The sequence below is a fragment of the Achromobacter sp. 1011791174 genome (assembly GCF_059760925.1).
This window is the reverse complement of the sequence record NZ_JCBANH010000014.1, coordinates 1-93,050: the sequence shown is the minus strand read 5'-3', so window position 1 is coordinate 93,050 and position 93,050 is coordinate 1. Positions and strand designations below refer to the sequence as shown.

General features: G+C 69.1%; 85 protein-coding genes. 40 read left to right on the top strand and 45 right to left on the bottom strand.

Features of this window, described 5'->3' with window-relative positions; genetic code table 11:
• Positions 1-257: 257 nt before the first annotated feature.
• Positions 258-1,457, bottom strand: a complete 1,200-nt coding sequence (gene cfa / locus AC6LJ5_RS07805; RefSeq protein ID WP_103275014.1) for a cyclopropane fatty acyl phospholipid synthase — start codon at positions 1,455-1,457, stop codon at positions 258-260.
• Positions 1,458-1,721: 264 nt separating this feature from the next.
• Between cfa and AC6LJ5_RS07800 the strand changes: the two genes are divergently transcribed.
• The 3 genes from AC6LJ5_RS07800 (at position 1,722) to greB (ending at position 4,224) form a co-directional block, all read left to right on the top strand.
• On the top strand, positions 1,722-2,657 hold the full coding sequence (locus AC6LJ5_RS07800; protein WP_498140192.1) for an alpha/beta fold hydrolase: 936 nt from the start codon (positions 1,722-1,724) through the stop codon (positions 2,655-2,657).
• A gap of 102 nt (positions 2,658-2,759) precedes the next feature.
• Positions 2,760-3,605, top strand: a complete 846-nt coding sequence (locus AC6LJ5_RS07795) for a 3',5'-nucleoside bisphosphate phosphatase (protein ID WP_103275012.1) — start codon at positions 2,760-2,762, stop codon at positions 3,603-3,605.
• A 64-nt stretch (positions 3,606-3,669) separates the two neighbouring features.
• Entirely contained in the window at positions 3,670-4,224 is a 555-nt protein-coding gene (greB, locus tag AC6LJ5_RS07790; RefSeq protein WP_103275011.1) for a transcription elongation factor GreB, read from the top strand.
• A 150-nt stretch (positions 4,225-4,374) separates the two neighbouring features.
• Here the strand turns inward: greB and AC6LJ5_RS07785 are convergent, their stop codons facing one another.
• Positions 4,375-5,214 carry a pirin family protein gene (locus tag AC6LJ5_RS07785; protein WP_498140191.1) on the bottom strand — a complete coding sequence of 280 codons (840 nt, stop codon included), beginning with the start codon at positions 5,212-5,214 and terminating at the stop codon, positions 4,375-4,377.
• Between the two features lie 195 nt (positions 5,215-5,409).
• Here AC6LJ5_RS07785 and AC6LJ5_RS07780 point away from each other — a divergent pair, with 195 nt between their 5' ends.
• The 4 genes from AC6LJ5_RS07780 (at position 5,410) to AC6LJ5_RS07765 (ending at position 11,349) form a co-directional block, all read left to right on the top strand.
• Complete coding sequence (locus AC6LJ5_RS07780; RefSeq protein WP_103275009.1) at positions 5,410-6,015, top strand: DNA-deoxyinosine glycosylase; 606 nt, start codon at positions 5,410-5,412, stop codon at positions 6,013-6,015.
• Positions 6,016-6,257: 242 nt separating this feature from the next.
• Entirely contained in the window at positions 6,258-7,028 is a 771-nt protein-coding gene (gene dsrO, locus AC6LJ5_RS07775) for a sulfate reduction electron transfer complex DsrMKJOP subunit DsrO (protein ID WP_392409431.1), read from the top strand.
• 18 nt (positions 7,029-7,046) lie between these two features.
• A complete protein-coding gene (gene nrfD / locus AC6LJ5_RS07770; RefSeq protein WP_103275007.1) occupies positions 7,047-8,081 on the top strand; it encodes an NrfD/PsrC family molybdoenzyme membrane anchor subunit in 1,035 nt (344 codons plus the stop codon).
• 76 nt (positions 8,082-8,157) lie between these two features.
• Complete coding sequence (locus AC6LJ5_RS07765; RefSeq protein WP_498140198.1) at positions 8,158-11,349, top strand: tetrathionate reductase subunit A; 3,192 nt, start codon at positions 8,158-8,160, stop codon at positions 11,347-11,349.
• 110 nt (positions 11,350-11,459) lie between these two features.
• On the opposite strand, the gene AC6LJ5_RS07760 is transcribed toward AC6LJ5_RS07765, so the two are convergent.
• The gene (locus tag AC6LJ5_RS07760) at positions 11,460-12,356 is read right to left on the bottom strand and encodes a LysR family transcriptional regulator (RefSeq protein WP_498140190.1); all 897 of its coding nucleotides are present in this window, start codon (positions 12,354-12,356) and stop codon (positions 11,460-11,462) included.
• Between the two features lie 129 nt (positions 12,357-12,485).
• Between AC6LJ5_RS07760 and AC6LJ5_RS07755 the strand changes: the two genes are divergently transcribed.
• The gene (locus tag AC6LJ5_RS07755) at positions 12,486-12,965 is read left to right on the top strand and encodes a DMT family transporter (protein ID WP_498140189.1); all 480 of its coding nucleotides are present in this window, start codon (positions 12,486-12,488) and stop codon (positions 12,963-12,965) included.
• Positions 12,966-13,064: 99 nt separating this feature from the next.
• On the opposite strand, the gene AC6LJ5_RS07750 is transcribed toward AC6LJ5_RS07755, so the two are convergent.
• Positions 13,065-14,291: an MFS transporter gene (locus tag AC6LJ5_RS07750; RefSeq protein WP_498140188.1), complete on the bottom strand. Its 1,227-nt coding sequence runs from the start codon at positions 14,289-14,291 to the stop codon at positions 13,065-13,067.
• Positions 14,292-14,371: 80 nt separating this feature from the next.
• On the opposite strand from AC6LJ5_RS07750, the gene AC6LJ5_RS07745 reads away from it, so the two are divergent.
• Positions 14,372-14,806, top strand: a complete 435-nt coding sequence (locus AC6LJ5_RS07745; protein ID WP_103275004.1) for a helix-turn-helix domain-containing protein — start codon at positions 14,372-14,374, stop codon at positions 14,804-14,806.
• On the opposite strand, the gene AC6LJ5_RS07740 is transcribed toward AC6LJ5_RS07745, so the two are convergent.
• Positions 14,803-15,297, bottom strand: a complete 495-nt coding sequence (locus AC6LJ5_RS07740; protein WP_103275003.1) for a DUF2938 family protein — start codon at positions 15,295-15,297, stop codon at positions 14,803-14,805. The two genes, AC6LJ5_RS07745 and AC6LJ5_RS07740, sit on opposite strands and share 4 nt — an antisense overlap.
• Before the next feature lie 94 nt (positions 15,298-15,391).
• Between AC6LJ5_RS07740 and AC6LJ5_RS07735 the strand changes: the two genes are divergently transcribed.
• Together AC6LJ5_RS07735 and AC6LJ5_RS07730 are read left to right on the top strand one after the other, a co-directional pair.
• Positions 15,392-16,138 (top strand): SDR family oxidoreductase, encoded by a 747-nt coding sequence (locus AC6LJ5_RS07735; protein WP_103275002.1) that lies wholly within the window; start codon positions 15,392-15,394, stop codon positions 16,136-16,138.
• Complete coding sequence (locus AC6LJ5_RS07730) at positions 16,135-17,232, top strand: DNA glycosylase AlkZ-like family protein (RefSeq protein ID WP_498140197.1); 1,098 nt, start codon at positions 16,135-16,137, stop codon at positions 17,230-17,232. The genes AC6LJ5_RS07735 and AC6LJ5_RS07730 overlap by 4 nt, the downstream gene beginning before the upstream one ends.
• A 28-nt stretch (positions 17,233-17,260) precedes the next feature.
• On the opposite strand, the gene AC6LJ5_RS07725 is transcribed toward AC6LJ5_RS07730, so the two are convergent.
• The 17 genes from AC6LJ5_RS07725 to AC6LJ5_RS07645 all read right to left on the bottom strand — a co-directional run bounded on the left by AC6LJ5_RS07725 (position 17,261) and on the right by AC6LJ5_RS07645 (position 31,832).
• The gene (locus AC6LJ5_RS07725; protein WP_498140187.1) at positions 17,261-18,670 is read right to left on the bottom strand and encodes a hypothetical protein; all 1,410 of its coding nucleotides are present in this window, start codon (positions 18,668-18,670) and stop codon (positions 17,261-17,263) included.
• Between the two features lie 155 nt (positions 18,671-18,825).
• Positions 18,826-20,103 (bottom strand): c-type cytochrome biogenesis protein CcmI, encoded by a 1,278-nt coding sequence (gene ccmI, locus AC6LJ5_RS07720; protein ID WP_498140186.1) that lies wholly within the window; start codon positions 20,101-20,103, stop codon positions 18,826-18,828.
• Entirely contained in the window at positions 20,100-20,552 is a 453-nt protein-coding gene (locus AC6LJ5_RS07715) for a cytochrome c-type biogenesis protein (protein WP_103274999.1), read from the bottom strand. The genes ccmI and AC6LJ5_RS07715 overlap by 4 nt, the downstream gene beginning before the upstream one ends.
• A complete protein-coding gene (locus tag AC6LJ5_RS07710) occupies positions 20,549-21,070 on the bottom strand; it encodes a DsbE family thiol:disulfide interchange protein (protein WP_498140196.1) in 522 nt (173 codons plus the stop codon). The genes AC6LJ5_RS07715 and AC6LJ5_RS07710 overlap by 4 nt, the downstream gene beginning before the upstream one ends.
• Entirely contained in the window at positions 21,067-23,061 is a 1,995-nt protein-coding gene (locus tag AC6LJ5_RS07705) for a heme lyase CcmF/NrfE family subunit (RefSeq protein WP_103274998.1), read from the bottom strand. The genes AC6LJ5_RS07710 and AC6LJ5_RS07705 overlap by 4 nt, the downstream gene beginning before the upstream one ends.
• Positions 23,058-23,519 (bottom strand): cytochrome c maturation protein CcmE, encoded by a 462-nt coding sequence (gene ccmE, locus AC6LJ5_RS07700; RefSeq protein WP_103274997.1) that lies wholly within the window; start codon positions 23,517-23,519, stop codon positions 23,058-23,060. Before ccmE ends, AC6LJ5_RS07705 begins: the two co-directional genes overlap by 4 nt.
• The gene (ccmD, locus tag AC6LJ5_RS07695; protein WP_103274996.1) at positions 23,516-23,668 is read right to left on the bottom strand and encodes a heme exporter protein CcmD; all 153 of its coding nucleotides are present in this window, start codon (positions 23,666-23,668) and stop codon (positions 23,516-23,518) included. The genes ccmE and ccmD overlap by 4 nt, the downstream gene beginning before the upstream one ends.
• Positions 23,665-24,441 carry a heme ABC transporter permease CcmC gene (ccmC, locus tag AC6LJ5_RS07690; protein WP_498140185.1) on the bottom strand — a complete coding sequence of 259 codons (777 nt, stop codon included), beginning with the start codon at positions 24,439-24,441 and terminating at the stop codon, positions 23,665-23,667. Before ccmC ends, ccmD begins: the two co-directional genes overlap by 4 nt.
• Positions 24,442-24,450: 9 nt before the next feature.
• The gene (gene ccmB, locus AC6LJ5_RS07685) at positions 24,451-25,116 is read right to left on the bottom strand and encodes a heme exporter protein CcmB (protein ID WP_498140195.1); all 666 of its coding nucleotides are present in this window, start codon (positions 25,114-25,116) and stop codon (positions 24,451-24,453) included.
• Positions 25,082-25,771 (bottom strand): heme ABC exporter ATP-binding protein CcmA, encoded by a 690-nt coding sequence (ccmA, locus tag AC6LJ5_RS07680; protein WP_103274993.1) that lies wholly within the window; start codon positions 25,769-25,771, stop codon positions 25,082-25,084. Before ccmA ends, ccmB begins: the two co-directional genes overlap by 35 nt.
• The gene (locus AC6LJ5_RS07675; RefSeq protein WP_103274992.1) at positions 25,758-26,387 is read right to left on the bottom strand and encodes a cytochrome c3 family protein; all 630 of its coding nucleotides are present in this window, start codon (positions 26,385-26,387) and stop codon (positions 25,758-25,760) included. The genes ccmA and AC6LJ5_RS07675 overlap by 14 nt, the downstream gene beginning before the upstream one ends.
• Before the next feature lie 18 nt (positions 26,388-26,405).
• The gene (locus tag AC6LJ5_RS07670) at positions 26,406-26,882 is read right to left on the bottom strand and encodes a nitrate reductase cytochrome c-type subunit (protein WP_498140184.1); all 477 of its coding nucleotides are present in this window, start codon (positions 26,880-26,882) and stop codon (positions 26,406-26,408) included.
• A 20-nt stretch (positions 26,883-26,902) separates the two neighbouring features.
• The gene (gene napA, locus AC6LJ5_RS07665) at positions 26,903-29,398 is read right to left on the bottom strand and encodes a periplasmic nitrate reductase subunit alpha (protein ID WP_103274990.1); all 2,496 of its coding nucleotides are present in this window, start codon (positions 29,396-29,398) and stop codon (positions 26,903-26,905) included.
• On the bottom strand, positions 29,382-29,711 hold the full coding sequence (locus tag AC6LJ5_RS07660) for a chaperone NapD (RefSeq protein ID WP_103274989.1): 330 nt from the start codon (positions 29,709-29,711) through the stop codon (positions 29,382-29,384). The genes napA and AC6LJ5_RS07660 overlap by 17 nt, the downstream gene beginning before the upstream one ends.
• The gene (gene napE / locus AC6LJ5_RS07655; RefSeq protein ID WP_369869695.1) at positions 29,711-29,884 is read right to left on the bottom strand and encodes a periplasmic nitrate reductase, NapE protein; all 174 of its coding nucleotides are present in this window, start codon (positions 29,882-29,884) and stop codon (positions 29,711-29,713) included. The genes AC6LJ5_RS07660 and napE overlap by 1 nt, the downstream gene beginning before the upstream one ends.
• A 119-nt stretch (positions 29,885-30,003) precedes the next feature.
• Entirely contained in the window at positions 30,004-30,873 is an 870-nt protein-coding gene (locus AC6LJ5_RS07650; protein ID WP_392409446.1) for a beta-keto acid cleavage family enzyme, read from the bottom strand.
• A complete protein-coding gene (locus AC6LJ5_RS07645) occupies positions 30,870-31,832 on the bottom strand; it encodes a 3-hydroxyacyl-CoA dehydrogenase family protein (protein WP_498140183.1) in 963 nt (320 codons plus the stop codon). Before AC6LJ5_RS07645 ends, AC6LJ5_RS07650 begins: the two co-directional genes overlap by 4 nt.
• Positions 31,833-31,972: 140 nt before the next feature.
• Here AC6LJ5_RS07645 and AC6LJ5_RS07640 point away from each other — a divergent pair, with 140 nt between their 5' ends.
• Both AC6LJ5_RS07640 and AC6LJ5_RS07635 read left to right on the top strand, forming a co-directional pair.
• The gene (locus AC6LJ5_RS07640) at positions 31,973-32,881 is read left to right on the top strand and encodes a LysR family transcriptional regulator (protein WP_498140182.1); all 909 of its coding nucleotides are present in this window, start codon (positions 31,973-31,975) and stop codon (positions 32,879-32,881) included.
• Between the two features lie 187 nt (positions 32,882-33,068).
• Positions 33,069-33,536: a MarR family winged helix-turn-helix transcriptional regulator gene (locus AC6LJ5_RS07635; protein WP_369869794.1), complete on the top strand. Its 468-nt coding sequence runs from the start codon at positions 33,069-33,071 to the stop codon at positions 33,534-33,536.
• A gap of 36 nt (positions 33,537-33,572) precedes the next feature.
• On the opposite strand, the gene AC6LJ5_RS07630 is transcribed toward AC6LJ5_RS07635, so the two are convergent.
• Positions 33,573-34,562: an XdhC family protein gene (locus AC6LJ5_RS07630; RefSeq protein WP_103274984.1), complete on the bottom strand. Its 990-nt coding sequence runs from the start codon at positions 34,560-34,562 to the stop codon at positions 33,573-33,575.
• A gap of 61 nt (positions 34,563-34,623) precedes the next feature.
• Here AC6LJ5_RS07630 and AC6LJ5_RS07625 point away from each other — a divergent pair, with 61 nt between their 5' ends.
• The 5 genes from AC6LJ5_RS07625 to AC6LJ5_RS07605 all read left to right on the top strand — a co-directional run bounded on the left by AC6LJ5_RS07625 (position 34,624) and on the right by AC6LJ5_RS07605 (position 39,046).
• Positions 34,624-35,250 carry a nucleotidyltransferase family protein gene (locus AC6LJ5_RS07625; RefSeq protein WP_498140181.1) on the top strand — a complete coding sequence of 209 codons (627 nt, stop codon included), beginning with the start codon at positions 34,624-34,626 and terminating at the stop codon, positions 35,248-35,250.
• Positions 35,251-35,499: 249 nt separating this feature from the next.
• Positions 35,500-36,462 (top strand): amidohydrolase family protein, encoded by a 963-nt coding sequence (locus AC6LJ5_RS07620; RefSeq protein WP_498140180.1) that lies wholly within the window; start codon positions 35,500-35,502, stop codon positions 36,460-36,462.
• Positions 36,463-36,482: 20 nt separating this feature from the next.
• The gene (locus AC6LJ5_RS07615) at positions 36,483-37,307 is read left to right on the top strand and encodes an alpha/beta fold hydrolase (protein WP_103274982.1); all 825 of its coding nucleotides are present in this window, start codon (positions 36,483-36,485) and stop codon (positions 37,305-37,307) included.
• Positions 37,308-37,336: 29 nt separating this feature from the next.
• The gene (locus tag AC6LJ5_RS07610; RefSeq protein WP_498140179.1) at positions 37,337-38,386 is read left to right on the top strand and encodes a 2,5-dihydroxypyridine 5,6-dioxygenase NicX family protein; all 1,050 of its coding nucleotides are present in this window, start codon (positions 37,337-37,339) and stop codon (positions 38,384-38,386) included.
• Positions 38,387-38,425: 39 nt separating this feature from the next.
• A complete protein-coding gene (locus AC6LJ5_RS07605; RefSeq protein ID WP_103274980.1) occupies positions 38,426-39,046 on the top strand; it encodes an N-carbamoylsarcosine amidohydrolase in 621 nt (206 codons plus the stop codon).
• Positions 39,047-39,117: 71 nt separating this feature from the next.
• Here the strand turns inward: AC6LJ5_RS07605 and AC6LJ5_RS07600 are convergent, their stop codons facing one another.
• Genes AC6LJ5_RS07600 through AC6LJ5_RS07585 form a run of 4 tightly spaced genes read right to left on the bottom strand, consistent with a single transcriptional unit; the run spans position 39,118 to position 42,594 of the window.
• Positions 39,118-39,636, bottom strand: coding sequence for an aromatic-ring-hydroxylating dioxygenase subunit beta (locus AC6LJ5_RS07600; RefSeq protein WP_103274979.1), 519 nt, complete (start codon positions 39,634-39,636; stop codon positions 39,118-39,120).
• A 17-nt stretch (positions 39,637-39,653) separates the two neighbouring features.
• Entirely contained in the window at positions 39,654-40,943 is a 1,290-nt protein-coding gene (locus tag AC6LJ5_RS07595; RefSeq protein WP_498140178.1) for an aromatic ring-hydroxylating dioxygenase subunit alpha, read from the bottom strand.
• A gap of 35 nt (positions 40,944-40,978) precedes the next feature.
• The gene (locus AC6LJ5_RS07590; protein ID WP_498140177.1) at positions 40,979-42,277 is read right to left on the bottom strand and encodes an NAD(P)/FAD-dependent oxidoreductase; all 1,299 of its coding nucleotides are present in this window, start codon (positions 42,275-42,277) and stop codon (positions 40,979-40,981) included.
• A 2-nt stretch (positions 42,278-42,279) separates the two neighbouring features.
• Positions 42,280-42,594 (bottom strand): non-heme iron oxygenase ferredoxin subunit, encoded by a 315-nt coding sequence (locus tag AC6LJ5_RS07585; RefSeq protein WP_103274976.1) that lies wholly within the window; start codon positions 42,592-42,594, stop codon positions 42,280-42,282.
• Positions 42,595-42,996: 402 nt separating this feature from the next.
• On the opposite strand from AC6LJ5_RS07585, the gene AC6LJ5_RS07580 reads away from it, so the two are divergent.
• The 9 genes from AC6LJ5_RS07580 (at position 42,997) to AC6LJ5_RS07540 (ending at position 53,582) form a co-directional block, all read left to right on the top strand.
• The gene (locus AC6LJ5_RS07580) at positions 42,997-44,100 is read left to right on the top strand and encodes a TRAP transporter substrate-binding protein (RefSeq protein ID WP_103274975.1); all 1,104 of its coding nucleotides are present in this window, start codon (positions 42,997-42,999) and stop codon (positions 44,098-44,100) included.
• A gap of 23 nt (positions 44,101-44,123) precedes the next feature.
• Positions 44,124-46,526, top strand: coding sequence for a xanthine dehydrogenase family protein molybdopterin-binding subunit (locus tag AC6LJ5_RS07575; RefSeq protein ID WP_498140176.1), 2,403 nt, complete (start codon positions 44,124-44,126; stop codon positions 46,524-46,526).
• Positions 46,523-47,350: an FAD binding domain-containing protein gene (locus tag AC6LJ5_RS07570; RefSeq protein WP_103274973.1), complete on the top strand. Its 828-nt coding sequence runs from the start codon at positions 46,523-46,525 to the stop codon at positions 47,348-47,350. The genes AC6LJ5_RS07575 and AC6LJ5_RS07570 overlap by 4 nt, the downstream gene beginning before the upstream one ends.
• 5 nt (positions 47,351-47,355) lie before the next feature.
• Positions 47,356-48,567: a xanthine dehydrogenase family Fe-S subunit gene (locus AC6LJ5_RS07565; RefSeq protein ID WP_498140194.1), complete on the top strand. Its 1,212-nt coding sequence runs from the start codon at positions 47,356-47,358 to the stop codon at positions 48,565-48,567.
• Between the two features lie 51 nt (positions 48,568-48,618).
• A complete protein-coding gene (locus tag AC6LJ5_RS07560) occupies positions 48,619-49,644 on the top strand; it encodes an ABC transporter substrate-binding protein (RefSeq protein WP_498140175.1) in 1,026 nt (341 codons plus the stop codon).
• Complete coding sequence (locus AC6LJ5_RS07555) at positions 49,641-50,450, top strand: ABC transporter ATP-binding protein (RefSeq protein ID WP_498140174.1); 810 nt, start codon at positions 49,641-49,643, stop codon at positions 50,448-50,450. Before AC6LJ5_RS07560 ends, AC6LJ5_RS07555 begins: the two co-directional genes overlap by 4 nt.
• A complete protein-coding gene (locus AC6LJ5_RS07550) occupies positions 50,447-51,223 on the top strand; it encodes an ABC transporter permease (protein ID WP_498140173.1) in 777 nt (258 codons plus the stop codon). Before AC6LJ5_RS07555 ends, AC6LJ5_RS07550 begins: the two co-directional genes overlap by 4 nt.
• Before the next feature lie 74 nt (positions 51,224-51,297).
• Complete coding sequence (locus AC6LJ5_RS07545; protein WP_103274967.1) at positions 51,298-51,924, top strand: TRAP transporter small permease subunit; 627 nt, start codon at positions 51,298-51,300, stop codon at positions 51,922-51,924.
• A gap of 2 nt (positions 51,925-51,926) precedes the next feature.
• Entirely contained in the window at positions 51,927-53,582 is a 1,656-nt protein-coding gene (locus AC6LJ5_RS07540) for a TRAP transporter large permease (RefSeq protein WP_498140172.1), read from the top strand.
• A gap of 177 nt (positions 53,583-53,759) precedes the next feature.
• Here AC6LJ5_RS07540 and AC6LJ5_RS07535 read toward each other — a convergent pair whose 3' ends face one another.
• Positions 53,760-54,443: a GntR family transcriptional regulator gene (locus tag AC6LJ5_RS07535; protein WP_103274965.1), complete on the bottom strand. Its 684-nt coding sequence runs from the start codon at positions 54,441-54,443 to the stop codon at positions 53,760-53,762.
• An 83-nt stretch (positions 54,444-54,526) separates the two neighbouring features.
• Positions 54,527-56,311, bottom strand: coding sequence for an IlvD/Edd family dehydratase (locus AC6LJ5_RS07530; RefSeq protein WP_199770877.1), 1,785 nt, complete (start codon positions 56,309-56,311; stop codon positions 54,527-54,529).
• Between the two features lie 244 nt (positions 56,312-56,555).
• Between AC6LJ5_RS07530 and AC6LJ5_RS07525 the strand changes: the two genes are divergently transcribed.
• Entirely contained in the window at positions 56,556-57,551 is a 996-nt protein-coding gene (locus AC6LJ5_RS07525; RefSeq protein ID WP_103274964.1) for a Bug family tripartite tricarboxylate transporter substrate binding protein, read from the top strand.
• A 211-nt stretch (positions 57,552-57,762) separates the two neighbouring features.
• The gene (gene pdeR, locus AC6LJ5_RS07520; RefSeq protein ID WP_498140171.1) at positions 57,763-59,772 is read left to right on the top strand and encodes a cyclic di-GMP phosphodiesterase; all 2,010 of its coding nucleotides are present in this window, start codon (positions 57,763-57,765) and stop codon (positions 59,770-59,772) included.
• A gap of 54 nt (positions 59,773-59,826) precedes the next feature.
• Here the strand turns inward: pdeR and AC6LJ5_RS07515 are convergent, their stop codons facing one another.
• Entirely contained in the window at positions 59,827-60,711 is an 885-nt protein-coding gene (locus tag AC6LJ5_RS07515; RefSeq protein WP_103274962.1) for a crotonase/enoyl-CoA hydratase family protein, read from the bottom strand.
• A 444-nt stretch (positions 60,712-61,155) separates the two neighbouring features.
• Between AC6LJ5_RS07515 and AC6LJ5_RS07510 the strand changes: the two genes are divergently transcribed.
• Both AC6LJ5_RS07510 and AC6LJ5_RS07505 read left to right on the top strand, forming a co-directional pair.
• A complete protein-coding gene (locus tag AC6LJ5_RS07510; RefSeq protein ID WP_498140170.1) occupies positions 61,156-63,258 on the top strand; it encodes a TonB-dependent receptor in 2,103 nt (700 codons plus the stop codon).
• A gap of 113 nt (positions 63,259-63,371) precedes the next feature.
• The gene (locus AC6LJ5_RS07505) at positions 63,372-64,376 is read left to right on the top strand and encodes a dienelactone hydrolase family protein (protein WP_498140169.1); all 1,005 of its coding nucleotides are present in this window, start codon (positions 63,372-63,374) and stop codon (positions 64,374-64,376) included.
• 45 nt (positions 64,377-64,421) lie between these two features.
• On the opposite strand, the gene AC6LJ5_RS07500 is transcribed toward AC6LJ5_RS07505, so the two are convergent.
• Positions 64,422-65,165: an SDR family oxidoreductase gene (locus AC6LJ5_RS07500; protein ID WP_392409486.1), complete on the bottom strand. Its 744-nt coding sequence runs from the start codon at positions 65,163-65,165 to the stop codon at positions 64,422-64,424.
• Positions 65,166-65,280: 115 nt separating this feature from the next.
• Between AC6LJ5_RS07500 and AC6LJ5_RS07495 the strand changes: the two genes are divergently transcribed.
• On the top strand, positions 65,281-66,192 hold the full coding sequence (locus AC6LJ5_RS07495) for a LysR family transcriptional regulator (protein ID WP_498140168.1): 912 nt from the start codon (positions 65,281-65,283) through the stop codon (positions 66,190-66,192).
• 37 nt (positions 66,193-66,229) lie between these two features.
• Here AC6LJ5_RS07495 and AC6LJ5_RS07490 read toward each other — a convergent pair whose 3' ends face one another.
• From AC6LJ5_RS07490 to AC6LJ5_RS07465, 6 genes are all read right to left on the bottom strand, one after another.
• Positions 66,230-67,039, bottom strand: coding sequence for an aminoglycoside phosphotransferase family protein (locus tag AC6LJ5_RS07490; protein ID WP_498140193.1), 810 nt, complete (start codon positions 67,037-67,039; stop codon positions 66,230-66,232).
• A gap of 77 nt (positions 67,040-67,116) precedes the next feature.
• Complete coding sequence (locus tag AC6LJ5_RS07485; protein ID WP_103274956.1) at positions 67,117-67,542, bottom strand: NUDIX hydrolase; 426 nt, start codon at positions 67,540-67,542, stop codon at positions 67,117-67,119.
• A gap of 2 nt (positions 67,543-67,544) precedes the next feature.
• Positions 67,545-68,822: an ABC transporter substrate-binding protein gene (locus tag AC6LJ5_RS07480; RefSeq protein WP_498140167.1), complete on the bottom strand. Its 1,278-nt coding sequence runs from the start codon at positions 68,820-68,822 to the stop codon at positions 67,545-67,547.
• Between the two features lie 97 nt (positions 68,823-68,919).
• Entirely contained in the window at positions 68,920-69,663 is a 744-nt protein-coding gene (locus tag AC6LJ5_RS07475) for a GntR family transcriptional regulator (protein WP_498140166.1), read from the bottom strand.
• A gap of 26 nt (positions 69,664-69,689) precedes the next feature.
• Positions 69,690-71,342: an AMP-binding protein gene (locus AC6LJ5_RS07470; RefSeq protein ID WP_498140165.1), complete on the bottom strand. Its 1,653-nt coding sequence runs from the start codon at positions 71,340-71,342 to the stop codon at positions 69,690-69,692.
• 77 nt (positions 71,343-71,419) lie between these two features.
• Positions 71,420-72,454: a cyclase family protein gene (locus tag AC6LJ5_RS07465; protein WP_392409490.1), complete on the bottom strand. Its 1,035-nt coding sequence runs from the start codon at positions 72,452-72,454 to the stop codon at positions 71,420-71,422.
• A 284-nt stretch (positions 72,455-72,738) separates the two neighbouring features.
• Between AC6LJ5_RS07465 and AC6LJ5_RS07460 the strand changes: the two genes are divergently transcribed.
• Positions 72,739-73,737 carry a Bug family tripartite tricarboxylate transporter substrate binding protein gene (locus tag AC6LJ5_RS07460; protein ID WP_498140164.1) on the top strand — a complete coding sequence of 333 codons (999 nt, stop codon included), beginning with the start codon at positions 72,739-72,741 and terminating at the stop codon, positions 73,735-73,737.
• Positions 73,734-74,456 carry an SDR family oxidoreductase gene (locus AC6LJ5_RS07455; protein ID WP_103274947.1) on the top strand — a complete coding sequence of 241 codons (723 nt, stop codon included), beginning with the start codon at positions 73,734-73,736 and terminating at the stop codon, positions 74,454-74,456. Before AC6LJ5_RS07460 ends, AC6LJ5_RS07455 begins: the two co-directional genes overlap by 4 nt.
• Before the next feature lie 12 nt (positions 74,457-74,468).
• Here the strand turns inward: AC6LJ5_RS07455 and AC6LJ5_RS07450 are convergent, their stop codons facing one another.
• The 3 genes from AC6LJ5_RS07450 to AC6LJ5_RS07440 form a co-directional block, all read right to left on the bottom strand.
• Positions 74,469-75,890, bottom strand: a complete 1,422-nt coding sequence (locus AC6LJ5_RS07450; protein ID WP_498140163.1) for a hypothetical protein — start codon at positions 75,888-75,890, stop codon at positions 74,469-74,471.
• Positions 75,887-77,218 carry a hypothetical protein gene (locus AC6LJ5_RS07445; RefSeq protein WP_498140162.1) on the bottom strand — a complete coding sequence of 444 codons (1,332 nt, stop codon included), beginning with the start codon at positions 77,216-77,218 and terminating at the stop codon, positions 75,887-75,889. The genes AC6LJ5_RS07450 and AC6LJ5_RS07445 overlap by 4 nt, the downstream gene beginning before the upstream one ends.
• A gap of 135 nt (positions 77,219-77,353) precedes the next feature.
• On the bottom strand, positions 77,354-78,250 hold the full coding sequence (locus AC6LJ5_RS07440) for a GlxA family transcriptional regulator (RefSeq protein ID WP_233772908.1): 897 nt from the start codon (positions 78,248-78,250) through the stop codon (positions 77,354-77,356).
• 66 nt (positions 78,251-78,316) lie between these two features.
• On the opposite strand from AC6LJ5_RS07440, the gene AC6LJ5_RS07435 reads away from it, so the two are divergent.
• On the top strand, positions 78,317-78,994 hold the full coding sequence (locus AC6LJ5_RS07435) for a DJ-1/PfpI family protein (RefSeq protein ID WP_103274945.1): 678 nt from the start codon (positions 78,317-78,319) through the stop codon (positions 78,992-78,994).
• 60 nt (positions 78,995-79,054) lie between these two features.
• On the opposite strand, the gene AC6LJ5_RS07430 is transcribed toward AC6LJ5_RS07435, so the two are convergent.
• Positions 79,055-79,549 (bottom strand): Lrp/AsnC family transcriptional regulator, encoded by a 495-nt coding sequence (locus AC6LJ5_RS07430; RefSeq protein WP_103274944.1) that lies wholly within the window; start codon positions 79,547-79,549, stop codon positions 79,055-79,057.
• A gap of 134 nt (positions 79,550-79,683) precedes the next feature.
• Between AC6LJ5_RS07430 and AC6LJ5_RS07425 the strand changes: the two genes are divergently transcribed.
• Positions 79,684-80,319 carry a LysE family translocator gene (locus tag AC6LJ5_RS07425; RefSeq protein ID WP_103274943.1) on the top strand — a complete coding sequence of 212 codons (636 nt, stop codon included), beginning with the start codon at positions 79,684-79,686 and terminating at the stop codon, positions 80,317-80,319.
• A 46-nt stretch (positions 80,320-80,365) separates the two neighbouring features.
• On the opposite strand, the gene AC6LJ5_RS07420 is transcribed toward AC6LJ5_RS07425, so the two are convergent.
• Entirely contained in the window at positions 80,366-82,243 is a 1,878-nt protein-coding gene (locus tag AC6LJ5_RS07420) for an ABC transporter ATP-binding protein (RefSeq protein WP_103274941.1), read from the bottom strand.
• 334 nt (positions 82,244-82,577) lie between these two features.
• Positions 82,578-83,504: a LysR family transcriptional regulator gene (locus AC6LJ5_RS07415; protein ID WP_498140161.1), complete on the bottom strand. Its 927-nt coding sequence runs from the start codon at positions 83,502-83,504 to the stop codon at positions 82,578-82,580.
• A gap of 150 nt (positions 83,505-83,654) precedes the next feature.
• Between AC6LJ5_RS07415 and AC6LJ5_RS07410 the strand changes: the two genes are divergently transcribed.
• Positions 83,655-86,252, top strand: a complete 2,598-nt coding sequence (locus AC6LJ5_RS07410; protein ID WP_498140160.1) for a penicillin G acylase — start codon at positions 83,655-83,657, stop codon at positions 86,250-86,252.
• Here the strand turns inward: AC6LJ5_RS07410 and cydC are convergent.
• Positions 86,224-89,973: a thiol reductant ABC exporter subunit CydC gene (gene cydC / locus AC6LJ5_RS07405; protein WP_498140159.1), complete on the bottom strand. Its 3,750-nt coding sequence runs from the start codon at positions 89,971-89,973 to the stop codon at positions 86,224-86,226. The two genes, AC6LJ5_RS07410 and cydC, sit on opposite strands and share 29 nt — an antisense overlap.
• Positions 89,974-90,122: 149 nt before the next feature.
• On the opposite strand from cydC, the gene AC6LJ5_RS07400 reads away from it, so the two are divergent.
• The 3 genes from AC6LJ5_RS07400 to AC6LJ5_RS07390 are packed head-to-tail and all read left to right on the top strand — an operon-like array spanning position 90,123 to position 92,121.
• On the top strand, positions 90,123-91,091 hold the full coding sequence (locus tag AC6LJ5_RS07400) for a LysR substrate-binding domain-containing protein (protein ID WP_498140158.1): 969 nt from the start codon (positions 90,123-90,125) through the stop codon (positions 91,089-91,091).
• Between the two features lie 49 nt (positions 91,092-91,140).
• Positions 91,141-91,626, top strand: a complete 486-nt coding sequence (locus tag AC6LJ5_RS07395; RefSeq protein WP_498140157.1) for a SecDF P1 head subdomain-containing protein — start codon at positions 91,141-91,143, stop codon at positions 91,624-91,626.
• Between the two features lie 51 nt (positions 91,627-91,677).
• Positions 91,678-92,121: a DUF4952 domain-containing protein gene (locus AC6LJ5_RS07390; RefSeq protein ID WP_498140156.1), complete on the top strand. Its 444-nt coding sequence runs from the start codon at positions 91,678-91,680 to the stop codon at positions 92,119-92,121.
• Between the two features lie 7 nt (positions 92,122-92,128).
• Here AC6LJ5_RS07390 and AC6LJ5_RS07385 read toward each other — a convergent pair whose 3' ends face one another.
• Positions 92,129-92,896: a hypothetical protein gene (locus tag AC6LJ5_RS07385; protein ID WP_103274934.1), complete on the bottom strand. Its 768-nt coding sequence runs from the start codon at positions 92,894-92,896 to the stop codon at positions 92,129-92,131.
• Positions 92,897-93,050 lie beyond the last annotated feature (154 nt).

The following is a 93,050-nucleotide window of genomic DNA, read 5'->3' as shown; positions in this document are numbered from 1 at the left end:
GCATCTGAACGACAGGGAACTGCGGGCCTTACATCCGCTGCACTGACCCGCTGCACTGGCGGACCCGCCCCAATTCGGCAAGTCCTCCCCGACCGGGGCCACGCGGAGCCGGCTTTGCCGGTCCGCAGTGGCGCCCTTGAGGGAAGAAGCGCGTAGCGCTTCCGGGGTGGGCTCTATGCTCCGGTCCGCAGTGGCGCCCCCTTGAGGGGGGCCCGCCTAGGGGAGCGCGTAGCGCTCGGGGGTGGGCCTTCCCCCCTCTAGCGCAGCGAACGATAGGTGTCGCCGCGTTGCGGATGGGTCAGGATCACCTGCCAGAGCTGGCCTTCGCGCGAGCGGAAGAAGCCGGCGCAGCACATCAGGTAGTACTGCCACATGCGGTAGAAGCGCTTGCCGTAGCGTGCCTCCAGCTGCGGCCAGGCGCGCTGGAACCGGTCCCACCAGGCCATCAGCGTGCGATCGTAGTCGGCGCCGAAGTTGTGCCAGTCCTCGATGATGAAGCGGCCTTCGACGGCGGTGGATATTTCCACCGCCGAGGGCAGCTTGCCGTTGGGGAACACGTAGCGGTCGATCCAGGGATCGGTGCTCTGGCTGGTGGCGGCGATGCCGATGGTGTGCAGCAGGAAGATGCCTTCGGGGGCCATCAGCCGCTGCACGTTGGTGAAGTAGGTGTCGTAGTTCTTCGGACCCACGTGCTCGAACATGCCTACCGAGACGACCTTGTCGAAGCTGCCCTGCAGGTCGCGGTAGTCCTGCAGCAGCAGTTCCACCGGCAGGCCCTGCACGCGCTGCTGCGCCAGCGCCAGCTGTTCCTTGGATACGGTCACGCCGGTGACTTTCACGCCGTAGTTCTCGGCGGCGAACTTGGCCAGCCCGCCCCAGCCGCAGCCGATGTCCAGCAGCGTCTCGCCGGGCTTGAGACGCAGCTTGCGGCAGATCATGTCGAGCTTGGCGTACTGGGCTTCTTCCAGCGTCGCGGCGTTTTCCCAATAGGCGCAGGAATAGATCATGCGGCTGTCGAGCATGGCTTCGAACACGTCGTTGCCGGCGTCGTAGTGCTGCTCGCCGACTTCGAAGGCGCGACTCTTGGACTGCAGGTTGAACAGCTTGTGGCGCAGATGCTCGGCGATCAGCTTGACGCGCGCGATACCCATGGCGGCCGATCCCAGGTCGGCGCGCAGGAGGCGGGTGAACAGCTCGTCAAGCGCGTCGCAGTCCCACTCGCCGTCCATGTAGGACTCGCCCAGGCCCAGCGACCAACTGGTGAAGACGCGTTCGTACATGTGCTTGTCATGTACCTGGATGTCCCAGGGACGCGAGCCGTTGAGCTGCACGTCGGCGCGGGCCAGCAGGTCCTGCAGCACGCGGGGCGGTTCGGGAGGCGGGGAGGCATGCTGGGCGGCTCCCGGCGGGGAAGCATGACGATCGTGATCGACGGAGGAGGGACTGCTTTGCTCCATGTGGACTCCATATCAATTCGGGGATGACTGATCTGGCAAGGCGTGAAGCTGGCTACTTTGGCCCCAAAGCGCGCGCGCATCCAATGCAATGATTGAATGGCGGCGATAGGCTGAACCAATCTTAACCACTATATCCTGCAACACAAGCCTCACAGGAATCTGAAAGTCCCTGACGCCGCGTCGGGAAAAAGGGGCGGGCGGGCCGCGCGCGCCTGCGGCGCATCCGATAAGATACCGGCCATCTTCGCGATTTGGAGCGTCTCGATGCGGCAAGCCAGCCTGGAACCCCGCCTGGAATATGTCACCTGCGCCAGTCCGGCCGGCCTGCACCGCATGGCCTACTGGGAATGGGGCGATCCGGCCAACGACCAGGTATTGGTCTGCGTGCACGGCCTGACGCGCACCGGCCGCGATTTCGACGCGCTGGCGCGACGGCTGGCCGGGCGTTATCGCGTGGTCTGCCCCGACGTGGTCGGACGCGGCCGTTCCGACTGGCTGGCCAATCCCGCGTTCTACACCGTGCCGCAGTACGCGGCGGACATGGTCACGCTGATCGCGCGCCTGAAGCCGGCGCGGCTGGCGTGGGTCGGCACGTCGATGGGCGGCTTGATCGGCATGGCGCTGTCGGGCTCGGCGGCGTTTTCGCGGGCCGCGGCGGCCATGCGACCGCATCCGGGCATGCCGCCGGCGCAGGAAGGGCTGCATTTCGACCGCATGGTGCTGAACGACGTCGGCCCCCGGCTGGAGCTGAGTGCGTTGGCCCGCATCGGCCAGTACGTGGGCATGCCGCGCGAGTTCGATTCCTTCGAGCAGGCGGTCGCGGCGATGCGCGCCGATTCGCTGCCGTTCGGGCCGCACAGCGACGAGCAATGGGCGGAGCTGGCCCGCTACGTCTATCCCGAGCAGGACGGGCGCTGGGTCAAGCATTACGACCTGGCGCTGGCGCAGCCGCTGGCCGCGCAGACCCCGCAGGAACTGGCGGCGGGGGAGCAGCTGTTGTGGCAATGCTATGTGGGCACGGATTGCCCGGTGCTGATCGTGCGCGGCGAACAGTCCGATTTGCTGACAACCGTCACCGTGGACGAAATGCTTCAGCGCAATCCGCGGGCGCGCGCGGTCGTGATACCGGGCGTGGGCCATGCGCCCACGCTGATGTCGGACGCGCAGATAGAGCCTGTGGCCGCCTTCCTGCTGGACTGACGCTGCTGGCGGGGAAACGGGGACGCCGGCCGGCCCCGTGGGGCGGGCAGTGGCGCGGTCGCGGCGCTGTGCAGCAATTTCCCGCTTCTCTACAATAGGCCCATGACCTCGCCCATTCTGAACATCGACCTGCATTGCCATTCCACCGTTTCGGACGGCGCGCTCGCGCCGCGCGAGGTGGCGGCGCGGGCGCATGCCAACGGCGTGGATGTCTGGGCCCTGACCGATCACGACGAGATCGGCGGACTGGCCGAGGCCGCCGGGGCCGCCCGGGAACTGGGCATGCGCTTCGCCACCGGGGTCGAGATCTCTGTCACCTGGGCCGGCCTGACGGTGCATGTCGTGGGCCTGCGGTTCGACCCGTCCAACGTGGCGCTGGCCGAGGGTCTGCGCAAGACCCGCGCCGGCCGCGCCGAGCGCGCCAAGCGCATCGGCGAGCGGCTGGCTGGCATGGGCATGCCCGGCGCCTACGAGGGCGCGCTGCCCTTCGCCGGCAATCCCGAGCTGATCAGCCGCACCCACTTCGCCCGCTACCTGGTCGAGGCCGGCTATTGCCCGGATGTGCAGACCGTCTTCAACAAGTATCTGGGCGACGATTGCGCCGGCCACGTGCCGATGCAATGGGCCACGCTGGCCGAGGCCGTGGGCTGGATACGCGGCGCCGGCGGGCGCGCCGTCATCGCGCACCCGGGCCGCTACAAGTACACGCCGCTGCAGTTCGCCGCGCTGTTCGATGAGTTCATCGAGCTGGGCGGCGAGGGCATCGAAGTGAACACCGGCAGCCATACGGCCGACGAGGCCCGCAAGTACGCCGACGTGGCGCGTCGCTACGGCTTCCTGGCCTCGCGCGGCTCGGACTTCCACAGCCCCACGGAAAGCCGGATGGATCTCGGGCGCCTGCCCGCGCTGCCGCCGGACCTGAAGCCAGTCTGGCACGACTGGTTCTAGCGGACGCCCCGCGTCCGCTCCGCCACGCCATTGATCCTGATCGCGCCCACGCGGCGCCGCCGCCATGAACAAAGCCTTTGTCAAAGAATCCGACAACGATGACGACGATGACCTGCCACAGGCCCAGGCCCTGCCGGCGGGCACCAAGAATTACATGACGCCTGAAGGCTACGAGCGGCTGCGCGGCGAACTCGCGCACCTGATGAACGTGGAGCGGCCCTCGGTGGTGCAGGTGGTGTCCTGGGCGGCGTCCAATGGCGACCGTTCCGAGAACGGCGATTATCTCTACGGCAAGAAACGTCTGCGCGAGATCGACCGCCGCATGCGCTTCCTGACCAAGCGCCTGGACATCGCCGAAGTGGTCGATCCCGCCATCCAGCCCAACCGCGACCAGGTCTTTTTCGGCGCCACCGTGCTGTACTCGGACAAGGCCGGCGAGGACCACACCGTCACCATCGTCGGGGTGGATGAGGCCGAGCCGCTGGCCGGCAAGATCAGCTGGATCTCGCCCGTGGCGCGCGCGCTGATCAAGGCCAGGGAAGGCGACACCGTGGTGCTGCGCACGCCGGGCGGCATCGAGGAACTGGATATCCTGGAAGTACGGTATCCGCCGGGTTGATGCGGATCCTCGCCAGCAAGAGAGGCTGCAAGTCTGGCATCGCCGACCACTGCAAGAGCGCTGTGACCGGGGCCGCGCGGAGCCGGCTTTGCCGGTCCGCAGCGGCGCCCCCATGAGTGGGAGGCGCGTGAGCGCCTCGGGGGTGGCCGTCTACCTGAAATCGGCGAAGGCCTGCACGATTTCCGCCTGCGTGTTCATCACGAACGGGCCGTAACCCACCACAGGCTCGTCGATCGGCTCGCCCGACAGCACCAGGAAGACGGAGTCGTTGTTGGCTTCGACCGTAATATCCTCGCCGTCCCGCGAGAACAGCGTCAGCTGCGCATCGCGCGCCACCGACTCGCCGTTCACCAACAGCGTGCCGCGCAGCGCCACCAGCATGCTGTTGCGGCCCGATGCGATCGGAAAGCGCGCCGACTTGCCGGCCGCCAACCGCACGTCCCAGACATCCATCGGCGTATGGGTGCGCGCCGGCCCCGCGTGGCCCGCATAGCTGCCGGCGATCACGCGCAGCGTGCCGGCGCCGTCGGGCAGATCCACGGACGGGATGTCGGCGGCCTGGATGCCCTGGTAGCCGGCCGGCCCCATCTTGTCCTTGGCGGGCAGGTTGACCCACAGCTGCACCATTTCCAGCTCGCCGCCCTGGCGGGTGAACGCGTCGGAATGGAATTCCTCGTGCACGATGCCCGAGGCCGCCGTCATCCACTGCACGTCGCCGGGACCGATGACGCCGCCATTGCCGGCGGAGTCGCGGTGCGCGACCTCGCCGCTGTAGACGATGGTCACGGTCTCGAAGCCGCGATGCGGGTGCTGGCCCACGCCGCGCGGACGCCCGGCCGGCTCGAAATGCGCCGGGCCGGCGTAGTCCAGCAGCAGGAAGGGGCTGGTGTCCTTGTCCCTGTCGTTGTACGAGAACAGCGAGCGCACCGGAAAGCCGTCGCCCACCCAGTGGGGACGGGGGCTGGCGTGCAGGCCGAGGATCTTCTTCATGGCGTCAGTTCCTGTTGCGCGGCCCCTGCGGGGCCGTTCGTCATGAGTAAGAAGATAAGGGCGGCCCGGCCATAGCGGTAGTGCCGCCGCTGGCAAGCACCGTTCCATCCATCGGACGATCACGGGCCGGCATCGCGCATCGGGCTTGCGCCGTCCGGCAATCGACGTTCGCGAACGGCGCGCTATCCTTGCGGCATGAAAAAGACAGACAGCGCTCCTGCCGCCGGGCGGCCCGCCAGCCAGGCCGCGCGCCACGCGCGGGACGGGGCGGCGCCGGCGGACGCGCCGGTCCTGCAGGGCTTCGCCCCGGTGACGACGCCGCAGGCCCGGGTGCTGGTGCTGGGCTCCATGCCCGGCGCCATCTCGCTGCGCCAGGGCCGCTACTACGCGCATCCGCGCAACGCCTTCTGGCCGATCGCGGCCGAGATCCTCGGCTTCGATCCGGCGCTGGACTATGCCTTGCGGCTGGAGCGCTTGACGCAGGCCGGCGTGGCCTTGTGGGACGTGCTGCAAGGGTGCGAGCGCGAAGGCAGCCTGGACGCCGACATCCGCAACGCGGTGCCCAACGACTTCGCCGGCTTCCTGCGCGCGCATCCGCGGCTGCGCCGCGTTTGCCTGAACGGCGGCAAGGCCGCCAGCCTGTTCCGGCGCCAGGTGCTGCCGTCGCTGCCGGCCGCGCTGGCCGACCCGCTCGTCTGCCTGGACCTGCCGTCGACCAGCCCGGCGCATGCCGCCATCAGCTATGAACAGAAGCTGGCCGCCTGGCGGTCCGGCTTGAGCCTGCCCGCCGGGCAGGGCTGAGCGCCCACGCCCGTTGCCTTTCCGGCCGGCGGATGCCGCCGCCCGCCGCCGTCTGTCGCCTGTGGCCGTCAGACGTCATCCGTCGCCCGCCGCCGGGCATTCGCGCGCGTCCATGTGCGTCCAGGCGCGGCCGGACCGCGATTTTCCCACTATTCCGTCCCCTAATTGATCCAGGTCAACGCTCTATATAACTCCGGGTGATAAGTTAATTCCAACAACTAGCTGAAAGCACGGAGAAGCATATGCGTACCCCCCCAAGCCCCCCGGAAACCCCTCTCCCGGGCAAGCGAGGCTTCCTGAAGGGATTGCTCGGGCTGGGGGCCGCGGCCACCGTCATACCGATACACGCCGAGGCCATGCCCGGCATCAACGGCCAGCCGCCACGGCGGCCGGGCATGGCTGGCAAGCGCTACGGCATGCTGGTGGACATGCGCAAGTGCATCGGCTGCCAGTCCTGTACGGTCAGCTGTTCGCTGGAGAACCAGCCGCCAGTGGGGCAGTTCCGCACCACCGTGCTGCAGTACGAGGTCGTGCCCGACCAGGGCCAGGCCGCCATGGTCATGCTGCCGCGCCTGTGCAACCACTGCGACAACCCGCCCTGCGTGCCGGTCTGTCCGGTGCAGGCCACCTTCCAGCGCGAGGACGGCATCGTGCTGGTCGACAACGAGCGCTGCGTGGGTTGCGCCTACTGCGTGCAGGCCTGTCCGTATGACGCGCGCTTCATCAACCACGAGACCCAGACCGCCGACAAGTGCACGTTCTGCGAGCACCGGCTCGAGGTCGGCCTGCTGCCGGCCTGCGTGGAAAGCTGCGTGGGCGGCGCGCGCATCATCGGCGACCTGAACGATCCGGACAGCGCGATCTCGCGCCTGATGGCCGAGAACAAGGCCGACATCAAGGTGCTCAAGCCCGAGATGAAGACCGATCCGCACGTCTATTACATCGGATTGCCCGACGCGTTCGTGCATCAGGTGGACGGCCAGGGCGGCGTGCGGCTGGCCGGCGGACATTGAGACGGGAAGGGGATTTTCATGCAGATTTCTGAATTGCTCACGCCGGTCTACGACGCCGCCTGGCTGCCCTGGGCCGTGCAGTATTTCTTCCTGGTCGGCATCAGCGCCACGACGGCGTTGACGGCGGCCTTCTCGGCCTTCGGCAAGCCCGGCTCGCCGGCGCGGCGGCTGTTGCCGTCGGCGGTGGCGGTGCTGCTGGTCAGCGCCATCGCCGCGCCCATCTCGCTGCTGGCCGACCTGCACCAGCCGGGCCGCTTCTGGCATTTCTACGCGCATGCCACGCCCTGGTCGTGGATGTGGCTGGGCGCCTTGCTGCTGCCCTGCTTCGTGGGGCTGGCCGTGCTGTTCGGCGCGGCCTGGTGGTGGGGCCGCACGGGCCTGATGCGCCTGCTGGGCGTGGCGCTGGCCCTGTCGGCCGTGTCCATCCTGGTCTACACCGGCGCCGAGGTCATGGTGCTGCGCTCGCGGCCGCTGTGGCACACGGTGTTCCTGCCGGTGAACTTCGCGCTGACCGCCTGGCTGGGCGCGCTGGGCGCCATGTTCCTGGTGGCGCGCTGGCTGCCCGGCGGGCTCAAGGCGCTGCCGGTGGACATGCTGCGCCAGCTCAGCCTGAGCGCGGTGGTGCTGATGGCGCTGGGCGCGGGGGCCTGGGCCGTGCTGGGCCTGCTGGGCGTGGACCCGTCGTTCGAGGCCGCGCTGCGCCTGTTCCGCGAATTCCCGATCTGGCGCATCAGCCTGGCCGGCGCGGTCGCCACGGGCTTCTGCATCGTCGGCCTGCTGCAGAAGCCGGCCCGCGCGCTGGCCACGCCGCTGGCCTCGGGCGCGCTGGCGCTGACCATGCTGGCGGCGGCCTGGATCTTCCGCTGGGTGGTGTTCATGAGCGTGCAGGGCGTGCCCAAGTATGGCGCCGGCCTGTACCTGTACGACATGCCCTGGGGTAGCGACGGGCTGCTGGGCATGGCGGGCGTGCTGGGTCTGTGCGTGGCGCTGGTCGCGGCGGTGACTTACGCGCTGGACCTGTTCCCGGCCCGTGACCGCGGCGTGTCGGCCTGAGCCGGCGGCAGCAAGGATTGAGGAAAGAGTAGCTATGGACAAGCAACACGAAGACGACAAGACCGGCACGCCCGGCATGGCGCGGGACGCGCGGCAATCGGCGCAGGAATCAAGACAGGACGCGGCGCCGGAACAGCCGCGCGACGAAGCCCGGCGCAAGCTGATGCTGCGCGGCGGCGTGGTGGCGGGCGGCATGGCCGCGTTCGCCGCCGGCTACGGCGAGACCGTGGTCAAGGCCGTCAAGGGCCTGGCGCAAGGCACGGCCGGCGCGCCCACGGCGCATGCGGTGCGAGGCAATTCGTTGACGCCCGAGTTCCGCATCGACCCGGTCTCCGGCGTGCTGAGCGCCCAGCCGGGACAGACGGTCAGCCCGTCGAGCTGCCTGGGCTGCTGGACGCAGTGCGGCGTACGCCTGCGCGTGGACGTCAAGGAAAACCGCATCCTGCGCGTGGCCGGCAATCCGTATCATCCGCTGGCCACCACGCGCCCGGCCGCCATGGAGACGCCGGTGCGTGAAGTCTACGCGCAGCTGGGCGGCGACAACGGCCTGGAAGGCCGCGCCACGTCCTGTGCGCGCGGCTCGGCCATGCTGGAGCAGCTGCACAGCCCGTATCGCGTGCTGCAGCCGCTCAAGCGCGTCGGTCCGCGCGGCGCCGGCAAGTGGCAGACCATTTCCTTCGAACAGCTGGTGCAGGAAGTGTGCGAGGGCGGCGACCTGTTCGGCGAGGGCCATGTGGACGGCCTGCGCGCGATCTACGACCGCGAGACGCCGCTGGATCCGGCCAACCCGGAGTACGGCGCCAAGGTCAACCAGTTCCTGTTCACCGACGCGTCGAACGAGGGCCGCACGCCGCTGATCCAGCGCTTCGCGGGCCAGTCCTTCGGCACGGTCAATTTCGGCAACCACGGTTCATACTGCGGACAGAGCTTCCGCGTGGGCGCGGGCGCCGCGCTGGGCGACCTGAAAGGCATGCCGCACGGCAAGCCGGATTGGGACAACGCGCGCTTCGGCCTGTTCATCGGCGCGGCGCCGGCCCAGGCCGGCAACCCGTTCCAGCGCCAGGCGCGGCAGCTGGCCGAGGCGCGCACGCGGCCGCAGGAAGAGGGCTTCCAGTATGTGGTGGTGTCGCCCGTGCTGCCGGCCTCGTCCAGCCTGTCGGCCGGTTCGGGCAATGAATGGGTGCCGGTCAACCCGGCCAGCGACCTGGCGCTGGCGATGGGCCTGATCCGTTGGATCCTGGATAACGAGCGCCACGACGCGCGCGCGCTGGCCCAGCCCGGCCCGCAGGCCATGAAGGCGGCCGGCGAGGCGGCCTGGACCAACGCCACCCATCTGGTGGTGGCCGAACCCGGTCATCCGCGCATGGGCAGCTTCCTGCGCGGCGCCGACCTGGGCTGGGCCAAGCCGGCCGACGCCGACGAGAAATGGGAAGACGTGTACGTGGTGCGCCTGGCCGACGGCACGCTGGCGCCGCACACCGTCGCGGCCGAGGCGCAGCTGTACGTCGAGGACGCCGTGGCGACGCCCGGCCTGGACGGCGCGCCCGGCGCGCTGGCCGTGCGCAGCGCCCTGTGGCTGCTGCGCGAGGAAGCGCGCCGCAAGACGCTGGATGAGTACGCCGCGCTCTGCGGCGTGCCGGCGGACAAGATCGCCGAACTGGCCCGGCGCTTCACCAGCCACGGCAAGCGCGCCGTGGCCGATGCCCACGGCGGCACGATGAGCGGCGCGGGCTTCTACACCGCCTATGCCATCGCCATGCTGAACACGCTGGTCGGCAACCTGAACGTGGAGGGCGGGCTGGTGCTGGACGCCGGTCCGTTTCCGCCCTATGGCGCGGGCCCGCGCTACAACATCGCCGGCTTCGCCAACCGCGCCACGCCCAAGGGCGTGGGCCTGTCGCGCAATCGCTTTCCCTACGAGAAGTCGAGCGAATTCAAGCGCAAGAAGGCGGCGGGCCAGCCGGCCTATCCGGCCGCCGCGCCCTGGTATCCGGCCACCGGCGGACTCAGCTCGGAAATGCTGGCCTCGGCGCTGGCGGGCTACCCGTATCGCGCCAAGGTCTGGTTCAACCACATGAGCAATCCGGTCTACGGCATCGCGGGCTTTCGCCAGGCCCTGGCCGACAAGCTCAAGGATCCGCGCGCGCTGCCGCTGGCCGTCTCGATCAATCCGTTCATCAACGAGACCAGCGCGCTGGCCGACTACATCGTGCCGGACACCGTGACCTATGAAAGCTGGGGCATGTCCGCGCCCTGGGCGGACGTGATCGCCAAGGCCTCCACCGTGCGCTGGCCCGCCGTGCAGCCGCGCGTGGCACGCACCGCCACGGACGAGCCGGTGTGCCTGGAAACCTTCCTGATCGCCTGCGCCAAGCGCCTGGGCATGCCGGGCTTCGGCGCCGGCGCCATCACGGATAAGGACGGCGCCAAGTACGCGCTGGACACACCCGAGGACTTCTTCCTGCGCGGCATGGCCAACATCGCCTACGCCGCCGGCAAGCCCGTGCCAGAGGCCAGCGACGACGACATGGCGCTGACCGGCGTGGACCGCTACGCCGCGCTGCTGCAGGCCAAGCTCAAGCCGGGCGAGTGGCGCCAGGTGGCGATGCTGATGAGCCGGGGCGGGCGCTTCGACCGCATGCAGGACGCCTGGACCGAGGCCGGGCAGACGCGCCAGGCCTGGGCCAAGCCGCTGCAGGTCTGGAGCGAGGAGCTGGCGGGCTTTCGCCATGCCATGACCGGCGAGCGCTACAGCGGCTGCCCGACCTGGTATCCGGCGCGCCTGGCCGACGGCCGCGACGTGCGCGCCGAATATCCGCGCCAGGACTGGCCCTTCCTGCTCAGCTCCTTCAAGTCCAACCTGATGAGCTCGATCTCGATCGGCGTGGACCGGCTGCGCCAGGTGCACCCGCACAACCCCGTGTCGATCAACCGCCAGGATGGCGAGCGGCTGGGGCTGCGCAACGGTGACAAGGTCCGCATCGTCACGCCGGGCGGGTCGGTGATCGGGCTGGCGCTGCTGCGCGACGGCATCCAGCCGGGCGCGGTGGGCATCGAGCACGGCTACGGGCATACCGAGCTGGGCGCGCGCGCGCACGTGGTCGACGGCAAGGCCATGCCGCACAACCCGGCGCTGGCCGCCGGGGTGAACCTGAACGACCTGGGCTTCGGCGATCCCACGCGCGGGGCGCATGCCAACGTGTGGATCGACTGGGTGTCGGGCGCGGCGGTGCGGCAGGGTTTGCCGGCCAGGATCGAGCGCGTCTAGACGGATCCGTCGGTTCGTCCGTGAGGTGAGTACAGGCGCCGCCCGCGTGGGCGGCGCCTGTTTTCGTTCGCGCCTGGTTTCCTGGCGGCGCTGGCCCGCGCCAATCCGCGCTAACAGCAGCTGATCACGACGCTTCTCAGCCAGCAAAGCGCTGGATCGGAATCGCGCCTGCCGTGCCATGCCTGCTGGAATGAGAATGACGGCAGGTCGAAGGGCGGCTTGAACTGTCTCAAGGCCTTGCCTGAGGCGACGTTCGCCAGGGCCCTGCTGGCAACCGTCAGGATCAGGTCGGTGCCGGCCAGCACTTCCGTCGACGCGCTCCAGTGCGGCAGCGTCAGGGCGACATGCCGGCGCAGGCCCTGAGCCTTCAGCGCGGCGTCGATCTCGTTTTCGGCGTCGGGCCGCATCGCGACCAATACGTGGGGGCGCTCCAGCCATTGCGGCAACGGCAGGTCGCCCCTGGGGGGCAGCGATCGCCGGTCGGCAACGCTGACGAAGTGTTCCTCGAACAGCGTCTCGCGCTTGATGTCGCCGGGCGCGTCTGGAAAGACGCCGAGCGCCAGGTCGATTTCCCCGTCGGCCAGTTGCGCCAGCATGGCCTCGCGGCTGGCCTGGCTGATGGCCATGTCTATCCCCGGCGCCTGGGCGCGCAGTTGCCGCAGCAGCGGCGGCAGCAGCAGGTGGGCCGCATAGTCGGACAGCGCCACGCGAAAGCGGCGCACGGCTCGCGAGGCGTCGAATTCGCCCTTGTGCAACAGCGCGTTGAGTTGCCCGAGCGCCGCTTCCAGCGGTTGCTGCAGTTCCCGCGCGCGTGGTGTCAGGGCCATGCCGCCGCCCTGGCGGATCAGCAGGGGATCCTGGAAGATGTCGCGCAGCTGCGCCAGCGCGTGGCTCACCGCCGGCTGGCTTTTGTACAGGCGCAATGCGGCGCGGGTGACGTGTTTTTCCGCCAGGAGCGCCTGGAGCGTCAACAGCAGGTTGAGGTCGATGCGGCGAAGATCATCCATTCCACGAATAATATATGTGCGGAATTAGAATTTCCATTCTGCATGCGAATGAATCACGATGAAGTCCTTGCTGATTTCATTGGAGAGCCTGCCATGAATGGGTCCTTGTCTCTTTCCAGTCTTTTATCCATGGCCGTTGTCTTGCTGGCCGGCGCCGCCGTGCCCTTCCAGGGCGGCAGCAACGCCGCGCTGGGACGCATGCTGGGTCATCCGCTATGGGCCACACTCACGTCGCTGCTCGTCAGCATCGTGGTGGTCCTGCCGCTGCTGTTCGTCATGCGCGTGCCGGCGCCCACGGTCGGCGCGGCGGTCCAGGGGCCGGCCTGGCTCTGGCTGGGCGGCGTCGCCGGCGTGGCCTATCTGACGGCGGCGCTGGTATTGACGCCCAAGCTGGGCGCGGCCAGCTTCATCGTCAGCGTGATGGCGGGGCAGATGCTGGCGTCGCTGGTGATCGACCATTTCGGTCTGATGGGATTGGCGCCCAAGCCCATCGCGCTGGGGCGTCTGGTGGGCGTGGGGTTGATCCTGGTCGGGGCGGGCATCGTGCAGGCGCACAGCGTTGCCGCCCCGCCGCCGATTGCGGGTTCAGTTCCGGTGGAACAGCGCTGAGAACCGTATCAGGCAGGTCGCGCTTGTTTCCCGGCCTGTCGCATGCCTGGACCGATTTCCCGATGCAACGCGTCGTTCGGCGACTCTCGGACAGATCTATCACGACCTGTTGCGAGTTCCCTGGCCGCTCAACCGTCTGTCCAGGACTGCCAAGCCAAGCGCGGCCACGCCCAGCGCCACGCCGATCCAGCCCACCGAGGGCAAGCCGTGGCCCAGGCTGAGCGGCAGGCCCGCGAGCAGGGGCGCAAGCGTCAGGCCGGCCTGAAAGGCGGATGAGTTCGTGGCTCCCGCGAGCATCGGCGCATCTGGCGCCAAGGTGTAGATGCGAACCCAGACCGCCGGGTTCAGCAGGAAGCCCGCCAGGCCGAGCAGGAATACCAGTGCGATGGCGGTTTCCCGATGCGAGGCAAACAGCGCCATGGCAGCGGACGCGAGGATCAGGCCGACGGTTCCCGTGACGAGCGTGCGGAACGGGTGGTGATCGGCGGTTCGGCCTCCAATCGTCAGCCCGACGAAGGCGCCGACGCCGAACAGGGTCAGCACGGCGGGCAGCCAGGCGGCGGCGACACCGCTCACGTCCAGCAGCAGGGCGCCCAGGTAGCCGAACGTTCCCATGTAGGCCGCCGTGGTGACCATGGTCGTGGCATAGGCCACCCAAAGAGCGGGACGCTTCATGGCACGCAGTTCCGTGCCCAGGTCCGGCACGGCAGCCTGGCCGGGCGTCTTTGCCGGCAGCGCCGCCAGGCCGGCCATCGCGGATATCGCCGTCACCGCCACCACCGCCCAGAAGCCGCCGCGCCAGCCGGCCGCATCGCTGATGAATGTGCCGACGGGTCCGCCGATGACCATCGCGGCGGTCAAGCCGCTTACGACGATGGCAAGCGCCTTGGCGCGCCGATCGGGCGGCGAGAGCTGCACGGCCATTGCCGCCGCGACCGCCCAGAAGCAGGCATAGGCCAGGCCCATCGCGAAACGCGCGGTCAGGATGGACCAATAGCCTTGCGCAAGCAGGCTGACTACCGTTGCGGCCATGAAGGCCATCTGGCTGAGGAACAGGGCGCGGCGGCCGGGCCAGCGCAGCGCCAGAATGGCAAATGCAGGCCCGCCAATCAGCGCGCCCACCGCGAACGCTGAGATCAATGCGCCCGCGGCCGGCAGCGTGATGCGCAGATCGGCCGCGATCATCGGGAGTATGCCTCCCATCAGAAACTCGGCGCTGCCCATTGCAAACAGGCTGAGGGCAAGCAGATGGACCGATAGCGGGATGGCCCGCGCCGCGCCGGTCCCTGTCCGGGCCTGCCTTGCCGTTGCGTCCGTCGATATCATTTCCCTTCCTTTCGATTGCGGAGATCCGAATGCGCAGGCATGATAGAAGTTGAAGTCAACTTCAAGTCAAGCGACGCCTCATGGATATCTCGGACGTTGCCCGGCGCACGGGCCTGCCCGCCTCCACCTTGCGGTTCTACGAGAAGAAAGGCCTGATCACGGCGGTCAGCCAGGCGGGCGAGCGACGGCGTTTCGCGCCCGACGTGCTGGATCAGCTGGCCTTGATTGCGCTGGGGCAGGCCGGAGGGCTGTCGCTGGACGAGATCAGCGCCATGCTGCCAGTCGACGGGAGTCCTCGGGTGGACAGACAGGTGTTGCTGGCCAAGGCGGACCAGATCGACGCGACCATCAAGCGCCTGCGCGCGATGAGCCAGGGGCTGCGTCATGCCGCCGAATGTCCGGCCGCCAACCACGCGCAATGCCCGACATTTCAGCGCCTGCTCAAGGCCGCCGCGGGCAGATCCAGGCACGCCAGGGCGGCGGCCCAGGGCGCGTTCACGTCGAGAATTTCCTAGCGCATCAACATCGCCACGAGTACCGCGGCGATGTACAGCGCGACGCCGTAGTACAGATGCGCGATTACGCCCTGGCGGCGCGCCGCCCAGGGATCCGGCGCGCGCGCACAGAGCACGCCCATGCCGAACGCGGGAACCACGATGAAGAAGGGCACTGCGAGCGTGAGCAGGCCCGCTCCGATCGCGGCCAGCCATGTCGGATTGGCAATCCAGCCCGCGCCGCCGCCGAGCAGGATCGGCAGGAAGCCGAATGCTGCGCCCAGCGCGTAGTGCGCGATCCAGCCGATGATCTTCTCGCCGGGAATCGGCTGCGAGGCGAAGATCGGCTTGTGCAGGAACTGCCCGCGCGCCATGTGGCCGATCCAGCGGCCGACGACGTCGAAGCCGTAGTTCGGCACCTTGAATGCCTTTTCGAGGAACACTGCCCAAAGATCCGACAGGGCCGTGGCGATCAGGCCGATAAGAACGCCCGCAATGATCATGCTGCCCATATGGCTTTTCTTTCCGCTGCTTGAATGGATGGCTATTATCAACCCTGCACGGTTCTTCCATCCCTACTCATTCCCACGGGCAGGAAACACAGCAATGAAGCAAGTCATGATCGTGACCGGCGCCAGCCGGGGCATCGGCGCCGCCGTCGCCGCGCTCGCGGCCACGCGTGGTTACGCCGTGTGCGTGAACTACAAGTCGCGCGCCGATCGCGCGCAGGCGGTGGTCGACGCGATCCGTGGGCAGGGCGGCACCGCCGTCGCCGTGGGCGCGGATGTGTCGACCGAAGCCGGCATCCTGGCCCTGTTCAGCGCCACGGACCGCGAGCTGGGACCGGTCGCCGCGCTGGTGAACAACGCCGGCATCCTGGAGACCCAGATGCGGGTGGAGCAGATGGACGCCGCGCGGCTGCAGCGCATCATGCAGGCCAATGTGGTCGGCCCCTTCCTGTGCGCCCGCGAGGCGGTGCGCCGGATGTCCAAGCGGCACGGCGGCGCGGGCGGCGTCATCGTCAATGTGTCCTCGGCCGCCGCGCGCCTGGGTTCTCCTGGTGAATACGTGGACTATGCGGCGTCCAAGGGCGCGCTCGACACCATGACCATCGGGTTGGCCAAGGAGGTTGGCGCCGAGGGCATACGCGTCAACGCCGTGCGCCCCGGGTCCATATACACGGAGATCCACGCCAGCGGCGGCGAGCCGGACCGCGTCGACCGCGTGGCCGCGCGCGTGCCGATGGGTCGGGGCGGACGCGTCGAGGAAATCGCCGCCGCGGTGCTGTGGCTCTGCTCGGACGAAGCGACCTACGCCAACGGCGCCATCCTCGACGTGAGCGGCGGAATCTGACCATGGACCCCAGCCTCGAAGACCTGCGCCGCTACGCCGTCGCCCGCAGCCTGTTCACCCCGACCACGCTGCCGGCGGCGATCCGCCGCCTGGGCTTCGTGCAGGCCGATCCGATCCGCGCCCCGGCGCGGGCGCAGGACCTGACGCTGCGCCACCGCGTCAAGGACTACCGCGCCGGCGATCTGGAAAGCCGCTACGCGCGCCTGGCGATCGATGAGGACTGCCTGGTCAACTACGGTTTTCTGCCGCGCGAGCACCTGGCCCTGATGCATCCGCGCCAGGCGCGCAAGGCCTGGAGCGCCGAGACGCGGCGCAAGGCGGCCGACGTTCTGGACTTCGTGCGGGCGCGCGGCGCGGTGCATCCGCGCGAGGTCGATCAGCACTTCGCGCATGGGCGCGTGAAGAACTACTGGGGCGGCTCGAGCAACGCCAGCACGCAGCTGCTCGACGACATGCACTATCGCGGCTTGTTGCGGGTGAAGCGGCGCGATAGCGGCACGCGCGTCTACGAGGCGGTGGCGCATCCGCCGGCCGAGGGCGGCCCGGCCGCCAGCGCCCGGCGCGCGCAGGCCCTGATCGATCTGGTCGTGCGCAAGTACGCGCCCTTGCCGGCGGCCAGCCTGACTTATCTGGCGCGCCTGCTCGGCTATGGCGCGCCGCACATGGCGGCGCCGATCCAGGCGGCGTTGCGGCGCGCGCGCGAACAGCTGGCGAGCTGCCGCATCGACGGCACCGTCTGGTACTGGCCCGCCGACGAGAACCCGCGCTCGCGCCGCTACGCGTTCGACGAGCGGCTGCGGCTCCTGGCTCCCTTCGATCCCGTGGTCTGGGACCGGCGTCGTTTCACGCTGTTCTGGGACTGGACGTACAAGTTCGAGGCCTACACGCCGCCGGCCCGGCGCCAGTTCGGTTACTACGCGCTGCCGATGCTCTGGCAGGGCCGGGTGATCGGCTGGGCCAATCTGCCGGCGCGCGACGGCCGCGTGGAGCCGGCGTTCGGCTACGTGGCCGGCGCGGCGCCCGGGGGCGCGGCCTTCCGGGGCGCGTTGGACGAGGAATTGCAGCGCATGGGGCAGTTTCTCGCGGCGCGCTGATGCCGCCGGGCCATGATGGGGGAGCCGGTCACTGCGCGTCGCTCGCCTGCAATGCCTTGAAGCGGTTCTGCCACTGCCGGATCAGCTCGACCATTTCCGTGCCGGTGCGATCGTCGAGCCGGTTGGGATCATGCGGCGTCACGGGCAGCATGTTCTCTTCGAGCAGCATGTGATTCAGGACCAGGAATGCAATGGTGCGTATATTCCCATCCGGGAACAGGTGGTGTTGCTCCAGGGTCTGGCAGCATTCGGCGATCGACGCCAGCACGAGGGTCTCGCGTTCGTGGCCCGGCGTGTCTCGCAACTGCGCCATCCGTTTGTAGTGCGCGTTGATGATCTGGTCGGCCTTCGCGCGGCACTGCTCCTCTGACCGAGGGAACGCGTGCACGCGCATATGGCCGCCGGCGCCTTTCAGCTCGCTCCATAGCTGACGGGGCGAGTATTTTTCCCGACGCTCAAACCACTCGAGCTTGCGGTTCACGCCAAGATCGCCATCACCGAAGTCCGCGCCATACGTGACCCATGCGTTGTCGCGATAGTTCCGGGGAAGGTCCGTTCCATTGTCGTGCTTCACGCCTTCCACCGCCCAACGGTGGTATTGCTCGAAGAGAGCGCCATCCAGCCGTCGATTTTCCCTGACCACGCCCAGCATATTGGTGAATGCGGTCATCATCGAGGCCATGTAGCCTCTCTCATCTTCGTACAGAGCGGGATTGCAGAAGTCGGCATCGTCGCCGTCCATCAACAGGCGGTAGCCGTCGCGCAACGGATTGCGCATCTGCGCGAAGCAGGGAAATCCGCTGTCGCGCAGGGCCGAGGCAAAGCGTAGCTGTGCGGCCTCCAGGCTCAGCAGGTTGCGGATCGCATCGACATATTCCTTGCCGAGCCTCTCGCGCAATGCGCTGGCGTCGCAGAGCAGCTGCATGATCGCCGCCAGCTTCGCCGGCGTGCCGGCGCCGGCGGGCAACCGCGCATAGGCTTCGGAGATTCTCTTTTGCACCGCTGCCTGGATCTGATCGAAGGCCTGGGGAAGATTCGACTCGCGATCCGGCAACACGCGCGCGCCCTGCAGCGAGTCCGGCAGCGCCGGCCAGTCGTCTGGCAGCCGATGACCCTCCCAGAATCCCGCATGCTGCAGGCAGGTTTTCACCGTGGACAGGCGCAGGCTGGGCGCCAGCTTTTCTTCCGGGTCGATGTCGCGTTCCAACATCAGTCTGGCCACGCCGTGCGAAGCGCCCGTGATCAGCGTCAGGAACTGCTGATATGGCGTCACGGCACCCGCATTGGCATGCTTGTCCACCCTGGGGGGCGGGCTGGGGGCCAGGCATGGCAGGCCGTTCGCGCCAATGCCGATGTGCTTCGCGCCATTGCCCTCGTCGCAGGCGCGGGCGAGCGTGTACCAGTAGCTCAAGGCAGACGCGTCGGCCGTCAGGGTCATGCCCGTTCTCCATGCGCGCGATGGCGCGTTCGAGTGTTCGCGGCAAGCCGGAATTGGGCGCCGTCCAGCCTTGTGTGACGTCGCCGGGCCTTGCGGTTCCTTCGAAGCGGGCAATTGCCCTTGCCTGCATGGCGCCGGCAGTACGGCGACAGGCGCTAGGGCGCGATGGTGTCGGCCACCAGGTCCAGGCCGGCGCTGCCGGGCGCCACGTCGGACAGCGCGCCGGCCACGTCGCCCGGCTGCGCGGCGGCCAGGCCGTCGCGGCTGACGCGGATCTCCACGCGGACCTTGCCGCCGGCCGCCGACAGCCGGGCGGCGGGCGACATGGCGAGGCTGTCGTCGAGCGAGAAGGCGCGCGGCAGGTCCGAGACGCGCAGGCGCAGGACCGCCAGCGGCATGCGTGGTCCGTCCATGGCGCGCGCCAGGATGAATACCGTGTCCCCGGGCTGGACCCGCGCGCGCAGCGCGTCGGCGATGCGGGCCTGTCCGCTGATACGCTCCGGCGCGCTGGCGGACGCCGGCCCTGGCGTCGGGCCCGATGCCGACGCTGGCGCGGCCATCGTGGAGCGCGCCGGACCGGCCGTTGCGGCCAGGCTCCGAGCCTGCGCGATATTGCTCTCGATCTGGCGCGCGGCCTCGGAATCCGGCGGCAACAGCGGGCGCAGGCGCTCCCAGTATCCCAGCGCCTCGGCCGCGTCGCCGCGCCGCAAGGCCATCATGCCGGCCAGGGCCAGCGCTTTGGGATGATCCGGCTCCGCCGCCAGCGCCTGGGCGACGGCGGCAATCGACGCGGCGTCGGGCGTGCCCTGGTTGGCGGACAGCAGGGCATCGGCCATGTCCGCCAGCACCGAGGGCTGGCCGGGGTACAGGCGCAGCACTTCCCGGTATGCGGCCACGGCGTCGCCGTAGCGGCCCAGCGTTTCATAGGACCTGGCCAGCATGTACCAGCCATCGGCGTCGCCAGGCGCGGCGCGCAGCCGCCGCGCCAGCGCATTGACCGCCAGAGCCATGTCGTCGCCGGCGTCGGCCTCGTGCGGCTGCGGCGCGGCGACCTGGGCGGCGCTGGCCGCCGCGCGCGGATTGCCCAGCTTGCCGTACAGGGCCGCCGCGGCCAGCGGCACGGTCACGCTCAGCAGGCAGGCCGTGGCCAGGGCGGCGCGCTGTCCGCCGGGACGTCCCAGGGCCGGCCGCGCCGAGCGGCGCAGCGCCAGGTCGTGCAGCAGTTCGCGTTGCAGCTCTTCCTCGGCCGCCAGGTCCGGCGCGCCGCCGGCCGCGTCCAGCCGCAATTGCTCGCGCCGCGCCAGGTAGAAGTCGCGCAGGCCATCCTCGGCGGCGCCCGTCGCGGCAGCGGCGGTCTTGCGCAGCAGCGGCGCCACCAGGCAAAGCAGCGCGGCCAGCAGCAGGAACAGGAAGGTGAGCCAGAGCGCGGTCATGGTTCGGTGTCCAGGAAGCGCGTCGCGCGGGCGCGTTCCTGCTCGGTGAGCGGGGCGCGCGGGTCCTGGCGGCGCCGGATGGCGCGCCACAGGACCGCCGCGCCCGCCGCCAGCAGCGCGAAGGGTCCCAGCCACAGCAGCCAGGTCGCGGGTTTGAACGGCGGGTCGTAGCGCACGAAATCGCCGTAGCGGTCCTCGAAGAAGCGCATGACTTCGCGATCGGATCTGCCCTCGGCGAGCTGCTTGCGGATCAGCGCGCGCATGTCCTCGGCCAGCGGGGCGTTGGATTCGGCCAGGCTCTGGTTCTGGCAGACCAGGCAGCGCAGGCCGTGCGCGAGCCGGTCGGCGCGTTCGGCCAGCGCGGGCGCAAGCGGGACGGTGGTCTCGCCGGCCAGGGCGGGCGCGGCGGCATGCAGGGCCAGCATCAGGAGCAGCAGCGCGCGCGTCATCGCAGCGACTCGATCAGGGGCAGCAGCTGGTCGCGCCAGATGGCGGGCGTGATCAGCCCGAGCTGGCGGTAGCGGACCCGGCCGTCGCGGTCGATGATGAAGGTCTCGGGCACGCCGTAGACGCCATAGTCCATGCCCACGCGCCCGTTCGGATCGCTGGCGGACGCGGCATAGGGGTCGCCGTTGCGAGCCAGCCACGCCAGCGCGTCCTCGGGCTTGTCCTTGTAGTTCAGGCCGTATAGCGGAATGGCGTGGCGCTGGCTGGCGTCGCGCAGCACCGGCAGTTCGTCCCGGCACGGTCCGCACCAGGAGGCCCAGACGTTGAGCAGCCAGACCTGGCCGCGCAGCGCGTCCACGTCCAGCCGCTGGCCGGGCTGACCGAGCACCGGCAGGCCGATGGCCGGCGCCGGCTTGTCGACCTTGACTGAGGGCAGGGCGCGCGGATCGCGCGACAGGCCCAGCGCCAGGAACAGGGCCATGGCCAGGAAGGCGGCCAGCGGCAGCACGTAGCGCATCAGATCTCTCCCCGGCGGGTCGTCAGCGCCGGTGCGGCGTCGCGCCGGGCCGCGCGCGCTTCGCGATAGCGCTTGTCGCTGGCGGCCAGCGCGCCGCCCAGCGCCATCAGCAGGCAGCCGGCCCAGATCCAGGCCATGAAGGGCTTGGTCTGCAGGCGCACCGTCCAGGCGTCGCCGCCGGCCGGCTCTCCCAGCGCCACGAACAGGTCGCGGCTGAAACCGCTGTCGATGGCGGCCTGCGACAGCGGCATGTCCTGGGCTGTGTACAGGCGCTTTTCCGGATATAGCACGGCCACGGTCCGGCCGTCGCGCGAGACGTCGAAGCGCGCGCGCTGCGCCGTGTAGTTCGGGCCGGCGGCCGGCTCCAGGCCGACGAAGGCGTAGCGGTAGCCGCCGGCTTCCTCGACCGCGCCGGGCGCCATGCGCAGCTCGCGCTTGACCTCGTAGCCGTTGGCCAGCGTGACGCCGGCGATGAAGACGCCCATGCCGGCATGGGCCAGCAGCATGCCGTACCAGGCGCGCGGCTGGCGCGGCAACCGGCGAGTCCAGGCCCCATCGCCGTCGTTCAGCCGCTGCCAGGCGTGCGCGCAGGCGCTGGCCACGGACCAGCCCGCCAGCCACAGGCCCAGCACGACCAGGGGCGAGCCCAGCCGCGCCGGCCCGGGCATGGCCAGCGGCGCCAGCACGGCGGCGGCGACGCTGACGCCGAAGGCCAGCCGCAGCCGGCGGGCCAGGTCCGGCGCTTCGGCGCGCTTCCAGCGCGCCACCGGACCCACGCCCATGAGGAAGATGGCCGGCGCCATCAGCGGCACGAACACCGCTTCGAAGTAGGGCGGGCCGATGGAGATCTTGCCCCAATCCAGCACGTCCAGGACCACCGGGTACAGCGTGCCCAGCAGGACCGAGGCCGCCGCCACCGCCAGCGCCACGTTGTTGCCCAGCAGCAGCGATTCGCGCGACAGCAGGCCGAAGCCGCCGCCCAGCCCGACCTTGGGCGCGCGCCAGGCGTACAGGGTCAGCGAGCCGCCGACGATCAGCGTCATGAAGCCGAGTATGTACAGTCCGCGTCCCGGATCCACGGCGAAGGCGTGCACCGACGTCAACACGCCGGAACGGACCAGGAAGGTCCCCAGGATGCTGAGCGAGAAGGCGCCGATGGCCAGCAGCACGGTCCAGCTGCGGAACGCGCCGCGCTTCTCGGTGACGATGAGCGAGTGGATCAGCGCGGTGCCTGCCAGCCAGGGCATGAACGAGGCGTTCTCGACCGGATCCCAGAACCACCAGCCGCCCCAGCCCAGCACATAGTAGGCCCAGGCGCTGCCCAGCAGAATGCCCAGCGTGAGGAACGTCCAGGCCGCCAGCGTCCAGGGACGCACCCAGCGCGCCCACATGGCGTCCAGCTCGCCGGACAGCAGCGCGGCGATGGCGAAGGCAAAGGCCACCGAGAAGCCCACATAGCCCATGTAGAGCATGGGCGGATGCAGGATCATGCCCGGGTCCTGCAGCAGCGGATTCAGATCGCGGCCCTGCATGGCGGCCGGCATCAGCCGTTCGAAGGGGTTGGACAGGAACAGCAGGAACAGCAGGAAGCCCACGCCGATCCAGCCCATCACCGCCAGCGCGCGGCCGGCGAAGGCCGGCGGCAGGCGCCGGCTGAACAGCGCCACCGCCAGCGTCCAGGCGGTGAGCAGGTACAGCCACAGCAGCAGCGAGCCTTCGTGGCCGCCCCAGACCGCTGCGTAGCGGTAGGCCAGCGGCAGGTCGGCGTGCGAATTGGCCGCCACGTACAGCACGGAGAAATCGTTGCGGGCGAAAGAGAGCGACAGGCAGGCGAAGGCGACGGTGGTCAGGCCGAACAGGGCGAAGGCCGCCGGCCGGGCCACGCGCAGTCCCGGCTGCCAGTCCAGCGCGGCGCCGGCCAGCGGCAGGATGCCCAGCGCCAGCGCGGCCAGCAGCGCCAGGATCAGGCTGAACAGGCCGATCTCGGGAATCATCGGGCCGCCTCCCGCCGGGGCGCGGCGGCCGCGCGCTGCAGGGCGTCGGCGGCCTGGGGCGGCATGTAGTTCTCGTCGTGCTTGGCCAGCACCTCGGTGGCGCGGAACACGCCATCCTCGCCCAGCTTGCCGGCGGCGACCACGCCCTTGCCTTCGCGGAACAGGTCGGGCACCAGCCCGCGATAGACCACGGGCACGGCGTGCGCGGTGTCGGTCACGCGGAAGCGCAGCGTCAGGCCGTCGGCGTCGCGGCGCAGCGAGCCGGGCTCGACCAGCCCGCCGACGCGGAAGCTGCCATGGCGGGGCGCCTCGCGCGCCGCCACCTGGGTGGGGCTGAAGAAGAACACCAGGTTCGATCGCAGCGCATTGATGACCAGCGCGGCGGCCAGCGCCAGCAGGGCGAGTCCGCCCGCCAGGAACAGGGCGCGGCGCCGGCGCGGGGAGATGGCCGGCTTCATGGCAGGTCCGCGCCGGGGCCTTGCCGGCGCTTGCGGGCGCGACGCCACAGCAGCAGCGCCTCCAATGCCAGCGCGGCCAGCGTCACCCCGTAGGCGCCCAGCAGATAGGGGCCGTGTCCGGATAGCGAGAACAGCGTGTCCAGGCTCATCGCCGGGCCCCCGCAAGCAGGGCGGCCGGCTCGCGTTCGGCGATGATGCCGCGCACGCGCGCCAGCACCACTGCCGCGCCGTACAGCCAGAACGCGGCCACCATCAGCAGCATGGCGCCGAGCATGGGGTCGGCCATGCTGGGGGCGCTGGTGAAGGTGATGCTGGCGCCCTGGTGCAGCGTGTTCCACCAGCGCACCGAGAAATAGATGACGGGCACGTTGACCGCGCCGGCCAGCGCCAGGATGGCGCCGCCGTGGTCGGCGCGGCGTTCGTCGTCCGTGGCGGCCTGCAGCGCCATGAAGCCCAGGTACAGGAACAGCAGCAGCAGCTCGGAGGTCAGCCGGGCGTCCCAGACCCACCAGGCGCCCCAGGTCGGCTTGCCCCACAACGCGCCGGTCCACAGGGTCAGGAAGGTGAACAGCGCGCCGGTGGGGGCCAGCGCGCGCATCATCATGAACGACAGGCGGGTGCGGTAGATCAGCCCCAGCGCCGCGTACAGGGCCATGAGCAGATAGAGGAACATGGACATCCAGGCCGCCGGCACATGGATGAACAGGATGCGGTAGACCTCGCCCTGCTGCGCGTCGACCGGCGCGAGCGCCAGTCCGGCATACAGCCCCAGGCCGCCGCAGGCGCAGGCGGCCAGCGCCAGCAGCGGAATCAGGCGGCCGGCCAGGGGATGGAAGCGCGCCGGCGAGGCATAGCGCAGCCAGCCGCCGGCGCCGGACGGCGCGGGCGGCGTGGCGGGGGCGAGGACGGGCTGTTCAGGCATGGGCATTCCTCAATCCAGCGCGACACGCAAGGCGGCCGATGTGGCCCAGGGGCAGAGCAGCGCGGCCAGGCACAGGCAGGCGCCGAGCAGCGACAGCTGCGGCCCGGCCGGCAGGCCCGCCTGCGTGGCCGCGACGGCGCCGCTGCCGAAGATCAGGACTGGCACGCACAGCGGCAGCACCAGCAGCGGCAGCAGCGCGCCGCCGCGCAGGCCCAGCGTCAGCGCCGCGCCCAGGCCGCCCACCAGCGCCAGCGTGGGGGTGCCCAGCAGCAGCGACAGCGCCAGCATGCCGATGGCCTCGGGCGCGAGGCCGAACTGCAGCGCCAGCGCCGGGCCCGCCAGGACCAGGGGCAGGCAGGCCGACAGCCAGTGCGCCGCCAGCTTCACGGCCACCAGCAGCGGCAGCGGATGCGGCGACAGCAGCAGCTGGTCCAGCGCGCCGCTGTCCAGGTCCTGACCGAACGGGCGCTGCAGGCCCAGCAGCAGGCCCAGCAGGGCGCAGACCCAGAGCACGCCAGGGCCGATCGCGCGCAGCAGCTCGGGGTCGGGGCCGACGGCCAGCGGGAACAGCGTGCCGGCCACGATGAAGAACAGCGTGGCGCCCAGCGTGTCGGCCGGGCGCCGCCAGGCCAGTTTCAGGTCACGTTGTCCCAACAGCCGCAACGTCGCCAGCATGCGCGTAGCCATCCATGTCCAGGGTTGATGCGATGCCGGCCTGCACGAGTTCGGCGGTCTGGCGGTGCGAGGCGACCACGGCGCCGCCGCCGGCCGCGAGATGGACGCGCAGCGCCTCGCGCAGCAGGTCCAGGCTGGCGGCGTCCAGGCCGGCGTCGGGTTCGTCCAGCAGCCATAGCGGCTTGCCGCCCAGCGCCACGGCGGCCAGCGCCAACCGCCGGCCCTGGCCCTGCGACAGGCGGGCGGCGGATGCGTCGGCGCAGCCATCCAGCCGCCAGCGGGCCAGCGCGGCGCCGATGTCGGCCTCGGCGCGCGGCGTGCCGGCCAGCGCCAGGGCGCAGCGCAGGTGCTCGCGCGCGCTCAGGGCGCCGTTCAGGCCGTTGCCGTGGCCCAGGTAGGCCATGCCGGCGAAGTAGGCGGCGGGGTCGCGCCGGACGGGCGCGGCCCGCCACAGCAGTTCGCCCGCAAGGGGGCGCAGCAGTCCGGCCAGCATGCGCAGCAGGCTGGTCTTGCCGCTGCCGTTGGCGCCGCGCAGGTGCAGCAGGCGGCCCGCGTGCAGTTCCAGGTCCACGGGACCGAACCCGGCCGGCCCGCCCCGGGGGCAGATCATGCCGTGCGCGGCCAGCAGGGGCGGCGGCGCGTCAGCGGGCCGCACTTGCGCTTTCCTTGCCCGTCGCGGGCGCCGACGAGAACTCGCCCGGCGGGATGTTCGGCAACTGGTGCGCGATGCCCTTGTGGCAGTCGATGCAGGTCTTGCTCTTGTCGGCCAGGTAGGTCGAGTGCATGTTCTGCGCCCGCACGCTCTGGCGGGTGAAGTCCATGTATTCATAGTTGTGGCAATTGCGGCATTCCAGCGAATCGTTGGCCTTGAAGCGCGCCCATTCGTGGCGCGCCAGTTCCAGCCGCTTGTCGACGAATTTCTCGCGGGTGCTGATGGTGCCGAAGATCTTGCCCCAGACTTCCTTGGATGCCTGCATCTTGCGCGCGATCTTGTCGGTCCAGTTGTGCGGCACGTGGCAGTCGGAGCACAGTGCGCGCACGCCGGAGCGGTTGGTGAAGTGGATGGTGCCCTTAAGCTCGGCGTACACGTTGTCGCGCATCTCATGGCAGCCGGTGCAGAACTTTTCGGTGTTGGTCAGCTCCATGGCGGTGTTGAAGGCGCCCCAGAACAGGATGCCGGCGATGAATCCGCCCACCGTCAGGAAGCCCAGGCTGAAATGCACGCTGGGGCGGCGGATGATGTTCCAGTAGCGCTTGATGAGTGCGACCATGCGGGCCTCCCGTCGGCGTCAGCGCTTGCCCGAGGCCGGCGCGGTCAGGCGCTTGAGGATCACGTCGATGTCCTCGTAGGTGTTGGACACCAGCGGCTTGGCCTCGGCCTGCGGCACGTGGCATTGGACGCAGAAGTAGCGCCGGGGCGAGACCTCGGCCAGCACGTTGCTGTCGCGGTCCATGTAGTGGGTGACGCTCAGCGGCGGGGCCTGCGTTTCCTCGGTGTTCACGCGCGCGTGGCAGGCCAGGCAGCGATTGAAGTTCCTGTCGATCTGGTAGCCGTCGATCTTGTGCGGGATGGTGGGCGGCTGCATCGAATACGTGCGCATCCGCTTGATGTCCTTGTTCTCGATCGGGCTGATGAGCGGCGGGTCGGCTTCCTCGGCGATGGGCGTGGGGCCGCGCATGGGGTCTTCCAGTTCCACGGGCGGCGCGGCCCAGGCGGCGGACGCGAGGGCGAGGCACAGGGCGGGCGGCAGGACGCGTAGGTTCATGGCTGTCTCCGGTTCGCCGCTCAGACCTTGACGATCTTGACCGCGCACTTCTTGAAGTCGGTCTGGAACGAGATCGGGTCGGTGGCGTCCAGCGTCACCTTGTTGATGAGCTGGCCGGCGTCGAACCAGGGCACGAACACCAGGCCGCGCGGCGGCTTGTCGCGTCCGCGGGTTTCCAGGCGGGTGCGCATTTTGCCCCGGCGCGAGATGATCTCGACCTCGACGCCGCGCCGCAGGCCCATGGCCTGCGCGTCGTCCGGGTGCATGAAACAGACGGCGTTGGGAAAGGCGCGGTAAAGCTCGGGCACGCGCCGCGTCATGGAGCCGGAGTGCCAGTGTTCCAGCACGCGTCCGGTGGACAGCCAGAAGGGATATTCCTTGTCCGGCGATTCCGGGGGCGGCTCGTAGGGCAGCGCAAAGATCACGGCGCGGCCGTCGGGGTTGCCGTAGAACTCGAAGCCCGCGCCCGGCTTGACGTAGGGGTCGCTGCCTTCGCGGTAGCGCCACAGGGTTTCCTTGCCCTTGACCACGGGCCAGCGCAGGCCCCGCGTCTCGTGGTAGGTGTCGAACGGCGCCAGATCATGGCCATGACCGCGGCCGAATTCCGCGTATTCCTCGAACAGGCCCTTCTGCGCATAGAAGCCGAAGGCGTCGGCCTCCTGGTTGGCGTAGTCCTTGTCGCGCTCGCTGTTGGGATAACGGTTGACCTTGCCGTTGGCGTAGAGCACGTCGAACAGGGTCTTGCCCCGGTACTCGGGTTTCCTGGCCAGCAGGTCGGCGGGCCAGACTTCCTCGATCTTGAAGCGCTTGGCGAACTCCATCAGCTGCCACAGGTCCGAGCGCGCCTCGCCCGGTGCATTCACGAGCTGGTGCCAGAACTGGGTGCGGCGCTCGGCGTTGCCGTAGGCGCCTTCCTTTTCCACCCACATGGCGGCGGGCAGGATCAGGTCGGCCGACAGCGTGGTGACGGTGGGATACGCGTCCGACACCACGATGAAGTTGTCCGGGTTGCGATAGCCGGGCAGGCCTTCGTTCATGAGGTTGGCGGCGGCCTGGATGTTGTTGTTGACCATCACCCAGTAGGCGTTGATCTGGCCGTCCTTGAGCATGCGGTTCTGCAGCACCGCGTGCGCGCCCACCTTGTCCGGAATCGTGCCCTCGGGCAATTGCCACAGCTCCTCGGCGTGGGCGCGGTGCTTGGGGTTGGTGACCACCAGGTCGGCCGGCAGGCGATGCGAGAACGTGCCGACCTCGCGCGCGGTGCCGCAGGCCGAGGGCTGGCCCGTCAGCGAGAACGGGCTGTTGCCCGGCGTGGAGATCTTGCCGGTCAGCAGGTGGATGTTGTAGACCATGTTGTTGGCCCACACGCCACGGGTGTGCTGGTTGAAGCCCATGGTCCAGAAGGACGTCACGCGCACCTTGGGATCGGCGTATAGCTCGGCCAGGTCCTGCAGCTGCTTTTTCGGCACGCCGGACAGCTTGGACGTGTATTCCAGATCGTACTTGGCGACGAAGCGGGCGAAGTCGTCGAAGGTGATGGGCTTGGAGCCGCCCGCGTCGCCGGCGTTCCTGGCCGCCTTCTGCAGCGGATGATCGGGCCGCAGGCCGTAGCCGATGTCGGTGTTGCCCTCGCGGAAGACCGTGTGCTTGTCGACGAATTCGCGGTTGACCCGCTTGGTCTGGATGATGTGGTTGGCGATGTAGTTCAGGATCGCCAGGTCGGTCTGCGGCGTGAACGTCAGCGTCAGGTCCGCCAGTTCATAGGACCGGTGCTCGAACGTGGACAGCACCGCCACCTTGGTTCCGGGCGCGGACAGACGGCGGTCGGTCACGCGGGTCCACAGGATGGGATGCATCTCGGCCATGTTCGAACCCCACAGCACGAAGGCGTCGGCGTTCTCGATGTCGTCATAGCAGCCCATGGGCTCGTCGGCGCCGAAGGTGCGCATGAAGCCCACCGCCGCCGAAGCCATGCAGTGGCGCGCGTTCGGATCCAGGTTGTTCGAGCGAAAGCCCGCCTTCATCAGCTTGAGCGCGGCGTAGCCTTCCCAGATGGTCCATTGGCCCGAGCCGAACATGCCTACGGCCGTCGGGCCCTTGTCCTTGAGCACCCGCTTGAACTGTTCGGCCATCACGTCGAAGGCCTGGTCCCAGGACACCGGCGCGAATTCGCCGTCCTTGGCGTACTTGCCGTCCTTCATGCGCAGCAGTGGCGTGGTGAGCCGGTCCTTGCCGTACATGATCTTGGACAGGAAGTAGCCCTTGACGCAGTTCAGGCCCTTGTTGACCTCGGCGTTGAAATCGCCATGCGTGGCCACGACCTGGTTGTCTTTCACGGCCACGTTGACCCCGCAGCCGGTGCCGCAGAACCTGCAGGGCGCCTTGGACCACTTCAGCTTGGCCGCCTCGGACTCGGTCACGATGTTCTGCGCGTAGCCGACGATGGGAATGCCGGCCACGGTGGCGGCCGCGGCGGCGGCGGACTGCTTGATGAAATCCCTACGGGCCATTGCCATCGTCGATCTCCTCGTTCATCGCGTCCAGCGTGTCGGCGTGCTGATAGACCAGCGCCGACGCCAGCACGCCGTCCAGGCGCTGGATCGTGGAGATCTGCGCCATCATGTCGTCGGTGGAGGGAGCTTCCAGGGTGACCACCAGCTTGCCGGTGTCGGAGGCGCCATGGATGTCCGCGCCGGGAAGGGCGAGGATCGCGCGGCGCACCTCGTCCAGCCGGCGCGGCGCGGCGTGCACCACCAGGCTGGCGATATGCAGTTCAGGGGAAGGGGAGCCGGGCCGTTCGGCCCTGCTACAGGAGGCGGCAGGCTCCATCAGCTGCCCGGGGGACCGGCGAAGAGCTGGTAGAACCAGACGATGAAACCATAGCCCGCGACGATCAGCACCGACAGGACGGGCGCCATGACCGCGGTCAGGAACAGGAAACTTCGCAACTCCTGGGGCTTGGTATAGCCGTCAGACTCGTTTGACACACACCACCTCACCATTGCAGTCGGGGTATTGCGTTGAACGTGCGGATGTCGAAGTTTTTAGCAGAAGCCCTTTCAGGCCGTCAATGTTGCGGCACGGCGAAACCGCGATCCGGCCTCGCCGCGCCGGCGCTTGATCAGGCGATGGCGCCGTAGATCCGGCGCGCGTCGGCCGCGTTGGCCAGCGGACGGCCCAGGGCGCGCGCGCCTTCGGCCGCCTGCCGCACCAGCGCGGCGTTGTCCGGCGCGATGGCGCCGTCGCGCAGCTTCAGGTTGTTCTCGAAGCCTACGCGCATGTGGCCGCCGAAAGCCGCCGCGGTCGTGACGCAGGCGTTCTCCTCTGGTCCGAAAGCGCAGACGGCCCAGGGCAGCGCATGGTCGCTGGCGGCCAGGAAGGGCAGCAGATCGTGGGCGGACGAGGTCTGCCCCGCGCTGTAGCGGCCCAGCACGAACAGCACCGACCAGGCGCCGGCCGGCGCCAGTCCGCGTTGGCGCAGCGCCTGCCAGCGGCGCACGTCGGCCTCGTCGTACAGGATGATCTGGGTCAGCACGCGGCGCTCGGCCAGCCATGCCAGGAAGGCCGCCAGCTCGCTTTCCGGGATCTCGGGCACGGCGATCTCGCGCAGGCCGACGGAGACGGCCTCGGGCGCCAGTTCGCGCACCATCGCCATTTGCTCGGCGGCGCGGTAGACGCCGGCGGCCTCGCTGGTCACCTGCACCAGCAGCTCGTCGCCCACCGCCTTGCGCACGGCGGCCAGCGCGTCGCGATAGGCCTGGGCGTCCAGCAGGTGGCGTCCGTCCGGGCGGCGCACGTGCATGTGCATCATGGCCGCGCCGGCGTCCAGGCAGGCGCGCGCCTCGCGGCCCAGCGCCTCGGCCGTCAGCGGCACGGCGGGATGGTCGGCGGCCTGCTTGTAGGCGCCGTTGGGCGCCACGGTGATGATGACGGGGGATTCGGCCAGCGGCAGGCGCGGCGCCTGCGGCCTGGGATCGGCGGCGTGGGTCATGGCTGGATCTCCGGCAGTTCGGGCGCGATCAGGTCCAGGCCGGCGCGCAGCAGCCGGTCGTAGCGCGCGCGCTCGGCGGCGATGGTCTCGGGCGTCCAGGCGTAGAAGCCTTCGCCGGTCTTCATGCCGTGGCGGCCATCGGCGGCGCGCTCGGCCAGGCAGCGCGCGGGGCGGTCCGCGTTGCAGAACGTGGGGTACATGGTGGCGCCGGCGGCCGCGTGCACTTCGATACCGGCATGGTCGCGCTGCATGACCGGGCCGGCCGCCAGGAAGCGGAAGCCGAAGCCGAAGCGCACCGCCGCGTCCACGTCCTCGGGCGAGGCGATGCCGCGATCGATCAGGTCGAAGGCCTCGCGCGACAGCGCGTGCTGCAGGCGGTTGGCCAGGAAGCCCGGCAGGTCCTGCCGCACCTTCACCGGCACGCTGCCGCAGCGCTTCATGAAGGCGATCAGCGCGTCGGCGCGGGCTTCGTCGCTGGTGTCGGCCATCACCACTTCCACCAGCGGCACCAGGTGCGCCGGCATGAAGAAGTGCAGGCCCAGCATGCGCTCGCGCGTGTCCAGTCCCTGGCCGATGGCACTGATCGGGAAGCTGGAGCTGTTGCTGGCCAGGATGGCGTCGGGGCGCGCGCGGCGCGCCAGGTCGGCGAACAGGGCCTGCTTGATGTCGAGCCGTTCGGGGATGCACTCGATCACCAGGTCGACGCTGGCCCAGTCCACCTGGTCCAGGCTGGCCGCCACGGCCAGGCGCGGCAGGTTGGCCTCGCGGCCGATCTGGGCCAGGTTCTCGCCGACCCGTTGCGGCAGCGCGGCGGCGCGGTCCGGGTTGGATTCGATCACTGTCGTGCGGCACGACGCGCGTGTCAGCACCACGGCCACGTCGGCCCCCATGGTGCCGCCGCCCACCACCACCGCATGCGCCGCGCCCGGATTGGGCAGCGCCTTGGCGTCTGTCTGCATGGTTTGCTCCTGGTCTGTCCTGGCGCCGTTTGCGCCACTGCGATGGGGGCCGAGTGTAGAGAAGCTTGTTTGATTGATGAATCAGATTTTTTGGATAGAATGATCTTTATATTCGATCAATGGGCTGGGCGAGGGCGGACATGCAGATCAACCTGTCGATGCGCGACATCGACACCACGCTGGTGCTGGGGCGCACGCTGAACTTCCGGCAGGCGGCAGCGCAGCTGCACCTGTCGCAGTCGGCGCTGTCGACCCAGGTGCAGCGCATCGAGGACGCGCTGGGCGTGCGCCTGTTCGACCGCACCACGCGCACCGTGCGCCTGACGGCGGCGGGCGAGGTCTTCATGCAGCAGGCCGCCTCGCTGCAGGCGGCGTTCCGCGACGCCATCGCCGCCGTCAGCGGCATCGCCAGCGTGGAGCAGGGGCAGGTGTCGGTGGCGGCGCTGCCGTCGCTGGCCGCGCGCCTGCTGCCGCGCGTGCTGATGGCGTATCGCCAGGCCCATCCGCAGGTGGCGTTGAAAGTGCGCGACACGCTGTCCGGCCCGGCCTTTGACCTGGTGCGCGCCGGCGAGGTGGACTTCGCGCTGACGGCGGCCGACCCGCAGCAGGCCGACCTGCACTACGTGCCGCTGATGTCCGACAGCTTCCTGCTGCTGATCCCCGAGGCGCATCCGCTGGCCAAGGCGCGCGGCCCGCTGCGCTGGGCCGACACGGCCGGCGCCGAGCACGTGTCCATGGTGCATCCGAGCAGCGTGCGCCAGTACACCGAATGGGCTTTCCTGCAGAACCGCATCCGCTTCACGCCAGCTTTCGAGGCCGAGCACCTGACCACCATCGTTTCCATGGTGGAGTGCGGTTTCGGCGTGGCGGCGTTGCCCGAGATCGCGGCCGGCGCGGTGGCGCAGAACGGCATCGTGCAGCGTCCGCTGATCGGGCCGGTGGCCGAGCGCTCGATCGGGCTGGTCACCTCGCGCAGCCGCAGCCTGTCGCCGGCGGCGATGGCGCTGGTGCAGGTCCTGAAGGAATATCTGGCGAAGCAGGCGCGCTAGGCTTCTCTTGCCCTGCGCGGGCAGGCGTTGATCTGGCACAAGCGTCCGGCTCGCGGCGCTCGACAGGCGATGGCCGGTGGTATTATCCTCAGTGCACTAACTAAATTGGAGCTGCCTCAACGTGCCGGATGTACAGAAAAAGACGACGTCCCAGAAGCGCGTCGCAACTCAGAAGACAGACAGCAAGATTTTCGATCCGGCCAAACAGGTGCTGTGGTCGCGCCCCGGCTATCTGGTGCGACGCCTGAACCAGATCCACTACGCCATGTTCTACGAGGAATGCAAGACGCAGAACGTGACGCCGGTGCAATACGGCGTGCTGACCGCGCTGTCGCTCAGCCCCTGGCTGGACCAGACCGCCATCGGCATGGAGCTGGGACTGGACCGCACCACCACGGCTGACGTGGTCAAGCGCCTGCAGGAACGCGGCCTGGTGGAGCGGCGCACCAATCCCAACGACAAGCGTTCGCGCCAGGCGGTCATCACCCAGGAAGGGCTGCGCATCATGGGGTTGCTGCAGGAAGGCATGGCGCGCGCCCAGCAGCGCCTGCTGGAGCCGCTGTCCACGCGCAACCAGGAAATCTTCATGAAGCTGCTGTCCACCCTGGTGGAGGCCAACAATCAGTACAGCCGCACCACGCTCAAGCCCATGTAGGCCGGGCCCGCGCGGGGCAGGGGCCGGCAGCCCTGCTCAGCCCTGGCGCGCGCTGGCTTGCGAGGGCTTGTAGGCGGCTTCGGCGCCGCCCAGCGTGTTGCGGACCCAGATCAGTTCGGCGGCGATCGCCACCGCGATCTCGGCCGGCGTCTTGCTCGCGATGCGCAGGCCCACCGGGCCATGCAGGCGTTCGATCTGGCTCTCGTCCAGGTCGAACAGCCGCAGCCGCTCGCGGCGCTTTTGCTGGTTGGCGCGCGACCCCAGCGCGCCCACGTAGAACGCGGGGGATTTCAGCGCTTCCAGCAGGGCCATGTCGTCGAGCTTGGGGTCATGGGTGACGGCCACGATGGCGGTGCGTTCGTCCGTGCCGATCTCCAGCACCGCGTCGTCGGGCATGCGGGTGAGCAGGGTCGCCTGGGACGAGTTCCAGTCGCCGTGGAACTCCTCGCGCGGGTCGCATACCGTGACGTGGAAATCGAGCGTGGCGGCCACGCTGGCGAGCACCTGGGCGGTCTGGTTGGCGCCGATGATCAGCAGCCGCCAGCGCGGCCCGTACACGCTGCGAAAGATGCGTCCGTCGAAATCCGGGCCGTCGGCCGGACCGGCGGGCGACACCGAGCTGGCGCCATCGTGCAGGTCCACCGTGCGCTGGATCAGGCGATGGCCGCGAATCGATTCCAGCACGAGATCCAGCCATTGCGTATCGCGCAGCGGTTCGCTGATCAGGCGCAGCGTGCCGCCGCAAGGCAGGCCGAAGCGCGCGGCCTCGTCGCGGGTGACGCCGTAGGTCAGGCGGGCGGGGGCGTCCGCGAGCGCGCCTTCGCGAGCGCGGCGCATCAGGTCGTCCTCGATACAGCCGCCGGACACCGAGCCGACCATGCGGCCGTCGTCGCGCAAGGCCAGCATGGCGCCCGCCTGGCGGGGCGCCGAGCCCCAGGTCTGCACTACCGTCACCAGGTGCGCGCGGCGGCCAGCGGCCACCCAGTCGCGGGCATGTTGCAATACGTCCAGATCCAGAGCGTTCATCGGCTTCTCGCAGGCAAGGGCCGTGGCGCTGCCCCGGCTTATATTCACTATACTGATGATCATGTCGAATGTCCCTAGTGTCTACCCCTACCTGGCGTCCCCAAGTGCCGGCATCCTGCTGGCGGCGGGGCAGGGCTCGCGCTACGCCGCGCAGCGGCCGGGCGCCGACAAGCTGCTGGCATCCTTGCCACAGGGCCCGTGCGTGGCCGTGGCCAGCGCGCGCCGGCTTCGGGCGGCCGTGGACAGCGTCGTCGCCGTGGTGCGCCCGGGCAACGCGGCGCTGGCGGCGCTGCTACGGGCGGAAGATTGCCGGGTGATCGAGGCGGATCCGGCGGGCGAGGGCATGGGGACCAGCCTGGCGACGGCGGCGCGGCATTTGCTGGCCCTGCCCGGCACGCCGCGCGCGGTGCTGGTGGCGCTGGCGGACATGCCCTGGATTCGCCACGCCAGCATGGCGGGCGTGCTGGATGCGCTGCAACATGCGCCGATGGCGGCGCCGTCGCATCGGGGACAGCGCGGCCATCCCGTGGGATTCCGCGCGGACCTGCTGCCTCGGCTGGCGCTGTTGAGCGCGGACGAGGGCGCGCGGCGATTGCTCGGACAACCGGGTCTGCGCCTGGTCGAGGTGGAGGATCCAGGCGTGTTGCTCGATATCGACACGCCCGCCGACCTGGACAGGGCAGGCTGAGCGCCGCCCGCCCGCGAGGCCGCCGTGGCGGCCATTTTTTCGGGCTCCGGGATTTCCCCTATTTGTCAGTACGCTGACTATAAAATCAGTATACTGACCTAAATCCGGAAGCCGTCGCGGCGCTTTTCCCTATGAGAAGGCAGTTGCGCGTGATTCCGGTTTTTCCGGATTAATAGTCAGTGTGCTGATAAATAATGCTGACGCGCCGTGGCCGGGCAGGACCCGGGCCACCAAACTGGGAGCAGGGGAATGAGCAAAGTACGCAAGATCGCGTTCGAGGAACACTACACCGCGGTCGGATTCAAAGACTATTCAAAGAGCTTCGCGCAGCACATCGATCCAACGGTGCTGGCCGACCTGGCCGCGCGGCTGGTGGACTTCGACGAAGTCCGGCTGGGCGAGATGGACCGGGGCGGCATCGACTACGTCATCCTGTCGCAGACCGGGCCGGGCGTGCAGGCCGAGCCCGACGCCGCCGTGGCGTTGCGCCGCGCCCGCGAGAACAACGATTTCCTGGTCCAGCAGGTGGCCCGCCACCCGACGCGCTATGGCGCCTTCGCCACCATACCCATGCACGATCCCCGGGTCGCCGCCGCCGAACTGGAACGCTGCGTCAGGCAGCTGGGCTTCAAGGGCGCGCTGATCAACGGCCACACCAACGGCGTGTACTACGACGGGCGCGCCTATGACACGTTCTGGGAAAAGGTGCAGGAGCTGGATGTGCCCGTTTACCTGCATCCGTCCGATCCCCATGTGGTTCCGCAGGCGTACTCCGGCCACCCTGAGCTGGTCGGCGCGTGCTGGGGCTGGGGCGTCGAGACCGCCACCCACGCGCTGCGCCTGCTGTTCGGCGGCGTGTTCGACCGCTATCCCGGCGTCAAGCTGATACTCGGGCACATGGGCGAGGGCCTGCCATTCCTGCGCTGGCGCTTCGACAGCCGTTTCGCGGTGTACTCGCACGGCATCAAGCTGGAGCGCGCGCCCTCGGCCTACCTGGGCAGCAACATCGTCATCACCACGTCGGGCGTCTGTTCGCCGCCGACCTTGACCGCCGCCATCGCCGAAATGGGGCGCGAGGCGGTGATGTTCTCGGTGGACTATCCCTACGAGTCGACCGCGCTCGCCGTCGAGTTCATCGAGCAGACGCCGATGGATGAGGCGACCCGCGCACTGATCTGCCACGGCAACGCGCGGCGCCTGTTCAAACTCTGAATCCAGCGTGCGAGACTGACATGAGCAATTTCCTGTACGGCGGCAATGTCCACGCCAACGGCATCCGCCAGCACTATCTGCGCTACGGCGGCGCGCGCGGCGCGGGGCGCGATCCGGTCATCATCGTGCCGGGCATCACCAGTCCGGCGATCACCTGGGGCTTCGTGGGCGAGCGCTTCGGCGAGTCCTTCGATACCTACATCCTGGATGTGCGCGGCCGGGGCTTGTCCGAGGCCGGCGCGGCGCTGAACTATGGCCTGGACGCGCAGGCCGCCGACGTGCTGGCGTTCGCGCAGACGCTGGGCCTGGAGCAATACAGCGTGGTCGGCCATTCCATGGGCGGCCGCATCGGCGTGCGCGCCGGGCGGAGCAAGCCGGCCGGCCTGCGGCGCCTCGTCCTGGCCGACCCGCCGGTGTCGGGCCCCGGCCGCCGGCCGTATCCGGCCAAGCTGCCCTGGTACGTGGACTCCATGGCGCAGGCGCGCCAGGGCATGGACGCCGAAGCCATGCGCGCGTTCTGCCCCAGCTGGACCGATGCGCAGCGCCAGCTGCGCGCCGAGTGGCTGCATACCTGCGACGAGCGCGCCGTCATCCAGAGCTTCGATGACTTCCATAACGACGACATCCATGCGGACCTGCCACTGCTGGACGCGGCGGTCCTGCTGATCACGGCGGAACGCGGCGACGTGGTGCTGGACGCCGACGTGGAAGAGATCCAGCGGCTGGCGCCAGGCACTCGGCATCACCGGGTGCCCGCCGCCGGCCACATGATTCCGTGGGACAACGAGGAAGGCTTCTACGCGGCCTTCGGCGACTTCCTGGGCGCGCCGCTGGCGCGCGCCTGAGACGCAGATCGTCAAGCAAGGAGGGCATCATGCCTATCAGCGACTATGAAATGGTGAAGGCCTGGCAGCAGGTGCTGACCCTGTCCAGGCTGCAGGCGGGGCAGACGGTCACGGTGCTGACCAGCGCGGCCACCCATCCGCAAACGCTGGCCACGGCGCTGATCGCGACGCAGGCCATGGGCGCCGTGGTCAACCGGCTGGACCTGCCGCCCGTCAATGGCGAGCGCGCGTTGAGCCGGGACGCGCTGGCCTATCTGGGCACGACTCCGCTGACCGGCAACAAGGCCGCGATCGCGGCCTTGAAGGAAAGCGATCTGGTGCTGGACCTGATGACGTTGCTGTTCTCGCCGGAACAGCACGAGATCCTGGCCTCGGGAACCAAGATCCTGCTGGCGGTGGAGCCGCCGGAGGTGCTGGCGCGGCTGGTGCCGACCGAGGCCGACCGCGCCCGGGTCAAGGCGGCCGCCGCGCGCATCGGCGCCGCGCGCGAGATGAGCGTCGTCTCGGAGGCGGGCACGGACCTGCGTTGCCCGCTGGGCGAATTCCCGGCCATCAGCGAATACGGTTTCGTCGATGAACCCGGGCGCTGGGACCACTGGCCCAGCGGCTTCGTGCTGACCTGGCCGAACGAGGGTGGCGCGCGGGGCAAGATCGTGATCGATGTGGGCGACATCCTGCTGCCGCAGAAACTCTATGTGCGCTCGGCCATCGAGCTGACCGTCGAGAACGGCTACGCCACGCGCATCGACGGCGGCGTGGACGCGGAACTGCTGCGCGAGTACGTGGCGTCGTTCAAGGATCCGGAAGCCTACGCGATTTCGCACATCGGCTGGGGTCTGCAGCCGCGCGCGCACTGGACCACGCTGGGCCTGTACGACCGCGAAGCCACCATCGGCATGGACGCGCGGGCCTACGAGGGCAATTTCCTGTTCTCGCTGGGACCGAACAACGAAGCCGGCGGCAGCCGCTGCACCACCTGCCACATCGACATCCCGCTGCGCGGCTGCACCGTGCGGCTGGACGGAGAGGACGTGGTGCGCCAGGGCCGGGTGCTGGATGGCGCCGGCCCGAGGGACTAGTCCAGGGCTCAATCCATGACCGCTACAGGAATTCCGCACATGAATGACGATATCTCCGCCTATGAACGGCAAGGCTTCGGCGCGGCCATGGCGCCCAAGGCGCCATACGGTCTGCTGATCGTGGATCTGGTCAATGGCTTCGCCGATCCGGCGGTGTTCGGCGGCGGCAATATCCCCGAGGCCATCGCGCGGACGGTGGGCCTGCTGGCGCACGCGCGCCAGCAGGGCTGGCCGGTGGCCCACAGCCGCATCGTGTTCGCCGACGACGACGCAGACCACAACATCTTCACGCTCAAGGTGCCGGGCATGCTGACCTTGAAGGAAGCGGACCACAACAGCGCCATCGTGCCGCAGCTCGCGCCCGCTTCCGGGGAGCTGGTGGTGCGCAAGACGGTGCCTTCCGCGTTCTTCGGCACCAGCCTGGCCGCCTGGCTGTCACAGCGCGGGGTGCAGACGCTGCTGGTCGCCGGCGCGGTCACCAGCGGCTGCGTGCGGGCCAGCGTGGTGGACGCCATGCAGTACGGCTTTCGCCCGCTGGTGGTGTCGGACTGCGTGGGCGACCGCGCCATCGGCCCGCACGAGGCCAATCTCTTCGACATGCGGCAGAAGTACGCCACCGTGCTGACGCGGGACGAAGCCTTGCGGGCGACGCGGGCCTAGTCGGTTCGCGGTGAGAAAAAAGGGTTGCGCCGCGAGGCGCAATCCTTTTTACTTGCCGGGGCGGGACGGGCCTAGACGGGATAGACCAGGTCGTTGGCGAGGATGGTGGTGTCATACACCACCTGGCGTTCCTTCAGCTTGAGCACGCCGTCCTGCCGGGTGTAGCGGTCGTAGTAGGCGCCGGCCAGGTGCAGCGTGGTGGGGCCTTCCACCAGCGTCTGCATCAGCAGGAACGCGGCCTGCGCCTGGATCTCGCCGTCGGCGGATTCGCTGATGACGCGGGTATTGCTGACCATGTGCAGCATGTAGCGCGGGGCGAACATCTGGGTGCGGGAAATGGCCACGGCCCGGTCATGCATCATGGCGCGGCCCTCGGAATAGACCAGGCCGACCGGCAAGCCCAGGTCGGCGTTCTCGCGCGCGGTGACGCGGTACAGACCGTCCTCGGTGAAGAAATCCGGCCAGGATTCGACCTGGCCCGCGTCCAGGGCGGCGCAGTAGTCGGCGTGGAATTCCTCGATCTCCAGACGCAACGCGATGGCGCGGGCGGGATCGATCTGTCGGGGGGAAAATTCGAATCGGGTTCTCATGTCTTGGTGTTCCTGCCTCAGAAGCCCATCACGCCGCGGTAGTAGCTGTACATGGAGCGGATGGCGGCTTCCGAGATCAGCGTGTTGGACGTGCCCTGCTTGCCGGATTCCAGCTTGAGCACGTTGACGTCGGTGCTGGCGCGGCGCACGCCTTCCTGCACGAACTTCATGGCCTCGTTGTCCTCCAGGCCGAGGAATCCCGCCGGGCCCATCAGGTTGCCCTGGCGCAGGCGATGGCGTTCCATCTCGGGCGTGTCGTCCTCGTAGCCGAACATGGTCCATTGCATGATCATGCTGTCGGGCCCGTTGGGCACGATCTGGCGCACGCCCAGCGTGTTCATCTCGCGTTGCACGATCAGGTTGGGCCAGATGGTCTGCATGGTGACGGACCAGGGCGAATCGAACTCCTTGACGAATTCGAGGAAGCGGTCGTCCTGCAGATGCAGGCCATCATGGAACGAGCGCATTTCCTTCTTGTTCTCTTCGCTGACGCTGGCGTATTTGTCCTCGCTCTTGGCCGAGGCCATGGTGCCGTGGCGGCCATGCACCGTGTCGACCAGCATGGCGGACTTGTTGCCCGCCACCAGCAGGCCGAACACCACCAGGAACGAATGCAGCAAGGTGGCGTGGTAGGGATCCTTCAGGTTCTCGTGATACATCTTCCAGTTGCAGGGCAGCTCATTGCGGTAGTAGCCGTGGATCTTGAGCTTCTTGCCGGGGAAGACGGTGTCGAAATCGGCCAGAATAGTGGGCGTCAGGTATTCCTCCAGGGCCTCGACCTCGTCGCTGTAGGACGCGAAGATCACGCCGTTGCGGGTGGCGACGCGTAACTTGCGCAGGCCGTGTTCCTCGTTCTTGAAGTCCTTGGGCATGCCGCCCTCGCGGTTCACGCCGCGCTTGAACGGGATGCCTTGCAGATTGCCTTTCAGGTCGTAGGACCACTGGTGGTAGGGGCAGACGAATTCCTTGGCGTTGCCCTGGCTGTTGCGGCAGAACTCCGCGCCACGGTGGGCGCAGCGGTTCTCGAAGACATTGACCGAGCCGTCTTCGGCGCGCGAGACCACCACCGGGGTCGGTCCGACATAGGACCGCTTGTAGTCGCCCGGGTTGGGCAGCTCGGCTTCCAGGGCCACGTAGTTCCAGGTCTTGCCGTGGAATATCTTCTCGATTTCCTGGTCATAGACGGCGCGGCTGGTGTAGACCCAGTCCGGGATGTAATGCAGCGCGTCCTGCGGCCAGACACAGTCGGCCAGCGCGGTGTTCTTGGACGCCATCGTGAGGCCGATGACGGTTTGTGATTGATACATGACTAGCTCCTGTCGATACGGGGCGGCAATCGGTTTCAGGTCGTGGCGGCGCGCTGCTGGCATGCCTTCACCAGCGGCTTGAGCGCCACGGTTTCGTCGGCATAGCGCTGCGGGTCGATGGCGATGGCTTGCTCGAACAGCACGCGCAGCTGGCGCAGGTCGCCGCCGGCGTTGATGGCGATGGCGTGCACCGGCACGCCGTCGCGGTGGCCGAGCCAGATGAATCGAGGCGTTTCGGCCCGCGCTTGCGGCACGCCGCGGCAGGCATAGACCAGGCCGGGCTGGGGCAGGCCCAGCATCTGCACGTTGCAGCCATACTGATCCGTCCAGAACCAGGGATAGGGTTCGGCGGGAGCGGGCTGGCCCAGCATGCCCGCGGCGGCGGCGCGCGCCTGTTCATTGGCGTTCTGCCAGGATTCCAGCCGCAGCGCCATGCCGAGGCGGGAGCGATGCTGGCTGGCGCAATCGCCGGCGGCGTACAGATGGGGATCGCTGCTGCGGCAGGCGGCATTCACCGCGATGCCGCCGTTGGCGGGGTCCAGCGCCAGGCCGGCCTGGACTGCCAGCGATACCTCGGGCGTCAGGCCGATGGCCACCACCACGATGTCGGCCGCCACGGTGGCGGCATCCTGCAAGGTGATGAGAAAGCGCGCCTGGCGCCGGACGGCGGCGTCCGCTTGCGGCTGGCGGTCGCAGCCGGCAATGCGCGCGCCCAGGCGCAGGTCCACGCCGGCGTGGCGGGCGCGTTCGGCCAGCCAGTCCGACAATGCCTCGGGCAGCACGCGCTCCAGCAGGCGCGGCGCGCTTTCCAGGACGGTGACTTCGGCCCCCAGCGCACGCGCGGTGGACGCCACTTCCAGGCCCAGGAAGCCGCCGCCGATGACGGCGACGCGTGTCTGGGGCGCGAGGCCCGCGCGCAGCGCGGCGGCGTCGTCCAGCGTGCGGATGTAATGCACGCCGGGCGTGCCGCGCGGCAGGCCGGGCAGTTCGCGCGCCCGCCCGCCGGTCGCCAGCAGGCAGCGGCTGTAGGGCAGATCGCGGCCGTCGGCCAGTCGGGCAATGCGGCGGCCGGCGTCGATGCGCACGACCTCGGTGCCGGTCAGCAGCGTGATGCGCTGGCGTTCGTAGAAGTCGTCGGGATGCACCGGGGTCCGGCCGCTTGCGTTGGCCGTCTGCAGCGCATCCTTGGACAGCGGCGGGCGTTCATAGGGCGCGTGCGCTTCCTGGCCGACCAGCGTGATGGCGCCTTCGTGGCCCAGCTCGCGCAGCGTCGCCGCCGCCACCGCGCCGGCCTGGCCGGCGCCGATGATGAGGATCGTATCCGCGTCGGCCATGGTCAGCCCTGCAGATCGGCGTAGATGTCCTGGCCTTCGACCTTGACGGGGTAGACGCGGATGCCGGTGGTGGCGGGCGCGCACATGGCCTTGCCGGTGCGGATGTCGAAGCGGGCCTGGTGCAGCGGGCATTCGATGCAGCCGTCTTCGAGGTAGCCGTCGGACAGCAGCGCGTAGGCGTGCGTACAGACGTTGTCGGAGGCATAGAACTCGCCCTCGCTGCGATACAGCGCAAGCTGCTTGTCGCCGGCCGCGACGGGGATCACCTCGTCGTCGTCGGTCAGTTGGTCGGTGGAGGCGATGCGGATCCAGTTCATATCAACTCGCTAGTCAGTATGCTGAGTAATTGTCGTCAGTGTACTGGTTAAAAAATCAAGCCAGGAGCTAGGGATTTCCCCGACTTTCAGGCAGCAGCGGTACGGCGTCGCGGGAGCGTTGTGGTGGTGGCTTGCCGCCTGCGTCTTTGGGTGCCCGCTATATGAAAGGAGTACCCGCAAATTGCCTGGAAGACGCTGCCGAAATTTCGGCGGAATCGGTGAAAACCCAGGCGTTTCGCGGCTGACAGCAGTGGGGGTTTACCTTGTTGACACTCAAAATTACTGTCAGTATGCTGACCAAAAATTCAGTGTGCTAACGTTTTTTTGGTTGCGCGAGCGCGGCGTTGGCACGAGTAGAAACGGGTCCAAGGGGACTCAATCGAACCAGATCGGGAGCAATCAATGCAACGACGCCGTTTCCTCGCACAAGCCGCCGGCGCAGCCGGCGCCGGCCTTGCCGCCGTGGGCATGCCAGCCGTCGCGCAATCCGCGCCGGCGGTGCGCTGGCGCATGTCCACCAGCTGGCCCAAGAGCCTGGACACCATCTACGGTTCGGCCGAAGACTTCTGCAAGCGCGTGGCGCAGCTGACCGAAGGCAAGTTCGAGATCCGCGCCTTTCCGGGTGGCGAGCTGGTGCCGGCGGCGCAGAACATGGATGCGGTCAGCAATGGCACGGTCGAATGCAATCACGTGCTGAGCACCGCCTACATCGGCAAGAACACGGCGCTGACCTTCGACACCGGCCTGTCCTTCGGCCTGAGCGCCCGCCAGCACAACGCCTGGATCCACTACGGCGGCGGCATGGCGATGCTGCGCGCGCTCTATAAGAAGTACAACATCGTCAATCACGTCTGTGGCAACGTGGGCGTGCAGATGGGCGGCTGGTACCGCAAGGAAATCAAGTCGGTCGCCGACCTGAAGGGCCTGAACATGCGCATCGGCGGCATCGGCGGCATGGTGCTGTCCAAGCTGGGCGCGGTGCCGCAACAGATTCCTCCGGGCGATATCTACCCGGCGCTGGAGAAAGGCACCATCGACGCGGCCGAATGGATCGGGCCCTACGACGACGAGAAGCTGGGCTTCAACAAGGTGGCGCCTTACTACTATTCACCGGGCTGGTTCGAGGGCAGCGCGTCCATCACCAGCATGGTGCACGACAAGGCCTGGGAGGCCCTGCCGCCGGCCTATCAGGCCGCGTTCGAGGCCGCGGCGGGCGAACAGACCATGCGCATGCTGGCCCACTACGACGCGCGCAATCCGCTGGCACTGCGCAAGCTGATCGCCGGCGGCGCCAAGGTCAGCTTCTTTCCCAAGGAAGTGATGGACGCGGCGTACAACGCCTCGCAGGAACTGTGGGCCGAGCTCTCTGCGAAGAATCCGGATTTCGCGGCGATCTTCCCCGACTGGAAGAAATTCCAGGCCGAGCAGGCGGGCTGGTTCCGGGTGGCCGAAAGCCCGCTGGACAACTACACCTTCGCCGCCGTGGCGAAGGCCCAGGCCAAGTGAGCCACGCCGGACAGAGGGGAGTCATGACGACAGCAGACGCCGATACGCACGGCCGGCCGGGCAAGCCGCAGGGGGTGGGCGCGCGGGTTCCGCGCAAGGAGGACGCGCGCCACCTGCATGGCAAGGGCAACTTCGTGGCTGACATGGCCATGCCCGGACTGAGCGAGGTCGCTTTCCTGCGCAGCCCGCTGGCGCATGCGCGCATCGCCTCGGTGCGCGTGGCCAGCCAGATCGCCGACAAGGCGTTCGTGCGCCAGGCGATGGCGGACGCGCGCGACATCGTGGCGGACTCGACGCTGCCGAGCTACCAGGTCTCGGCCCAGCCGCCGCTGGCATCGGGCAAGGTGCGGTTCGTGGGCGAACCCGTCGCCATGGTGGTCGCGCCGACCCGCGCCGAGGCCGAGGACTACGCCGAACTGATCGAGGTCGACTACGACGACCTGCCGGTGTACGCGGACGTTGCCAGCGCCCAGGCGGCGCAAGGCGATTTCGTGCACGAGCAATGGCGCGACAACGTCTTCGTCACGCTCAATGTCGACAAGCAGTTCGACGAACTGGCGGCGCAGGCGGACGTGGTGGTGCGGCGCAAGATCGACCTGGCGCGGCAATGCATGGTGCCGATGGAGGGCAAGGCGGTGCTGGCCTACTGGGACCATCAGGCTGACCAGCTGGTGGTGGTCAGCGCCACGCAGGTGCCGCACATGATCCGCAGCGTGCTGGCCCAGTGCCTGGACCTGGAACAGGGTCGGGTGCGGGTGGTGTCGCCGGACGTGGGCGGCGCCTTCGGCTACAAGTGCGTGCTGCAGCAGGAAGAACTGTGCGTGGCCTGGCTGGCCAAGACCTTCAAGCGGCCGTTCCGCTTCATCGAGGACCGCCGCGAGCACCTGACGGCGGGCGCGAACTCGCGCGAGCACCATTATGAAATGGTGGCCTACGCCGACCGTCGCGGCAAGCTGCTGGCGCTGGACGCCAGGATCACCATCGACGGCGGCGCCTATTCGGTCTGGCCGTTCACCATCGGCCTGGAGCCGGGCCAGGCCATCGGCAACCTGCCGGGGCCGTATGCGTTCAAGGGCTATCGCTGCGAGACCAAGGCGGTGGCCACCAACAAGCCGGGCTTCGTGCCGTACCGGGGCGTGGCGCGCACCGGCGTCTGTTTCGCCATGGAGCTGACGATGGACGCGATCGCCCGCGAGGTCGGACGCGAACCCTGGGAAATCCGCCAGGAGAACCTGGTGCAGGGCGAACAGATGCCCTACGTCAACGTCACCGGCAAGCACCTGGACAGCGGCGATTATCCGGCCAGCCTGCGGCAGGCCATGGACATGATCGGCGTGGACGCTATCCGCGAGCGCCAGCGGCGCGGCGAGGCCGACGGCCGCCTCATCGGCGTGGGCCTGGCCACCTATACGGAGCAGGCCGCGCACGGCACCTCGGTGTTCGCCGCCTGGGGCACGCCCGTCATTCCGGGCTTCGACCAGGCCACGGCCCGGGTCACGCCCGATGGCGGGCTGGAGCTGCGGGTCGGCGTGCATTCGCACGGGCAGGGCATGGAAACGACCTTTGCCCAGATCGCCAACGAGATCCTGGGCGTGGACGTGGCCAGCATCAAGCTGCTGCATGGCGATACCGGGCAGACGCCATTTTCCACCGGCACCTATGCCTCGCGCTCGCTGGTGATGTCGGGCGGCGCGGTGTCGCAGGCCTGCAAGCGCCTGCTGCCCAGGCTCACGCATATCGGCGCGCACCTGCTGCAGGCCGATGCCGCCAGCGTGGCCTGGAACGGCGACCGGCTGGAAGCGGGCGGCAAGTCGGTGTCGGTCAAGGATGTGGCCGACGCCTGGTACCTGCGGCCGCAGTTGCTGCCGCCCGACGTGGATCCCGCCGGACTGGAAGTCACCGTCGGCTACAAGCCCAAGGTCGACACCGGCTGTTTCACCTACGCCACCCACGCGGCGGTGGTGGCGGTGGACCCCGGCACCGGCGGGGTGGAGATCCTGGACTATGTGGTGGTGGAGGACTGCGGGACCATGATCAATCCCATGGTGGTCGAAGGCCAGACCATCGGCGGCGTGGCCCAGGGCATCGGCACCGCCTTCTACGAGGAAACGCCCTACGACGACAACGGCCAGCCGCTGGCGTCGACGCTGGCCGACTACATGCTGCCCGGCGCAACCGAGGTGCCGAACATGCGCCTGCATCACTTCGAGACGCCATCGCCGCATACCGAGTTCGGCGCCAAGGGCATGGGCGAGGGCGGCGCCATCGCGCCGCCGGCGGTGCTGTTCAACGCGGTCAACGATGCGCTGCGCCCGCTGGGCGCGGCCGAGCTGCTGCGCACGCCGCTGTCGCCGACGCGGGTGCTCGCCGCCATCGCGCAGGGCAGCCGCCAGCCCGAGCCCGCCAGCGCGGAGGTGACGGCATGAAGGCCGCCGCGTTCGAATACACGCGTCCGGGCTCGCTGCAGGAGGCTTTGCGGGCGCTGCGCGCGCACGAAGGCCGCGCCAAGCTCATGGCCGGCGGACAATCGCTGGGACCCATGCTGAACCTGCGGCTGGCGCGTCCGCCCGTCGTCATCGACATCTCCGGCCTGGCCGAACTGCGCACCGTCACGCGGCAGGACGGCGGGCTGCGCGTGGGCGCGGCCGTGACCCATGCCGAGATCGAGGATGGCGTGCACGAACTGCTGCGCGGCACGCCCTTGCAGCAGGTGGCGCCGGGCATCGCCTACCGCGCCATCCGCAATCGCGGCACGCTGGGCGGCAGCCTGGCGCATGCCGATCCGGCGGCCGACTGGGTGCTGACCATGGTCGGCCTGGGCGCGACGCTGGAGATCGCCGGCCCGGACGGGGTCCGCATGCTGCCGGCGCAGGACTACATGCAGGGCGCCTACACCACCGGGCTGCGCGAGGACGAGCTGATCGCCGCCGTGCATGTGCCAGAGGCGGGGCCGGCGGCGCGCTGGGGCTACTACAAGTTTTGCCGCAAGACCGGCGAATTCGCCGAGGCCAGCTGCGCCGCGTGGTTCGATGCCGCCTCGAAGACGGCGCGGATCGCCGTGGGCGCGCTGGACGGCGCGCCCGGATTGCTGCCCCGGCTGGCCGCGAGCATCGCGCGGCAAGGACTGGCGGGCCTGGACCCCGTCCTGCTCGCTGACGAGCTGGCCGGCGTCATGCCGGGCAAGGATGAACACCACCGCAAGCTGCACGGGACCGCGGTGACGCGCTGCCTGGCGCAGGCATTGGGTTGACGGGAATAGCCATGGTTCAGGTGACATTGGAAGTGAACGGCAAGCGCGTATCGCACGAGGCGCCCGCGCGCATGCATCTGGGGGATTTCCTGCGGGACCAGGCGCGCCTGACCGGTACCCATCTCGGCTGCGAGCACGGCGTCTGCGGCGCTTGCACGGTGCTGGTGGATGGCGCGCCGGTGCGGTCCTGTATCTCCTTCGCGGTGGCCTGCGAGGGACGGCAGGTGACCACCATCGAGGGCTACGACGCCGATCCGGTCATGCAGCGGTTGCGCGCCGCCTTCACGCGGCACCACGCCCTGCAATGCGGCTACTGCACGCCCGGCATGCTGGCGACGTCGCGCGACATCGTGCTGCGGCTGCCGCAGGCGGACGAGGGCAGGGTGCGGGTGGAACTGTCCGGCAATCTGTGCCGCTGCACCGGCTACATGGGCATCGTGGCCGCCGTGATGTCCGTGCTGGCCGAGCTGCGGGCGCAGCCGGATCCCGCCGTGGATGCGCTGCGTGCCGCCCTGGCGCAGGGGCGGGGCGCCGCGCCCGTGATCGCGCGGCAGGCGGCCTTCGCGGGATTCACGCCGGTGGCGGATAGCGCCGGGGCGGCGGCGGCCAAGCCCGCGTCCGTTCCCGCCGCCGCCACGCCGGCCGGCAGGAAGGAAGGCCGGGGCAGCCAGATCGACGGCGGTTTCACCGTGCCCTTTCCGGCGGCCGAGGTCTGGGCCTTCATGGTGGACCTGCCGGCGCTGGCCAGCTGTCTGCCCGGCGCTTCGATCGAGGAGCATGAAGGCGACCGGGTCAAGGGCAAGATCGCCATCAAGTTCGGACCCATGTCCGCCGCCTTCAACGGCGCGGCCCGCCTGGAGCGCGACGACGCCGCCATGCAGGCGGTGTTCCGTGGCGCCGGGCAGGACTCGCTCAGTCAGTCGCGCGCCAATGGCGACATCACCTACCGGCTGCAGGCGCTTTCGCCCGGCGAGACGCAGGTGCACGTGAACCTGCTGTATTCGCTGCAGGGGCCCCTGGCGCAGTTTTCGCGGTCCGGGCTGGTGCAGGACTTCGTGCGCCGCATGATCGCGGACTTCGGCAACAACGTCACCGCCCGGCTGCGGCGGCCCGCCGCCGCGGGCGAGGCGCCGGTCCAGGCCAGCTTCAATCCCACGGCCATGTTCTTCAGCGTGCTGTGGGCGCGCATCAAGCGGTGGTTCGGCCGGGGCGGCTGAGCGGGAAGCGGCGCCGGCGGCGTCCGGCGTCGACACATAACGGGGAAAATCATGTTCGCGGTAATCGCACGAAACTGGCGCAACGCCTTGTTGGGCCTGGCCGCTGTCGCGCTGAGCGCGCCCGCCTGGCCGCAGGCCCTGGAGCCCTTGCGGGTGCGGCTGGACTGGACGCCCTGGGGCGTGCACGGCGCCTTCCATCTGGCGCAGCAGAAGGGCTGGTACCGCCAGGCCGGCCTGGACGTGTCGCTGGAGGACGGCAACGGTTCGGTGACGACGGTGCAGATCGTCGGCGCCGGCGACAGCTTCGACCTGGGACACGCGGCGCTGGCCTCGGCCATGATCGCTCGTGAAAAGGGCATGCCGGTCAAGGCGGTGGCCGTGTTCGCCAGACAGAGCGACATCGGGCTGTTGGTGCCGGCCGACGCCGGCATCAGCGGGCCCGCGCAGCTGAAAGGCAAGAAGGTCGCCTATACCGCCGGTTCGCTGGAAGCGCCTTTCATCGACGCCTTCCTGGCGGCGGGCAAGCTCAAGAAAAGCGATCTGGAGCTGATCAATGTCGACGCCGCCAGCAAGGCATCCACCTATGCGGTGGGGCGGGCGGACGCGGCGTTCTCCACCATCCCGTTCTTCCTGCCGGTGGTGTCGCAGACCCGGCCGTCGAACGCAGTGCGCTTCGCCGACTTTGGCCTGAACATGCCCAGCTTCGGCCTGTTCGCCAACGAGTCCAAGCTGGCTCAGCGGCGCGACGCCATCGCGCGCTTCGCCAGCGTGAGCGCGCGGGCCTGGGAGTACATCTATGCGGGGCATCAGGACGAGGCGGTCGCCGCCATCCTGGCGCAGCGTCCGCAGTCCAGGCTGGACAGGAAGGTGCTGCGCGGCCAGATCGACGCCTTGCAGCCGTATTTCGGCCAGCCGGCGGCCGGCGCGCGCCTGGGCGCGATCGTGCCGCAGGATTGGACGCAGGCCGTCGCGACCCTGTCGACCGTGGGGCTGATCGGCGCCGACGCCCAGGCTGCTTCGTTCTACGAGCCCGGCCTGGTGCACGCGGAACGCTACGACAGCCTGGTGCAGCCATGACGCAATGGGCCGTGGCGGCGAACGGCGTGCGCAAGCGCTACCCCGGCTCGGCGGGCGTGGAGGCGCTGGCCTCGGTGTCGGTCGAGGTGCCGCGCGGGCGCTTCGTCAGCATCCTGGGACCCAGCGGCTGTGGCAAGAGCACGTTCCTGCGCTGTGTGGCCGGATTGGAGACCATTTCCGCCGGCGACCTGCGGGTCGAGGGCAAGCCGGTGCAGGGGCCGCCGGACGGCATGGGCATGGTGTTCCAGCGCGACGCGCTGCTGGAATGGCGCGACGTCCGCCGCAATATCCTGCTGCCCGTCGAATTCGCGCACAAGCCGGCGGCGGCCTACGCGGACAAGGTGAGCGCGCTGCTGGCCCTGACAGGCCTGGAAAAGTTCGCCGGCAGCTACCCGCGCGAACTGTCCGGCGGCATGCGCCAGCGGGTCGCGATCTGCCGGGCCCTGGTGGACGATCCCAGGCTGCTGCTGATGGACGAGCCCTTCGGCGCGCTGGACGCGCTGACGCGCGACCAGATGAACGTGGAGCTGCAGCGGATCTGGATGGAAACCCGCAACACGGTGCTGTTCGTCACGCACGGCATCGCCGAGGCTGTGTTCCTGGGCGACGTGGTCATGGTGTTCTCGCCGCGTCCGGGCCGCATCCTGGAAACCATAGAGATCGACCTGCCCCGGCCACGGCCGCTGGCGCTGCGCGAAACACCCCGGTTCGGCGAATACGTGCGGCACATCCGTGGCATGTTCCAGCGCATGGGCCTGATCGATGAGGGCGGCGCGGCCGCGCCGGTTCCGGAGGCCATCCGATGATCACGCTCTTGAAAGGCGCGGGCCGGCGCATGGCCGGGCTGGCGTCGGTGCTGGTCTTTCTGCTGCTGTGGGAGGCGGCCGCCCGGCTGTTCCAGGTGCGCGCCATCATGCTGCCGCTGCCGGGCCAGGTGGCGCTGGAGCTGGCGTCCGAGTGGGCCTGGTACGCCGGCCATGCCGCGTACACGCTGATGACCACGCTGGCCGGTTTCGCGCTGGCGGTGGCGTTCGGCGTGCTGACCGCCGTGATGCTGGTGGGATCGCGCTGGTTCGAGCGCTTCGTCTACCCCTTGATCGTGGCCTTGAACAGCGTGCCCAAGGTCGCCATCGCGCCCTTGTTCGTGATCTGGATGGGCACCGGCGCCGAGCCGAAGATCGCCATCGCCTTCCTAATCGCGGTGTTCGCGATGATCGTGGACACCGTCCACGGTCTGCGCTCGGTGCCGCAGGACGTGCTGGATCTGGGGCGCGTGCTGAAGGGCTCGCGCCGCGATTTCTTCTTCAAGGTGCGGCTGCCCAGCGCGCTGCCCTCGATCCTGGCCGGCATGAAGGTCTCGATCTCACTGGCCCTGGTCGGCGCCATCGTCGGCGAGTTCGTGTCCTCGCAGCGCGGCCTGGGCTACGTGATCATGAGCGCCCAGGGCACCTTCGACACGGTCCGGGTGTTCGCGGCGATCTTCGTGCTGGCGCTCATGGGCATGGCGCTGTTCTCCTTGCTGGTGTGGCTGGAGCGGCGGCTGACGCCGTGGCTGCGGCATCACCGGGAAGACGGCTGAAAGATGCAAACCCGGGGCGCTCCGGGAAGCCCGCAGGGCAGGCGCCTGATTGGAATCGATACAGGGGAAAACAGATGCAAGCACTACTCGCCTTGTCGCGCGGCATAGACGCGGTCAACCTGCGCGTGGGCCGGGCCGTGTCCTGGGTCACGCTGCTGGTGGTCCTGGTCAGCACCGGCAACGCCATCATGCGCAAGTTCTTTCACGACAGCTCCAATGCCTGGCTGGAGTTGCAGTGGTACATGTTCGGCGCCATGTTCCTGCTGACCGCGGGCTACACGCTGCTGAAGAACGACCATGTCCGGGTGGACATCATCGCCTCGAAGCTGTCGCGCCGGGCGCAGATCGGCATCGAGATCTTCGGCGTGCTGTTCTTCCTGATGCCGGCCTGCCTGCTGATCATGTATCTGTCCTGGCCGGTGTTCATGGATTCGTATCTCAGCAACGAGTATTCATCCAACTCCGGCGGGCTGATCCGCTGGCCGGTCAAGCTGCTGATTCCCGTCGGTTTCGCGCTGCTGGCGCTGGCCGGCCTGTCGCACCTGATCAAGTGCGTGGGCTTCCTGGCCGGGCGCTGCCGCGACCCGCGCGAGCGCGAGGGCGCCAAGAGCGCCGAGGAAGAACTGGCCGAGGAAATCGCCCGCGAAGCGCAGGCGCGCGAAGCCGCCGCACAGAACGAACTGAACGAGAAGGGCCGCTGACCATGGAATTCCTCATCGCCAATCTGGCGCCGATCATGTTCGCGACCCTGATCGGTTTCCTGCTGCTGGGCTTTCCGGTGGCGTTCGCGCTGGCGGCCAACGGCATATTGTTCGGCCTGGTCGGCATGGAGCTGGGCCTGCTCAACTCCTCGCTGTTCCAGGCGCTGCCTCAGCGGGTGTTCGGCATCATTTCCAACGACACGCTGCTGGCGGTGCCGTTCTTCACGCTGATGGGTCTGGTGCTGGAGCGCTCAGGCATGGCCGAGGACCTGCTGGAGACCATCGGCCAGCTCTTCGGCACGCTGCGCGGCGGCCTGGCGATCGCGGTCGTGTTCGTGGGCGCCATGCTGGCCGCCACGACCGGCGTGGTGTCGGCCTCGGTGATCTCGATGGGCCTTATCTCCCTGCCCATCATGCTGCGCTATGGCTATGACCGCCGGCTGGCCAGCGGCATCATCGCGGCTTCTGGCACGCTGTCGCAGATCATCCCGCCCTCGCTGGTGCTGATCATCCTGGCGGACCAGCTCGGCCGTTCCATCGGCGACATCTACCGCGCGGCGATGGTGCCGGGTTTCATCCTGGCGGGGCTGTATATCGTCTACATCGTCATCATGAGCCTGCTCAAGCCGGACTCGGCGCCGGCGCTGCCCGAAGAGGCGCGTCGTTTCCAGGCTCCGAATGGCGGCCGGGGCGGGCGCTCGCTGCTGGTGCTGATGGCGATCTCCGCCGTGTCGGCGTACGTCCTGGGCCTCTGGGTCGAAAACAACACCGCGCCGTTGGACGAGCGCATCGTGGTGGCGCTGCTGTTCTGGGGCGCGACCGCCTTCGTCATCGCGCTGGTCAACAAGGCGTTGGGGCTGGGGCTGCTGTCCGCCCTGGCCGAGCGCGTGACCTTCGTGATGATCCCTCCGCTGGCGCTGATCTTCCTGGTGCTGGGCACCATCTTCATCGGCGTGGCCACGCCGACCGAGGGCGGCGCCATGGGCGCGGTGGGCGCCATCCTGATGGCGGTGGCGCGCCGCCGGCTGTCGCTGGACCTGTTGCGGCAGGCCATGGACACGACCACCAAGCTGTCCTGCTTCGTGGTGTTCATCCTGGTGGGCTCCACCGTGTTCGGCCTGACCTTTCGCGCCGTCAATGGCGATCTATGGGTCGAGCATCTGCTGACGGGCCTGCCCGGCGGGCAGTGGGGCTTCCTGATCGTGGTCAGCATCCTGACCTTCGTGCTGGCCTTCTTCCTGGACTTCTTCGAGCTGGCGTTCATCATCGTGCCCTTGCTGGGGCCGGTCGCCGACAAACTGGGCATAGACCTGATCTGGTTCGGCGTGATCCTGGCCGTCAACATGCAGACGTCCTTCATGCATCCGCCGTTCGGCTTCGCGCTGTTCTACCTGCGTTCGGTGGCGCCCCGCGAACGCTACAAGGACAGGGTGACGGGCAAGATGATCGAGCCTGTCACCACCGGGCAGATCTATTGGGGTTCGGTGCCGTTCATCGTGATCCAGCTGCTCATGGTGGGCGCGGTGATGGCGTTCCCGGGCATGGTGATGCACTACAAGGGCGACGCCGCCATCGTCGATCCGAATTCCGTGTCGCTGGAAGTGGGCGGCGGCGATGGCGCCAGCGCCTATGGGACGGACGCCAGTCCGTTCAAGTAACAGGGCAGGGGCGGGCTAGTGTGCTGTCCCGTAGGTACGTCCGCATGACGAAATTCATCCATAGACGTCAGGGCTAGGCGCAAACCGCAGCGATACCCGTAGGTATCGCGAGGATTTGCAACGACGCCATGGCGGCTAGGGGTGGATTTCGTGCGGGCGTATCTGCGGGACAGCACACTAGGCGCCGAGCCGGGCCCGTTCCGACGCCAGATAGGCGTCCCGCGATGGCAGCAGGTGGTCGCGGCAGAGCGCCATCAAGGCGTCGCGGTCGCCATCGCGCAGGGCGTGGATCATGGCCCAGTGCTCCTGGCGCGCGCGTTCGCGATAGCCGGGCGATGCCAGCGAGCCGAAGCGGATGGGATGGGTGCGGCGCGCGTATTCCTCGATGGCCTGGCCCAGCACCGTGTTGTCCAGCAGGCCGAAAAGCTCGCGATGAAAGCGCTGGTTGCTGCGGAACACGCGGCGCGCGTCGCCGTCGGCGACCGCCGCATCGTGTTCGCGCTGCACGGCCACCAGCGCCGCCAGCCGCGCCTGCGGCACGGGCAGCGGGATCTGGCTGGCGGCATGCACCTCCAGCACTTGCCGCAGCGCGTACAGCTCCATGACCTCGCGCGCCGAGAAGGCGCGCACCACCGCGCCGATATTGCGCTTTTTCTCCACCGCGCCCAGCGCTTCCAGCTCGGCCAGGATCTGGCGCACCGCGTGGCGCTTGAGGCCGAAGCGCTCCATCAGCTCGTCCTCGGTCAGGCGCTGGCGCGGGTGCAGGCGTCCGAAGACGATGTCCTCTTCCAGCTCGGCCAGGGCGTCCGCGAGCGCGTCGGCGGCGGGTTCTGCGTGGTCGTCGGGGGAGATGGCGTTCATGATCGGCGGTCGGGCTGGGGGTTCGGGCGGTGACGTTCGGGCTGTGATCTAGGCGCGTGCAGCGGGTTGGCGCGGGCCGGCCGCTACGGCTTGGGCACGGTATCCCGGGTGGCGCCGGCGCGCAGGAAGTCGAAATCCACACCCTGATCGGCCTGCGTCACGGTCTGCATGAAGAGTTTGCGGTAGCCGCGCTCGGCCGTGGGACGCGTGACGGGCGCGGCCGCCATGCGGCGCGCCAGCTCGGCGTCGTCCACCAGCAGCGCGATCTCGCGACGCGCCACCGACAGGCGGATGCGGTCGCCATTCTGCACATAGGCCAGCGGCCCGCCGATGGCGGCCTCGGGCGTGACGTGCAGCACGATGGTGCCGGCCGCCGTGCCGCTCATGCGGCCGTCGGAGATGCGCACCATGTCCTTGACGCCGGCCCGCGCCAGCTTCCTGGGGATTGGCATGTAGCCGGCCTCGGGCATGCCGGGGGCGCCGGTCGGACCGATGCGCTTGAGCACCAGGATGTCCTGGGCGGTCACGTCCAGCGCGTCGTCGTCGATGCGGCGGGCCATGTCCTCGGCGTCCTCGAACACCACCGCGCGGCCTTCGTGTTCCATCAGCGCCGGGTTGGCGGCCGACTGCTTGATGATGGCGCCGCCTGGCGCCAGGTTGCCGCGCAGCACCGCCAGGCCGCCCACCGGATAGATGGGCGCGGCCGGGCTGCGGATCACGTCCTGGGGGAAGGGCGCCGGCGCGTCGTCCAGTTCCTCGCCCAGCGTGCGGCCCGAGACCGTCAGCGCGTCCAGGTGCAGCAGCGGCCGCAGCTCGCGCAGCAGCGCGGGCATGCCGCCGGCGTGGTGGAAGTCTTCCATGTAGTGCTGGCCCGAGGGCTTCAGGTCCACCAGCACCGGCGTCTCGCGGCTCATGCGGTCCAGGCCGGCCAGGTCGATGTCGATGCCCAGTCGGCCGGCGATGGCGGTCAGGTGGACGATGCCATTGGTCGAGCCGCCGATGGCCAGCAGCACGCGCAGCGCGTTCTCGATGGACTTGCCGGTGATGATGCGGTCGGGCGTCAGGCGTGATCGGGCCAGCGCCACGGCGCTGGCGCCGGTGTGCTCGGCCACGCGCACGCGGTCGGCGGTGACGGCCGGGGCCGACGCGCCGCCGGCCACCATCATGCCCAGCGCCTCGGTCAGGCAGGCCATGGTGCTGGCCGTGCCCATCACCGAACAGGTGCCCACGCTGGCCACCAGCTGGTTGTTGACGTCGGCGATTTCCTCGGCGTCGATCTCCTCGGCGCGGTAGCGGCCCCAGTAGCGGCGGCAGTCGGTGCAGGCGCCGACGCGCTCGCCGCGATGCGATCCGGTCAGCATCGAGCCGGTCACCAGCTGGATCGCCGGCACGCCCGCCGAGGCCGCGCCCATGAGCTGGGCCGGCACCGTCTTGTCGCAGCCGCCGATCAGCACCACGGCGTCCATGGGCTGCGCGCGGATCATTTCCTCGGTGTCCATGGACATGAGGTTGCGCAGGTACATGCTGGTCGGCTGCGAGAAGCTCTCGTGCACCGAGATGGTGGGGAAGTCCATCGGCAGTCCGCCGGCCAGCATCACGCCGCGCTTGACTGCCTCGATCAGCTGCGGCGCGTTGCCGTGGCAGGGGTTGTAGCTGCTGCCCGTGTTGACGATGCCGATGATGGGGCGCGACAGCGCGTCGTCGGTGTAGCCGGCGCCCTTGATGAAGGCCTTGCGCAGGAACAGGGAAAAGCCCGTGTCGCCATAGTTGGTCAGGCCGCGCGCCACGCCCTGGGGGCCTTGCGCTGGGGTTGGTCCGGCGGCTTGCGCCTGCGCCGGCGTGGGCGTTCCCTTGGTCTTGTCCGTCATCGTCGTTCTCTGTCAGGCCGGGGTTTTGATCTCAATAATATTATTGATAATCCGAATCCGAGATCATAGCCACCCCGGAAACTGGCCCGCAAGCGCTTTGATACGGTCTTTTTATTGATTTGATTGGTAGATCAGTCGATAGAAAAATTCTGATTCTTCAATCAGGTCACGGCCCCTACACTGGCGCGGTTGACGAGCCGGGCGTCCGTTCCAATTCTTATACCCATCCCGGCAGGAGACCTACATGCCCGTTATCGCCAGCGGCGCGCGCCGCGCCGTGCTGCTTTCCCTGCTGGCCGTGTGCGCCGGCGCGTCCGTCCCGGCCCTGGCCGCCGACGCCTACCCGGACAAGCCGATACGGCTGATCGTGCCCTATCCCCCCGGCGGCGCCACCGACGTGATCGGCCGCGTGCTGGCCCAGGAGCTGACCGGCGCGCTGGGACAGACGGTGGTCGTGGAGAACCGCGCGGGCGCGGCCGGCAATATCGGCGCCGATCAGGTCGCCAAGGCGCCGGCCGACGGCTACACCCTGCTGATGGGCGCGCTGACCAGCCATTCGATCAATGCCGCCCTGTATCGCGGCCGCGTCACCTACGACGTCGAGAAGAGCTTCGCGCCGGTGTCCATCGTCGGCACCGTGCCGCTGGTGTTCGTGGTCAATCCTTCCGTGCAGGCCACCAGCCTGTCGCAGCTGATCGCCCTGGCAAAGTCCAAGCCGGGCTACATCACCATGGGCTCGGCCGGCAACGGCTCGCCCCAGCACCTGGCCGGCGAGATGTTCAAGCGCGCCGCCGGCGTGGACATCCTGCACGTGCCGTACAAGGGCAGCGGCCCGGCCATGACCGACCTGATGGGCGGCCAGGTGCTGAGCATGATCGAAACCGTGCCCGCCGCCCAGGGCAGCATCAAGGCCGGCAAGCTGCGCGCGCTGGCGGTGACCTCGGCCGAGCGCGTGCCGGCGCTGCCCGACACGCCCACCGCCGCCGAGGCCGGGCTCAAGGATTTCGAAGTCAGCTCCATGTTCGGCATCGTCGCGCCCGCCGGCACCCCGGCGCCGGTCGTCGAGCGTCTGAACGGCGAGCTGAAGAAGATCCTGGCCAAGCCGGACGTGAAGGCCTCGCTGCTGAACCAGGGCGCGATCGCCACCTGGACCACGCCGGCCGACGCCGGCGCCCGGGTGTCGGCCGAAGTGGCGCGCTGGACCAAGGTGATCGACGAGGCCGGCGTCAAGCCGGAATAAGCGGATCGCGGCGGGCGCTTCCGGGGCTTCCGGCGGCGTCCGCCAGCAAAGGCTTGCAACACGTTCGTGTTAGGCGCAAGCCCGGGCCGGCTCTCGCGCACCCCCCTCGAGGCTGGCCGGAAGCGTTGCTTTCTCATATAGTGGTTGACCCCGGCTTGGCTAGGCCGTAATGTATTTTGCGAGCCATTCCAAGACGGCGCGGGGGAAGACAATGGCCGATTTCCAGGACGACAATCAGGACGACAGGTCGCTCCTGTACCAATACTTCGGCACGCACAGCCCATATTGGCGGCTGGCGAGCGATAGCGATGCCTTCGAGCTGTCCGCGATCAAGGGCGCGGCCAATATCGCCACGGCGCTGAGCCCGGAGCAGGCCGCCGCCATCCGCGACCTGACCGGCATCACCTCCAGCCTGCGCATCGAGGTCAAGCTGTATGGCGAGCCCATCGGCCTGCACCTGGTCGGGCGCAAGATCAATCCCAAGGAATGGGCCGGCACCGCGTCGGCCTACTCGGACACCGAATCGGTGGCCAAGGACCTGGTCGAGGGCCTGTCCTTCGCCGAGACCGTGGTGTCGCAGGCCAACTCGGTCATCGTCATTGTCGACCAGCACGGCCGGGTGCAGCGCTTCAACAAGCTGAGCGAGGAATACACCGGCAAGCGCGAGCAGGACATCGTCGGGCGCAGCGTGTTCGACATGTTCATGACCCGCGAGGAGGCCTCGGCCTCCCGCCGCAACATCGCCGCCTTCTACCGCAACGGCCAGTCCTACGAGGTCGAGCGCCTGATCAACACGGTCAAGGGCCCGAGGCTGTTCCTGTTCCGCAACAAGTTCGTCACCAGCGGCAGCGGCGAAAAGCGCGTCTATCTGATCTGTTCGGGCACCGACATCACCGAGGAGCGGCAGGCCCAGGAACGCCTGCGCGTGCTGGCCAACACCGACGTGCTGACCAATCTGCCCAACCGCCATGCCATCACCGCGCAGCTGCAGGCGGCGCTGTCGGCGGGCGAGGGCGGGCGCGGCGGCGTGCTGTTCCTGGACCTGGACAACTTCAAGCGCATCAACGACCACTACGGCCATGGCTTCGGCGACCAGCTGCTCAAGGCGGTGGCGCTGGCCATTTCCGGCTGCCTGGCCGAAGGACAGACGCTGGCGCGGCTGGGCGGCGACGAGTTCATCGTGCTGCAGGAGGGCGCCGAAGTCCACGAGCTGGAGGCGACCTCGCAACGCATCATCGAGCGGCTGCGCGAGCCGTTCCGCCAGGGGCTGATCGAGGTCTACACCAGCTGCTCGATCGGCATCGCCATGTATCCCGAACATGGCGCCGACCTGGACAGCGTGGTGCGCAGCGCCGACATCGCCATGTACGTGGCCAAGGAATCGGGGCGCCACACCTATCGCGTGTTCCTGCCCGAGATGGACCGCCGCAACGCCGATTACGTGTGGCTGGACACCAATCTGCGCAAGGCCATGGCCGACGGCCACCTGATGCTGCACTACCAGCCCAAGCTGTCCGGCCGCACCGGCGAGCTGGACGGGGTCGAGGCCCTGCTGCGCTGGAAGTCGCCCGAGCGCGGCATGGTCGGCCCCGGCGCCTTCATTCCCTACGCCGAGGATTCGGGGTTGATCGCGCCGCTGGGCGTGTGGGTCATGCGCGAGGCCGCGCGCCAGGCGGCCGCCTGGAAGCGCGAGGGCCTGAACATCCGCGTTGCGGTCAACGTCTCGGCGCGCCAGCTCGAGGACAAGGGCCTGGTCAGCGAGTTCATGAGCGCGCTGTCCGACGCCGGCCTGGATCCCTGCATGCTGGACATCGAACTCACCGAGAGCTGCCTGATCGAGGACGAGCATTCGGCCATCGAGCTGATCAAGCAGTTCCGCAAGCTGGGAGCGCGGGTGCACCTGGACGACTTCGGCACCGGCTATTCCTCGCTGTCGCAGCTGGCGCGCATCCCGCTGGACGCGATCAAGCTGGACGCCAGCTTCGTGCGCGGGGTCAACGAGAACCCGGTCTCGCAGGCGCTGGCGCGCGCCATCGTGGCGGTGGCGCGCACGCTGGAGCTGAAGGTGATCGCCGAGGGCGTCGAGACGTCCGAGGAAACCGCCTTCCTCGACACCCTGGGCGTGGATGCAAAGCAGGGCTATCTGTACGCCAAGCCCATGCCGGCGGCCGAGTTCACCGAATGGCTGGCGCGGCGGCGTCGGCTGCACCTGATCGCCTGAGCGCGTGCGCCGGGTCGCCCCGGCGCCTGCACGCGCCCGCCGCCGCGCGGGCGCTCAATGCATGGTGGCTTCCATGCCGGCCTCCGGCCCGGCGGCGCTGCGCCGGTTCTGCGCAATGACCAGCCGCTCCATGTAGGCGCGGTCCTTCGGGTCGATGGAGAAGGCGGCCTCGACCCAATCCTCGGTGATGTCCATCAGTTCCGAGCGCGACAGCCGCAGCACGCGCTGGCGCGCGCGCAACATGGCGCGCGTGCCGTTGAGCTTGGGCCGCAGCACGTCGATGAAGGTGCGCGTGGCCTTGTAGGCGTCGCCCGGCTCGAACAGCACGTCGACCAGGCCGCGCGCCTGGAACCACTCGGCCGTGTGCGACTCGCCGGTGCCGATCAGTTCTTCGGCCAGCCGCATGCCCGAGCGCCGCGCCACCAGCGAATAGCCGCCCATGCCGGGGAAGAGGTTGAAGGCCATTTCGGGAAAGCCCATGCGGGCATTGTTCTGCGCCAGCACGAAATGGTGCGCCAGCGCGGCCTCGAAGCCGCCGCCCAGCGCGGTGCCCTCGATCATGGCCAGCGAGATCGCGCCGGTGTCGAAGCCGCGGCTGGCGGCGTGCACGCAATCGACGCAGGCGCGCGCGTAGGCGCGCAACGCCTCGCGCCGGCCGCCCCGGATCGCTTCGGAAAAGAAGTTCAGGTCGCCGCCCACGTTGTAGATCTGCGGGATCAGTGAGCCCGTTACCCAGAAGTCGATGGGCAGCCCGGAGTCCTTGGCGGCGCGGGCCAGCGTCATGATCTCGTCTATCAATTCATGGTTGAAGCAGGGCCGCGGCTGGGCCCGCAGCATCATCCATATGACGCGTCGTCCCTCCTCGTAGTAGGCGGAGATCTGTTTCAGGTTGCCAGCTTGGGCAAAAGGATGGCAGTCCGGATGCATGAGTTGATTCATTGCTGTCGTCCAATCGATGAAGGTGAGTCGGAGTACTGCGGGGCCAGCCTAATACAGAGCCTTTCCCGCCCGCCTCATGCTTCGCTCCTCCGTGTGGCCATGCTTGCGTGTAGGCCAAAGACCCGAGTGCATCGGCGCGTGCCGGCCTCGTTGCGTCCAGGCTCGGCCGATCGGACGAGGACGGCCTGGGCGCAAGGGATGAGGACCCTCGCGAGTTTGCGGGTATCGAAGGGCGCGGCGGGCATCGGCGGCGCACTCGTGCGGATGGGGGAGGGCCGCGCCGCGCCCGACGATCGACGGCCGGGAGGAGGATGGACGGCTGTTGTCCATCCGCAACGAGGCGCGCGCGGGTATTGGTTATGAGAAGGTTCTTATTTACGAATGAAAGTGATTCTCGATAATATTCCGTCTCGATAAGACCTACTCACCACCGCAGCTCGCACCATGCACGTCCTTCCCAAGCCGCGCGCCCTGACCCTGGGCGTGGCCCTGGCTCTGCACGCCATCCCCCTTGTTCCCGTCCACGCGCAGACCGCGCAATTGCAGCCCATCAGCGTCGAAGGCCAGAGCGTCGACGATCCGCGCGTGCCGGAGGTCACCACCGCCACCCGCACCCAGACGCCGGCCCGTTACGTGCCGCAGGCCATCGACAGCGTCAAGGTCGAGAACGTCCAGAGCTACGGCGTCAGCACGCTGGGCGAGGCGCTCTCGGGCATCCCCAACGTCTCCAGCGCGCAGGACACGCGCTTCGATTCGCTGCGCATCCGCGGCTTCGACGCCAGCAACGACTTCTACCTGGACGGCATCCGCGACGACAGCCAGTACGTGCGCGACCTGCACAATATCGAGCGCATCGAGGTGCTCAAGGGCCCGGCCGCCGTGCTGTACGGTCGCGGCAGCCAGGGCGGCATCGTCAATCGCGTCAGCAAGGCGCCGCAGCCGGGCCGCGAGTCCACGCTGGAGGCGCAGGGCGGCAGCTGGGACCCGCGCAGTTTCTACGGCGATCTGAGCGCGGACCCCAGCGACAAGGTCAGCGTGCGCCTGAACGTGGGCCAGGAAGACGCCGACAGCTTCAGCCACAAGATCGGCGGCAAGCGCCAGTTGCTGGCGCCGTCGCTGAACTGGCGCATCACGCCGGACCTGGACTGGCTGGTGCAGTATGAATACAGCCGCTACGATCGCACGCCGGATCGCGGCATCCCCAGCGTCAACGGCCGTCCGGCCGACGTGGGCCGCCGTACCGTCTATGGCGATCCGGACCGCGACTACATCGACGATCGCGCCCAGTCCTTCCGCTCGCGCCTGGCCTACACGGTGGCGCCGGGCTGGCAGTTGCGCCACACGCTGGGCGTGTTCGCGCTGGACAGCGAGTTCGACAACACCTACCTGACCGGCTACAACGCCGCCACCGGCAAGGTCAGCCGCACGCGCTGGCAGCAGGACCTGCGCACGCGCAACATCAGCAACAACGTCGAGGCCGAGGGTCTGTTCCATACCGGCGCCATCGAACACCGCGTGCTGTTCGGCATGGAATTCGCCAACCAGGACCGCTCGCCCAGGCTGTACACCGCCGCCACGCGCGGCCTCGGCGCGCAGCCCGTGCCGACGCTGGACCTGTACGACCCGGACCTGTCGCGCCAGCACCAGGGCGCGATGACGATCAACAGCGACGCGCGCCACAAGGTCCGCACCCAGGGCTACTACGCGCAGGACCAGATCAAGCTGAACGAGGCCTGGCAGGTGCTGCTGGGCCTGCGGCTGGACCGCTTCAACATCGATTCGACCAACCGCCTGCTCGACGCCTCGGCCTCGCGCAGCAGCAGCGGCGTCAGCCCGCGCGCCGGCGTGGTCTGGACGCCGCTGCGCGACCATTCCTTCTACGCTTCGTACAGCAAGACCTTCTCGCCCACCGGCGGCGGCCTCATCGGCATCACGCCCAACGCGCGCGGCAACACCAATGAGCTGGACCCGGAGCGCACCCGCCAGTACGAAGTGGGCATCAAGAGCGACTGGCTGGACGGCCGCCTGAGCACCACGCTGGCGTTCTACAACCTGGAGCTGTACAACCGCCGCACCACCGATCCCAACGACCCCGGCATCGTGCTGCTGACCGGCCTGCAACGCTCGCGCGGCGTGGAGCTGACCGCCGCAGGCCGCCTGCAGGGCAACTGGTATCTGCGCGGCGGGCTGGGCCTGCAGAACGCGTCGATCGTCGAGGACAACAACGGCCTGGCCGGCAACCGCGTCGGCAACGTGGCGCGCCGCAATGGCAGCGTGTTCCTCACGTACAAGCCGGCCGAGGGCCTGTACGGCGAAACCGGCGTCACCTTTGTCGGCCAGCGCTATGCCGACAACGCCAACACGGCGGTGCTGCCCGGCTATGCGCGCTGGGACGCGCTGGTCGGCTATCGCACGGGTCAGTGGGACTGGCGCCTGGCGGTGCGCAACCTGACCGACAAGACCTATTACGCGTCGGCCACCAGCGCCGGCCAGATCCGCATCGGCGAACCGCGCACCGTGGTGGCGACCGCGCAGTACCGGTTCTGAGCGGGGCGTTGTTACAAGCCGGGCAAGTCCCGGCTTGCAATCGGCAGGGGCAGGGGTAGGCTTCTGCTGTCGCGCGCGGGCCGTCCGCCGCGGCCAGCCCGGAGGCTTTCGCCATGCGAGACACGCGCGACCCGTCGAACACACTCGAATCCCTGCCCGCATGCCGGGCATCGCGCCCACGGCGCGGGTGGGTCCAGGCTGTCCTGCTGGCCTGTGCGGCGGGGGCGCTGCCCGCGCTGTCGGGCTGCGCCGGACAGGGCGCGAAGGCCGCGACCGAGATGCTGCCCAACGAAAGCGTGGTGCGCGTGCCGGTCCAGGTCGACCTGGAGAACGGCGGTCAGGCCAGGGGCGAGCTGGTCGTCACCGTGTTCACGCCCCAGGGCGAGGGCCGGCATCCGCTGATGGTGATCAGCCACGGCCGGGGCGGCGACGCCGCCGGCCGCGCCAAGCTGGGCCGCGCGCGCTATGCGACGGCGGCCCGCTATTTCACCGACGCTGGCTTCGTCGTGGCCGTGCCGGTGCGGCTGGGCTATGGCGCCACTGGAGGCCCCGATCTGGAAAACAGCGGCCCTTGCGGCGACCGGCGTTTCACGCCCATGTTCAACCGTGCCGCGAGCGAGATCGCGCAGGTGATCGAGGCGATGGCGCGGCGGCCGGACGTGGATCCGGCCAACGTGGTGGCGCTGGGCCAGTCGGTGGGCGGCGGCTCGACCGTGGCGCTGGCGGCGGCCGGGCCGGCCGGCGTGCGCGCCGCCATCAATTTCGCGGGCGGTTCGGGCGGGGATCCGGTCAAATCGCCTGGCAAGCCCTGTGGGCCCGAGCGCTTGCAGGAAACCTATGCCGGCTACGCTGCGACCACCCGCATGCCCATGCTCTGGATCTATACCGAGAACGACCTGTACTGGGGGCCGGAATGGCCGCAACGCTGGGCCGAGGCCTACAACGCCGCCGGCGGCCATGCGCAATTCGAACGCCTGGGGCCGGACGGCGACAACGGCCATTCGCTGTTCACGCATGCGCCCGAGAAATGGAAGCCGCTGGTGCGCGACTTCCTGCGCGCGCAGGGTTACGCCATGCCGGAGCCGGGCGCGGCATCCGGCCAGGCGCGCCGTCCCTGAACGTAAACGCGGACGGGAGCGCTTCCATCCGCCCGCCGCGCCGCGTCAGGCCACGCCGCCGTTGGCGCGCAGCACCTGGCCGTTGACCCAGCCGCCGTCCGGTCCGGCCAGGAACGCCACCACGCCGGCGATGTCGTCGGGCTGGCCCAGCCGCTCCAGCGGCGGCAGCTTGGCGTAGTGCTCGACCAGTTCCGCGCTCTTGCCCGTCATGAAGAGTTCGGTGGCCACCGGCCCGGGCGCCACGGCGTTGACCGTGACGCGGCGGCCACGCAGCTCCTTGGCGAAGACGCGGGTGAAGCCTTCCACCGCCGCCTTGCTGCCGATGTAGGCGGCATAGCCGGGCAGGTTCAGCGCGATCGTGGTGCTGGACAGGTTGATCACGCGACCATCGTCGGCCAACCGGGTCGCCGCGGCGCGCAGCATGTTGAAGGTGCCGCGCGTGTTGATGTTGAACATCTGCTCGTACTGTTCGTCGCTGGTCTGCGCCAGCGGCTGCACATGCAGCACGCCGGCGTTGTTGACCAGCACGTCCACCCGGCCCAGCGCGGCTTCGGCCGCTTCGAACAGGGCGTTGGCCTGGGCGGGGTCGGACACGTCGGCGCGCAACGCGGCGGCCTGGCCGCCGGCCTGGCGGATCTGCGCCGCCAGCGCTTCGGCGGCGGCGCTGCTGGACGCGTAGTTGATGGCCACGGCGTGGCCGTCGCGGGCCAGGCGCAGCGCGATCGCCGCGCCGATGCCGCGTGAGCCGCCGGTGACGAGGGCGACGCGCCGGGAAGTCTGCTGGGTCATGGAAATGCTCCGTGTCATGAGGGAATGCTTGCCATGATCCGCTATTCCACTGGAAAAATAATCAGCCTATATTTGCAGACATAATTTCATTTGCATAAATAAAAGGCCGAGCCCCATGGACCGTTTCCAGGAAATGCAGGTGTTCGCGCGCATCGCCGAGCGCCACAGCTTCTCCAAGGCGGCCGAGGATCTGCGGATTCCGCCCGCCACCGTCACCAACCTGATCAAGCGCCTGGAACAGCGCCTGGGCGCGCGGCTGCTGGAGCGCACCACGCGCCAGGTCCGCCTGACCCACGACGGCGAGATCTACTACCGGCGCTGCGTGCGCCTGCTGGCCGACCTGGAGGAAGCCGACGGCGCCTTCCTGGACAAGGCGCCCAAGGGCCTGCTGCGAGTGAACGCGCAAGGCACGCTGGCGCGGTATTTCGTGATGCCGGGGCTGCCCGGTTTCCTCGCGCGCTACCCCGACATCACGCTGCACCTGGGCGAGGACGACCGCTACGTGGACCTGGTGCGTGAAGGCGTGGACTGCGTGCTGCGCGCCGGCGAACTGCAGGACTCGTCGCTGGCGGGGCGGCGCATCGCGCTGATGCCGCAGGTGACGGTGGCCAGCCCGGCCTATCTGGCGCGGCACGGGGAGCCGGCCGGACTGGAGGACCTGGACGCGCATTGGGCGGTGAACTACCAGTCCAGCGCCACGGGCCGCGCCATGACCATGGATTTCCTGGTCGATGGCCGCAGCGTGCAGGCCGCGCCGCGCGCGGCGGTCAGCGTGAGCGGGGCCGAGCTGTACACGGGCGCGGCGCTGGCCGGGCTGGGATTGATCCAGGTGCCGCGCTACCGCGTGGCGCGGGAGCTGGCGGACGGCCAGCTCAAGGTCGTGTTGCCGCACCTGCCGCCCGCGCCCATGCCGGTGTCGGTGCTGTATCCGCAGAACCGGCAGGTGTCGGCGCGGGTGCGCGTGTTCACGCAATGGCTGGCGCAACTATTCGAGGCGGCCTTCGGCGCGGACATGCCGGTCAGGTAGCGTGCCCCGAGCGCGCGAATGGCGGCCGTGGCGGCGCTCAACGCGCCAGCCGCGCCAGCGCCTGGCCGGCGATGTTCAGGTCGATGGCCGCGTCATCGCCGTCGCCCATGAACCAGGCGGCCGACAGGCCGCACCAGGCCGCGATCCATTGCAGCAGACGGCGGGGTTCCAGGCCGGATGCGTGCGTGATCAGCGCGAAGCGGCGGTCGAAGCAGCCCGGCACGATGGCGACCGGCGGCCTGGGGTCGGCCAGATCCGGATTGCAGAAGATGTTGGCGTAGTCGAAGGCGCGCTCGCCATGCAGGCGCTTGGGGTCGATCACCAGCCAGCCGCGCTCGCCGAAGTCCAGGATGTTGTCGTGGTGCACGTCGCCATGCAGCACGGCCGGGTCGCGCGGATCGTCGAGCAGGGCGCGCGCGTGGCGGGCGCAGTCGGCCAGGATGCCGCCTTGCGCCTGCGCCATGGGCCACAGGTCGACGAACCAGGATTCCAGCGTGCGCAGCGGCGGCGGGGCCTTGGCGCGCGGCGCGTGCAGGCGGGCCAGCACATCGCAGATGATGCGCGTGGCCTCGTCGTCGCGGCCGTTGCGGGCGTACTCGGCCAGCGAGCGTGTGCCGGTGGCGCGTTCCAGCAGGATGGCGTCGTCGTCATGCGCCAGCACGCGCGCCGCGCCCTGGCCGTCCCACCAGCGCATCAGCACGCCGCCTTCTCTTTCGTCCTGTTCGTGCGAGATCTTCAGCATGGCCGGCTGGCCCTCGTGCAGCACGGGCAGCAGGCGGGCTGCCGGCGTGGTGATCGGGGCGCCGGCGGGCGCGAGGTTCCAGCGTTGCAGGTAAGCGTCGAACATGGGGCGGGCGGGATGAGCGGCGTGGTCGTCCATCATAGGGGAATGCGCGGCGGGGATGACGGGAGGCGCGGCGCGGTTCAGCCCGCCAGCGCCGCCGCCTTGCGCGCCACGTCCGCCACGCCGAAGCTCAGAGCCAGCGCCTGCGCGTCCAGCTCGGCCAGCGGCACCCAGCGTGCCTGGCTGGCGTCGTCGCCGGCCACCGGCTCGCCCGAGATCCAGCGGCACAGCACGGCCACCAGGATGTAGTGGCGGCGCAGCAGGCCGTCGGCGTCGTGGTCGAACACGTCGACCGCGTCGAACACCGTCAGCGGCTCGGCGGTGACGCCGGTTTCCTCGAACAGCTCGCGCGCGGCCGCGTCCTCGATGCGTTCGCCCATCTCGATCTTGCCGCCGGGAAAAGCCCAGCGCCCCTGGTCCGGCGGATTGGCGCGGCGCACCAGCAGCACCTGGCCGTCGCGGATGACGGCGGCGATGGTGGCGGGGATGGGGCGCTGGGTGTGCATGGTCAGTCCTTGGCTGCCCCGGCCTGCTTGACCAGCGGGCACGAGGATTTCGACAGGGGCATGAAAGCCTGGTCGCCCGGCAGCGTGGCCAGCAGCTTGTAGTAGTCCCAAGGCTGCTTCGACTCGGACGGCTTCTTGACCTCGAACAGGTACATGTCATGCACCATGCGGCCATCCTCGCGGATGCGGCCGTTGGTGGCGAAGAAGTCGTTGATGGGCATGGCCTTCATCTGTTTCATGACCGCGGCGGCGTCGTCGGTGCCGGCGGCCTGCACCGCCTTCAGGTAGTGCATGACCGAGGAATACGTGCCCGCCTGGCTCATGTTGGGCATTTTGCCAAGTTTGTCGTAGTAGCGCTTGGACCAGGCGCGGGTCTGCTCGTTCAGGTCCCAGTAGAAGGCCTCGGTCAGCGTCAGGCCGGCGGCGGCTTCCAGGCCGATGGCGTGGATGTCGTTGATGTACAGCAGCAGGCCGGCCATCTTCTGGCCGCCGCGGGTCAGCCCGAATTCGCTGGCCGCCTTGATCGCGTTGACCGTGTCGCCGCCCGCGTTGGCCAGCCCGATGACCTGCGCGCGGCTGGCCTGGGCCTGAAGCAGATAAGAGGCGAAGTCCGACGAGCCCAGCGGATGGCGCGCCGCGCCCAGCACGGTGCCGCCATTGGCCTTGACCACTTCGGTGGCCGAGGCTTGCAGCGTATAGCCGAAGCCGTAGTCCGCCGTCAGGAAATACCAGCTCTTGCCGCCTTGCTCCACCGTGGCGCGCGCGGTGGTGTTGGCCAGCGACCAGGTGTCGTAGGTGTAGTGCACCGAATAGGGCGAGCACAGGTCGTTGGTGATGCGCTCGGTGCCGGGACCGCTGTAGACCACGATGCGTTTTTTCTCGCGCGCCACCTCCAGCACCGCCAGCGCTGGCGCGGAGCCGGCCACGTCCATGATGGCATCCACCTTCTGCGTGTCGTACCACTCGCGCGCGCGGGCGGCGGCGATGTCGGCCTTGTTCTGGTGGTCGGCCACCAGCAGGTCGATCTTCTTGCCCAGCACCTGGCCGCCGAAATCGGCGATGGCCATCTCGGCGGCGGTGGCGCTGCCCTTGCCGGTGACGTCGGCGTAGACGCCGCTCATGTCCAGGATCAGGCCGAGCCGGACGATATCGTCGGAGATGGCGGGGGCCTGGGCCAGCGCGGGCAGGGCGGGGATGGCGGCCAGCGCCAGGGCGGCGCACAGGTGGGTGAGCGGCCGGCGCGAGATCGCGGCCGGACGGAATTGCGGTTGGGACTTCATGGAAGGGGTCTCCTCTTGGGTGCCGGGTGTCGTCGGTCTTCGTATGGCGCCTGGGGCTGATTGCTGCGGCGCTCTGTTATTCATTCGTTCGTGTGTCTCAGCGGCCGGCCAGCAGGTCGAACTCCATCCTTACCTTGCGGAACGGAAACTCCAGCCGCGCGTAATACACCACGTTGTCGTCGATGCAGGCGTAGCGGCGCAGTTCGGCCACCGGCGAGGACACGGGAATCTGCAGCGCCTCGGCCGACTCCTGCCCTGCCTCGATCACGTTGAGCACCTGGCGCGCCTGCGTCAGGCGCGCGCCGTAGTAGCGGTCCAGCACCGGCGCCACGGTGCTCTTGTTGATCTGCGCGCGGTGCTTGCGGAACAGCGCGCTTTCCAGGAACACTTCGCTGTAGCAGAAGGGGCCGGCCTCGGTGGTGTGCACGCGGCGTAGGTACTGGAAGCTGCCGTCGCGGCCGGCGTCGCAGGGCATGCCCAGCGGGTCGGGCAAGGGCAGGCCGGCCTCGGCCTCCACCAGCGACACGGTGCCCAGCTGGTTGCTCAGCTCTACCGTCTCGGCCCAGGTCTTGGGGATCAGCAGCGTGGGCGTTTCGGGCAGTTCGGCGTTGACGAAGGTGCCCGAGCCGCGCGAGCGGCGGATCAGCCCGTCCTGCTCCAGCTGGCCCAGCGCCTGGCGGATGGTGGCGCGCGAGATGCCGTAGGTTTCCACCAGCGCTTCGAGCGGCGGGATCTGCTGGCCGGGCCGCCAGCTGCGGTTCTGGATATGGCTGCGGAACAGGGCGGCCGCCTGCAGGTAGAGCGGCTGCGGGCTGTGCGAGAAGAGCTTGGGCGCGGGCATGGGCGTCGGTCGTGGGCGGGTTCGGATCAGGGGGCGGCGGCGAGCAGGGCCTCGGCCATCTCGCGCAGCCTGTGCTTCTGAATCTTCACCGAGTTGGCGCTTTCAATGGACGGGAAGGCATCCAGCGCGGTGAAGCCGGCGGGCACCTTGAAGCCCGCCATCACGGCCTTGCAGGCGGCGGTCCAGCCCGCGGCGTCGGCCCGCGCGCCCGGTTGCAGCAGCACGAAGGCGTAGGGCACGGTCTTGTCCGCGCGCGTCGCGCCCACCACCTGGCAGGCGCGCACGCCGGGCAGCGACTCGACCACCTGCTCGATCTCGGCCGGATTGACCAGGAAGCCCGCCAGCCGCAGCGAGTCGCCCATGCGCGCCTGGAACACGAACTGCTGCTCGCTCAAGGCATAGCCCAGGTCGCCGGTCTTGAAGTAGCCGTCGTCCGTGAACGCGCGGGCGGTGGCTTCGGGATTGTCCAGGTAGCCCAGCATCAGACTGGGCGAACGGATTTCCAATTCGCCCGACTGTCCCGGCGGCAGCACGGCGCCGCTTTCCGGATCGCGCGCGCGTACCCGCGCCTCGGGATGGACCAGCGCGCCGCCCGGCAGCAGGCGCGCCGACACATCGCCCCGGGCCGGCGTCGTCGGCTGGCCGGCGGCCAGCGCCTGGAGTTCGCTCGATCCGTACAAGCCCGTCAGCGGCACGTCCTGCTGCCGCGCCAGGTCCAGCATGCCGTCCAGCGCCGGGGTGAAGCTGGCGAAGCCGAACAGCCGCGCCGATGCCAGGTCGCCGGGCGCGGCCGCGCGCATGATGCCCGTCAGGGCCTCGTTGTTGGCGTAGGTATGAGTGATGGCGTGTTCGCGAATCTCGCGCGCCGAGGCCGCCGCGTCGAACACCGGGGAGCAGACCACCGGCGCGCCTTGCGCCAGCCCGCTGACCAGCGTGGAGAAGCCGAATGCGCCGCAGAACGGCGCGCTGGCCAGCACGCGGGTGGCCGGGCCGTAGCCGAAGGCGCGCGCCACCGCCGCGCCGTGCGCCAGCAGGGTGCGCTGGTCGTGCAGCACGAACTTGGGCCGGGAAGTGGTGCCGGACGTGGTGAAGCACAGCACGCCGGCATTGGCCTGGGCGGGCGGCGGCGCGTCGGCGCAGGCGCGCAGGTCGGCGTAGCGGTGTCGGGGCAGGGCATGTCCGCCGCCGGTGGCGGTGGACGCCTCTGGCGCCGTCAACCCGGCCGCCGCAGCGTCAGGCGCGTCGATGGCGATCACGCCGCGCAGCCGCGCCAGGGCCTCGGCCGGCACGTCGTCCAGGACGCCCTGGAAGTCGATGCCCTTGAAGCCCGGCCAGAAGATCAGCCAGTCGGCCTTGCCGCGCCCCAGGATGTCGGCCACTTCCAGCGCGCGGAAACGAGTGTTGACCGCCAGCGCCAGCGCGCCTAGCCGCGCGCAGGCCAGGAAGGATTCGACCCAGGCGGCGCAGTTGGGCAGCCAGATGGCCACGCGCTGGCCGGGCTGCAATCCCAGGCGGCTCAGGCCGGCGGCCAGCGCGACGGCGCGCGCGCGCAGCTCGGCGGCGCTGACGGCGCCGTCCGGGTCGATCAGCAGGGCGCGCGCGGGATCGGCGGCGGCCAGCGCATCCAGGTGAGCGGCGAAGGTGTCGGCAATAGCGTTGGAGACGGGCACGGTGTTCATTGAAATGATTCGATGGGCGCTGGCGCGATGGCGGATGGGGCGGAAGTCCGCCGGCGATGGTTCGAAGGATGGTGGTATCAGACTGTGGCGATCGGCGTCACCGGCGAGCCGACCGCGCCCGGCAGCCGCAGCGGCGGAGCGGTGAGCAGGAAGCGGTTGCGGCCCTGCGCGTGCAGCCAGTCGGCCAGATCCTTCAGGTACCAGAGTTCGGCCAGCGGCACGCCCAGCTTGAACAGGCAGTGATGATGCAGCGGCAGGATCGAATGGCCGGGGCCGGACGTGCGCGCGGGGTAGGCCTCGACCGCGTAGTTGTCGGCGCAGATCGCGGCCACGCCGCTGTCGGTGATCCAGTCCAGCAATGCGGCGTCGGCGCCGTCCAGCACCGCGCCCGTCTGTTCCAGGCGATGCGCGTCGGGCTTGCCGTCCATCTGCACCAGCGCCTCGGCGAAGCCGGTGCGCAGCACCAGCATGTCGCCGGGTTCCACCGCGACCCGCTGTTCGTGCATCGCGGCCTGCAACTGCGCCAGGCCGACCGGCGTGCGGCCGGTGCCGAAGGCGCGCGCCAGGTCCAGCAGCACGCCACGGCCCTGCATGCCTTTTTCCGCGTAGCGGCTGACGCTGAGCCGGCGCGCATACGAGGCGCCGGGCGGGCAGCAGGCATCGGCGCCAGGATCGCCGCCGCCCAGCACGTCCACGCCGGCGGCATAGCCGTTGTAGTACACGCGCCGGGCCTGGCCGTCGCCCTGCACGTCGAACAGCGCGCCCACGTGGCTCAGGCCGTCCCATTGCGTGGAGTATTGCAGCGACAGCGTGGCCTGGTCGTCCGACAGCACGTCGACCGCGCCTTCCTGCAGGCGCGACATCTGGAAGTTCAGGTAAGGCTGGCCGTCGCGGCGCGTGGGCGCCAGCGCCGGCGGATGGCGGCGCGGATTGAGCACGTTGCCGCCCGGCAGGTCCAGCGGCAGCGACAGACAGAAGACCTTGCCGGCGCGCACTTCGCGCACGGCCTGCAGCACTTTTTCTTCGGTCAGCAGGTTCAGGCGGCCGATCTCGTCGTCCGGTCCGAAATCGCCCCAGGTCGATCCCTCGGGCCGGCGGGTCCAGCGTTTCATGGGCTTGTCTCCGGTCGGTTTTTCGTGTTTATATGAATATAGTACGTATTTATGTACTTTTGATCCATCGGCATTCTTCCGATTGCCGTCATCTGACGCCGGGCCGCCCCGGCGCGGGACGGCCTGCGGCTGGCGGCGGGCGCGTCACGCGGCATGGCCGGCCTGGTTCAAAGTGGGTTCGCAGTGGTTTTGTATGTGCGTATCGGGCGCGCAGGCAGGCTGCGCGCATGAGACACCCGCGGCAAAGCGGGGGCAGGGCCACTGGCCCTCAAGGAGACAGACTCATGACGCAACAACAGCATGCGCGCGCCCTGCGGGCCGCATTCGCCTTCACCATCGCGGCGCTGGCCGTGGCGACGGGGCCGGCCGCCGCAGCCGGCTATCCCGAACATCCCGTGACCGTGGTCGTGCCCTATCCGCCGGGCGGCGGGGCCGATCTGTTCGGCCGCGCCATCGCCCGCGCGCTGGAGCCCGGCCTGAAGCAGACCGTGCTGGTCGAGAACCGGCCGGGGGCGGGCGGCAATATCGGCATGGCCTACGTGGCGCGGGCCAAGGCCGACGGCTACACGCTGGGCCTGGGCACCATCGGCACGCAAAGCATCAATCCCTTCCTGTACGCCAACATGACCTTCGATCCGGCGCGCGACTTCGTGCCGATCGCGCTGGTGTCGACCACGCCCAACGTTATCGCCGTCAGCGCCAAGTCGCCGTACCGCACGGTGGCCGACATCATCCAGGCCGCGCGCCAGAATCCGGAGCGCAAGCTGACCTACGCCTCGCCGGGCGTCGGTTCGTCGGTGCACCTGACCGGCGCCTATTTCGAGGCCATGGCCGGCATCTCGATGCTGCATGTGCCGTTCAAGGGCACCTCCGCTTCCCTGCCGGCGGTGGCCGGCGGCCAGGTGGATCTGCTGTTCGACAACCTGCCGGGCGCGCTGGCTCAGATCCAGGACGGCGGACTGGTGCGCGGCGTGGCCGTGACGTCGGCGGCGCGCGATCCGTCCGCGCCGGCGCTGCCGACCGTCGCGGAATCGGGGCTGCCGGGCTTCGACGTGACCGCCTGGTTTGCCCTGTACGCACCGCGCGGCACGCCCGAGCCCGTCGTCAGGCAATTGATCGAGGCGGCCCGCGAGGGGCTGCGCTCGCCTGATCTAGCCGCGCGCTTCGCCGCGCAGGGCGCCAAGCCCGGCGCGCTGTTCGGCCCGGAACTGGCCGCGTTCGAGCAGGACGAGCGGCGCAAATGGGGCGGGCTGGTCAAGGACAAGGGCATCACCGCGCAATGAAAAACGGCACCGTTTTGGTCACTGGCGGCAGCCGGGGCATCGGCCGCGCCATCGTCGCGCGGCTGATCGAGGACGGCTACGAGGCCGTCAATTTCAGCCGGGGCGCGCCCGAGTCCCTGTTGCCGGGCGAGACCTTCCGCTCGGTGGATCTGGCCGACGCGCGGGCGGCGGGCGAGGCCGCGCGCGAACTGGCCGCGTCGCGCCCCGTGCTGCATCTGGTCAACAACGCCGGCATGATCGAGGTCGCCGGCATCGAGGCCGTCACGCAGGACGCGCTGGCGCGCACCATGGCCGTCAACCTCGTGGCGCCCGTCGTGCTGCTGCAGGCGCTGCTGCCGGGCATGCGCGCGGCCCGCCACGGACGCGTGGTCAACATCGGCAGCCGCGCCGCGCTGGGCAAGCCTGGGCGCACGGCCTATGGCGCGTCCAAGGGCGCGCTGGCGGCCATGACGCGGACCTGGGCGCTGGAACTGGCGGCCGACGGCATTACGGTGAACACCGTGGCGCCGGGGCCGGTGGCGACGGAACTGTTCAACGCGTCGAATCCCCCCGGCGATCCGCGCACGCGCGCGCTGGAGGCCGCGATCCCGGTGGGGCGCAGCGGTCTGCCGGAAGAAGTGGCGCACGTGGTGGCCATGTTCATGGACCGGCGCGCCGCCTTCGTGACCGGGCAGCTGATCCATGTGTGCGGCGGGGTGTCGGTGGGGGTGGCGGGGTAAGGCGGCGCGACGCTACAAGAGGCGGAATTTCGCGGCGAAGTCGGAGAGCAGCGTGGCGGTGGGCTGGTGCCTGACCAAGAAGCCGCGAAATCCGGATCCCGCGTGCCTGGGCCCGATGCCACGCACGGACCAGGCAACCGGTATCGCTTCGGCCTCGAACGCGGGCACCCAGAATTCGATATCGACGGCATCGTCATGGTGTGTTTCGAGCTGATGCTGCATGTACAGCCAGCGGTACGCCTCCGCGTTGTTCACGTCCTGGGCCTGCTTGAGCGCTTCCTTGAATTCCTCGATGGAGTCGCGGGTCGGCTTCAGCGACTTGAGGTCGGGCGCGGCGGGACGGCGTGAGTAGAAGGCTGCGTCCCGTCCGAATGCCAGGCTGTACTTGAAATCGATCAGCGTATGTCGGCCGTCCTCGTTCAGCAGGACCAGATCCGGCCTGCGATCCCTGCCGTTGCGCGCGAAGACGCGCTCCCGGTTGTCCTGCCAGCGACGCAGGGTGGCAGGGGTTGCCGGACCTGCGAACTGCGGGTCGCATGTGTGGATCCGGTCGTCGCCATATCGCGCGCGCGCATGTTGCAGGCAGGCGGCTTCCCACACCTGGTAAAAGCCCGCCACGCCACGGATATCGCCCGAGCCGTTCATCTCGTGATTCAGGTACACATCCAGCAAGTGTTGTAGTTCGCGGGTGGCGGCGTAGACGGCGGGCGCCTGGGTGCTCATTCTGGCCAGCGCGGAGCGCAGCGTGGACAGGGTCCGGTCCGATTTGCCCGCATACATCGATGCATCGGGGGGGAGCCGGTAAGCGTTCGCGAACTGCGCGGCGATGGCGGCGCACTCGGCACGCAGCCCGGGGCTGAGCGCGGTGCCCGCGCTGTCCGGGAACAGATGGTCGAGCGCGTCCAGGGCGACCCAGACCGCCAGGCCGGAGTAGTCGTCATGCTTGATGCCGAGTTGCCGGCTCGATCCCCACATCTGCTCGAATACCGGCGTTCCGTCGGGCAGGAAATGCGCGTGTTCCAAGGCGCGGCTGATCTGGCGATCATTGAACTGGCTGCTCAGCCCGGGCTTGCGCACTTCCGCCAGGAAATGCGGGTTCCGCAGGCGCCTGATCAAGGCCAGGCATGCGCGCATGCGAGAGAACCCGGGAGCGGGGCCGTCGCCGGGCGTCAGGCGCTGGCCGTCCGTGCCATCGAGCAGGCCGTCACGACGGCAATCGGCGATCTTGTGGTCGGCGAACAGCGTGCAGAAATGCGCGATGGCCCGCGTGATGCGGCCCAGGTGCTCGTGCGGGGAGGGGTCGGGGGGCAGGGCGTATCCGATCGGCAGACGGAGCGTGTGGCGGCCGGTGAGCGTGTCCCGCACCAGTCCAACATAGGATTCCTGCGAGGTCGCTGATTCCGGACCCGCCAGTTCGATATGCCAGGTGTTCACGTCTGCGTAGCGGCGGGCGTGGCGGCCATCAGCGTGTCGATCATGCGCGCCAGGTTGTCGTCGGAGGCGAAGTCGCCGAAGGTGCGCGGCGGCTTGGTCTCGGCGTCCGGAGCCAGGACCAGCTGCGCCAGCGGCTCGCTGTCGCGGGAGAAGACGTTGTCCCACAGGAAGAACATGAGTTTGTTGCGGATGGCCTCGCGGGGTATGACGACGGGGCGGATCTGCCTGTTCAGACTGTCGATCAGCGTTTGCGCGAGTCTTTGCGGACGGGTGGGGTCGATATCGGCTTCCGGCCAGTCCGCGCCGTGTTTCTTATATGCGCTGCTAATGGACGCCACTTTCAGGTTTCTGCCCAGATCGTAGTTTTCCGCGCCGGGGAACACCTTGACCCATTCGCTCTGCAGCTCGGTATTGATGAGCGGACGCAGGCTTTCCCGCAGCGCGGCCAGCGCCTTGTTCCGCCCGGTCTGGCTGTTGCGCAGGAACCAGAGGCCGATCTGTTTGTCGTCCACGTTGCGGCCGGCGAAGGTCTCGGCGATGTGGCTGTTCAGGCGCGACAGGAAGTCGATCCAGCGGTGCGGGGTGCCTTCGAGCAGCGCGTCCCGTTGCGTCTGCATGGCCTCATCGTCCCCCGCGCCCTGCCAGGGCATGTGCTCGAAGTCCCAGCGGCGCTTGAACGCGGTGTCCATGTAATAGACCGATTCATCGCTGGTGTTCATGGTGCCGATCAGCGAGAGCTGGGGCGGCAGCCGCAGCTTGATGCGGGGAATGCCCTTGGCGTCGACCGAGACGGCGACTTTTCGCGGCAGGTCGGCCAGCGTCTTGCCGAGCCGTTCCAGTTCGGTTTCCAGCGCCGCGCGATGCAGGTCGCTCAGGTCGATCGCATACTGGGACCAGCCTTCCGCGTCGCGGTCGAGCAGCTGGAACATGTCGCCGAAGATCTGGGCGCAGTTGCCCCGGTTGATTTCGTCGATGGCGAGCAGCACCGGACCATCGCCGGTATAGGCGCGCGCCAGCGCCTTGAGTAGCGGGCCGGCGTGGATGCGGTATTCGATCCGGGCGCCGTCGTGGACTTCCCTCAGGCGCAGGCCGTTCCAGCCCTTGTCGGGCTCTTGCGACAGCTCGAACTCCTGCTGCTGGATGCGCGATTGCGGCAAGAGCTTGGCGACGAAATCGCCATAGCCATATTCGGGATGGAATGTGGCTTCGATCAGCGCGTCGTCCTGGCCGTCGATGCCCAGCTGCCGCTGCGCCAGCTGGCGCACGGCATGGCTCTTGCCGCAGCCGGGCGGTCCGAACAGGATTTTTTGCAGATAGCGGGGTTCCATCGCATGCGCCGGCATATCAGTCCCTGAAAGTCTGTTGAATGCCGCATGGTAGCAGCGCGGACCTGGCGCATGAGGCCGGCGCGACCGCGAACGGGGCCAGCCGGGGAGCCTGCCTTGCGTCGGGGCCGCCCAGGGCTAGCCCATCGGCCCCAGGTGCCTTTCCATTTCCTTCTTCGACATCTTGCCGGTCGCCTGCACGGCGCCGGCGCGCTCGCGCCGCAGCATGCGCAGCACTTCCGTGGGCGCCACGCCGAAATGCGCGATGAACTTGCGTTGGAAGGTGCGGCGCGACATGCCGCAGGCGTCGGCCATGTCGTCGATCGACCAGCGGGCCGACAGTCGCGCCTCCATCTTCTGCACCAGCTCGCGGAACGGCGCGCCGGCGCGGTCCTGCAGCCGCAGGGTCTGGCTGTACTGGCGCTGGTCGCCGCCGCGGCGCATGAAGACCACCAGCCGGCGCGCCACCTGCTGCGACAGTTCGGGACCGTGGTCGCGCTCGATCAGGGCCAGGGCCAGGTCGATGCCGGCCGAGACGCCGGCCGAGGTCCAGTACTTGCCGCTGTCCACGTAGAGGCGGTCGTCCTCCACCCGCAGCGCGGGGTACAGCTGGCGCAGCCGGTCGGCCGAGCGCCAGTGCGTGGTGACGACGCGGCCGTCGAGCAGGCCGGCGCAAGCCAGCAGGAAGGCGCCGGTGCAGACGCTGCAAGTGCGGCGCGTGCCGGCGTCGCGCCGGCGCAGCCAGGCGCGCGTCTCGCCATGGGCGCTGGCGCGCTCCACGCCGGGGCCGCCGGGCACCACGATCATGTCCACCGGACCATCCCCGTCTTCCGAGAAGGTGCAGTCCACCTGCATGCGCAGGCCCTGGTCCCAGGTGGCGACCACGGGTTCGGCGGCCACGGTGCCCAGCTGGTACAGCGCGGCCTCGGCTTCCTCGTTGGCGGAGCTGAACGCCTGCCAGGGGCCGGCCAGATCCAGCGGCTGGAAGCCGTCGTACAGCACGAAGACGACGCGTTTTGGCGCAATCGGCGCGATGATTGGCACGCGCGGGCCGGTTGCTCCGCATAAGCTCGGGTCTGGCTTTTCCGATGGAGCATCGTCATGCATGTCAATATTCTCTTGTTCGAAGGACTGACCCAGCTCGACATGACCGGGCCTTACGAAGTGCTGGCGAGCGCGCCGGGCTTCACTGTTGATTTTGTCGCAAAAACGCGGGACCCGGTGCGATCCGACCACGGACTGGCCTTCGTGCCGACGCGCACCCTGGCCGATGCGCCGCCCTGCGACCTGCTGGTGGCGCCCGGCGGGCCGGGCACGGATGATGCCATCATCGACGCCGAATGGGTGGATTTCACGCGCCGGCAGGGGCTGGCCGCCAGGTATGTGTTCGGCATCTGCACCGGTTCGCTGCTGCTGGGCGCGGCGGGTCTGCTGCGCGGCCGGCGCGCGTCCAGCCATTGGCGCGCGCGTGAACTGCTGTCGCGGTTCGGCGCCATTCCGAGCGACGAACGCATGTGCGTGGACGGCCATATCTACACGGCGGGCGGCGTCACCTCGGGTATAGACATGGGTTTGAGGGTGGTCGCGGATCTGTGCGGCGAGGACGTCGCCAAGCTGATCCAGCTGCAGGTCGAGTACGACCCCGAGCCGCCGTTCCCCGGCGGCACGCCGAAAACCTCGGACCCGGCCATCGTGCAGCGCTACTTGGCGCAATCGCAGGCGCGCTTCGAGAGCCGGTCGGCAAAGGTGGCGCGCGCCGCGGCGGCGATGCCGGGCTGACGGCGCGGCGCGGCCGCCGCTGGCGGCGGGCAAGGGCGGCAGCGCGCCGCCCCGCGCGCCTCAGCGCGCCAGATGATCCAGCGGCAGCGGGCTTTGCGGCTTGACGGTCTGGATCGCGAAGTTGCTGCGTATGTCCTTCACGCCCGGCAGCTTGAGCAGCGTGTCGAGCAGGAAGCGTTCGTAGCCGCGCAGGTCCGGTACCACCACCTGCAACAGGAAATCGGACTCCCCGGACACCAGGTGCGCGGCGATCACTTCCGGCAGCGCGCTGACCTCCTTGCGAAAGCGGGCGGCGTCGCGCTCGTGGTGGCGCTCGACCTTGACGCCCACGAACACTGTCAGTCCCAGGCCGACCTCGTCCGGCGCCAGCCGGGCTTCATAGCCCTGGATCACGCCCGCGTCCTCCAGCATGCGCACCCGGCGCAGGCAGGGCGAGGGCGACAGGCCGATCTGCTCGGCCAGCTCGACATTGCTCAGCCTGCCGTTCTTCTGCAGGGCTTCCAGGATGCGGCGGTCGTAGCCGTCCAGTTGATGCTTGGGCGATGGGTTTGGCATGGAATTGAAGAAACTGTTTTTTTGATAGTCACTCGTGCTAATAATGATAGTCTCATTGGCATGAATCGCAAGCACATGCCAGCCCGTTTTTCCTAGAATGACGCCCTGCGCAGCAAGATCGAAGGAGGGCCGTCATGGCCGATATGGCGTTGTTTCTAGGGGCACTGGTGATCGTCTATGTGGTGCCGGGTCCGGACATGATCCTGCTGCTCGAAACCGGGCTGCTGCGCGGACGGGCGCCCGCGCTGGCGGTGGCGCTGGGGCTGGCGATCGCGCGCGCCGCGCACGTCACGCTGGCGGCGCTGGGGCTGGCCGCGCTGTTCCGCGCGCATCCCTGGGCCTTCGACGCGGCCCGGCTGGCGGGTGGCTGCTATCTGATGTGGCTGGGGGTGAAGCTGCTGCGCGCCGGTCCCATGTCCTACGAGGCCGGCGGCGCGGCCGACGCCGCGAAGACGACCAGCTGGCGCGGCGCGCTGATGTCCGGCGTGCTGACCAATGTGCTCAATCCCAAGGCCTTGCTGTTCTGCTCGGTGCTGCTGCCGCAGTTCGTGTCGCCGGCGAGCGGTCCGGTGGGCCGGCAGTTCGCCGTGCTGGGCGTGATCCTGGTCAGCCTGGGGCTGGCGTTCGATGTGCTGTGCGCGCTGGCGGGCGGCGCGATGGGGCGCTGGCTGTCGGCCAGCCCGAAGGCGCAGAAGATCCAGAGCCTGGTCTTTGGCACCGCGCTGATCGGCTTCGGCCTGCGCCTGACGTTGGCCGAGCGGCCGGCTTGATAGCGGCCCCCCGGTACGCGCCAGCGGCTGGCGGCGCCACGCGGCCTCAGCGCGGATCCAGCGCCAGGTCGCTGTCCTCGGGTTCGTCGACGAAGCGCGACGCGTCGCCGCGCAGCTCCTCCAGCGACATCCCCTTGGTCAGCTCCAACGCCTGGCGCTCGAACAGGCGGCGGTAGACGCCGCCGGGACGACGGATCAGCGTCTCGTGATTGCCCTCCTCGATCACGCGGCCATGGTCCATGACCAGCAGCCGGTCCAGCGCGCGCACCGTGGACAGCCGGTGCGCCACCACCAGCGTGCTGCGGCCTTCCATCAGGCGCTCCATGGCCTGCTGGATCAGCACCTCGCTTTCGCTGTCCAGGCTGGACGTGGCCTCATCCAGGATCAGGATGGGCGCGTCCGCGAGGAAGGCGCGAGCGATCGCCACGCGTTGGCGCTCGCCGCCGGACAGCTTCACGCCGCGCTCGCCCACCATCGTGTCATAGCCCTTGGGCAGGCGCATGATGAAGTCGTGCGCGCTGGCCTGCCGCGCCGCGTGCTCGATCTCGGCCTGCGTCGCGCCGGGCCGGCCGTAGGCGATGTTCTCGGCCAGCGTGCGGTGGAACAGGATGGGCTCCTGCTGCACGATCGCGATCTGACGGCGCAGCGAGGCCTGCTGCGCCTGGGCGATGTCCTGCCCGTCGATCAGGATGCGGCCTTCGTTGACGTCGTACAGGCGCTGGATCAGCTTGATGAACGTGGTCTTGCCCGAACCCGAATGGCCCACCAGCCCGACGCGCTCGCCCGGCGCGATGCGCGCCGAGAAATGCTCGTACAGTGGCGTGTCGTGCGCGCCGTAGCGGAAGGTCACGTCGTCGAAGCGGATCTCGCCCTCGGTGATGCGGATCGCGCCCGCGCCCGGCTTGTCGGCCACGCCCAGGGGCTGGCGTTCCAGCGTCACCAGTTCCTCCATGTCGTTGATCGAGCGTTGCAGGTTGCGGATGTCCGTGCCCACTTCGCGCAGATAGCCCTGCAGCATGAAGAACATGGTCAGCGCGAAGGTGATGTCGCCCACGCTGGCCTGGCCGCGCGCCCACAGCCACAGCGATGCGCCGATCATGGCGACCTGCATCAGCGCCAGCATGGCGCCCTGCACGCCGGCGTTCAGCGTGCCGCGCATCCAGGTGCGGCGGGTGCGGCGGCGCCACTTGTCGACCACGCGCGCCAGCCGCGCTTCCTCGCGCCGTTCGGCGCCGAAGGCCTTGACCACGGCGTTGCAGGTCACGGCGTCGGCCAGCGCGCCGCCCATGCGCGTGTCCCAGGCGTTGCCCAGGCGCGCGGCCGGCGCCACGTAACGCAGCGACAGCAGCGCGGTGAACGCGATATACATCACCGAGCCCAGGCCCACCACCAGCCCCATCAGCGGCCAGTGCCAGCCCAGCAGCGCGGTGGCGCCCACCAGCATCACCACCGAGGGCAGCAGGGCGATCAGCAGCGTGTCGTTGAGCTGGTCGACCGCCCACATGCCGCGCGTGATCTTGCGCACGGTCGAACCGGCGAAGCTGTTGGCGTGCCAGTCGGTGGACAGGCGCTGCACGCGGTGGAAGGCGCTGGACATCATGCCGTTCATCATGCGCAGCGTGAAGCCGATGATGCTGTAGTACACGGCCTGGCGCAGCAGCATGGCGCCCAGGCCCAACGCGACCAGCAGCCAGAATGCCGTCATGGCCGCGTGCCAGACCTGCGCGTCGCCGGCCGCGCCGGAGGCCACGGCGTCGATCAGCTTGCCGGCGTACAGCGGGGTCAGCACGTCGGCGACGGCCGCCAGCAGCGCCAGCGCCATGATGAGCGGCGTGCGCAGGGGCTGCCGGGCCCAGTGGCGGAAGGTATAGCCCAGGACATCCGTGAAGGCCTGTCCTCGTTGATTCGATTTTTTGATAGCCATATGCAATGGCCTGACGCCACGGGACGCGCCAGGAATCCTTGTGTAAAGGAGGAAAAACGACCCGGCGCCGGGTGGGCGCGGGCATTGCGTTTTGGGTTGGTGACAGGCGCGGAGGACCAGTCGCCTGATACGCGTCAGGCGATGGGTCCGCGCGGGCGACGACTTAGGAGCGTCGCGGAGACACGCGCGGGATGGCGGTATGCGGATTCATCATCTTGCGCCTCCCAGTGGTGTGTTGAATGAAGATAAGAAAATAGGACGAATGCCCGAACGAATGATTCTATAGAACGGACACATGTGAATCAACCGCGTACGCGGACCCTGTCGGTTTTTTTCAACGCGATCGTTGCGCGTAGGCCGCGAGGTCGGTCCAGCACTGCCGCGTGTAGGCATGGAATGCATCCAGCACCGTCGACGGCGTGCGGCCGGCCAGGCGCGCCAGCGCATAGTGGCCGCGCCGCTCGCGGTCCGGCGCGATGGGCACTTCCCGCAGCAGGCCGGCTTCCTGCTCGCGGCGGGTCACGCTGATCACGCCGAGCAGCAGCGCGTCGCTGTCCAGCGCCAGGCGCGTCAGCGCTTCCAGGTTCTCGCAGCGCACGGTCACCATTTGCTCGGGCGCGCCGCCCGGGCCCAGGGTCTCGGCCAGCCGCAGCGAGACTTCCGGACTGAGCGAGGTGGACGCGACCGGGTATTGCCGGATCTGCGCGACGCCGACGCGCCGATGCGCCAGGATGGGATGTCCGGCCCGGCACACCAGGCCGGCGCGCAACGGCGCCAGCGGCTGCGCGTAGATGTCCGGCGCGTCGTGCAGCAGGCGCGCGTCGCAGACCAGCGCGTCGATGCGTTCGGCGCGCAGCAGCGCCAGCAGCGCATCGGTCGCGCCCAGCTCCACGCTGACGCGCACCTGCGGATGGCGCGCCGTCATATGGGCCAGCAGGGGAGACAGCAGCAACGAGGCCGGAGTGGGACTCAGGCCGATGTTGAGGCTGCCGGATTCGCCGCCGTGCATGCGCTTGAGTTCGCGCTGTAGCTCGGTCTCTTCGTGGCGCATGCGGCGCGCGCGCTCCACGGCGCAGGCGCCGTAAGCGGTCAGGCGTAGCCGGCGCGTGCCGCGGTCGAGCAGCGGCAGGCCCAGCTCGGTTTCCAGGGCCTGGATGCTGCGGCTGAGCGCGGGCTGCGACAGGTTGACCGCTTCCGCCGCGCGCGAGAACGTGCCATGTTCGACCACGGCGAGCAGGTGCTTGAGCTTCTGGAAATCCATAATTCGAACGCATGAAATGTATGAAATAAATGCATTGGAATTATAAATTGGCTCTCCGTATCATGAAGCCGCGATGGCGTCCGCAGAGGCGCCGCGCGGCGCGCGGGGCCGGCATGGCCCGGCGTCACTGTTCATGGAGACAAGATTCAAATGAAGCAGCAATTCCTGTCGGCCGCCATCCTGGCGGCCTGTGCGCACGCGGGCGTTCACGCCGCGCCTGCACCGCAATCGTCGCCCCCCGTTTCCGCCGCCGCCGTTCCCGCCTCGCGGCCCGCCGCCAGCGGCCAGGTCACCATCCGCCGCGATGAATACGGCATGCCCCATGTCTATGCCGCCACGGTGCACGGCATCTTCTACGGCTACGGCTACGCCGTGGCCCAGGACCGGCTGTTCCAGATGGAAATGGCCCGCCGCGCCACGCAGGGCAAGACGGCGGAAGTGCTGGGGCCGTCGATGGTGGCGTTCGACAAGTCCATACGCGGCAACTTCTCGCCCGAGCGCATCCAGCGCCAGCTGGCCGCGATGTCGCCGGAAGATCGCCAGATCCTGGACGGCTACGCCGCCGGCATGAATGCCTGGATCGCGCGGGTGCGCGCCGAGCCCGGCCGCCTGATGCCCAAGGAATTCAACGACCTGGAATTCCAGCCGTCGGACTGGACCGCCTATGACGTGGCGATGGTGTACGTGGGCACCATGGCCAACCGTTTTTCCGATGCCAACAGCGAGATCGACAACCTGGCGCTGCTGACCGCATTGAAGGACCGGCACGGCGAGGCGCGGGCCATGCAGATATTCAACCAGCTGCGCTGGATGACGGACAGCCGCGCGCCGGTCACCGTGCCGGAGGAAGAGGGCAGCTACCGGCCGGGCGTCGCCACATCGGGCGCCGCCGCCCCGGGCGCGTCGGCCTTGTCCTATGCGCTGCCGCGCTACGACGGCACGCCGCCCATGCTGGAGCGCGTGCCGCGCGATCCGCAGACGCGCGGCGTGCTGGACGGCCCGCCGGACGCGCTGCGCGAACGGCTGCTGGCGCAGTTCGCCGAGTCCGGCCAGCCGGGCATCGCGGGCTGGCCCACCACCAGCAATATCTGGCTCGTCGGGCGCGACCACGCCCGGGATGCGCGCGCCATCCTGCTGAACGGGCCCCAGTTCGGCTGGTGGAACCCCGCCTACACCTACGGCATCGGCCTGCACGGCGCGGGCTTCGATGTGGTGGGCAACACGCCCTTCGCCTATCCGAGCGTGCTGTTCGGCCACAACGCGCACGTGGCCTGGGGGTCGACGGCGGGTTTCGGCGACGACGTCGACATCTACGCCGAGAAGCTGGATCCCGCCGACCGCACGCGCTACTTCCACGACGGCCAGTGGAAACGCATGGAGAAACGCAGCGAACTCATTCTGGTCAAGGGCGGCGAGCCGGTGCTGATGGATGTGTACCGCAGCGTGCACGGCCTGATCGTCAAGTTCGATGAGTCGCAGCACGTCGCCTACGCCAAGGCGCGTGCCTGGGAGGGTTATGAGATGCAGTCGCTGCTGGCCTGGGTGCGCAAGACGCAGTCGGCCAACTGGGACCAGTGGAAGACCCAGGCGGCGCGTCACGCGCTGACCATCAACTGGTACTACGCCGACGATCGCGGCAATATCGGCTACGCGCACACCGGCTTCTATCCCAAGCGCAAGCCCGGCCACGATCCGCGCCTGCCGGTGCTAGGCACCGGCGAGATGGATTGGGACGGCATGCTGCCGTTCTCCACCAATCCGCAGGTGTACAACCCGCGCCAGGGCTTCATCGCCAACTGGAACAACCAGCCCATGCGCGGCTATCCGTCCACCGACCTGTTCGCCATCGTCTGGGGCCAGGCCGACCGCTACGCCGAGATCGAGACGCGCCTGAAGGCCATGACCGCGCAGGGCGGCCGGGTCAGCCCGCAACAGATGTGGGACCTGATCCGCACGACCAGCTACGCCGACGTCAACCGTCGCCACTTCCTGCCCTTCCTGCAACGCGCGGTGGCGGGGCTGCCTGCCGGCGACGAGCGCGCGCGGCTGGTGGCCGGGCTGGCGGCCTGGGACGGCATGAACACCGCCGAGCGCACGCCGGGCTACTACGACAACGCGGGGCCGGCGGTGATGGATGCCTGGCTGCGCGCCATGCTCAAGCGCACGCTGGCCGACGCGATGCCGGCCGAGTTCTTCAAGTGGTACAGCGCCACCGGCTATCCCACCACGGCCGCGCCGTCCACGGGCTCGATCAACCTGACCGTGGGCGTGAAGGTCCTGTTCAATGCGCTGGCCGGGCCGGACGCCGGCGTGCCGCAAGGCTACGACTTCTTCAACGGGCAGCGACCCGAGACGGTCACGCTGGCGGCGCTGGACGATGCGCTGGCCGCGCTCAAGCTGGCCTACGGGCCCGACCAGGCGGCCTGGAAAGTGCCCGCCGGCCCCATGGTCTTCGCGCCCAAGAACTTCCTGGGCGTGCCCCAGGCCGATGCGAAGGCCACGCTGACCTATCCGGTCGCGCAGAACCGGGGCACCGAGAACAACATGACCGTGTTCGACGGCAGGACGGTGCGCGCGGTGGATGTGGTCGCGCCGGGGCAGAGCGGCTTCGTGGCGCCGGACGGCACGCTGTCGCCGCACGCCCGCGACCAGCTAGACCTGTACACGGGCTTCGGCAGCAAGCGGGTGTGGTTCACGGACGCCGAGGTCCGTGAGCACGCTAGGTCGACAGAGACGTTGCGCTACTGAGCGCCTGTCCGCCCTGGCGCCGGGCCAGCAGCGCGTACAGCCCCTGCCCGCGCAGCAGCTGTTCGTGCGTGCCGGCCTCGGCCAGCGCGCCCTGGTCCAGCACCAGGATCAGGTCCGCGTCGCGGATGGTGGACAGCCGGTGCGCGATCACCAGCGTGGTGCGATGGCGCATCAGCGTGTCCAGCGCGCCGCGCACCTGCATCTCGGACAGCGTGTCCAGGTGCGAGGTGGCCTCGTCCAGGATCAGCACCGGCGCGTTCTTCAGGAACGCCCGCGCGATCGAGATGCGCTGGCGCTGGCCGCCCGACAGCTGCATGCCGCGTTCGCCGACGCGGGTGCGCAGGCCGTCGGGCAATGCCTTGACGAAATCCGCCAGCGCGGCCTGTTCCAGCGCCCGCTGGAGTTCCTCGCGGCTGGCCTCGGGGCGGGCCAGCAGGATGTTGCCCTCCAGCGTGTCGTTGAACAGGTAGGTGTCCTGCGTGACCAGCGCGACCCGCTCGCGCAGGCTGTCCAGCTTCAGGCCGCGCAGGTCGGCGCCGTCCAGCCGGACCGCGCCCGATTGCGGATCCCAGAAGCGCAGCAGCAGGCTGGCCACGGTGCTCTTGCCCGCGCCGGACGCGCCCACCACGGCCACCGTGGCGCCGGCGGGCACGGTGAAACTCAGGTCCTTGAGCGTGTTGTCGCGCTTGCCGGGATAGGCGAAGCTGACGTGCTCGAAGGCCAGCGACAGGCCCTGCGTCGAGACCGGCGCGTCCGCCGGCCCATCGTTCACCGGCACCGGTTCGTGGCTGACCACGTGCAGCCGGCGCGTGGCGGCGATGGTGTCGGCCAGCTGGCGGCTGACCTGCGAGATCTCCGATACCGGCAGGAAGGTGGCCAGCGCGATCAGCACCAGCAGCGGCAGCATGCCGGCCGACAGCGTGCCGGCGGCGACCTGCAGACCGCCGGTGACGGCCACGGCCAGCCCGCCCAGGCCGGCGGCCAGTTCGAAGTTGGCGTTTTGTCGCGACAGGTCGCGCTGCATGGACAGCCGGCGTTCGCGATAACGGTCGGCGGCCTGCAGGAACTCGTCGCGGCGGCGGCCGGTAGCCTGGAAGGCCGTCAGGTCGGCCAGGCCCTGGATGGTGTCGGCGGTGTGGGCGCTCATCTCGCCCAGCGCCTGGCGGGCGCGGTCGCCCAGCGCGTCGATGCGGCGGCGGCCGCGCACCGGCGACAGCAAGGCATAGGCCAGGAAGGGCAGCAGGGCCAGCGCCACCGGCCAACTGTAGAACGCCAGGAAGCCCAGCACCGACAGCGGCACCGCCAGCGAGACGATGGCCGGGGCGATGGTGTGCGCGTAGAAGTACTCGACCATCTCGATGTCCTGCGTGGCCAGCGCCACCAGGTCGCCGGAGCGGCGTTGCAGCAGGTAGGCGGGCGCCAGCCGTTCGAGCTTGTCATAGAGCTTGACGCGCATGTCGGCCAGCAGCCGGTACGCCATCGCATGCGCCAGCCAGGATTCGAGCCAGTGGAACAGCGCGGCCAGCGGCGCGGTGGCGAGCAGGGCGATGATCAGCGCCTGGATTTCGCGGCCGTCGCGGATGGCGGCCACGACCAGCGCGCTCAGCACGCCCACGCCGATGAAGGCGGCCACGCGCGCCACGCCCAGCAGGATGGTGGCGATCAGCGTGCCGCGCCAGGGCCGCACCACCGACAGCAGCGTGCCCAGCGTGTCGCGCCAGCCCACCTGGGCGGCGTCCACGTCGAGCGGGCGCGCGCCGGGGGCTTGCGGGTTGTCCAGGTCCGGCTCGTCCCGGCCATTTTCGCGCGGGTCACGCGTGACAGTGGTGGACACAGGCGTCGACGCCGAGACGGCGGGCGAGGGCGCGGCGCCGGCGTGGCCGGTCAAGGTCTGGGCGCGCGCGACGCCGGCGTCCGCCATGTTGGTCCGCGCGTCGGCCTGCGCATCGGCCTGCGCATCGGCCTGCGCATCGGCTTGCGCGTCGGCCGGCCGCGCCAGCGTCGCAGCCTGTTCGCGCATCAGCCGGTGATACAGGCCGCCCTGGCGCATCAGTTCGGCATGGCTGCCGGACTCGACCACGCGGCCCTGGTCCAGCACCAGGCAGCGGTCGGCGCCGATCACGCTGGCCAGCCGGTGCGCCAGGATCAGCGTGCTGCGGCCTTCCATCAGCCGGTCCAGCGCCTGCTGGATCAGCGCTTCGTTCTCGGCGTCGACCGAGGACAACGCCTCGTCCAGGATCAGAATGGGCGCGTCGCGCAGCAGCGCGCGGGCGATCGCCAGGCGCTGGCGCTGGCCGCCGGACAGTTGCAGCCCGCGTTCACCGATGCGGGTGGCGTAGCCGTCGGGCAGCGCCATGATGAAGTCGTCGATGTTGGCGGCGCTGGCGGCCGCGCGCAGCTGCTCGCGGCTGGCGTCGGGGCGGCCCAGGCGCAGGTTGTCCTCGATGGTGCCGTGGAACAGCATGATGTCCTGGCTCACCAGCGCGATCTGCGACAGCAGCGTGTCGGCGTCGAGCTGGTTCAGGTCATGTCCGCCCACGCGCACCGTGCCGGACTGCGGCACGCACTCGCGCAGCAGCAGGCGCACGATGGTGGACTTGCCGGCGCCGCTGGGGCCCACCACGCCGACCCGTTCGCCGGCGGCGATGCGAAAGCTCAGGCCCTGGTGCGCGGGCCGCTCGGGCGTGTAGGCGAAGGCGACGTTGTCGAATTCGATGGTGGGCGCGAGCGTGGCGGGGGTGGCCCTGTCGGCGGACAGCGGCGGGGTCAGCGGCCGCGCGTCCATCAGCATGTGGATGCTGGCGGCGGCCGACTGGCCCAGCATGCCCTGGTGCAGCACCGAGCGCAGGTCGCGCAGCGGACGGAAGATCTCGGTGCCGGCCATCAGCACGATCAGCAGCGCTTCCACGCTCATGTCGCCGGCGGCCACGCGCCAGGCGCCCAGCGTCAGCGCCAGCGCGGCGCCCAGGGCCACGCCCAGGTCGGTGATGCCGCGCGTCAGCAGGCTCACCGACAGCACCCAGAAAGTGTTGTCCGAGAGCTTGCGCGCGCGCTCGGCCAGGCGCTCGCCCCAGGCCTTGCCCTGGCCATAGGACTTGAGCGTGGGCAGGCCCTGCATGGCGTCCAGGAAGTCCTCGCCGAACTCGTTCAGCGAGCGGGTGCGCGCCAGGCTGGCGCGGCGGTCCAGCATGTGCACGGCCATGGGGCCGGCCAGCGCGAACAGCGCCGCCGCCAGCAGCACCAGCGCCGTGGGCACGTCCCAGAACGCGATCACGGCGAAGATGGCGAAGGGCGCGGCGGCGGCGATGGCCAGCTGCGGCAGGTACTGACCAAAGAAGGTCTGCAATTGCTCGACGCCGTCGACCACGGTCAGCATCACCCCGCCGGTGCGCTGGCGCGCGAACCAGGCCGGTCCCAGCGCCACGATGCGGTCGTACAGCCGGCCGCGCAGCGACAGCTGGATGGCGGCCGAGGCGCGCTGCGCCTGCACCGTGCGCCAGTGGTCGAGCTGAGAGCGCAGCAACACCATGAGCGCCGCGTCGGCGGCCGGCCAGGCCCAGTCGTTCCAGGGCGCGCCGTCGAACACGCGCGCCAGCATCAGGCCCAGGAAGACATAGCGGGCAATGCCTGCCGCCAGCGCCAGCAGGCCCAGCAGGATGCCGCCCGCCATGCCGGCGCGCAGGCCGCGCGTCAGGCGCCAGAGTCTCGCGTCGAAATACATATCGATGTTCCTTCGTTGTCCTTCGTATGAGCGACCGGATCGCCCGCGCGATGCGTGCCAGGATACGGTCCATGCGGCTCATGGTCCCCGATCGCGCGCGAACGCGAAAGCGATGGTTTTTCAATACACGGTTGAGATAAACTCAACCCATGCCCGACTTGCCCACCCATACCCCGCCGCTGGCGGCGCTACGCGCCTTCGAGGCCGTCGCCCGGCTCGGCAGCCTGAGTCGCGCCGCGGTCGAGCTGAGCGTCACCAAAAGCGCGGTCAGTCATCAGTTGCGGGCGCTGGAATCGGACCTGGGCGCCACGCTGCTGCACCGGGGCGGTACCCTGCGGCGGGCCCAGGTGACCGAGGCCGGCGCTACTTTGCTTGTATCCGTACAGCAGGCTTTGACCCTGCTGGAGACTGCCTGCCGCAACGTCCGCGTGGCCGTGCGCAGCAAGCGGCGTCATAGCCTGAACCTGTCGGTCAACCCCTCGCTGGCCGCGCTGTGGCTGGCGCCGCGCATCGGCCGCTTCATCGAGCTGCATCCGGACATCGATGTGCAGGTATTCCTGCACGCCAGCCAGGATCCGGCCTGGAAGGCCCAGGACATCGACCTGGCCTTCCTGCACGTGCGCGAGCACGGACCGCACCTGCCGCAGCCCGGCGACATCCGGCTGATGAGCGAGACCGTGGTGCCGGTGTGCAGCCCGGCGCTGGTGCCGCCCGGCGAGCGCGATGATCCGCGCGTCTTCGCGCGCCACCGCTGGCTGGAGGAAAAGCACGTCGACAGTCCCGAGACGTCCTGGGACACCTGGAGCGCCCGGCTGGGCCTGGATCCGTCGGAGCGGCAGGAGCCGCTGGTCCTGAGCGGATTGAGCACCGTGGTGGCCGCCGCCGCGGCGGGCGTGGGCATCGCGCTGGGCCGCGCGCCGCTGGTCGACGAGGAGCTGGCCAGCGGCCGGCTGGTGCCCTTGATGCCGCGCCTGAAGCTGGCCGGATCCTGGGGCTATGTAATGCGCATGCAGCCCAACCGGCCGATGGACGCGGCGCTGCCGGCGCTGGTGGAATTCCTGGCCGAGGAAGGGCGTAGTCCCGGGACATGGCAGAATCTGTCGCGGGAACCCGGCTGAACCCGGCGCGCAGGCCGCGCGCGGCGTCAGCCCAAGACGGAGAAAGCGGATGACGAGGTTGACGCAGCGTTTGCCAGTGCTGTTCCTGGCGTTGCTTGCCAGTTCGCTCGCCCATGCCGACAGCGCGCACCTGCAAGTCGTGCAGGCGGTGGCGGGCAAGGAGGCGGAGGGCCGGGGCGAGTATGTCGATGTCACCTTCACGCCGGGCAGCCGCGGTCCGCTGGCCGAGTTCACGCGAGCGCGCGTCGGCAAGCGGGTCGAATTCCGCGTCGACGATCAGATCCTGACCGTGGTGACGGTGCAGGGCGCCATCGAAACTTCCGGCCTGCGCCTGTCGGCCGGCGGCTCGGGCTTTGGCGGCAAGTCCGCCGCCGACATCGAGCGCATCCTGGAACCCGGCACCTATGTCGAGGTCGCCGACGCCGGCAAGGCAGAATCGGACCGCGTGCTCAACCTGGACGCCGGCACGCCCGTCGACGCGGGCGCGCCGGGCGAGCCGCAGGCGCGCAAGCGCACGACGCGCCCGCAACCCTGAGTGATTTCCGGCGGCCGCGCGGGGCGCGTCCGCAATACATCGAGGTATGCCGTGATCAATCCCGAAGCTGTTCTGCGTCTGGCCGTGCTGGTGGCGCCCATGAGCCTGATCCTATCGGCCTGCGTCACCGCGAAGGCGACTTCCGCGCCCGCCTGCGGCGACTTCCTGGACAAGCAGGGCGACAAGCCCGCCTACATCGAATACCAAGGGTGCCACGCGGAATACGAAGGGCAGGGCAAGCCGCTGGTGGCGCGTTACCGGCTGGATGGAACCCACGCGGCCGAAGCCGAGGACTTCCTGCGCCGGCGCTACGGCATCCAGCCTTTGCGCTTTGTGTGCTGCGGCTGGGAGTCGACGCCGCATTCCTGGGTGGATGACGGCCATGCCTGGAACCTGGTGTTCGCGTCGGAGGAAACGCTGTTGTCGGCGCGCGCGCAGTGGTCGCGCATACCGACCTTCCATATCCGGGTGGAGCAGTACACCGAGGAGCCTTGACGAGGCGCTATTTCACCGCGACGGAATCGGCGTCGGAAAATCGGAATATCTCGGTGTATAGCGGTTCGTTCCAATAGTTCAGCCGTCCCGCCAGTTCCTCGCGCGCGCCCTTGTAGTCTTCCAGCAGTCCGGGATAGCTCAGATAGGTCTTGTCCGCCTCGCCGTAGATGCGCGTGAAGGATCGGGACATCAGCGCCTTGCCTGCGGGATCCTTCAAGGCATATTCGATGATCGTGACAGGCTTGAACGAGTCCGTCGCGGACGTGGCCCCGTAGCCCACAGTCAGTCTCAACATGAGCTGCATATAGCCTTCCGTGGCGATCATGTCTTCCGATTTGCTCAACGCCAGATCCGCGTTGCCGCTGGGGCGCTTCACCTGCGTGAGCTTGACTTCCCGGCCGTCCTTTTCGAGCAGATCCCCCAGCTTTCTGGCGAAATCCCGGTTCATGCTTTGATCCGGCATGTTGTCGGCGATCTGCTTGGAAAATTCCTCGGACCGGCGTTGCGCGCGGGCCGGAGCATCCAGCTTGTGCGCGGCATGGGTGGCCAGGCCGATGAGCGTGCCGATGGGGCCGAGTATGCCCAGGACGTTGGCGGATTGTGATCCGCCCAGGTCGACCACCGTGAAATCATCGGCGTGATAGAACACTTCGACCTTTCTGCCTGATTCAATCGCCGCCCGGTTGGCCTGCTTGTCGAGCTGGTACTTTGGTGGGGGTTGTTGCGTTGCGCATCCCGCCAGCACGATGACAATGACCGCCAGAAGTTTCTTCATGTCCGCTCTCAGGTTTGGAAATAGCTTCAGGAAACGCGGATTGAGCGTACGGTGCGAATTGGCAGGGCGGAATCAGAGAATTCCTAAAGATATTGAGCAAAATTGAACCGAGCGGCGGTTGGCGCGGTCGCCGCGGCGGCCCCGCCCAAACAAA

Coding starts and splice junctions, on each gene's coding strand:
- AC6LJ5_RS07600 (WP_103274979.1), bottom strand. CDS start 39,636: ATGAGAACCCGATTCGAATTTTCCCCCCGACAGATCGATCCCGCCCGC.
- AC6LJ5_RS07490 (WP_498140193.1), bottom strand. CDS start 67,039: ATGTTCGACGCTTACCTGCAACGCTGGAACCTCGCGCCCGCCGGCGCC.
- AC6LJ5_RS07445 (WP_498140162.1), bottom strand. CDS start 77,218: ATGGAACCCCGCTATCTGCAAAAAATCCTGTTCGGACCGCCCGGCTGC.
- AC6LJ5_RS07760 (WP_498140190.1), bottom strand. CDS start 12,356: ATGGATGATCTTCGCCGCATCGACCTCAACCTGCTGTTGACGCTCCAG.
- AC6LJ5_RS07735 (WP_103275002.1), top strand. CDS start 15,392: ATGAAGCAAGTCATGATCGTGACCGGCGCCAGCCGGGGCATCGGCGCC.
- AC6LJ5_RS07400 (WP_498140158.1), top strand. CDS start 90,123: ATGCCCGACTTGCCCACCCATACCCCGCCGCTGGCGGCGCTACGCGCC.
- cfa (WP_103275014.1), bottom strand. CDS start 1,457: ATGGAGCAAAGCAGTCCCTCCTCCGTCGATCACGATCGTCATGCTTCC.
- AC6LJ5_RS07780 (WP_103275009.1), top strand. CDS start 5,410: ATGAAAAAGACAGACAGCGCTCCTGCCGCCGGGCGGCCCGCCAGCCAG.
- AC6LJ5_RS07485 (WP_103274956.1), bottom strand. CDS start 67,542: ATGCACACCCAGCGCCCCATCCCCGCCACCATCGCCGCCGTCATCCGC.
- AC6LJ5_RS07630 (WP_103274984.1), bottom strand. CDS start 34,562: ATGAACGCTCTGGATCTGGACGTATTGCAACATGCCCGCGACTGGGTG.
- AC6LJ5_RS07625 (WP_498140181.1), top strand. CDS start 34,624: ATGTCGAATGTCCCTAGTGTCTACCCCTACCTGGCGTCCCCAAGTGCC.
- ccmI (WP_498140186.1), bottom strand. CDS start 20,103: ATGACCGCGCTCTGGCTCACCTTCCTGTTCCTGCTGCTGGCCGCGCTG.
- AC6LJ5_RS07750 (WP_498140188.1), bottom strand. CDS start 14,291: ATGATATCGACGGACGCAACGGCAAGGCAGGCCCGGACAGGGACCGGC.
- nrfD (WP_103275007.1), top strand. CDS start 7,047: ATGCAGATTTCTGAATTGCTCACGCCGGTCTACGACGCCGCCTGGCTG.
- AC6LJ5_RS07545 (WP_103274967.1), top strand. CDS start 51,298: ATGCAAGCACTACTCGCCTTGTCGCGCGGCATAGACGCGGTCAACCTG.
- ccmD (WP_103274996.1), bottom strand. CDS start 23,668: ATGAGCCTGGACACGCTGTTCTCGCTATCCGGACACGGCCCCTATCTG.
- AC6LJ5_RS07500 (WP_392409486.1), bottom strand. CDS start 65,165: ATGACCCAGCAGACTTCCCGGCGCGTCGCCCTCGTCACCGGCGGCTCA.
- AC6LJ5_RS07580 (WP_103274975.1), top strand. CDS start 42,997: ATGCAACGACGCCGTTTCCTCGCACAAGCCGCCGGCGCAGCCGGCGCC.
- AC6LJ5_RS07535 (WP_103274965.1), bottom strand. CDS start 54,443: ATGAACGCCATCTCCCCCGACGACCACGCAGAACCCGCCGCCGACGCG.
- ccmB (WP_498140195.1), bottom strand. CDS start 25,116: ATGCTGGCGACGTTGCGGCTGTTGGGACAACGTGACCTGAAACTGGCC.
- AC6LJ5_RS07610 (WP_498140179.1), top strand. CDS start 37,337: ATGCCTATCAGCGACTATGAAATGGTGAAGGCCTGGCAGCAGGTGCTG.
- napE (WP_369869695.1), bottom strand. CDS start 29,884: ATGGTGAGGTGGTGTGTGTCAAACGAGTCTGACGGCTATACCAAGCCC.
- AC6LJ5_RS07725 (WP_498140187.1), bottom strand. CDS start 18,670: ATGACCCTGACGGCCGACGCGTCTGCCTTGAGCTACTGGTACACGCTC.
- AC6LJ5_RS07420 (WP_103274941.1), bottom strand. CDS start 82,243: ATGGCTATCAAAAAATCGAATCAACGAGGACAGGCCTTCACGGATGTC.
- AC6LJ5_RS07800 (WP_498140192.1), top strand. CDS start 1,722: ATGCGGCAAGCCAGCCTGGAACCCCGCCTGGAATATGTCACCTGCGCC.
- AC6LJ5_RS07570 (WP_103274973.1), top strand. CDS start 46,523: ATGAAGGCCGCCGCGTTCGAATACACGCGTCCGGGCTCGCTGCAGGAG.
- AC6LJ5_RS07675 (WP_103274992.1), bottom strand. CDS start 26,387: ATGGTCGCACTCATCAAGCGCTACTGGAACATCATCCGCCGCCCCAGC.
- AC6LJ5_RS07510 (WP_498140170.1), top strand. CDS start 61,156: ATGCACGTCCTTCCCAAGCCGCGCGCCCTGACCCTGGGCGTGGCCCTG.
- AC6LJ5_RS07515 (WP_103274962.1), bottom strand. CDS start 60,711: ATGAATCAACTCATGCATCCGGACTGCCATCCTTTTGCCCAAGCTGGC.
- AC6LJ5_RS07385 (WP_103274934.1), bottom strand. CDS start 92,896: ATGAAGAAACTTCTGGCGGTCATTGTCATCGTGCTGGCGGGATGCGCA.
- AC6LJ5_RS07605 (WP_103274980.1), top strand. CDS start 38,426: ATGAATGACGATATCTCCGCCTATGAACGGCAAGGCTTCGGCGCGGCC.
- AC6LJ5_RS07560 (WP_498140175.1), top strand. CDS start 48,619: ATGTTCGCGGTAATCGCACGAAACTGGCGCAACGCCTTGTTGGGCCTG.
- AC6LJ5_RS07715 (WP_103274999.1), bottom strand. CDS start 20,552: ATGACGCGCGCGCTGCTGCTCCTGATGCTGGCCCTGCATGCCGCCGCG.
- AC6LJ5_RS07495 (WP_498140168.1), top strand. CDS start 65,281: ATGGACCGTTTCCAGGAAATGCAGGTGTTCGCGCGCATCGCCGAGCGC.
- ccmE (WP_103274997.1), bottom strand. CDS start 23,519: ATGAAGCCGGCCATCTCCCCGCGCCGGCGCCGCGCCCTGTTCCTGGCG.
- AC6LJ5_RS07585 (WP_103274976.1), bottom strand. CDS start 42,594: ATGAACTGGATCCGCATCGCCTCCACCGACCAACTGACCGACGACGAC.
- AC6LJ5_RS07550 (WP_498140173.1), top strand. CDS start 50,447: ATGATCACGCTCTTGAAAGGCGCGGGCCGGCGCATGGCCGGGCTGGCG.
- AC6LJ5_RS07795 (WP_103275012.1), top strand. CDS start 2,760: ATGACCTCGCCCATTCTGAACATCGACCTGCATTGCCATTCCACCGTT.
- dsrO (WP_392409431.1), top strand. CDS start 6,258: ATGCGTACCCCCCCAAGCCCCCCGGAAACCCCTCTCCCGGGCAAGCGA.
- AC6LJ5_RS07460 (WP_498140164.1), top strand. CDS start 72,739: ATGACGCAACAACAGCATGCGCGCGCCCTGCGGGCCGCATTCGCCTTC.
- AC6LJ5_RS07705 (WP_103274998.1), bottom strand. CDS start 23,061: ATGATTCCCGAGATCGGCCTGTTCAGCCTGATCCTGGCGCTGCTGGCC.
- AC6LJ5_RS07410 (WP_498140160.1), top strand. CDS start 83,655: ATGAAGCAGCAATTCCTGTCGGCCGCCATCCTGGCGGCCTGTGCGCAC.
- AC6LJ5_RS07640 (WP_498140182.1), top strand. CDS start 31,973: ATGCAGATCAACCTGTCGATGCGCGACATCGACACCACGCTGGTGCTG.
- AC6LJ5_RS07765 (WP_498140198.1), top strand. CDS start 8,158: ATGGCGCGGGACGCGCGGCAATCGGCGCAGGAATCAAGACAGGACGCG.
- AC6LJ5_RS07425 (WP_103274943.1), top strand. CDS start 79,684: ATGGCCGATATGGCGTTGTTTCTAGGGGCACTGGTGATCGTCTATGTG.
- napA (WP_103274990.1), bottom strand. CDS start 29,398: ATGGCAATGGCCCGTAGGGATTTCATCAAGCAGTCCGCCGCCGCCGCG.
- AC6LJ5_RS07465 (WP_392409490.1), bottom strand. CDS start 72,454: ATGAAACGCTGGACCCGCCGGCCCGAGGGATCGACCTGGGGCGATTTC.
- AC6LJ5_RS07785 (WP_498140191.1), bottom strand. CDS start 5,214: ATGAAGAAGATCCTCGGCCTGCACGCCAGCCCCCGTCCCCACTGGGTG.
- ccmC (WP_498140185.1), bottom strand. CDS start 24,441: ATGCCTGAACAGCCCGTCCTCGCCCCCGCCACGCCGCCCGCGCCGTCC.
- AC6LJ5_RS07435 (WP_103274945.1), top strand. CDS start 78,317: ATGCATGTCAATATTCTCTTGTTCGAAGGACTGACCCAGCTCGACATG.
- AC6LJ5_RS07455 (WP_103274947.1), top strand. CDS start 73,734: ATGAAAAACGGCACCGTTTTGGTCACTGGCGGCAGCCGGGGCATCGGC.
- AC6LJ5_RS07480 (WP_498140167.1), bottom strand. CDS start 68,822: ATGAAGTCCCAACCGCAATTCCGTCCGGCCGCGATCTCGCGCCGGCCG.
- AC6LJ5_RS07670 (WP_498140184.1), bottom strand. CDS start 26,882: ATGAACCTACGCGTCCTGCCGCCCGCCCTGTGCCTCGCCCTCGCGTCC.
- AC6LJ5_RS07650 (WP_392409446.1), bottom strand. CDS start 30,873: ATGACCCACGCCGCCGATCCCAGGCCGCAGGCGCCGCGCCTGCCGCTG.
- AC6LJ5_RS07755 (WP_498140189.1), top strand. CDS start 12,486: ATGGCCGTTGTCTTGCTGGCCGGCGCCGCCGTGCCCTTCCAGGGCGGC.
- AC6LJ5_RS07430 (WP_103274944.1), bottom strand. CDS start 79,549: ATGCCAAACCCATCGCCCAAGCATCAACTGGACGGCTACGACCGCCGC.
- AC6LJ5_RS07475 (WP_498140166.1), bottom strand. CDS start 69,663: ATGCCCGCGCCCAAGCTCTTCTCGCACAGCCCGCAGCCGCTCTACCTG.
- cydC (WP_498140159.1), bottom strand. CDS start 89,973: ATGTATTTCGACGCGAGACTCTGGCGCCTGACGCGCGGCCTGCGCGCC.
- AC6LJ5_RS07555 (WP_498140174.1), top strand. CDS start 49,641: ATGACGCAATGGGCCGTGGCGGCGAACGGCGTGCGCAAGCGCTACCCC.
- AC6LJ5_RS07645 (WP_498140183.1), bottom strand. CDS start 31,832: ATGCAGACAGACGCCAAGGCGCTGCCCAATCCGGGCGCGGCGCATGCG.
- AC6LJ5_RS07525 (WP_103274964.1), top strand. CDS start 56,556: ATGCCCGTTATCGCCAGCGGCGCGCGCCGCGCCGTGCTGCTTTCCCTG.
- AC6LJ5_RS07740 (WP_103275003.1), bottom strand. CDS start 15,297: ATGGGCAGCATGATCATTGCGGGCGTTCTTATCGGCCTGATCGCCACG.
- greB (WP_103275011.1), top strand. CDS start 3,670: ATGAACAAAGCCTTTGTCAAAGAATCCGACAACGATGACGACGATGAC.
- AC6LJ5_RS07530 (WP_199770877.1), bottom strand. CDS start 56,311: ATGACGGACAAGACCAAGGGAACGCCCACGCCGGCGCAGGCGCAAGCC.
- AC6LJ5_RS07540 (WP_498140172.1), top strand. CDS start 51,927: ATGGAATTCCTCATCGCCAATCTGGCGCCGATCATGTTCGCGACCCTG.
- AC6LJ5_RS07415 (WP_498140161.1), bottom strand. CDS start 83,504: ATGGATTTCCAGAAGCTCAAGCACCTGCTCGCCGTGGTCGAACATGGC.
- pdeR (WP_498140171.1), top strand. CDS start 57,763: ATGGCCGATTTCCAGGACGACAATCAGGACGACAGGTCGCTCCTGTAC.
- AC6LJ5_RS07595 (WP_498140178.1), bottom strand. CDS start 40,943: ATGTATCAATCACAAACCGTCATCGGCCTCACGATGGCGTCCAAGAAC.
- AC6LJ5_RS07745 (WP_103275004.1), top strand. CDS start 14,372: ATGGATATCTCGGACGTTGCCCGGCGCACGGGCCTGCCCGCCTCCACC.
- AC6LJ5_RS07615 (WP_103274982.1), top strand. CDS start 36,483: ATGAGCAATTTCCTGTACGGCGGCAATGTCCACGCCAACGGCATCCGC.
- AC6LJ5_RS07505 (WP_498140169.1), top strand. CDS start 63,372: ATGCGAGACACGCGCGACCCGTCGAACACACTCGAATCCCTGCCCGCA.
- AC6LJ5_RS07620 (WP_498140180.1), top strand. CDS start 35,500: ATGAGCAAAGTACGCAAGATCGCGTTCGAGGAACACTACACCGCGGTC.
- AC6LJ5_RS07395 (WP_498140157.1), top strand. CDS start 91,141: ATGACGAGGTTGACGCAGCGTTTGCCAGTGCTGTTCCTGGCGTTGCTT.
- AC6LJ5_RS07575 (WP_498140176.1), top strand. CDS start 44,124: ATGACGACAGCAGACGCCGATACGCACGGCCGGCCGGGCAAGCCGCAG.
- AC6LJ5_RS07660 (WP_103274989.1), bottom strand. CDS start 29,711: ATGGAGCCTGCCGCCTCCTGTAGCAGGGCCGAACGGCCCGGCTCCCCT.
- AC6LJ5_RS07590 (WP_498140177.1), bottom strand. CDS start 42,277: ATGGCCGACGCGGATACGATCCTCATCATCGGCGCCGGCCAGGCCGGC.
- AC6LJ5_RS07470 (WP_498140165.1), bottom strand. CDS start 71,342: ATGAACACCGTGCCCGTCTCCAACGCTATTGCCGACACCTTCGCCGCT.